Raw genomic sequence first — 114,410 nt, forward strand, 5'->3', positions numbered from 1 at the left:
CACCACGTCTTCCCCGCGCACGCGGGGGTGGTCCCTGCTGCAAGCCTTTGAATTTGTTCAACGCGGTGTCTTCCCCGCGCACGCGGGGGTGGTCCCCCGGTCATCGCGGACGTGGTGCAGACCCAGTCCGTCTTCCCCGCGCACGCGGGGGTGGTCCTGATCCGCCGCGGCTCCGGCGGCCGGCGGGAAGGTCTTCCCCGCGCACGCGGGGTGGTCCGCCCTAGAAGACTTGGCAGACCCGGACTGGACGGTCTTCCCCGCGCACGCGGGGGTGGTCCCAGCCGGGGCACGTTATGGAGATGGTGGTACTCGTCTTCCCCGCGCAGGCGGGGGTGGTCCGTGGCTCGGTGACAAGCGGATCGAGTTCTGGTCAGTCTTCCCCGCGCAGGCGGGGGTGGTCCGATCATGAGCGGGTGGGCGTGTCGCTGGACACGGTCTTTCCCGCGCAGGCGGGGGTGGTCCCCGCCCTGCCTATCCGGGACTGTTCTCCCCAACGTCTTCCCCGCGCACGCGGGGGTGGTCCCGGATGCGCCGACCAGTCCCTATTCCAGTCGACGTCTTCCCCGCGCACGCGGGGATGGTCCTTGCGCGCGCTGGCTCGCGTTCAGCCCGAGGTAGTCTTCCCCGCGCACGCGGGGTGGTCTCGGGGAGTTGATCGGCAACTCTCGTTCGGAGTCCTCTTCCCCGCACGCGTGGGGGTGGCCCCATCACCGAGTACCGGCGGTTGCGCGCTCGGATCGTCGCCGCCCTCGGCAACCTTGGCCGACCCCGTCAGCGGAACCGCTCGGCTAAAGCAAGTCCCCGACGACCCCGCCCGCTGAGTCCCACGCCGCCTCACGCCATGAAGGCCACCTTCATGGCGTCGTCAGCCGGCCGAGGCCAGGAGGCGTTGGGCGCGCAGCGCGACCATCATCGCGAAGCGTTCCTCCGGGCAGGAGAGCCGGTCGCCGAACAGGCGTTCCAGCTGGTGCATGCGGTTGCGGATCGTCTGGGGGTGGACGTGCAGCTTGGCCGCCACCTCGGGCGCGCCGCCACGCGAATCGAGCCACGCGAGCAGCGTCTCGCTCAACCGCGCGCGCTGCTTCTCCGTCAGCGGGGCCAGCGGCGCCAGGCAGCGCTCGGCCATCGCGTCGGCCAGGAACTCGTCGGCCAGCAGCCACAGCGAGCTCAGCTCCTCGGCGAACCACACCACCGGCCCCTCGCCGAACAACCCGCGCCGCGCCAGCTCCAGCGACCGCCGCGCCCACTTCAGCGACAGCGGCGCGTCCCCGAGCCGCACCCGCGGCCCCACCGCGGCCCGCCATCCCGCGGGCGCGGCCGCGAACTCCGCCAGGTGCCGCCGCGGATCGGAGGTGACCAGGCAGGGCTCGGCCCCGCTCAGGTCCACCAGCACGTCGTCGTCGCCGGTGGGCAGCGCGATCGGCACCGCGCCACCGCCCGGCTTGTCGAACACCACCACCGACAGCGACTCCGGTACCGACCAGTTCCCGGCCGCGGCCAGCCCGGACAGCGCGTGCGGCGAGGTCTCCGCGCCGGAGAGCACCACCTGCAGCAGCTTGCGCCGGCGCCGCTCGCGCGCCCCGACCCTGCTGCTGGCCTGCGCCGCCTGGTAACCCTCCGACGACAGCTCCGACATCTCGTCCACGTACGCGAACAGCGACTCCGCGCACACGAACAGCACGTCCGGCGGCACCTTCCCGGCCCGCCCGAGCTCCGCGATGTAGCGCCACGCCACCCTGCCACCGATCCGGTACGCCGCGTGCAGGCAGTCGAGGTCGCGACCCTCCTGGAACTCGACGTACCCGAGGTAGCGGAAGAAGTCGCTGCGATCCTTGGCCCGGTCGTCGCCGATGCACTCCAACCCGTGCAGGATCGCGTTCCGGATCCCCTTGGTGATGAGCGCGCCGAACGCTCCTTCCAGCGGACGCGCGTACTCCGGCACGCACCGCTGCACCTCCGCCAGGATGTGCCTGGCCAGGATCTCGGCGTGCGGGCGGAACCTGGCGCGCAGCTCGCGGGGCAACGAGGCCCACAGCATCGCCGCCCGCTGCGCGCCCGGCGGCCGTGCCGCCGGCCTTCCTCGTTGCACCGGAGCAACCGCGCCGGCCGTCCGCTCATCCAGTTTCGCCACCACAGCAGCCCCCGTATCGGCAGGTGATTCTTGTGAACAAGCGGGTAACCTACTGCCGAGTAAAATATGACCGCCGCGGGTGAAAGGTCAACGACCAGTGAGCGCAATCCGCCGCGCCACCCTTTCGAGTGACAACTTTCGTGGCACCCGGTGAAGGTCACCTTCACGACGTGATCGCCGCGAAGGTGACCGTCACCTCATCGCTGCAGCTCGAGGTCGATCTCGAGGGTGTTGCCGGGGCCGGGCACCAGCGTGTTGATCAGCGGTGTGGCGAGCCCGCAGTCGGCGAATTCGGGAATCTCGTACGTTCCGCTCATCTTCCCGCCGCGCAGCGGGTTGAAGTCGGGGCCGGACTCCAGCGCGATCCGCACCGGCGTCCCGGTCGCGCAGTTCTCCCCGACCGGCGGGAACGGCAGACCGAGGGTGCGTACGTTCGACAACCGCACGTTCAGCGGCGTCTCGACGTTCACCTTGCCGCTGACGATCTTTCCGGTGGCCGGGCCCGCGGGCACGAACTCGACGTCGCTGGTGACCTCGACGAACCCGAGCACCTTGAACGTCGTCGTGGTCTTCGGCAGGTCGAGCTGCCCGGTGAGATCGCCGGTCGCGACGTCGACGGCCGCGGTGAACGTGCCGGGACCCAGCTCGACGTCCGAGTCGGTCTTGGCGATGTGCGTGGTGCCCGCCACCGTGTAGGTCAGCTCCAGCGGCGGCGCGGCCGCGCTCGCCGGGCCGGCCGCGGCGACCAGCGCGGCGGCCAACCCGGCCACGGCGCTCGCCACGAAGCCGACGCGTCTCCTTCGTGTCATTGCTCCTCCAAACACTGTGCGAATCCGAACGCTGTGCGGGGGACGAACCGGCCGGAGCACACCTCCCCTCACCGCGGGCCGGGCGCGTTCTGCGAGCCGCGGACCCCGGTGGCGCTGCCTGGCGGCAGCGTGCAGCGGGCCGCGGTGTTCAGCGGCGGCGGGACCGAGACGTCCAGCCCGCGCCGGTAGGTCGTGTCGTAGCCCTCCGTGCAGGGCAGCGGATCGAAGAAGGTGAGCGACAGGCCCAGGTGCGCGACGTCGTCCCGGACGATGGACGACCCGGCCTGCACCACCTCGGGCCCGGTCACCAGCAACTGCTCCAACCCGTCGCGCCGCACCGCGAACACGTCGGAGACGGTCAGCAGGTTCGCCATCAGCACGCCGAGCGCGGGGCCGCTCTCCGCGACCATCGCCCGCACCTGCTCGGCCGCGGCCGGCACCGCGGGCAGCAGCGCGCGCAGGTCGCCGTCGGACCGGCGCAGCTGGTCGGCCAGCAGCTTCGCGTGCTCGCCGAACGACGTGATGGCCGCCGACTGCCGGCGCTGCGTGTCCAGCACGGTCCCGGCGTCGGTCACCAGCGCCGTGCTCTGCGGCAGGTGGTCGATGGCGGCGGCGGTGAAGCTGCCGGTGGCGTCGAGCAGCACGCCGAGGTTCTCGCCGGCCCCGACGCTGGCGTCGTACAGCTCGTCGACCACCGTGGTCAACGCCCGCTCCGGCACCGAGGCCACCAGAGAGTCCAAGCTGGACAGCACGGTGTCCACCCGCGGCGGCGTGTCCGTGCGAGCGCGCGGGATCACCGACCCCTCGGCGAGCACCGGGCCGCCGTCCGTTCGGGGCCTGAGGTCGACGTACTGCTCGCCGACCGCGGAGCGGTTGGCCACCGCCGCGTCGACGTCGGCGGGGATCGGCGGTGCCTCGGCGTCGATGCTCAGGTCCACCTCGACGCCGTCCGGGATCAGCCGGAGCGGCCCGACCCTGCCGACGGCGACGCCGCGGTAGGTCACCTCGGCGCCGGTGAAGATGCCCCCGGACTCGGTGAACTGGGCCCGCACGACGTAGCCACCACCGCCGACGACGCGGTGCAGGCCCACGTACTCGGCCGCGACGTAGCTCACCCCGGTCAACGCGACGAGCACGAAGATCCCGATCTGGATGCGGATGCGCCTGGTCAGCACTAGCGGCCCCCTTCCCGTGCCGTCCGCGAGTGCAGCTCCACGAACGTGTTGAGGTAGTCGCCCTTGATCGCGTCCAGCGCGGAGTCGGGGAAGGGGTAGGTGAGCAGCAGCTCCATGGCCTGTGGCAGGTGGTCGCCCGCCTCGGCCAGCCGACGCAGCACCGGCTCCAGCGCCCGCAGGTCGGCGATCAGGTCGTCCTTGCTGCGGTTGACCGTGTCGACCGCGACCCGGGACAGCTCGTCCAGCGAGCGGAGCATCGCCACCAGCTGCTCCCGCTGGTCGGCGAGCACCTGGATGCCGGGGCCGAGGTCGTCGAGCACGGTCGCGATCTGCTGGTCGCGCTCGGCCAGGGTGCGGGACAGCCGGTGCACCCCGTCCAGCGCGCGGGTGATCTCGCCGCGGTGTTGGTCGAGCCCGGCGGCGAAGGTGTTCAGGTTGGTCAGCAGCGACCGGGCCGCGGACTCGTTGCCGTCGAGCGCGGTGTTGAGCTCGCGGGTGATCGTCCGCAGCTGCCCGATGCCGCCGCCGGTGAGCAACATCGCCAGCGCGCCGAACACCTCCTCGATCTCCGGGTTCCGGTTGGTCCGCTGCACGGGGATCACCGCGCCGTCGGCCAACCGCCCGTGCGGCGTTCCCGGTGGCGCGGCGAGCTCGACGAACTTCTCCCCCAGCACGCTCGACTGGCGCAGCCGGGCCACCGCGTTCGCCGGCAGCTCGACGTCGCCGTTGACGGCCAGGGTGACCCGCGCGGTGTGGCCGTCGGGGGCGAGCTCGATCCGCTCCACCTGGCCCACGGCCACGTCGTTGACCTTCACGCCGGACTGCGGCACGAGGTCGAGCACGTCGACGAAGTCGGCCCGCACCTGGTACGGCCGGGGACCGAGGTCGGCGCCGCCGGGCAGCGGCACGTCGTAGATCCCAGCCGGCCCGCAGCTCGCGGTGAGCAGGGCGACCAGTACCAGCAACAGGATCCTGCGCATCAGCCCGCACCGTCCAGAGTGGGTAGTGGCAGGGGTGGGCCCTGCTCGGCCATGCTGAACTCGTTGAGGTTGCCGCGGCCGACCAGCTGCTTCGACTCGCCGTCGTAGGCGGCGAGCAGGTTGTCCAGCGCCAGCGGCGCGACGTCGAGCGCCTCGGCGAGCGAGTCACGCTGGGCCTCGAGCAACCCGGAGATCTGCGCCAGCTTGTCCAGGTTGGACTGGACGCGGCCACGATTGTCCCGGACGAAGCTCTGCACGGTGCCCATGGCCTCGGTGAGCTCGCGCAACGCGCCGGCGAAGTTCTCCCGCTCACCGGACAGGAACTCCGCGATGCTCGCCAGCTGCTTCGTGACCTCCTCGACCCTGCCGTCGTTGCCGGCCAGCATGGCGGTGAACTCCTGCAGGTTGTCCACCGTGCCGAACAGGTCCTCCTGCGAGCCGCTCAGCGTGCGGGTCGCCTCGGCCAGCCGGGCAAGGGTGTCCGACATCGGCTTGCCGTTGCCGGAGAGCACCTGCGCGCCCTGCTCCAGCATCTCGCTCAGCGCGCCGTCGGCGTTGGCGCCGTCCGGGCCGAGCACCGTGGTGATCTCGCGCAGGCTCTCGTAGAGCTCGTCCAGCTCCACCGGGGTCGCCGTGCGCTCCAGCGGGATCACCGCGCCGTCGGCCAGCCGCTCGCCACCGGAGTAGCGCGGGGTGAGCTGGACGTACCGGTCGGCGACCACGCTCGGGGTGACCACCACGGCGCTGGCGTCGGCCGGTACCGGCACGTCCGAGTCGAGCCGCATCGTCACGACGACCCTGGTGCCCTCCGGCCGCACCTCGTCGATCGTGCCGACGGCGACGCCGAGCACCCGCACGTCCGAGCCGGGGTAGACGCCGACGGCCGAGTCGAAGTACGCGGTGACCCGGTGCCGTTCGGTGCCGCCCAGCAGCACGTAGCCGGCGGCGGCGAGCAGTACCACGACGCATCCCAGCGCCAGCCAGCGGGCAACGGTCGCCCACCTGCTGGACCACCTGCCCCTGATCGCGGACGTCATCGGGTACCTCCGGTGCGCGGGGGCAGGCAGTCGCCCTCTCCGGCCGGTGAGGGCACCAGGCCGCACAGGTAGGAGTCGATCCACCGGCCGTTGCCGACGGTGTTGCCGAGCAGCCGGTAGTACGGGCCGACCCGCTCCAGCCCGGCGGTGAGCTCGTCCTGGTTGCGCTGCAACACCTCGGTGACCCGCTCCAGCTTGTCCAGCGCCGGGCCGAGCTGGGTGTTGTTCTCCGCGACCAGGTCGCGCAGCTCGGTGGCCAGCGACCGGGTGCCCACCAGCAACTGCCGGATCGACTCCCTCCGCCTGTCCAGTTCGGACAGCAGGGTGCCGCCGTCGCGGAGCAGGTCCTCGAACTGGCCGGTCCGCCGGGCCAGCGTCCCGGAGACCTCGCGGGTGTTGGCCAGCAGCGTGGCGAGCTCGTCGTCGCGCGAGGCCAGCGTCGTGGACAGCGCGGACAACCCGTCCAACGCGGTGCGCACGTCCTCGGGCGTGGAGGCCGAGAAGGTCTCGGCCATGGTGCGCAGGCTCTCGGCGAGCTGGTGGCTGTCGATCCGCCGCGCGGTCACCGCGAGGTCGCCGAACACCTGCTGGACGTCGTAGGGCGAGGTGGTGCGCTCCACGGGGATCGGCGTGCCCGGCCGCAGCGGCGCGTCACCCATCGGGTCGAGCACGAGGTTCTTCTGCCCCAGCAACGTCTTGATCCGGATCGCGGCGGTGGTGCGGTCGCCGACCCAGGTGTCCTTGACCCGGAACCGCACGTCGACGTGGTCGTCGCCCAGCTCCACCGCGAGCACCTTGCCGACCTTGACGCCGGCCACCCGCACCTCGTCGTCCGGCTTGATCCCGCCGGCCTCGCCGAACTGCGCGGTGTAGGTGGTCCCCCCGCCGATCACCGGCAGCTCGTCGGAGTAGAACGTGGCCAGCCCGGCCAGTGCCAGCACCACCGCGCCGACCAGGCCGACGGTGATCGGGTTGCGCTCGCGGAACAGCTTCATCGTTGGCACCTCGCCTGGGTCACCGGGATGCCCACCGGCGGGCCGCCCGGCGCGGGCGGCGCGTCCGACGTGGCCGAGCACAGGTAGAAGTTCATCCAGGAGCCGTAGGACACCAGTCGGCCGATCCGGTCGAACTTCACCGGCAGGTTGTCCAGGAACCGTTCGAACGTGGCGGTGTTGTCGACGAGGTTGCCGGACAGGTCGTCGAGCGCGGCGATCCCGTCCCGGATCGGCTGCCGCCCCTCGGCCAGCAGGCCCGCCGTGCTGGTGGTCAGCTCGGCGAGCCCGTCGACGGCCGCGCCGATCGGGCCGGCGTCGGCGGCGAGCCCCGCCACCAGCTGGTGCACGGTGGTGACCAGCTCGCCGAACTGGTCGCCCTTGGCGTTCACCGTGTCGAGCACCCGGTTGAGGTTGCCGATCACCTCACCGATCACCTGGTCGCGATTGGCGAGCGTCGCGGTGAGGGAGGCGGTGTGCCGCAGCAGCTCCTCCACCGTGCCGCCCTCGCCCTGCAGGACCTGGACGATCTCGAACGAGAGCTGGTTGACCTGGTCCGGGTCCAATGCCTGGAACAGCGGGCGGAACCCGTCGAACATCGCCGTGAGGTCCAGTGCCGGCCGGGTGCGCTCCAACGGGATCACCGCGCCGCGCGCGAGCGGCTCGCCGCCGGTGCCGGGATCCACCGCGAGGTACCGCTGCCCGATCATGTTGCGGTACCGCACGGTGACGGTCGACGCGTCGGTCAGCGCCCGGTCGGCGGCGACGGTGAACCGCACCTCGGCGAGCCGGCGGTCCACCACCCGCACCTCGTGCACCTGCCCGATCCGCACCCCGGCCATCCGCACGTCGTCACCGGGGTTCACCGAGGTGACGTCGGTGAACCGGGCGGTGTAGCCGACGTCGTCGCCGGTTCCGGTGTTGGCGATGGCGAGGCCGAGCAACACCGTCGCCAGCGCGGTCGTCACCAGGAACACGCCGCCCTTCACCAGCGGCCCGGCCAGGCTCCTCATCGCAGCGTCACCTCCGTTCCGCGCAGCAGCGGGCCGAGCAGCAGACCGCCCCACGGCGCGACCTCGGCCGGCGTGGTGCCCGAGGCGAGCGCGGTCAGCTCGGTGATCAGCCGTTCCTGCCCGGCCGAGCCGGGCACCGGGTAGCACCTCGGGCCGCCGCCCGCGTGGTAGGGCTTCGGGTCGTCCCTTCCCGGTACGTACTTGTCGCGTTTGGGCTCGATGCTGATCGACACGTGCAGCCCCGGCTCGCCGGTGCCCTTGCCGAACGCGCGGTCCATCCGCGGCCGGAACTCGTCCACCGCCCGGAACAGGCAGGGGAACTCGGGCGCGTACTCGGCCAGCAGCTCCAGCGTGGTCCGGCTCGCCGCCGACAGCGCGACGAAGTTCTCCCGGTTGCCGTGCAGGAAGTCGCTCAGCTGCGCCGACGCGGCGTTGACGCTTCCGATCAGCGCGGTGAGGTCGCCGGACCGCTCGGCGAGGGTGGTGCTGGGGACCGTGAGATCGGCCAGCGCGCGCAGGATGTCCGGCGCGGCGGTCGTGTAGGTGCCCGCGACGTCGGCCAGCAGGCTGATGTCGGCACGCACCTGCGGCAGCTGCGGGTTCACCTCGGCCAGCAGGGTGTCCAGCCGGACGACGGTGTCGCCGATCTGCTCGCCGCGCCCGTCCAGCGCCTGGGCCAGCGCGCCGAGGGTGGCGGCGAGCTTCTCCGGCTGCACCGCCTGCAGCAACGGCAGCAGGTCGTCGAGCACCCGTTCCAGCTCGATGGACGTGCTGCTGCGGTCCTGGCCGATCACGTCGCCGGCGGCCAGCGGGCGGGGCGCGGGGTGCTCGGGCAGCACCAGGTCGATGTAGCGCTGACCGAACAGGGACTTGGGCAGCAGCCGCGCGGAGACGTTGGCCGGCAACAGGTGCACGTGCGCCGGGTCGAGGGCGAGCTCGATCTCCGCACCGGATCCGGTGGAGCGCACCGCCCGCACCTCACCGACCCGCAGGCCGCGCACCTTGACGTCGGCGTTGGCCTCGAGCTGGTTGCCGGCGTGCGAGGCCTGCAGGGTCACCGGCACGACGGTGGTGAACTTCTTCTCGTACACCGCGATCGCCAGCCAGCACAGCAGCACGATGATCAGTCCGAACGCGACTCCGGCGAGCTGGTGGCCGAGCCGCCTTCCACGGGCCCCGGTCATCCGGCGATCCTCACCGTCGTCGTGGCGCCCCAGATCGCCAGGCTGAGCAGGAAGTCGAGCAGGCTGGTGAGCACGATCGCGGTGCGCACCGCGCGGCCCACCGCGATGCCGACCCCGGCCGGGCCGCCGCTGGCCTGGTAGCCGTAGAAGCAGTGGGTCAGGATCACCCCGACGCTGAACACCAGCACCTTGACGAACGACCACACCACGTCCTCGGCGGGCAGGAAGAGGTTGAAGTAGTGGTCGTAGGTGCCGGCCGACTGGCCGTAGACCACCACCGTGGTGGCGCGCGCCGCGGCGTAGGAGGTGAGCAGGCCGATCACGTACAGCGGCACGATCGCGATGAGCCCGGCGACGATCCGGGTGGTCACCAGGAACGGCAGGCTGCGGACGGCCATCACCTCGAGCGCGTCGATCTCCTCGGAGATCCGCATGGCGCCGAGTTGCGCGGTGAACCCGGATCCCACGGTCGCCGACAGCGCGAGCGCGGCCACCAGCGGCGCGATCTCCCGGGTGTTGACGTAGGCGGAGAGGAACCCGGCGAAGGCCGACGTGCCGATCTGGTTCAGCGCGGAGAAGCCCTGCAGGCCGACGACCGTGCCGGTGAACACGCACAGCCCGACCATCACGCCGATCGTGCCGCCGATGACGGCCAGCGCGCCGGTGCCGAAGCTCACCTCGGCCAGCAGCCGGACGACCTCGCGGAAGTAGCGGGTGACGGTGAGCGGGATCCAGCCCAGCGCGCGCAGGTAGAACAGCAACTGCGCGCCGAACGCGGCGAGCGCGTCGCCCGGCTTGGTGGCCGCCGCGCGGAGTCGGCTGTCGGTCATGCTCACGGTTCAGCTCCCCTTCGCCGGCACGAGCTGCAGGTACAGCGCCGTGATCACGAAGTTGACGAAGAACAGCAGCAGGAAGGTGATCACCACGGATTGGTTCACCACGTCGCCGACGCCCTTCGGGCCACCGCGTGGGTTGAGCCCGCGGAACGCGGCGACCACCCCGGCGAGGAAGCCGAAGATCAGCGCCTTCAGCTCGCTGACCACCAGGTCGGGCAGCTGCGCCAGCGCGGAGAAGCTGGCCAGGTACGCGCCGGGCGTTCCGTCCTGCACGATGACGTTGAAGAAGTAGCCGCCACTGACGCCGACCACGCTGACCATGCCGTTGAGCAGCACCGCGGCCAGCATCGCGGCGACCACCCTCGGCACCACCAGCCGGTGCACCGGGTCGACGCCGAGCACCTGCATGGCGGCGATCTCCTCGCGGATCGTGCGGGCGCCGAGGTCGGCGCAGATGGCGCTTCCGGCCGCGCCGGAGATCACCAGCGTCGTGACGATCGGGCTGGCCTGCTGGATCACCGCGAGCACGCTGGCCGCGCCGTTGAACGACGCCGCGCCGATCTGCGCGGTGAGCGAGCCGAGCTGCAGGGTGATCACCGCGCCGAACGGGATGGCGACTAGCGCGGCGGGCAGGATCGAGACGCTGGCGACGAACCAGAACTGCTGGACGATCTCCCGTGGCTGGAAGGGTCGCCGGAACATCAGCACCAGGACGTCCAGCGCCATGGTGAACAGCCGGCCGAACTCGCGGGCCGCCCCGGTGGCGGCGCGGACGGCCGGCTCGGCCAGCGACGGCGGCGCGGTCACCGGCGACTCCCCTCGGTCGGTGCGTTCGGCTCGTCGGGCGGGCAGACGGTGATGCAGCGCACGGAGAGCGTGGTTCGCAGGTCGTTGTCGGGGCCCGGGATCAGGCCGTTGAGCAGTGGATCGAGGTCCTCGGTGGCGCCGCAGCCGGTGAACTCGGGGAGGTCGAACGTGGTGTGCAGCTCGGCCGGCGGGCTGCCGGGGACGAGCGGGATGGTGCCCTGCAGGCGGATGACCAGCGGGGCCTCGGTGCGGCAGTCCGGTCCCTCGCCGACCGGCACCTTGTCCACCTCGACGTCGCGCAGCCGGAGGAAGAGCTTCGCCGTCACGTCGACCTCGGCGGACAGCGGGTTGAGGATCACCCGCTTGAGCTCGCCCTCGGCGGGGCCGTCGGGGATGAGCTCGGCGGTCGCGGTGTTCGGCACGAAGCGGAAGATGACGAAGTAGCCGGGGCTCGGTGGGATGTCGAGCGTTCCGGTGATCTTGCGGTTGATGAGGTCGACGACGGAGTCGAACCGGCCCCGCTTCAGCACCAGGTCCGAGCCGAGCCGGGCGATCCGGGCGCGGCCGTCCACCCAGTACGACGCCGGCAGGCCGGGCGGCGCGGCCTGGGGTCGCGCCTCCCGCGGGGTTCGCGGCTCCGGCGCCGGGGCCTGCTCGGGGCCGCCGACGAGGGACACCGTGCCGAGGGGGCCGGCCTGGCCCGGGTCGGGCAGGCAGACCACATCGTCACTCCGCTCTCCCTTGTGGACGGTCAGTGCGGGCACCGCGGCCTCGAGCTCGACGGTGACGGCGCCGTGGTCGCCGGTGGGGATCGGGGGGACGTCGAGCTCGACCGGCAGCCGCAGCTCGCCGGACTCCGGCAGCCCGGTCTCGGGCAACGGCCGCGGGTCCACGGTCACCGGGGCCCTCTCGGGCCCCTCGGTGCGGGCGAGCAGCCCGACGCCGAGGTCGCCGCCGACCGCGGTGACGCCGGCGTCCCGGAGCGTGTCGACCAGGTCGGCCGGCAGGACCACCGCCGCGGCCAGCAGCGGGACGGTGACCGGTGACCCCGCCGGCACGCTGGCCGGCAGGGTCACCGTGAGGTCGATCCGCACCGCGGCGGATCCGGTGTCGAACCCGCAGGTGCCACTCACCGTCCTGCCGACCGGCCCCGCGTGCGCCGCGCCGGCGACCAGCAGCGTGGTCGACAGCGCGGCGCCGAGGCCGGCGACGGCGAGGCGGGCGGCAGGGCCGCGTGCTCCGGGCGACCTCATCCAACGAACTCCCGTTCTACCGTCCGGTGCTGGTCACGTGGACTCAGGAGACGGTCACGGTGGCCAGGGACGGGTCCTGCCCCGCGTCCATCGTGCAGGGCAGGTCGAAGGTGCCCAGCGAGGTCTCCGAGCCGTCGGCCCGCCGCGGGGTGACCCGGCCGGAGAACTCGTCGCCGACGGCGAAGCTGACCTGGCCCGCGCTCTGCACGGTGAGGCTCGGGACCTCGCCGACGATGTTCACGGTCATCGAGCCGGACTCCGGGACCGGCGTGGACGGGATCCGCATCCCGTTCAGCCGGACACCCAGCGGCGTGCCGTTGATGTCGACGTCGACGTTCGGGGCGGCGGTGCCCTCCACGGTCGCGGCGCCGACCAGCCGCATCGCGTCGGTGATCTCCGCGTCGATCTCGACGGCGACGTTGAAGCCGGTGACGTCGATCGGGGTGCCGGCGGGTACCGAGTCGGGGAAGGTCGCGGTGATCTGCGCGGTCACCGACCGCTGCCCGACCAGCGGGAACTCGCAGGAGAAGTTCAGCGACTTGTTGACCTCGCCGGTGGTGCGAACCGGGTCGTCCGTGGCCGTGGGCGCGGCCGCGGCGGTGACGGCGCCGGTCAGCGCCAGCACGGACGCCGACGCCACCACCAAAGCGATCCTGCGGGTTTTGGCGAAGAGCGCTCGGGACATACGTGTCCTCCTCGTCGAAAGCACGAAAATATGGGCCGGTGATTGTTGTGCACACTGTTCCACCACCGGCCGTCCAGGGCGTACGGCAGTTCTCACAGCCGGCCCGGTGAACGGCGTCAACACATTCCGAGAACCGAACCGACTGACGAGTAGGTTAGCGACGTGGGGTGCCGGCGACAAGCCACGGGAACGCCGTGAGCAGCACGGATAATGGCCCCGGAAAGGAAATTGTCACGGGGATGAAGGGTTTTCGGCCGGGTGTTGTGGCACCGCTCACTGCGGAGGCGGCGGGAACGCCTCGGCATCACCCGGACGGCTCCGTCCGTCCGGGTCTGCCGCGCGTCGCTCGACAGGGCGGCGCTCGGCCCGACACCACCCGCGTGGGTACGAAAAGCGCCCTGAAGGCCACCCGCACGGCGGGTGGCCTTCAGGGCCGCGTCGGTGGGAGTCCGGCCGATCAGTCGCCGGCCGGGGGCTCCTCGGGGGTGTCCTCGGTCAGCGGCTCGTTCGCCGGCAGCCCGAACTCCCGGCGGATCGCCTCGAAGATGGGTGTGCCGACCTCGCCGACCTCGCCGACCTCGTCCGCGGGCACCTCGACGGTCTGCATGGCTTCTCCCTTCCCTCCCCGCATGGGACGCAACCGCCACGCGGTTCGTTCTGTGACCCGGAACCCATCCCCGCGCCGGGACACAGCGTGTAACTCGAAGTAAGGCTAACTACGCCGTTCGGGTGGTATCGAGGGTTCTGTACCCCACGTCACCCCGGTTCACTCCACCCACTCGTGCGACGCCACCCCCATCCGGGACCAGCGGTGCAACCCGGCGAGGAAGACGTGGGATCGGAACACCACCTCGGCCGCCGACTCCCCGGCGCTCGACGGCCCCGGCTCGCCCAGCGACACCGACACCATCCGGTCGATCCGGGCCGCGGCCGCCCGGTCGTCGGCACCGGGCTCGGGTTCGGCGAGCCGGCGGTGGACGTCGGCGGGCAGGTACCGGTCGGCGATGGTGCACTGCACTCTGGTCAGCGCCGACGCGAGCGCCTCGGCGGCCGGGCGCAGCGCCGGCCGGTAGCCCGCGGCCAGCAGCGCGGCGACCGCGCCCTCGGCGACGTGTCGCAGCGCCGGCTCCGGATCGTACTCGGTGCGGTACGAGCGGTAGGTGAACGCCACCAGCGGATAACGGTGCACGATCTCCTCGACCGCCCTGAGATGCCCGGCCCACTCCCGGCAGCGGTCGCGAACCTGGTCGACGCCCCCTTCCGCGAGGCAGTCGGCGACGAGGGTGGCGCCGCCGCCGGTCCTGGTGTCGTCGTGCAGGGCGAGGGTGAACCGGTTGCGGGCGCCCACCCCGTTGACGACCTCGATCACATAGGTGGCCATGCCGGTGAACATCGTGAACCCGGCCGCGGCCCCGGCCAGCGACAGCAGCTTGGCCGCCGTCGACACCGGGGTCACGTCGCCGTAGCCGAGCACGGTGACGGTGCCGCCGGCGAAGTAGACCGCGTCGGCGAAGGTCAGCGGCTCGAGGGCGGGGATCGCGGTGAACTCCGACATCAGCGGCCACGCCGCCACGGCAAGGCCGAGCACCAGCAGCGCGATCCAGCTGACGAAGGTGACCGTCACGAGCACCGGGCCGGCCAGTCCCAGCAGGTGGCGCCGGGTCCTGGGCCAGCGGGCGCCGATCCCGGTGGCCAACCACCACGAGCCGCGGCGGACGCCGCTGGCGACGAGGCCCTCCGCGTCGGGATGCAGCACGGTCACCGCGGCCTCGACGACCACGAACGCCATCAACGCTAGCCCGGCCCAGGTCAGCAACTCCACCCGATGGTGGTACCCAGGAACCGGACCTTTCGATCATCTGTCCCCGAACCGGGCCAGCGCTGCCGATTCTCGCCGGCCTTCTTGCCGGCCGGGCAATGCCGCGCCACCCCTTCGGAGTACGCCCGAGCCCGCCGACCACGAGATTCACCGTGCAAAGGGGGAGAAAAAATTGCCACCAACGCAAAGCAGCGAAATCCGGTGGCGGAGAACTATTCTGTGGGTCATGCGTCCGAAACGTGTGATCGAAGTGAGCAACGAGGAGATTTGGACCGCCTGGCGCACCGTGCGCATTCTCAACGGGGACCGCGAAGGGAAGTCGATCGACGTCTTCTCCGCCGAGCTGCGGGACGCGCACGCGGCGGTGGGGCACCAGGGCGTGTTCAACGGGATGGGGGTGCTGCTGAAGGTGCTGCTCGAGTGGGCCGCCGAGGACCTCGTGCTCGGGCCCGACCAGCACGACGCGGTGAGCACCGTCCTGCCGCCGCTGCTGCGTCGGTACCGCCGGACGGTGCCGGAGCAACTGCTGGACCTCACCCCGATGGTCGCCGGGGCGATGGCCGCGGCGTTGCTGGACCACGACGTCGTGGAGTGGCGGGACCAGTACGGACCGCCAGGTCCGGGGGAGCTGGCCGCGTACGGGTTCGTGGTGTGGATGGTGGCCGACTTCCTGGACGGCGAGTACCGGAAGGGAATCACGAACGAGCTGCTCGAGGCCGTCCTGTGCGAGCACGCCGGGTGAGGTCGGCGGCGGCTGGAAAAAGCTCGGCGGATGTGTCGATCCGGTCGAGGCCCGCTCGACGCGTAGGCAGAGCACGCCGGAACGGGCCAGCGCCGGTGACGAAGGAGCACGACATGCGGTTCATGCTGCTGCTGAAGGCGAACGAGCAGTCCGAGGCCGGGGCCATGCCCAGCGAGGCGGAGCTCGCCGCGATGGGCCGGTACAACGAGGAGATGGTGAAGGCGGGCGTGCTGCTCGCGGGCGAGGGCCTGCACGCGAGCGCGAGGGGCGCCAGGGTGACCTTCGGCAGGGGGCGGACGAAGGTCGTCGAGGGGCCGTTCGACGGGACGAGGGACCTGGTGGCCGGTTTCTGGATCATCCAGGCCAAGTCCTGGGAGGAGGCCCTCGAGTGGGTGAAGCGGTGCCCGCAGGGGGAGCACGAGTTCGAGATCGAGGTGCGGCAGGTGGTCGAGGCCGAGGACTTCGGCGAGGAGTTCACCCCCGAGCTGCGGACGCGGGAGGAGCGGCTGCGCGCCGAGGTCGCCGGGAAGGCGTGACCGCCGTGGTGTCGGGCGGGCGACCGCCCCACACCCCTGGTCAGGCCGCCGCGACGGGGGCGACCGCGAGCGGAACCGGCTCGGCCGCCGTGGCCGGCCGCGGCGGCCGCAGGGCCAGCGCCGCGACGGACGTGGCCACCAGCGTGGTGAGCCCGGCCAGCAGCAACGCCGGCCGCGGGCCGAGGCCGTCGCACAGCCAGCCCAGCAGCGGCGCCCCGACCGCGCCGGCCGCCGCCGCGACGGCACCCTCCACCGACAGCATCCGGGCCCGCATGTCCTCGACCGCGTCGAGTTGCACGCGGGTGCTCTTGATGGTGTCGATCAGCACCGCGCCCGCGGCGATCGGCAGGATCATCGCGGCGAAGCCGAGCATGCCGGGGACGAAACCGCTGACCGCCTGCAGCACGCTGGTGACGGCCGCCGCGCCGAGCAGGAGCGGCATGGTGAGCTCGCGGGCGCGGGCCGCGACGAGGCCGCCGAGCACCGTGCCGACCGCGAACACCGAGGACAGCACGCCGTAGCCGGCGGCGCCGGTGCCGAGCGGGCCCTGGGTCATCGCGGCCATGGTGACCTGGTAGTTGCGGCCAAGGCCGGACAGCACGAAGCCGAGCGCGAACAGGATCAGCAGGAGCCGGTGGCCGCGCAGGTAGGCGAGGCCGGGGCGGACGCCGGCGCGGTCCGGCGGGCTGACCGCGAGCGGGTGCAGCTCGTCCCGGCGCATCACCAGGATGGTCGCGATCACGGCGAGGAAGCTGGCCGCGTTGCACAGGAACAGCGGCAGCTCGCCCGCGGTGGCGGCGAGGACACCGGCCACGCTCATCCCGAGGACGCGCCCGGCGGAGTTGATGATCGAGTTCAGCGCGAGGGCGTTGCCGAGGTCGGCCCTCGGCACGACCTGGCCGGCGAACCGGCCGAGCGCGGGGCCCTCGAAGGTGCCCACCAGCCCGGACAGGGCGGTGAGCGCGTAGATCGCCGGGAGCGGCAGGTCTGCCCACACCATGGCGGCGAGCAGCAGCGCGATGAGCAGGTGGGCGGTCTCACCGAGCAGGATGATCCGCCGTGGTGGGAAGCGGTCGGCGAGCGCGCCCGCCCAGGGGCCGAGCAGCAGTGCCGGCAGGGTGCTCAGCAGAACCGAGATGCCGACCGAGGTCGCCGACCCGGTGCGGGCGAGGACCAGCCAGTTGAGCCCGAGCACCTGCATCCAGCTGCCGGTCACCGAGACGAGGTCGGCCGAGGCCCAGAGGCGGTAGTTGCGGTTTCCGAGCGCGCGAAACATCGGCGGCAGAGTGCGCCGCAATGGTTTTCCTTTCCGAGACCGGGCGCGCCCGTTTCCGGTCGGCAGCCCAATGGTGCGTGGTTCAGCGGCCCGACCTCGGGTCGGGCGCCGCCACGCTACCCGGAGCGCCCAGGAATTGTCGCCTCGATGTGTGTCGTGATCGCGACACCGCCGCGGCGTAACGCTTCTACTGGTGGTGTATTCCGCGCCACACCCTGTCGGCGAGTGCGCTGCCGGCAGTCAGGGCACGCTCCGCCCCTGGAAGCCCACCCGCTCGTGTGGACCACGTCACCCCTAGTCGAAGCGATGGCGAGGCTGCTTCCTCGGCCTCGCCGAGGCCTCGGGCGCCTTCCGGTGAACGTCTCGGGAGCCGAGACGTCCATTCGCATCGCTTCACCCTTGCCCCGAGTACCCGGGCCGGCGCACACTGTGATCACCAGCCCTTCACCCCTTATTCAGCAAACAGAGTCTCCCCTTCCCCTCGCTCCTTCTTCTGAACCGAGAAAAGCATCAGACGAAACGGACAGGAGTCCCACCCGTGCCGGAAAGCGGACAGCGCATCCGACGAGAGGACAATCGCACGACGCGCATGGTGTTCCGAGCGACCAGGACGACCGGATTGCCGACGCGCCAGCTGAACAGGTTGCGCCACCTGGCCGCCAACGAGGCCCGCGCACCCGCCGGCCTCGCGGCCGCCGACGCACCCTGCGCGGTGGAACGACGCCTCCTCGCGACCACCGTCGGCGCGCGGCTACGTCACCTGCGCCAGGCGGCCGACCTCACCCAACGCCAGCTCGCCGAGCACGCGGGCTGCTCCCGCCACACGGTAGGCAGGCTCGAACGCGGCCGCCTCCGCCCCGAGCCGGCTTCCCTCCGCCGCCTCCTGGTCCCCCTGACCCGCAACGGCAAAGAGTGCGAGAAGGCATGGCTCGAACTCCGCGCCCTGGCGACCGCCGCAAGGCAGATAGCCAACCGAACCCCACCCTGACCGCCCAACCAGCCATCACATCGAAGGCGACGAGCACCAGGCCGGGAGCAGAGAACCAGCTGTCAGCGAAGCAGAACCATCCCCGCACGCGTGGGGATGGCGACTCCTTGCCCCGAAGCACCCGCTTGCGAATCGAACCACCCCCGCGTGTAAGGGGAGCACGCTTCTTGACCTGCGGATACGCCGACCCTGATATCGTGTGGGCGAGGTCCCCGCGAGCGCGGGGAGATGGTGGGCTGCGGCCCACCTCTCCCGCGACAAAGACTATCCCCGCTCGGCGGAGGACGGAGGGAGCCTGTGAGTGTCGCGATCGGGGAGCACGTCGGCCCGTGGACGATTGCGGACGTGGAAGCTCTCGCTGACGCCGGTGATCACTCTCGGTACGAGTTGCTCACACCCGGTGTTCTGACCGCGAGTCCGGCTCCGGGATTTCCCCATCAACGGGCGTCGCGTCGTCTGGCGAACGCGCTCGAACAGGCCGCGCTGACGGCGGGCGCAGCCGTCGAGGTCCTGGAAGCGGTGAACGTGGAGGCACCCCGCGGGCGCCTGGCTGTGCCGGACATCGCCGTCATCGAGCGCGAGTTCGCGGCCACCGACCCGACTCGATGCCCGCCCGGCACCGTGCTGGCGGTGGTCGAGATCGTCTCACCGGGCAGCGAGCCACATGACCGGTTGATCAAGCCTCAGCTCTACGCGGACACCGGCATCGCGTTCTACTGGCGTTTCGAGCTGACTCCGGAACCACACATCGTCGTCTCGGAACTGCGCCGAGGCCAGTACATCGAGACTGTGACCGCCCCGGCTGGCGCGCGCTCCGTGATTCCCTGCACCTTCCCGGTTGAGCTCGACCCCGCCGAACTGGTCCGCCAGTAACGGTCGCTCCACTCCCTGGCGCAAACGAAACCCACTCCCGCGGCCCAAGGGGAGGCAGAGAACTTCCACTCCCGATCCGACGCGACGCAACGACCGTGAGTGGACCATCCCCGCGCCCGCGGGGAGCACCGGACTGCGCCCACGCGAGGGGCGTTGTACCAGTCGACCATTCCCGCGCGTGCGGGGAGCACTACACCCAGGCTCCCGACGACCCGCCGGCGGTGGGACCATCCCCGCGCGTGCGGGGAGCACTGACCGCCCCCGGCGCCGGCCGCGTCAGCGGCGGGGACCATCCCCGCGCGTGCGGGGAGCACGCCATCGGCGGCCGCTCGTACCGAGGGAAGTAGGGACCATCCCCGCGCGTGCGGGGAGCACTTCTGCGGCGTCAATGTAATTTTGCTTACTGTCGGGACCATCCCCGCGCGTGCGGGGAGCACGAGATCCCGGACCCAATCGCGTTCCCCGAGGAGGGACCATCCCCGCGCGTGCGGGGAGCACGGTGTGTACCAGGATTCCGGTGTCACCCTGAACGGACCATCCCCGCGCGTGCGGGGAGCACCTACGAGCAAGGGCTAGTCAATGCCTTCTGACAGGACCATCCCCGCGCGTGCGGGGAGCACTACGGATCGGTACTCCGGCATCCTCCTCCGTCCGGACCATCCCCGCGCGTGCGGGGAGCACCCTCGGCCGACCGGGGCGCCTGGTCGCCCCTGCGGACCATCCCCGCGCGTGCGGGGAGCACACTTGTTGACCTGCGTGTTTGTCCGGGCCTGAGGCGATTTTCATTTACTTTGTAGTGTAAAGTAAAGAGCTGGGTGCCGGCGCCGGCTAGCGGGTGCCGAAGCGGCGGCGCCGGCTGGCGCGGCTCCAGCCGACCGACCTTGGGGTGTCGTTCTTCAGCAGGGACTCCTCCACGGGACTGGGCCGGAGCATCAGGTGCACGCCCTCGAAATCCACCGGCCGCCACTCGTGCTCGTGCACCTCAAAGGCCAAGCCCTGCTCGTTGCGCGCGGAGTACACCATGATCGCCCGGCCCGACTTGACCATCTCCACGACCCGCTCCCACACCAGAGCCCGCACCCGTGCGTTGATCGTGCCGACGAACACCCCGGGCGCGATCTCGAGCAGCCAGCGGGTGAGGTGCCCGCGCAACCCGACGGGGCACGCCGCCACCACGATGACGGTCACGGTTCGTCGCTTCCGTACGAGACTCCGCCGGCGACCTCGCGGCCGTCGTAGTCCCACAGCATCACGACATCGGGGTCGTCGAACGCTTCCGGCCCGTACTCCACCACGTCGTCGTCCTCACCGAGCAACGTTTTGACATCCTCGACGCACTGGTCGAGAAAGGAACCGTCGCGCATGTGGTCACGAATTGCACGCCTGGTCTCGGCCCCGATGTCGGCCACTTCCCGCGCGGCGATCTCGAACGCGATGGGAATCGTCACGTCGGCCTTGTAGATGTCGGCGATGTCGAAGACGAACGAGCGCACGTGTCCCGTGTGCACGAAACCCAGTCCCGGCGCGCAACCCAACGCCACGATTACCGCGTGGACCACTCCGTACAGGCTCGTGTTCGCGGCCGACAGCGCCTGGTTCACCGGGTTCCCGCTGGCGAAGTCGCCCGGGTCGTACTCGCGTCGCCGCCACGGGATGCCGGTGCGCTGGGCGTGCTCGCGATACAGCCGGCGCACCCGCGCGCCTTCCCGTCCGCGCAGCTGCTGCATGGTGAGCCCCGAGGTGTCCCCATCGGGGAAGCGCATCGCGTACATCCGGCGTGCCACCCGCAGGCGTGACTCGCGGTTCGACACCAGCCTCGCCTGCGCCTCCAGCAGACGGGACGAGCGGGCCAGCGAGCGGCCGTGCGCGTAGTAGCGGACGCCTCGCTCACCCACCCACACGGCCGTCGACCCGCTCTCGGCCAGCAGGACCATCGCCTGCTGTCTCACGGTGGTGCCCGGGCCGAGCAGCAGCGCGCCCACCGTGGCCGCGGGGATGTGCACCGTGCCGCGTGCGTCCCGCGCCGTGATCGCGTTCGCGTCGCGGTGCACCACGCAGTGCTCCAGGTACAGGAACCCGACCCGGTCCTGCGCTCGGGTGAGGTGGGACAGCGGCACCGGCCGCGCGCCGGGGATCTCGGGCACGGCTCACCGGGCCCTGGCGAGGGTGAGCAGGCCGCAGCCGTAGCCCTTGGCCGGGCCGATGCCGGAGGTGAGCGCGCGCCGCAGTGCCGCCGGGTCGGTGACCTCCAGGACGCCCTCGAAGGTCGCGGTGGCGATGACCACCTCGCTGCCCCGCCGGCTGAACCGCAACGTCCGGCGGCCGCGGACCGCCAAGTCCGGCTCCCCGCTCTCCCCGTTCACCACCGCGAAGCCGTGCTTGCCGATGCGCTTCAGCAGCCACGCCGTCTGGTGGGTGGCGGTCACGTGCCCGAACCGCTGCGACCGCTTGGCCTCCGCCGACTTGCGCCGGCTGACCACCGGGTTCGCGGTGAGCCGGAACGCCCACCGGTCCCCCGCCGCCAACCGGTCGAGCAGCGGCGCGTAGTCGCGGGTCTCCCACGCCGGTTTCGGCTCCTCCCACCCCTGGGTGGTCGACCCGGCGACCTCGGCGAGGTCGTCCAGCTCCGGCCGATGTGGACTGACCAGGTACAGCACCGTGCCGCCGGTGGTGTGGTCCACCCGCCACAGCACGCGCCCCTCACCGGACTCCCGCGGCCGATCGGACGAGCACACTGCGGCGACGGCGGCATGCAACGCCTGTGGTGACGCCAGCAGCTCGCGCGCGGCGCGACGTGCGGTGTCGAACTCGAAACGGCTCAGGAACATCAACCGTCACCTCGCGGAAGGACGTCCATCGGATCATGTCGGTCGGGTGAAGCGTCGACGGGCGGGGTCTCGACGGTGACGGCTTCCCGGATCACCGCCCGCCACCCGTACCGGCGATGTCGCGGATCGAAGCTGACCGGCTCGTCCCGGACCAGGATCGCCCTCGGGTCGTCGGGCGGGCAGTCCACCACGACGTCGAGGTCCACCGTCGGAGCGCCGTGCTCTTCTCGCACACGTTTCGATGCCTGCCACGGCACGCTCTCCAGCGCGTCACGAACGCCGCCCGAACGCAACTCGACCCACAGTGGCCCCGCCGGAGGGCAGGAACGGCGGCCGAGGTAGAGCGGGAACACCGGCCGGCGGATGGCGTCCCGCAGCTCCTCGACCACCCCGTCGTCGCCCTCGACGGCGGCGAGGAACACCGCGTCGGCGAGGTAGAACCGGTAGGACAGCGGCAGCGGCGGTCCGTCGAGGGGCCGCGCGGTCTGGAAGTCGCGCTCGACCCGGCCCGGCTGGTCGACCCGCACACCGACTCGCAGCGCGGCGAGGTCCTCGATCGAGTCGGTGCGCTTCCGGCCCATGGCCGCCGCGAGCAACCCGACGATCCCGCTCTTGCTGGGCTCGCGGTCGGTGCCGCGACGGCTGAACCGGCTGCTGGTGCCCCACGACTGCAACGGCGCGGCCAGCCGCAGCACCAGCACACTCATGCCGACCCGACCAGGCGCCGCCCGACCAGGTCGCCGATCGACCCGACCGCGGTGTCGAACGACACCCGGTCACCCAGCTCGGCCAGTGCCGCGCCGCGCTCCCCGACGGCGACGCTGAACGCCGCCACCGGCCGCTCGTCGTAGGTCTCGTGCACGTCGCGGCCGTACGCCACCAGCCGACGGGCGGCCGTGCCGATCCGCCCGCCGTTCGCGCGATCGGGAATCGCCTCCTCGAACGCGCCCACGAAGTTGACCGGCTGCGTCTTCCGCACCACGAGCAGCACCGCGTCCGGCAGGGTTCGATTGGCGAAGGTGTTCTGCTTGCCGGTGGGCATGCTGGTGACGAACGCGCGGACGAACGCCTCCACCGCGCGCCGAGTGGCCTCGTCGTCACCCAGGTTGTCCCGCAACCGGTCGACGTCCACCGTGGCGTAGCGGTACATCGTGGACGAGTTGAACTCGACCGTGCCGATCATCCCGGCCCCGGCGTCCTCCTCGGGATCGTCGCGCTTGTGGTCGTCGACGGCGGTGTAGTAGTCGAACTCGGTACTCACCTCGTGCACGCTCAACGCGTGCGCGACCTGCACCGCGGCGTCGACGTTGAGGTCGGTGTCGTCGGCCACCATCCGGCCGAACAGCGCCACGTCCACCGAGTTCCGCTGGTCGGCGCGCGCCTTGGCGTCCTTCTTATCGATGCTCACCGCACCGTCGCTCGCACGGGCCGCGGACACGGCCAGCTCGGCGAGAGCGCTCACCTGCGCGTCGCTGAGGAAGAGCAGGTATCCGGACTCGTCCGGCCCCTCCTTCCGCGGCTTCTTGAGCTTGATGCCGGCGGCCGTGAGAACCGCCTTGGCCAGCTCCTCGGCGCGGTCCCCGAGCGTGGGATCCTGCTCCACGATGCGTTCGGTGAGCAGCTCGACCACCCGCTTCGTCCGCACGCCCAACTCGCTCGGTTCCAGCAGGTCGGAGAACGTGTTCCGGGTCGCCCGCTTCCACGCCTGGCTGGACACCCTGGCCCGCCGCCGACCGCCGTACATCGCGGTCTTGGGGCTCCCGGTGTCGTCCCGGTTCATGTTGCTCGGCGGGACGGTCTGGATGATGTGGACCTCCACAATGGTGCGTAGCACTGATCCTCAGCTTTCCTCGGGCGAGTCGGACTCGGATGTCGTGTTGCCGTTCTTCTTGAACTGACTGAAATAGAAGTCGCGCCCCCAGGCCAGCCGGACCCGCTCGGGTCCGCCGGCGGCTCGCTGCCACCACAGCAGCTGCTCGGCGAGCGTCGCGTAACCAAGCGGGATCCGGGCGGTCCGCAGTTGCTGGACCAGCCCGCGGAGATGGTGCGCGAGCTCGTCGAGGTCCGCGGACGTCCCCAGCATGTGGAACCGTCGCAGCACCGGGTGCCGTTCCGGGATCTCGTCTCCGCCGACCAGCCGCCGCGCGGACCTGCCGAGCCCGAACTCGCGACCTTCCCGGTGCATCGGTTCCCTCAGCGCCTGCTGGTGTACGGCGTAGAGCGTGAGCGCGAGATGGGTGGCCGTTTCCGCCTGGGTGGGACCGTCGGGTGGGTTCGGCCCGGCGAGGTCGGGATGGAGGGTGTACTGCAGGACGTCGGGATCGGAACCGGTCGGCTTGCCGACGGCCCGACGCAGCCTGGCGAGTGCCGCGACGCTGTCGGACTGGTTCTTGAGCACACCGTGCTGCAGCGCGCGAATCCTGGCGCCGACAACGGTGTGCACCGGGTGGCGCGCGGGACGGTCCACGCCAACTGTTGCGACTTCTGTCACGAGACTCTCCGAACTCGATGTCAGGCGGACGTCCTCGCGTCCTCATGGGCGTAGGGCAGGGCCTCGCGCAGCGCGCGCCGAAACCACTCGACGGCGTGCGTGGCGGTGAGCGGGCGGTTGTTGACCCATCGGCCGACCCAGGCGGCCTCGGGAGCGCGCCGTCGCAGGTCGTCGGCGAGTTGGCGGATGATCCGCTCGGCCCGCCGATGCCAGGCGACCTGTGCGGCCACCGGGTCGATGTCCGGGCCGAGGCCGGTGAGCCACTCGCGGAAGGGCCGGTCCAGCTCGGCGTAGGCCAGTTCCACGGCACGGGTGCGCTCGGCGACGTCGGCCGGGTCGGGCAGTCCGGGACTGTTCGGCGGAACCTTTCCCGCGGCGCGGGCGAGGTTGAGCGCCAGCTGACCCAGCGCCCTGGCCGCCTGGTCAGCCGCGTCCACACAGGACAGCGCGACACCCACGAGGTGGGGAGCGCCGTGCCGCAGCAGTTCGGCGTGCAGCGGCAGCACGTCGTCGATCACCTCGTCGGTGACGGAGCTCTGGCTGCCGTAGACCATGCCGATGACGCGGATCCGCACCTGGAAGTTCCGGTCGAGGATCTCCTCGTCTGTGAGGGTGGCCAGCCACTCGAGCACCCCCGCGGGCAGCCCGCTGGCCGCCTCCCTGGACTGCGGCGTGAACGCACCGGGCAACAGGGACTGCAGGCCACGCCACACGGCGCGTTCCGGGTTGTGCTCCAGTGGCATGTAGACCACGGCCTCACCCAGGCGCTTCTGCTGCGCCTGGCTCCGCCGCCACCGGGTGTGCGGCTCCACCCGGTGCCTGTTCGGCGGGTCGCACGAGTCGCCGTTGCAGATCAACACCCGGGTGACCCGGTCGCCCTCGGCGACGAGCCGGATGCGTCGGCTCTGCCAGGTGTAGAGGTCCACCGGCCCGGTCGGCGCGGCTTCCTCGCGCACGGTCGGGCCGAGCGGCTTCCGTTCCCACGGGGGAAGGTCCGCGTCGAACGGCCGGGGGAAGACCTCGACCGGTATGAGGTTCAGCAGCAGCGTCTCGCGCAGCGTGACGGCCTGCGGAACCACTCCACCGAGCCGGCCCGACCAGCCGACGCCGATCGGGTAACCCTTGCCGTTCTTCACCCTGTCGTCGCCATCCGCGCCCGACTTGATGCCGGACGGGTCGAACGCCTGGCAGTGCACCAACCAGCGGGCCGCCTCGGCGAGGCTCACCGAGTGGATCGGGCCGAGCCGGGTGGTGAAGAACGGTCGGCCGTTGGGGACATCGGCGATGAGCTTGTTCAGCTCGGAGGTCTCGCCCTTCGTCGTGCACAGCCCGGCGACTTGGAAGAACGGCGTCTCCGGGTGCAGCAGGTCGAACCGGGACCGGTGCTGGTCGAGGTAGCGGGCGATCTCGTCGGCGGGCAACCGCTCCGACTCCCACAGCCTCTCCCAGTCGTCGACGGTCCGCGGCCCGTTGAGCGCCCGGTGCAGGATGGCGAGCAGCAGTCGCAGCAGCGCGAAGTCCTGGGTCGGCAGGTCGCCGAACACCGTGGCCACCTCGTGGGCGCGGGCGAACACGTCCACAAGAGACAGCTCCGCGAGCGCACCGTCCGCACCGTCCTTTTTCACCATGCGGACGGGCAGCCAGGGCTGCTCGACCAGGTCGAAGGTGGTCGTGTCAACGGCGGTCATGGATCAGCCCCCGGCGCGGGTCGTAGGTCAGAAGGAACTCGTCGCCACCGGCCCGGAGGGTCGCCCGCCGGTCGTCGTCCAGCGGGAGCACGAGGTGGCCGGCCAGCAGCGGTGACGTGGCGAAGCTGGTGAAGTAGTGGCGTTCGAGCTCCTTGATGACGTCGTCGATCACGCCCTCATGGGACAGCGCGAGCGGGAGCCGGAGCGCGCACGCGGCGATCACCTTCGCCAGGGCTGGCGGCATCGGTTGGTCGAGCGGGATCTGCCGATCGGGCGAGCGCTCGATCCAGTCCGGTGTCAGCACGCCGCCGTCGCGGTCCCGTCGCACCACCAGCACTTCTAGTGGCTCGGTGCCGTCCCGGACCTGGGCCGCACCGCGCGGACCGTCCGCGTCGCCGACGCCGGCCCTCAACCAGCCGATGAGGCTGGCGCCCTCACCGGGCTCGTCAAGCAGGAAGGCACTCGCCCGCTCACGGCGCCTCGCCGCGTCTGCTTCCGCCAAGCGGGCGGCGGCGAGCAGAGCCGGTTGCCAGCTCGGCGGACCCAGCGGGTCGCCCCCGTAGGCCCGCTGGACCAGTGGCGCGATGTCGTCGGGCAGGGTGATGGTCGACCGGCCGGCCAGCAGCGCCGCGGCGCGCAGCAATGGGTGCTCGGAGTAGACGCGGCGGGACCGCGGAATCGCGCGGATCGGCTCGGCGTGCCAGTCCTCGACGCCGACGATCGCGCAGCGTGGCTGGCGTAGCGGGGTGGGCCGGTCGCGCGGATGCCGGTGCAGGCGGCCGAGGCGCTGGAGGACCAGGTCGATCGGCGCGAGGTCGGTGACCATGAGGTCGAAGTCGACGTCGAGGGACTGCTCCACGACCTGGGAGGCGACCACGATGTGGGGCCCCTTCCGATCGTTGTCCGGGCCGGGCGGACCAAAGCGACGGACGAGCTCGGCGTCGAGCCGGGCCCGGTCGCAGGCGAGGAACCGGGAGTGGTTCACGGTGGTCTTCTCCGAGCCGAACTCCTCGGCGAGCCGATCGGCGGTCTCCTGCACGCGGCGGACGGTGTTGCGCACCACCACCGCGCAGCCACCGTCGGCGAGGTGGTGCTTCAAGTAGGCGACCAGTGAGTCGAGGTCGTCGGGCAGCCGGTCGACGCCGACCGGCTTCGGCGGGGTGTCGTCCGGGACGGCGTGCGGAGTGGGGTCGGCCGAGCTGGAGATCGCGGGGTAGGTGATACCCCCTCGGGGCTCGCTGACCTGTTCCCCTCGGCCGGTCGAGTAGGCCCGCAGGAGGTCGGCGCGGCGGGCGGCCGGCAGGGTGGCCGAGAGCAGGACGACGGGGACGCGGTAGGCGCCCAGCCAGTGCAGCACGCGGTGCAGGTACTGGGACATGTAGACGTCGTAGGCGTGCACCTCGTCGATGACGACGACCTTCCCGGCGAGCGCGAGGTGCCGCAGCATCAGATGGCGGCTCTTCAGGCCGGCGAGCAGGACCTGGTCGATCGTGCCGACGACGAACGAGGCCAGCGACCCCTTCTTGTTCCCGCGCAGCCACTGGTGCACCACGATCGAGTCATCGTGGTCGTTTTTTACATGGTCGCCGATGCTCGCGAGCCATCTGGCCCGAACGAGGCCCTGGTAGTTGTCGTTGAGGGATGCCTTGCCATGGGCGAGTGTGACGTCGATCGGGGCGCCGGAATGGATCTGACGCAGTGCTCGCAACCATTCGGCGACCCGCCCGAACATGGCGTCGGACGTAGCGCGGGTGGGAAGCGCGACGAAACAACCTCCGGCGCCGGAGATCTGGGCGAGAACCTCGGCCGCCACCAGCGCGGCCTCCGTCTTGCCGACACCCATCGGGGCCTCGATCACCAGGATTCCGGGCTCGTGCTGATTACGAGCGGACTTGACCGCGGCGACCTGAACGGGGTGGGGTCGGGAGATACGCGGAAATCGTGCCCGGAACTCGGCATCGAGATCGGCCCCGAGTGGCGCCGGTGCCCATTTCGGCGGGAGGTCGAGCTCGCGCCACGCCCATTCCAGGCGCTGCCGGGTACGAGTGGCTTCCGGAGGGCGCGGCGGCAGTTCCGCCGTGGTGATCGGTTCGAGCTCGAACAGGTCGGCGTTCGACGCGATCCAGTCGGCGACGATCACGATGCCACTGAGCAGTACGAGGCTGGGCGGGGTGATCGTCGCGTCCCGGAACCGGCCCAGGACGTTCGGACCACCGATCAAACCGGTGACGTGCGCGAGCGCGTCCGACCTGGCCGTCTCCCAGGCGCCAGTACCGGCGAGGTGGGAGAACTCCCGGACCTTGGCGAGCTGGTCGCGTTCCGGCGCGACCCCGTGGTGACTGCCCACAATGGACGCCAACTGCGTCGCGATGCCTCGGCGGGGAAGGCCCAGTTCGGTCAACCAGTTCCGTACCGCGAGGTGCCCGACGAGAGAATGCGTGACCTGCCGCCGATCGCGCTCGTGTTGGAACCGAGGATCCGCGATCAGGTCGAACCGTCGCATCCGATCCGCCAGTAACGGAACTTGAACGGCGAAAGCCGGCGACAGCTTGCCGACATCGTGGATGCCAGCTAGCCAGGAGGCCAGAACGGGAACGTTCCGGGCGCCACCCGGAAGATCGCGGCCGATCCGCTCGACCACCTGCCGCGGAACCCACTCCTCCACCAGTCGCCTGGCGACGGCGGCACTGTCCTCCATATGCTGCGACAACGGCAGCCAGTGAGTGACCTCCCCCTGCTCACTCCGAACCGACTTGGCCCAGGCCGACAACCACGCAAGACTGTCACCCAAGCTATCGCTCCACAGTTGAGATGAGGCTGGTAACTCTCCTTTTCTCCACAGCCGGCCGGTTCGTTACGCGCCGGTCTGTGGTTACCCCAAACGGCCTAACACCATGCCTACTCGAGAAGACGTTTAAGCCGAGACGCAGCCGCCAGGGCAACCGCAGAGGCTGAACTGACACCCCCGAGGACGCCGAACGGCACCGCCAGGTGTGGCAACGTTCCACTCATCACCAACCCGAGGCTGACCCCGACGGTGGCTCCAATACCAGCACCAACTAGTCCCGCAAGAAAGTTCCTACACAACTTGCATGCTGGGACCTGCTCAACCCATCTGTCGTCCGCCTGCCCGCCACGCCCTCGAGCCATGACCCTCCTACCTCCCCTACCCGCGTGTACGAGCTCGTCGTATGGCGCCGGATCCATACCCCGCATGAGCAGGGAAGACACCCACTACCTCGCAAGCACTGGGTCAGCCCCGCCGAACGCGGCGGGGAGCAGCTTTAGGTCAGCTACCTAACAACTAACTTGCAAGCACGTTCGAGCTGAACGTGCTTGCGCGTTAGGCCCATCCCTGCGCGGGGAGCACCGGCGGCGGCACGTCGCTGCGTACCCGGCAAGCGGGACCGTCCCCGCATGCACGGGGAGCACGTACGCGGGGTGGCCTAGTTTCCGCGCTGTGACGGACCATCCCCGCCTGCGCGGGGAGCACGCGACGGGCGAGGCGCGCAGCTACACCCGCCCCGGACCATCCCCCGCGTGCGCGGGGAGCACGCGAGCGGCTGACGCGTCGGGTCCCTCCCGCTGGGACCACCTCCGCGTGCGCGGGGAGCACCACGCCGAGCTACCTGCGCTGCTGGCGAAATGCGGACCATCCCCCGCGCGTGCGGGAAGCCACAGACCTTGCTGCGTCAGTAGATCCATGGCGCCGGGACCATCCCCGCGCGTGCGGGGAGCACCGGTAGACGTTCATCAGCCGGCCAGACCAGTCGGGACCATCCCCGCGCGTGCGGGGAGCACTTTCCTTGGCGACGATGCGACCAAGTTCGGTCTGGACCATCCCCGCGCGTGCGGGGAGCACCTGCTCACCCTCGCCAGGGCCCGGTGAGCCGTGCGGACCATCCCCGCGCGTGCGGGGAGCACGGGTGGTCCGTCTGCCTCTGCTAGCTTCGGGCGGGACCATCCCCGCGCGTGCGGGGAGCACGAGGTGGGGGCCGCCCACACGGTCGGCGGTGACGGACCATCCCCGCGCGTGCGGGGAGCACGTGCAACTACCCGACCCGGGTGAAAAGTTGATGGGACCATCCCCGCGCGTGCGGGGAGCACGTGTGGATCAACTGGGACTCGGCCACGAACTTGGGACCATCCCCGCGCGTGCGGGGAGCACAGATACGCGTCGAGCTCGGCGTGCGCGGCGCGGGGACCATCCCCGCGCGTGCGGGGAGCACCGCCAGTGGGCGCACGGCGACCGCGAGGGGCGGGGACCATCCCCGCGCGTGCGGGGAGCACGGAACTTGCTGGGCTCCTGGAGGCTGCGGCTGCGGACCATCCCCGCGCGTGCGGGGAGCACCGCACCGGGAATCCGCGGCGCTCGCCGGTCCGCGGACCATCCCCGCGCGTGCGGGGAGCACCTCCTGGCCAGTGAGGATCGCCGCGGTGACCAGTGGACCATCCCCGCGCGTGCGGGGAGCACGACCCCCGTCCGGCGATGCCGCCGGAGGAGTTGGGACCATCCCCGCGCGTGCGGGGAGCACACCAGCACGACCGGACCTACGTCCCAGGTGAGGGGACCATCCCCGCGCGTGCGGGGAGCACCAGGCCTGGGCCGGAGACCAGGGCGATACCACCGGACCATCCCCGCGCGTGCGGGGAGCACACTTCATGACCTGGTAGTTTATCCGGCCCTGGGTCGGTTTTCATTTACTTTGCCAGGAAAAGTAAAGACAGCGCTCCGACGGGCAGTGGTTGTCGAAAAGGGGCGAGTTCGTCGCCGCGGTCGTCACTGGAACAGCCCGCCACGAGCCCATCGAGGGCAACTGAGACGGAAACTGGGACCAGACCGACCAGGGGACTCCGGCGCTGCCAGGAATCCGCTGGTCGGAAGGGAGCCGGCAAGGGGGCTCGAACCCCTGACCTTCTGTTTACAAGACAGATGCTCTACCAGCTGAGCTATGCCGGCACGGCCGCGTCCACCGCGGCCACGGGTGCGCGGACCCAGTGTAACGGCGGCCCGACGAGCCCCACCCGGCGGCGGCCCACCAGGGCCCCGCACACCTCCCGCTACCTGCGCGAACACCCTCCGCGAGCAGCCTCCGCGACTGTGGTGGACGACACTAGTTCGAAGGTGCAACGGGCGGGGTAGTGCGTTCGATGGTTCTCGGGAACGCAGCGAGGAGGTCGACCGCCATGAAGATCAGCCAGCGCGGCAAGGCGGCCGCCAACCGCCGGCGCGCCTGGCAGATTATCGAACCTCCGATGGACGAGCGCCGGCCCGCTTCTCGCCGCACCGGCAAGGAGACCCGGCAGCGTGCCTGGCAGGTGCTGGAGGCCCCGACCGGCGAGCACCCGGTCATCGAGACCGACGTCGAGATGGGCCCCGCCCTTCCCGACGAGTCGACCGTCCACTTCGTGCTCGACCTGGCCCTGCGCATCGGCGAGGTGCAGATGCTCAGCGGCGCCGGCGCCTCCGACGTCACCGCCACCATCCTCGCCGTCACCTCCGCCTACGGCATGCCGCACTGCGAGGTCGACGTCATCTTCACCTCGATCACCGTGACCTGCCACCGCGGCTCGGACGTCCCCCCGGTCACGGCACTGCGCGTCGTCCGCGCCCGCAGCCTCGACTACACCCGCCTCTCCGACACCGAGATGCTGGTGCGCGAGATCACCCGTGGCCGGATCAGCGCCGAGGAGGCCTCCGCCGAGCTGCAGCGCATCTACACCGCCAAGCACCCCTACCCGCGCTGGCTGTCCACGTTGGCGTGGGGCGGCATGGCGGCCTTCATCGCCCTCATCCTCGGCGGCAACGGCTGGGCCGCACTCGCCGCGTTCGGCATCACCGCGATCATCGACCGCGTCGGCCGCCTGCTGAACCGCTTCGCCCTGCCGTTCTTCTTCCAGCAGGTCGCCGGAGGCCTGATCGCCACCCTGCTGGCCACGGTACTGGTGAACACCCAGCTGATCCCGCTGGAACGGCGCACCCTCGTCGTCGCCGCGGCCATCACCGTGCTGCTGTCCGGACTGTCCACCGTCTCGGCGGTGCAAGACGCCATCACCGGCTACTACGTCACCGCGGCCGGCCGCGCGATGGAGGTGGTCATGATGAGCGCCGGCCTCATCACCGGCGTCGCGCTGGCCATCAAGATCGCGGCGACGTTCAACGCGCCGGCCACCCCGTCGCCGGCGGCGTACGCCCCCACCGCCCTGGGCCTACCGATCGTGGTCCTGGCCGGCTCGGGCGCCGCCGCCTGCTTCGCGCTGGCCTCCTACTCCCGGCTCCGCCCGCTGCTGGTGTCCGCCGTGGCCGGCGCGGTCGGCGCCGGCGCCTTCGGCGCGCTCCGCCTCGCCGACGCCGACGCGATCACCGCCTCCGCCATCGCCGCCACGCTGGTGGGCCTCGGCGGCGGCGTGCTCGCCCGGCGGCTGAAGGTGACTCCGCTGGTGGTCGCGGTGTCCGGGATCACCCCGCTGCTGCCCGGTCTGGCCACCTACCGCGGCCTGCAGGAGCTCACCGAGACCGGCGACCTGACCGCCCTGATGACCGCGGTGGCCATCGGGCTGGCGCTGGCCGCCGGCGTGGTCCTCGGCGAGTACCTGGCCCAGCCCGTGCGCACCGGCCTCGGCCGGCTCGAACGCAAGCTGTCCGGCCCGCGCATGGCTGGCCCGCTCCGCCCGAGCCGCCGCCGGCTGGACTGAGTTGGACTGATCGGACCAACGGCTTCACCCCGCCGAATTCCTCACATCTCGCTGGCCGCCGGCGCGCGATAGTGTCGGGGTATGCCGCGCGCGGACGCTACCGAGCAGAGCACGACGGCCGCGGAGTTCGTGGTGGTGGCCAACCGGCTGCCGGTGGACCTCGAACGCGCGCCCGACGGCACACAACGCTGGACCCAGAGCCCCGGGGGCCTGGTGTCGGCGCTGGAGCCGTTCCTCCGCTCCCGCAAGGGCGCCTGGGTGGGCTGGCCGGGCGTCCCGGACGTGGAGGTCGACGCCTTCACCGACGACGGCCTCATCCTGCACCCGGTGACGCTGAGCTCCGCCGAGGTCCGCGACTACTACGAGGGCTTCTCCAACGCCACCCTCTGGCCGCTGTACCACGACGTGGTGGAGCGGCCGGTGTTCGACCGGAGCTGGTGGGAGAGCTACGTCCGGGTCAACCGCCGGTTCGCCGAGGCCAGCGCCGCCGTGGCCGGAAACGGCGCGACCGTCTGGGTGCAGGACTACCAGCTGCAGTTGGTCCCGAGCATGCTCCGCGAGCTGCGCCCCGACCTGCGGATCGGCTTCTTCCTGCACATCCCGTTCCCGCCGGTCGAGCTGTTCATGCAGCTGCCGTGGCGGGCGGAGATCGTCCGCGGGCTGATCGGCGCCGACCTGGTCGGCTTCCACCGCCCCGGCGGCGCGCAGAACTTCCTCTGGCTGGCCCGCCAGCTCATCGGCCTCGAACCCAGCCGCGGCGCGGTCGGCGTGCGCTCCCGGCCGGGCATGGTGCAGGTCGGCGGCCGCACGGTCCGGGTCGGCGCGTTCCCCATCTCCATCGACGCCGCCGGATTCGACTCGATCGCCCGGAGCAGGCCGGTCATCGAGCGGGCCAAACAGATCCGCGGCGAGCTCGGCAACCCGCAGACCGTGCTGCTCGGCGTCGACCGGCTCGACTACACCAAGGGCATCGACCTGCGCCTGCAGGCCCTGCACGAGCTGCTCCAGGAGGGCAGGGTCAAGCCCGAGGACGTGACGTTCGTCCAGCTCGCCACCCCCAGCCGCGAGCGGGTCGAGCACTACCAGCGGATGCGCAGCGAGATCGAGCAGATGGTCGGCCGGATCAACGGCGAGTTCGCCAGGGTCGGCCACCCGGTGGTGCACTACCTGCACCAGTCGGTGAACCGCACCGAGCTGGCCGCGTTCTACTCCGCCGCCGACGTGATGGTCGTGACCCCGCTGCGGGACGGCATGAACCTGGTCTGCAAGGAGTACGTCGCGTGCCGGCACGATCTTGGCGGCGCGCTGGTGCTGTCCGAGTTCGCCGGCGCCGCGGCCGAGCTGAGCAGCGCTTTCCTGGTCAACCCGCACGACCTCGACGGGGTGAAGAACGCTCTGGAGGCTGCCATTACGCTCGACCCCGCTGAGGGCCGACGTAGGATGCGCGCCTTACGTCGTCAGGTCCTCACTCACGACGTCGACAGGTGGGCGCGCTCGTTCCTCGAAGCGCTGGGGGCCGAGCCGTCCGCCTGAGGCTCACCGTCCCCTGCCCAGCTCCCGAGGAGGAGTGTTGACCGCCGAGGCCCTGCCCGCCGAGCTGCGGCGTGCGATCGTGCAGATCGCCCGCACGCCGCGCCTGCTGGTCGCCTGCGACTACGACGGCACGCTGGCTCCGATCACCGCCAACCCCGACGAGGCACGTCCCCTGCCGGAGTCGGTCGGGGCGCTGCGATCGCTCGCCGGCCTGCACGAGACCACCACCGCCGTCATCTCCGGCCGCGCTCTGCGTGACCTCGCGACGCTCTCCAGACTCCCGGCGGAGGTCCACCTCGTGGGCAGCCACGGCTCGGAGTTCGACATCGGCTTCGTGCACGCCCTCGACGCCCACGCCAAGGAGCTGCACCGGCGGGTCGAGACCGAGCTCGAGCGCATCGTGGACGACGTGCCCGGCGTCAGCCTGGAGGTGAAGCCGGCCAGCATCGCCGTGCACGTCCGCAGGGCCGAGCGCACCGCCGGCCAGCGGGTGCTCGCCGCCGTCCACGACGGCCCGTCCCGCTGGGACGGGGTCACCGTCACGGAGGGTAAGGAAGTCGTCGAGCTGGCGGTGGTGCAGACCGACAAGGGCAACGCGCTCGACACCCTGCGGCACCAGGTGGGCGCCACCGCGGCGGTGTTCGTCGGCGACGACGTGACCGACGAGAAGGCCTTCGCCCGGCTCAGCGGGCCGGACCTGGGGATCAAGGTGGGCCCCGGGGAGAGCCTCGCGCAGTACCGGGTGCCGGACACCGTGGACGTCGCGACCGTGCTCGCGTTCATGCTGGAGGAGCGGCGCAACTGGCTGTACGGCGAGCAGGCCGCGCCGATCGAGCGGCTCACCATGCTCGCCAACGAGCGGTCGGTGGCACTGCTCACCCCGGACGCCCGGCTCAGCTGGTTGTGCCACCCCGGACCCGACGCGCCCGCCGTGTTCGCCGACCTGCTCGGCGGCCCGAGCGCCGGCCACTTCTCGGTGAAGCCGGAGCGCAACGGGCTGCCGCTGGGCCAGCGGTACCTGCCGAACACGATGACCGTGGAGACCCGCTGGTCCCGCCTGCTGGTCACCGACTACCTGGAGCCGGACAGCCCGGTGCACCGCACCGACCTGGTGCGGGTGATCTCCGGGGAGGCCGCCGCGTCGGTGGTGTTCGCGCCGCGGCCCGAGTTCGGCAACGTGCCGGTACGGCTGCTGCCGGAGGACGACGGCCTGCGCGTGCTCGGCACGTCCGAGCCGTTCGTGCTGCGCTCGCCCGGGGTGCGGTGGGAGATCAGCACCGACGGCCTGCACGACACGGCCAGTGCCGTGGTGCAGCCCACCGCGGAGCGGCCGGTGGTGCTCGAGCTGCGCTGCGGCACCACCGACCTCGGCCCGCACGAGCTGCCCGAGCTGGACCGCAGGGCCAGGGCCGGCTCGTACTGGAGCGAGTGGGCCAAGACACTGAAGCTGCCGGCGGTGGAGCCGGAGCTGGTGGCGCGCTCCGCGCTGACCCTGCGCGGCCTCGTCAACACCGACACCGGCGCCGTGCTGGCCGCGGCCACCACCTCGTTGCCGGAGGAGATCGGCGGCGTGCGCAACTGGGACTACCGGTACTGCTGGATCCGCGACGCGGCGATGACCGTGCGCGAGCTGGTGGCGCTCGGCTCGCTGTCGGAGGCCGAGGGCTACCTGAGGTGGCTGCACGGGGTGTTGGCCACGCTGGCCGGCCCGGAGCGGCTGCACCCGCTGTACACCATCGCCGGCACCCAGCTCGGCGCGGAGGCGGTGATCGACTCGCTGCCCGGGTACAAGGGCTCGCGCCCGGTGCGGGTCGGCAACCTGGCCAACCACCAGGTGCAGCTGGACGTGTTCGGCCCGGTGGTCGAGCTGGTCGTGGCGCTGGCCCAGGCGCGCGGCGAGCTGCGGGACGAGGACTGGCAGCTGGTCCGCGCGATGGCCGAGGGAGTGCACCGGCGCTGGTTCGAGCCCGACCACGGCATCTGGGAGGAGCGGCACGTGCCGCGGCACCGGGTGTACTCGCGGGTGATGTGCTGGGTGACCATCGACAGGGCGATCAAGCTCGCCGACGTGTACGGGCGGGAGATCCCGCCGAACTGGCCCACCCTGCGCGACACCATCGCCGCGGACGTGCTCCAGCACGGCTGGAACCCCGAGGTGCAGGCGTTCACCACCGCCTACGACGGCACCGACCTGGACGCCGCGTCGCTGTTCGTCGGGCTGTCCGGGCTGCTGGACCCGCAGGACGAGCGGTTCCAGTCGACGGTGACCGCGATCGAGGCGGAGCTGCGCAGCGGATCCACCGTGTACCGGTACCGGCGCGACGACGGCCTGCCCGGCTCCGAGGGCGGGTTCCACCTGTGCGCGGCGTGGATGATCGAGGCGTACCTGCTCACCGGCCGGCGCACCGAGGCGCAGGAGCTGTTCCAGCAGCTCGTGGACGCCGCGGGCCCGACCGGGCTGCTGCCGGAGCAGTACGACCCGATCGCCGAGCGCTCGCTGGGCAACCACCCGCAGGCGTACTCGCACCTGGGCCTGATCCGCTGCGCCTACCTCCTCTCCCAACAGTAGGAGCGGCCCACCGCGACCTACCCCGGCATGCGCTCCCCCGGCGCGCGCTTGCCACCAAGGCCCCCTTGGTTGCGTTCAACGCAGCCAAGGGGGGCTTGGCGCTTACCTTCGTGGCCCCTGTCGCCGCGTCAGCCTCTCGCCCTTGAGGAGACCTGCGAGCCAACCCATCGTGCTGATCGCGGCCTAGTCATGTGCCCGGGCCCGGATGAGATCGACGTCGTTCGCGTGCATCGGCTCGCGCAGTGGGCGCAACGCGGGTCGACGCCGCTGACCTCGCCGCACGCGTGGTGGCGGTAGAGCACTCGCGGGCCGGCCTCACCGCGAGCCGTTTGTCCCCTCCGCGGTCATGACCATGAGCAGGTCGACCAGCTTGGCACCTCCCCTGGGTTCCCTTAGGGAACTAACCCTGTCGCGGTCACAGAGTCTCTTGAAGGAACGCTGGGAAGGATCCCCGGCTGCGGTCGTGGCGGGACGCGACACCTACGAGGATTCCGACCGCTTCGACGGCGGCAGCCCCCACCCAACGGCCCGGCTGTTCGTCCTCAGCCATCGGCCGGTGCCGGAGATGACCGAGCGGCAGACCCTGGTCACCACCGGCATCCGGGACGCGGTCGCGGCGGCCCGCGAGGCCGCCGGCGACAAGGACGTCGGCCTCATGGGCGGCGGCGTCGTGACCGAGGCGCTGAAGGCGGGGCTCGTCGACGAGATGGTCCTCCACCAGGTGCCGGTCCTGCTCGGCGGCGGCCGACCCTTCTTCCAGGCGCTGCCCGAGCACGTGCGCCTCCGCCTCGTCGACGCCGTCCCGGCGCCCGGCGTCACCCACCTCCACTACGAGGTCCGGCGATGACCCTCGTCGCCGGCGAAGTCACGTCGCTCGCCGACAACCACCGCCAGAAGCCCAACCAGAACCCACACCAGGAGATGACCACGATGCTCGACCCCACCGTGCGCCGCGTGCTCGACGGCACCTCGCTCGCCCACCTCGCCAGCGTCCTGCCCGACGGCGCCCCACACTCCGTCCCTGTCTGGATCGGCACGCACGGCGACCACGTCGTGATCATGACCGGCCCGAGCACCCGCAAGGCCCGCAACCTGCGCCGTGACCCGCGGGTCGCGCTCTCCCTTACACCAACCGACAACCCGTTCCAGCCGGTCATCCTCCGTGGCCGCGTCATCGAATGGCTCGAAGGCGACGCGGCCTGGACGATCGTCGACCAGGTGGCCACCAAGTACATCGGTCAGCCGTACTCGCGAGGCGAAGATCGTGTCGTCGCGGTCATCTAACTCGAGCGGCAGACGGTGGGCGTCGCATGAGCGGCAGCGGCATGGAGGGGCTTCGGGTCAGCCGCCGGCTACCGAGGGGATGACCATGACCTCCGCTCCGTCGCGGAGTGGGGTGTCGGGGCCGGCGAGGCGGCGGCACTCCTCGCCGTCCACGTAGAAGTTGACGTAGCGGCGCAACGTCCCCCGCTCGTCGCGCAGCCGGCGCTCCAGGGCGGGGTAGCTCGCGGCGATGGCGTCCAGCGCCTGCCCCAGCGTCGCCGCCGAGACCGTCAGCTCCACCCGCCCCTCGGCCATGCCGCGCAGCACGGCCGGCAGGTGGACGGTCACCGTCACGGCAGCACCGCCGCGCGCACGCACAGCACGTCCGGCAGGTGTTGGGCCACCGGTCGCCAGTGCTCCCCCTCGTCCGGGCTGAACCACACCTCGCCGCTGCGCGAGCCGAAGTACACCCCGGCCGGGTCGGCGTCATCGACGCACATCGCGTCCCGCAGCACCGCCGACCAGAACCCGTCCCCTGGCAGCCCCTCGGTCAGCGACGACCACGAGCCGCCGGCGTCCTCGCTGCGGTACACCCGGCACCGCCCCTCGGGCGGGAACCGCAGGACGTCCGCGGTGAGCGGGAAGGTGTACACCACGTCCGGCCGGTGCGGGTGCACCACGATCGGGAACCCGAAGTCCGCCGGCAGCCCGCCGGCGATCGACCCCCAGCGGTCGCCGCCGTCGTCGCTGCGGTACACCCCGAAGTGGTTCTGCAGGAAGAGCCGGTCCGGCCGGGACGGGTGCAGCGCCACCTTGTGCACGCACTGGCCGAACTCCGGCTCCGGATCCGGCAGGAAGCTCGCCCGCACCCCGGCGTTGGCCGGCGCCCAGCTGCGCCCGCCGTCGGACGTGCGGTAGACGCCGCCGGTGGACATCGCGACCGTCACCCGCTCGGCGTCTCGCGGGTGCGGCAACACCGTGTGCAGGGCCATGCCGCCGCCACCGGGCGTCCACTCGGTCCGGTGCGGGTGCTCCCACAGCCCGCGGACGAGCTCGTAGGTCCGGCCGCCGTCGGTCGAGCGGAACAACGCCGACGGCTCGGTGCCCGCGTACACCACCTCCGGCTCGTCCGGCGGCCCCGGCACCAGCTGCCACACGCCGGCCAACGCGGTGTCCGTGTCGTCGGGGAACGCGATCGGTGCGTGCTCGGGCTCCTCCCACGTCCGCCCGAGGTCGTCGCTGAGCGCCACCGTGGGGCCGAAGTGTTCACTGGTCACGCTCGCGAGCAGCCGGGGCGTCGATCTCCGGGTGTCGATCGCCACCGCCTTGACATCGGTGATCGGGAACAACGGCCCGGTCAGCTCCCAGCTCGCCCTCCCGTCCCGGCTGCGCGCCAGCCACAGCCCCTTGCGCGTGCCGATCCCCAGTACCACGTCCATGCCGGCCTCCCCGTGTGAGTGAGATCACCAGAAAGAGTAGGACGGGGGTCCGACAGAAACCGACGGATCAGCCGAGCGGCACCCGGGGGACGGCGTCGAGCGCGGCGCCGAGGTGGCTCACCTCGAGGGTGCGGATGCCCTCGGGCATTGGTCCGGGGTCCGGCGGCACGACGGCGTGCGTGAAGCCCAGCCGCACCGCCTCGGCCAGCCGGCGGCCGACGCCGGTGACCCGACGGATCTCCCCCGCCAGCCCGACCTCGCCGATCGCCACCAGCCGCGGCGACAGCGGGGTGCCCTTGGCCCCGGACCACAGCGCCAGCGCCACCGCCAGGTCGACCGCCGGCTCCACGATCCGCATGCCGCCCACGGTGGCCGTGTAGACGTCCTGGTCGCCGAACCGGTACCCACCCCGCTTCTCCAGCACGGCGAGCATCATCCCCACCCTGGCCGAGTCCAGGCCGCTCACCGCCCGCCGCGGCTGCGCCAGCGACGACTTCGCGACCAGCGCCTGCACCTCGGCGAGCAACGGCCGTTTGCCCTCGACGGTCACCGTCACCGCCGTGCCCGGCACCGCCTCGGCGTGCCGGTTCAGGAACAGCCCGGACGGGTCCGGCACCCCGACGATGCCGTTGTCGCGCAGCTCGAAGCAGCCGATCTCGTCGGCGGGCCCGAACCGGTTCTTCACCCCGCGCACCATGCGCAACGTCGAGTGCCGATCGCCCTCGAAGTGCAGCACCACGTCCACCAGGTGCTCCAGCAGCCGCGGCCCGGCCACCGAGCCGTCCTTGGTGACGTGGCCCACCAGCACGACGGGCAGTCCGCGTTCCTTGGCCAGCGCGACCAGGCCCGCGGTGACCGCGCGGACCTGGGTGACGCCGCCGGGTGACCCCTCGGCCTGCGGCGAGGCCATGGTCTGGACCGAGTCGACGATCAGCAGCCCCGGCCGGACGGTGTCGACATGGGACAGCACGGCCCCGAGGTCGCTCTCCGCGGCGAGGTACATCCGGTCGTGCACGTTGCCGGTGCGCTCGGCCCGCAGCCGCACCTGGCCCGCGGACTCCTCGCCGGTGACGTACAGGGCCGGTCCGGACTGCTCGGCCGTGGTGTGGCCGGCCGCGGCCCAGCGGAACGCGACCTCGAGCAGCAGGGTGGACTTGCCGACGCCCGGCTCGCCGGCCAGCAGCACGACCGCGCCGGGCACCAGACCGCCGCCGAGCACCCTGTCGAGTTCGGACACCCCGGTGCGGCGGGCCCTGGCGGCCTCGACGTCGACCTCGGCGATCGGTCGTGCCGGCGCGCTCGGGGCGCCCGCGGCCACCCTGGCCACCGCGGGCCGCGCGTCACCGCGTTCCTCGACCGTGCCCCACGCCTGGCACTCGGGGCACCGGCCGACCCACTTGGCGACCTCGTAGCCGCACTCGCCGCACCGGTAGCTGGAGCCTTTCCTCGCCATGACGCCCGACGGTAGCCGCAGGCACCGACAGACCGGCGGGGCTCAGTGACCGCCCCCGGCCTCGCCGTGCTCGCCGTGCGGCTCCGGACGGGGGTGGCTGGGCGCGCCGACCGGCGTGCGGACGGTGACCGCGCCGGCGTCCCGGAAGGTGAAGGTGACCTCGATGGTCTGTCCCGGTCGGATCTCGCGGGTGAGCCCGCGGAGGGTGATCTCCGCGTGGCCGACCTGGTCCACCGCGCGGTCGGCCGAGCCGGGCTCGGGCGCGCCGGAGGACGGAGCGGTGGACGGCTGCCCGGCGCCCTGCCCGGCGTGTCCCTCCGCGGTGCCGGGCTCCGGCGCGTGGTCGTCAGCTACCTCGCCGGTGGTCGGCCCGACGGCGAGGTAGCTGCCGGCCACGACCTCCCGCTGACCACTGACGGTGACGTCGGTGGCGGCGTCGGCGCTGACCGTGACCAGCTCGTCGTCCGCGCCGCCCTGGTTGACGATGCGCAGCACGAGCGGGGCGTCGGAGCCGGCCGGGTAGAAGTGCGCCGCGCCGACCTCGGGCGGGTAGGCGAGCATCACGTCCCGCAGCGACAGGGAGCCCACCTGGGCGAACGCGCCATTGACCGCGGGCTCCTGGGTGTCGGTCTCGGTGATCTGCCCGGCACCGCAACTCGCGACGACCAGGGCGGCACCGAGACCGAGCACGAGCGAGCCCATCCGGCGCACGCCCGGCACGCGACGCATCTGCAACCTCACGGTCCTCAGCCCTCCCACACGACTACGCCGACGACGGCGATCCTGCCGCGAAGGGTAGCCGGGCCGCCGGGTGGGCCCGGCACGTGGTGGCGCGTCCCCGGCACGGTCCGCACCGGCCCACCAGCATGGTGGTCCACAATGGAGCAACAATCGATCGCCGCCGCTATTCGCCACCACCTGCGTGAGTACGACGATTCGCGGTTTGTCAACCCCCACTCGAGCGCCGAGCAGGCCACTGACCTGCGACGACGATCTCGGGGCACTGGTTGGGCCTCGGGGCGCCGTGGTAAGCTGGAAACAGCGAAAGGGGCAGAGGACACATGGTTTTCAAGGTCGGAGAGACCGTCGTCTACCCGCACCACGGTGCCGCACTCATCGAAGCCATCGAGACCCGCGTGATCAAGGGCGAGGAGAAGAAGTACCTCGTCCTGAAGGTCGCGCAGGGCGATCTGACGGTTCGCGTACCCGCCGACAACGCCGAGATCGTCGGCGTGCGTGACGTCGTCGGCCAGGACGGGCTGAACCGCGTGTTCGACGTGTTGCGTGCTCCGCACACCGACGAGCCCACGAACTGGTCGCGTCGGTACAAGGCCAACCTCGAGAAGCTCGCCTCCGGCGACGTGAACAAGGTGGCCGAAGTGGTGCGCGACCTCTGGCGGCGCGAGAAGGACCGCGGCCTGTCCGCCGGCGAGAAGCGGATGCTGGCCAAGGCGCGGCAGATACTGGTGAGCGAGCTTGCCCTCGCCGAGGGAACCGACGAGGGCAAGGCCGAGGTGCTCCTCGACGAGGTCCTGGAAACCGCCACGGTCTGACCCGCGCACCACGACCGCACGCACCGGCGATGCCCCCGAACAGGTGACCGTCGAGGACGGACCCGCCAACGTGAAGGCACGCCCGACCGGTGGCGCGGTCGCGCTGGTCGCGGTCGACGAGCGACCCGCCGGGTGCCCGGACGTGCTCACCCCCATCCGGGGTGAGCCGGTGCTGACGCACGCCGTGCGCGGGCTGCTCGCCGTCGTGGACCGGGTGGTGCTCGCCGCACCGCCGGACCGGTCGGAAGCGTACAGCCGAGCCGCGGGGGCTCCCGTGCACGTGCTCCACTGCGCCGATCCGGGCACGGCGGCGCGGCTGGCGTGGAGCGCCGGGCTGCTCGCCGACGCCGAGGTCGTGCTGGTGCACGACCCGCTCCGGCCGTTCGTCCCGGCGGAGGTGATCCGTGCCGTGGTGGACGCCGTCCGCCGCGGCGCGCCGTCCGCGGTCCCGGTCGAGCCGGTCACCGACACGATCAAGGCCGTCGACGCCGGCGGTACCGTCACGGGCACGCACGACCGCGCGGTGCTGCGCGTGGTGCAGAGTCCGCACGCGTTCCGCCCGGACCTGCTGCCGGCCACCGACCTCGACGACGCGTGGACGGTGCCCGGCGACCCCCGCGGCATCCGACTGACCAACCCGTTCGACCTGGCGGTGCTCGACGCGCTGCTGGACCACCCCGAAGGAGCACCGTGAGGATCGGGCAGGGCGTGGACGTCCACCCCGTCGAGCCGGGCCGGCCGTGCTGGATCGCCGGACTGCGCTGGGAGGGTGTCGACGGCTGCGCGGGGCACTCCGACGGCGACGTCGCCGCGCACGCGCTGTGCGACGCGCTGCTGTCGGCCGCGGGGCTCGGCGATCTCGGGGCGGTGTTCGGCACCGGGGATCCGCGCTGGGCCGGGGCGCACGGCGCCGAGCTGCTGGCCGAGGCCCGGCGGCGCGTCGAGGACGCCGGTTACCGGCTGGGCAACGCCGTGGTGCAGGTGATCGGCAACGCGCCCCGGATCGGCACCCGCCGGGCGGAGGCGCAGGAGGTGCTCGGCGCGGCGGCCGGCGGACCGGTGAGCGTGACCGGGACCACAACGGACGGTCTCGGGCTGACCGGGCGCGGCGAGGGCGTGGCGGCCATCGCCAGCGCACTGCTCCTTCCACTCGCGGACGACTGACCGTCACCTCCGATCGGTAGCCTGGTCAGGTGACGACCAACCCGATCGACGCGGTGCTGTTCGACTTCTCCGGCACGCTGTTCCGGCTGGAGCAGGACGAGACCTGGCTGGACGGGCTCACCGACGTCCACGGCGACCCCCTCGACATCGAGGCGCAGGCCGAGCTGATGCGCCGGATGACCGCGCCGGTCGGTCAGGTGGTGGAGCTGTCCGACGAGTACCTGCACGCCTGGCACCACCGCGACCTGGACCCGGACCTGCACCGCAAGGTGTACCTGGAGGTGCTCCGCCGGTCCGGGGTGCCGAGGGTGGAGCAGGCCAAGGCGCTCTACGACCGGCTGGTCGACCCCGAGCAGTGGACCCCCTACCCGGACACCGAGGCCGCGCTCAAGGCCGCGGCCGGCCGGGGGCTGACGGTCGGGGTGCTCAGCAACATCGCGTTCGACATCCGGCCGGCGTTCGGCCAGCGTGGGCTCGACGCCTATGTCGACGAGTTCGTGCTGTCCTACGAGGTGGGCGCGATCAAGCCGCAGCCGGAGATCTTCCACACCGCGCTGGACCGGCTCGGGGTGGCCGCGGAGCACACCCTGATGGTCGGGGACAGCGAGGAGGCCGACGGTGGCGCGCGGGCGGTCGGCTGCGCGTTCGCGTTGGTCGAGCCGCTGCCCACGACCGAGCGGCCGGACGCGCTGCTCGCCGCCCTGCGCGACCACGGGGTACTCGACCCGACCGGGTGAGCCGGCCGGGTGAGCCCGCCGGGTGGTGGGGCCCGTACCATCTTAGGGTGGTCCTACACCTCTACGACACCGCGGCCAAGAGCGTGCGGGAGTTCCGTCCCGCGCGGAGTGGAACGGCGTCCATGTACGTGTGTGGGGCCACGGTGCAGGGCGTCCCGCACATCGGCCACGTCCGGGGCGCGCTGAACTACGACGTGCTGCGCCGCTGGCTGCTCCACAAAGGACTGGACGTGCTGCTGGTGCGCAACGTCACCGACATCGACGACAAGATCCTGGACAAGGCGGCCAGGGCCGACCGGCCGTGGTGGGAGTGGGCGGCGACGCACGAGCGCGCGTTCGAGGGGGCCTACGACGCGCTCGGCTGCCTGCCGCCCTCGGTCGCCCCGCGGGCGACCGGTCACGTGCCGCAGATGGTCGAGCTGATGCGGCGGCTCGTCGAACGCGGGCACGCCTATGCCGCGGACGGCAACGTGTACTTCGCGGTCGGGTCGTTCCCCGGTTACGGGACGCTCTCCGGGCAGCGGCTGGACGAGGTCCAGCAGGGCGAGACGCAGTCCGAGGGCAAGCGCGACCCGCGCGACTTCACGCTGTGGAAGCGGGCCAAGCCGGGCGAGCCGGCGTGGGACACGCCGTGGGGCCCCGGCCGGCCGGGGTGGCACCTGGAGTGCTCGGCGATGGCCACGACGTACCTGGGCAGCGAGTTCGACATCCACGGCGGCGGGGTCGACCTGGTGTTCCCGCACCACGAGAACGAGCGCGCGCAGTCGAACGCCGCCGGCGACGAGTTCGCCCGGTTCTGGCTGCACAACGCGTGGGTGACGCTGTCCGGCGAGAAGATGTCGAAGTCGCTGGGCAACGTGGTGTCGATCCCGGAGATGCTGCGCCGCTACCGCGCGGTGGAGCTGCGCTACTACCTGATCCAGCCGCACTACCGGTCGACGATCGAGTACTCCGACGGCGCGCTGTCGGAGGCGGCACAGGGCTACCGGCGGATCGAGCAGTTCCTGCGCAGGGTCACCACGAGTGCGGGCGAGGTCCGGATCGGACGGACGCCGGCCGACTTCGCCGCCGCGCTCGACGACGACCTCGGCACCCCGCAGGCGTTCGCGGTGCTGCACACCGCGGTGCGGGACGGCAACGCGGCGCTCGACGCCGGCGACGGCGAGAAGGCCCGCGAGCTGGCCGGGGCGGTGCGGGCGATGGCCGGAGTGCTCGGCGTGGACCCGCTGGACCCGCGGTGGGCGGAAGGCAGTGGGCGGGAGACGCCGCTGCGGCAGGCGCTCGCCGGGCTGGTGGACGGCCTGCTCGAGGAGCGCCAGCGAGCGCGCGCCGAGCGGGACTTCGGCAGGGCCGACGCGGTGCGCGACCGGCTGCTGAAGGCCGGGATCGTGGTGGAGGACACTCCCAACGGTCCGCAATGGACAGTAAGGGACTAGGACATGGCAGGCAACTCCCGGCGCAGAGGTGCGGTACGCAAGCCCGGTACCAAGAAGGGCGCCGTGGTCGGCTCCGGCGGCCAGCGCCGGAAGGCGTTGGAGGGCAAGGGGCCCACACCCAAGGCCGAGCAGCGCCCTGGCCATCCGGCGCAGCGCAGGGCCGCGGCCGCGGCGCGGCGGGCCGAGAAGGTGGAGAAGGCGCGCAAGAGCAAGGTTGAGGGCCCGGAGATCATCGCCGGGCGGAACCCGGTCGTGGAGGCGCTGCGCGCGGACGTTCCGGCCACCGCCCTGTACGTCGCGCTGAACATCGACACCGACGACCGGGTGCGGGAGGCCGTGCGGGTCGCCGCGGACAAGGGCATCTCGATCCTGGAGGTGCCGCGCGAGGAGCTGGACCGCAGGACCAACCGGGCGGTGCACCAGGGGTTGGGCCTGCAGGTGCCGCCGTTCGAGTACGCCGACCCCGGTGAGCTGCTGGAGATCGCCAGGAACTCCGGGGACGCGCCGCTGCTGGTCGCGCTGGACGGGGTGACCGACCCGCGCAACCTGGGCGCGGTGATCCGGTCGGCCGCCGCGTTCGGCGCGCACGGGGTCCTGCTGCCCAGCCGGCGCAGCGCCGGGGTGACCGCGGTGACGTGGCGGACCAGCGCCGGCACGGCGGCGAAGCTGCCGGTGGCGGTGGCGACCAACCTCACCCGCCAGCTGAAGGAGTGGGCGGCGGAGGGCCTGATGCTGGTCGGGCTGGACGCCGACGGCACGGCGGACATCGACTCCCTCGAGCTCGCCACCGACCCGCTGGTGGTGGTCGTCGGATCGGAGGGCCGCGGGCTGTCCCGGCTGGTGCGGGAGACCTGCGACGTGACCGTGTCGATTCCGATGGCGCCCGGCGTGGAGTCACTCAACGCGTCGGTGGCCGCCGGGGTGCTGCTCGCCGAGGTGGCCCGCCGGCGCCGGCTCGCCGGGCGAGTCTAGACCGCGCGTCCTCGACCGGCACAGGTCCCGAACGCGGGACTCGCGGTCTCCAACGTCGAACTCGCGGTCTCGGACGTAGAGCTCGCGGGCGGTGCGAGCGGGGCCACTTCGGGCTACTTCTCACCCCATCAGGTAATGGGCTCGGCTAGGGTCACCATGCCGATCCGTGTCCAGGGGGCCCGCACAGGATGTCGTTCGTCTCGCCACTGTTCCTGTGGTACTTCATGCCGGCGGTCCTGCTCGCCGTGCTGGTGCTGCCGCGGAGCTGGCGCAACGGCATCGTCGCGGTCGGCAGCCTGATCTTCTACGCCAGCGGCGCGGGCGCGTTCACCCTGCTGCTGCTCCTGTGCATGGTGGTCAACTTCGCCGCCGGCCCGTGGTTGCAGCCGGACGAGTGGGACATCCGGCCGGATCGGCGGCGCCGCTGGCTGCTGATCGGTGTGATCGCGTTCGACCTGTCGATCCTGCTGATCTGGAAGTACGCCGGCTTCGCCACCGAGCAGATCGCGTGGTTCGCCGGGCTGTTCGGCGGCGGCTTCCCGATCGTGGAGCTGGCGCTGCCGATCGGCATCTCGTTCTTCACCTTCCACCACATCTCCTACGTGGTGGACATCTACCGCGGCGAGCGGTACGCGCTGCGCGACCCGGTGTCGTTCGCCACCTACATCTCGATGTTCCCCCAGCTCGCGGCCGGCCCGATCGTGCGGTACCGGGAGATCGCCGACCAGCTGCCGCAGCACCGGCAGCACCGGCTGGACGACATCGCCGCCGGGTTCCCCCGGTTCGCGCTGGGGCTGTGCAAGAAGGCGATCATCGCGGACTCGCTGGCGCCGCTGGCCGACGCGTGCTTCGCGACACCGACCCACGAGATGACGTTCGCCATCGCCTGGCTCGGCGCGGTGACCTACACGCTGCAGCTGTACTTCGACTTCTCCGGCTACTCGGACATGGCGATCGGCCTGGCGAGGATGATCGGCTTCCGACTGCCGGAGAACTTCGCCCGGCCGTACTCGTCGGTCACCATCACCGAGTTCTGGCGCCGCTGGCACATGTCGCTGTCCCGCTGGTTCCGCGACTACGTCTACATCCCGCTCGGCGGGAACCGGGCCGGTGCGGGGAAGACGTACCGAAACCTGTGCGTCGTGTTCGTGCTGACCGGCTTCTGGCACGGCGCGAACTGGACGTTCCTGGTGTGGGGCCTCTACCACGGCGCGCTGCTGATCATCGAGCGGTCGTTCGGCTGGGACCGCACCCCGACGGACGCCGCGCGGCGGGTGACCCGCCGGGTGCTCACGCTGGTGCTGGTGGTGTTCGGCTGGGTGTTCTTCCGGTCACCGGACCTCGGCCACGCGCTGACCATGCTCGGGCACATGCTGCTGCCCGATCTCACCGGGCTCACCGACGTGGTGGACGCGGCCGTCACCAACCAGCGGCTGACCATCCTGTTGCTGGCGCTGGTGGCGTTCGCGCTGCCGGCGCATCCCGTGGCGGGACCGCTGCTGGAGTCGTCCCGCACGAGGGCCGCGTCGGCCCTGCGCGTCGGGGTGATGACCGTCGGCCTTGCCTACGCCGCGATCCTCGTCGCCACCGGCACCTTCAGCCCCTTCCTGTACTACCAGTTCTGAGTGCTCAGCGGGGGACGGGTGAGGGGCGGTCCGGGCGGGCGAGCAGGGCCAGCTGGTCCGGGTGGTAGCCGTCCCGGCGGGGCGGGGGCAGCCACGCCTCCGGCCGCGCGCGGCGCATCAGGGTGAGCTCCCCGGGATCCAGTGGCGCGGCCAGGTCCACGCCGTACTCCGCGCCGGCGGCGGGAACCAGCCGCAGCCCCTCCGGCTGCACACCGATCCCCACCGCCACCAGGTACGCGTCCTCCAGCACGTCGGTGAACCCTGCCCACGCGTCGGCGAACGACCAGACCGCCGCCTGGGCCCACCGACCGTCCACCTCCCACGCCACGCGTGGCCACTCGCGATGCCGTTTCGCCTGCCGCTCGGCGTGCTCCACCAGCGCCGGGATCAGCCCCTCCGGCCGCGGCACCGACCCGTCCGGCAACGTCAGGTTCACCAACCCGAACGCGGCGCTGAACGCCACCGGCACCCGCGTGTCCCCACCGCGCGGCGACATCACCTCGTCGTACCGCTCGCGCGGCAGCGTGCCCACCCGCACACCGTGGTCGCCCTCGGCCTCGCGGTGCCCCAGCCACACCGCCCACACCGGATCACCCGGCCTGCCCTCGAAGAAGTCCAACCACCTGGGCCCCCGCCATCGCTCGTCGAGCCCGTACACCGGGAAGTCCGCCGGCGGCGACACCTGCTCACCCGCTGGGTCCATTCGGACATCCTGCACCCGACCGGGCACCAACGCAGCCCCACCGTTACCAACCCGAAGCCATCACGACGCCGAAGGTCGCCATCCGGTTTCGGTCCGGAATGGACGGAAGCCCCGGCTCGGGTAGCTCGGTAGCGCGTTCGGGTGATCGTGATCCGACGTCTGCAGCCATATCCGGCGCACCCCGGCGATCCGCCACGCCTGTTCCACCGACAGGGTGAGTTCGGTACCGGCGGAGCCGGACGCGACGCCGCCGCGGGTCGGCGGTGGCGCTGCCCACCTGCCGTGAGTTCGGCACGCCCACCCACCCCTCGACCCGCGGATCAGCGGCGACGCGACGGTCGGCGGCTCGAAGTCCACCCCGGCCACGGCCGCCGCGCGACGACACGTGACCACTGTGGACACTCACGGCTCCGGTCGAGGGCGCGGCCCCGGGCCGGCGTTCGGCGATTCACCCCACGCGGGCATGCCGGGGAGTGAGATATTGGCCGGATGAGCAGTGAGACGTCGAGCGGGGGCAGCGCCCGCTCTCGTACTCTCCGGCAACAGCGGATCACCGACTACGTGGTGCACAAGGGCTCCGCCTCCGCCGCCGAGCTGGCCGAGCTCACCGGCGTGAGCGTGATGACCATCCACCGCGACCTCGACGAGCTCGCCCGCCGCGGGCTGCTGCGCAAGTTCCGCGGCGGGGTGTCCGCGCAGCCGTCGACGGTGTTCGAGAGCAACGCCGAGTACCGGCTGGGCGCGCACGTCGAGGCCAAGGCGGCCATCGCCCGCCGGGCGATGACCCACGTCGAGCCCGGCATGTCGGTGCTGCTCGACGACTCCACCACGGCGCTGGCGCTGGCCAAGCTCCTGCCCGACCTCGTGCCACTGACCGTGGCGACGAACTACCTGCGCACCATCGAGGTGCTCAAGAACGTCGAGGACCTCCGCCTCATCTGCATCGGCGGCGACTACTCCTTCATCCACGACTCGTTTCTCGGCATGCCGTGCCTCGAAGCCGTCGAGCGGATCACCGTGGATGTCACGTTCGTGTCCACCTCGGCGATGAACACCGAGCTGACCTTCCACCAGGAGCCGGAGCTCGTCATGGTCAAGCGCGCGATGCTGGCCAGCGGCGAGCGGAAGGTGCTGCTGATGGACTCCAGCAAGTTGCCCCGCACCGCACTGCACCGGCTGGCCCCGGTCGCCGACTTCGACCTGTTGATCGTCGACGCCGACACGCCCGACCACCTGGTGGAGGAGTTGCGCAACCGGACCGAGGTCGAAGTCGCGCTATGGTGAGCCCGCGCGGGGATCAGGCCGGCTGGCCCTCCTTGCCGGCCTTGTCCGAGGCCTTGCCGGTCGAAGCCTTGCCCGCCTTGCCCTCGGCCGGCTTCGGCCCCGCCGAAGTCCCGTCCGCCGGCTCGGCGGCGCCGTCCTCGCCGGTCAGGCCGAACTCGCGCATCGCCCGCCGCACGGCCACGTTGGTCGCCGTCAGCCGCTCGGTGACGCTCTGCCGCAGCTCCAGCGCCTGCGTCCGGTTCCGCTCCGCCTCGGCGAGCCGGCGCTCGGCGTCGGCGATGATCTCGGCGGCCTTTCGCTCGGCGGCGGACTCCCGCTCGGCGGCGGCCTTCTCCGCCTCGGCCCTGCGCGCGGCCAGCGTCTCCGCGGTCTCCTTCTCCGCGGCCGCCCGGCGCTGCGCGGCCTCCTCGTCGAGCCGTTCCCGGCGCTGCTCGGCCTCCCGGCCGAGGCGCTCGACCTCCGCGCGGGCCTCCTCCCGCACCCGCTCCGCCTCCGCGCGGGCCTCGTCCCGGACACGCTCGGCGTAGGCGTCCGCCTCGGCACGGGTGGCCGCGACCTCCTCGGCGGCCTTGTCCCGCAGCTCGGCGATCTCCTCCTCGGCGAGTCGCATCATGGTCTGCACCCGCTCGGTCATCGCGGGCGCGCCGCTCGGGTCGCTGGCCATCCGGGTCAGCGCCGCCTTGGCCTCGGTCAGCTCCTGCTGGGTGAGGCTCAGCGCCTTAGTCAACTCCGCGACCGACGCCACGGCCTTGTCGCGGTTCTCCGCGGCGGCGCGGAGCTCGGTGGTCAGCTGTTTGACGCGCTCGTTGACCTGGTGGGGGTCGTAGCCACGAAAGGCGGTGGCGAACTCGGGGGTTTTGGGGGCCGGTTCAACGGTGTCCGCAGCAGCCATCCGGCAACCTTAGTGAGTCCGGACGGCACTTCCGATACCGCCATTCGGCTGCACTCGGCAACCGGTGAACGGGTGATCATGGACCGGATTGAAACAGAAAGTGACAAAGTGGTGACCGAACGCGTCCGCGAGGACCGAGAAGTCGCCGGCGGGTCCCGATGTACCGTGTAGCCGTGTCGACTTTTGGCTCATTTCGGGTGGAGTTCTCCGCCCGCCGAACCCTCGCCCGGCTCCACGAGCAGATCGGGGCCGCCGGGCTCGCCGCCGCGGCCGCCGTGCCGGGGCTGGCCGCCGCGGTGGACCAGCACTCCGCCGCGGTGCGCGACATCCTGACGTTCGGGGTGGAGGGAGCCGCCGGCGTGGCCGGGGTGGTGCTGCTCGCCGGGTACGCCAAGGGCCTGCTGGACCGGGCCACGGAGAACGGCTGGCGCCCGGTCGTGCCGGCCGACCTCACCGGCTGGGTCCGGGCTGACTGGTTGACCACCAGGCTGCTGGGTGTCTGCGCGCTGGCCACGACCATCGACGACCCGCGCTACCGGCTCGACGACATCGACCCGCTGGAACCGGTCGCCGAGAACGGCTGAGGCGGCCGGCCCGCGCGGGACCGACCGCCTCCGTGCTCCGGGCTCGTCGTCGGATTACCGGGAGCCACCCGTATGCGGCGGGTTCGGCCCGCCCTCGGTGCCCGGAGGCATCGCACCGGTGGTGCCGGGTCGCTGCCCCTCCGGCATGCCCGTCGAGGACGCGTAGCTCGGCTGCTGCTGCATCCGCTCGGTGGGCTGCTCGGAGCGGCCGGCGTCCTCCTGTCCGCGCTGGTAGGCCTCGGCCTGCGCCTTCACCTCGGGCATCTCCTGCTCGGCGCGGCCCAGCCAGCGCTCCCAGCGCTGCTGCATCGGCCGCACCAGCCCGCCGCCGACACCCACGACGAGCACGCCGCCGACGGTGGCCAGCACGGTGATCAGCACCGGGGTGGTGACCGTGGTGGCCACGCCGATCTGGTTCAGCGCGGCGATGATGCCGAGACCCCAGATGAACACCGCGGCGATGGTGGCGACGACCCGGCCGTAGGACAGGCCGCCCAGCGCGCCGCTCACCATGTCCCGCACGGCACTCGCGATCGCGCCGGCGACGACCACGATGATGATCGCCACGGCGGCCCGCGGCAGCCAGGCCACGATCGCGGTCAGCAGCGCGCTCACCGGGTTCGGGCCCCAGATGCCGAACGCGATCTGCAGGGTGATCAGCAGGATCGCGTAGTAGACCAGCTTGGCGATGATGTCCGAGGCGTCGTACTTGCTCTTCGAGAGCATCTTCTTGATGCCGCCGCGTTCGACCGCCCGGTCGAACCGCACCTTCTCCAGCACCTTGTTCACGACCTTGGCCAACACCTTGGCGACGATCCAGCCGATCACCAGGATGACCAGGAACGCCACGAACTTCGGAACGAAGGTGGCGATCGTGTTCCAGGCGTTGGTCAGTCCCTGCCCGAAGTCGATCTGCGCCAGTTGGATGGAAGCCACGCCTTTCTCCCTTCCCTGCCAGGAGCACGCCCGCTTCATCCGAAACGGACCTGAACTGACTACCCAGTAGAACGCCGCCCACACGGCCCGGCCACCGGACGTCACCCACAAGAGTGAGAATCGCGGGCGTCCGGGCCAGCACCTGGGCAAACGGCCCCGGTGCCACCTGCGCCACACCCGCGACCCCAGCCGGGCACCCGGCGGATACGGTTCGGCGCGGGGTCGAACGCGGGAGGGTGTGGGGTTGGACGTCGACGCGATCATCGCCGATGTGAACGCGCACTGGCCGGTGTACGCCAGCATGCCGTTCATCGCGGCGCTGATCGGCTACGTCACCAAGCGGGTGGCGATCGAGATGATGTTCCGACCACTGGAGTTCGTCGGCATCCGTCCGTTCCTCGGCTGGCAGGGTGTGCTCCCGGCGAACGCCGAGCGGATGGCGGCCATCGCCACCGAGACGTTGACCAGGAACCTCGTCGATCCGAAGGAGATCTTCGCCCGGCTCGACCCGGAACAGGTCGCCAGGGAGATCGAGCAACCCCTGCTGCGGGTGGTGGAGGACGTCACCCGCGAGGTGATGGAGCAGTACCAGCCGCGGCTGTGGGAGATGCTGCCGGCCGGCGCGCAGCAACTGCTGCTCCGCCGGGTGCGGGCGGAGGCGCCGAAGGCGATCGCGAAGATCATGCGGGAGATCGCCGACGACATCGAGGACGTGCTCGACCTCAAGCACATGGTCGTCGCGAACCTGGTGCGCGACAAGGCGCTGCTCAACCGGCTGATCCGGGACATCTCCCGGCCGGAGATGACGTTCATCGCCCGGTCCGGGATCGTGTTCGGGTTCTACCTCGGCATCGTGCAGCTGGTGGTGTGGACGCTCACCCGGTCGCCGCTCGTGCTGCCCGCGTTCGGCCTGCTGATCGGCTGGTTCACCGACTGGCTGGCACTCAAGATGATCTTCCTGCCGCGGGAGCCGAGGCGGTTCCTCGGCTACACCTGGCAGGGCGTGTTCCAGAAGCGCCGGCACCAGGTGGCCGCCGACTACGGCGACATGATCGCCACCGAGATCATCACCATCCCCAACCTGCTGGAGGCCGTGCTCAACGGGCCCAAGTCCGACCGGCTGTTCCAGATGATCAGCCGGGAGGTCCGGCGCACGATCGACACGCAGGCCAGCGTGGTCAAGCCGGTGGTCGCGATGGCCGTCGGAACGCGCCGGTTCCAGGAGATGAAGCAGGTCGCGGCCAAGAAGGCGGCCGAGCGGGTGCCGCAGACCATCCGCCACGCGGAGAGCTACGCGGTCAACGCGCTCGACGTGCGCAACACCATCGTCGAGCGGATGCGCCAGCTCAGCCCGCTCGAGTTCGAGGGGCTGCTGCGGCCGGCCTTCCGCCAGGACGAGTGGAAGCTGATCGCCGTCGGCGCCGTCATCGGCGGCCTCGTCGGCGAGCTCCAGGTCCTGCTCCTCCTCCATTGACCCCGGCGTGTTCGCGCTTCGCGTCGGTGTGTTCGCGCTTCGCGTCGGTGTGTTTGCGCCGGGCGACGCCAGCACGCTGCCGTAGTCGGCAAACACGACGACGTGGGCGGCGAACACGCGGGGGGACACGGGGAGTGGGCGGGTGGCGGATACCGTACGCTCACCGCCGCGTGGAGGGAGGTCTGTTGTGGACGCCGTCCTCGACGACCTCGCGCGGCACTGGCCGCTGTACGCGGCGATCCCGTTCGTCGCGGCGCTGATCGGCTACGTCACCAAGCGGGTGGCGATCGAGATGATGTTCCGCCCGCTGGAGTTCGTCGGCATCCGCCCCTTCCTCGGCTGGCAGGGCGTGGTTCCCCGGCACGGAGGGCGGATGGCCGCGCTGGCCACCGACCTGCTCACCGCCAACCTGCTGGACCTGCGGGAGGTCCTCGCCAGGATCGACCCCGACCGGATCACCAGGGAGATCGAGCAGCCGCTGCTGCGCACCGTCGACGACATCGCCAGGGACGTGCTGGAACGGCACCACCCGCGGCTGTGGGAGGCGCTGCCGGCGATGGCCCAGGAGCTGGTCGTCAAGCAGATCCAGGCGGCGACCCCGCGGCTGGTCCGCGAGCTGCTGGCCGAGCTGCGGACCAACCTGGACGAGGTGCTCGACGTCAAGCACATGACCGTCCAGCTCCTCACCGCGGACAAGCGGATGCTGGTGCGGCTGATTCGGGGGATCTCGCGGCCCGAGATCGCGTTCATCGCCAGGACCGGGATCTACTTCGGCTTCCTGCTCGGCGTGGTGCAGTCGGTGGTCTGGGCGCTCACCAAGGAACCCTGGGTGATGCCGATCTTCGGCGCGTTCGTCGGGTTCTCCACCGACTGGCTGGCGATCAAGCTGATCTTCGTGCCGCGGGAGCCGGTGCGGGTGCTCGGCCGGTACACGTGGCAGGGCAAGTTCCAGCGGCGGCGGCGCGAGGTCGCCCGGCAGTACGGCCAGGTGATCGCCGGCGAGGTGCTCACCGTGCCCAACCTGGTGAACGCCATCCTGCACGGCCCGCGGTCGGACCGCCTGCACGCGATGATCCAACGGTTGGTGGCCAGGGAGGTGGACGCGCAGGTGAACGTGGCCAAGCCGCTGGTGTCGCTGACCGTCGGCGGGCACCGGCTGCGGGAGATGAAGGCCGCCGCGGCGGCCGAGGCGGTGCGCCGGCTGCCCGGCACCCTGCGACCGGCCGAGGGCTACCTCGCCGAGGCGATGGACATCGCGAACATGGTGGAGGAACGCATGCTCCGGCTCACCCCGGCGGAGTTCGAAAGCCTCCTCCGACCAGCCTTCCGCCAGGACGAGTGGAAGCTGATCGCCGTCGGCGGCGTCATCGGCTTCCTCGTCGGCGAGCTGCAGGTCCTCCTGATGCTGCACTGAGACTGCTCAACTTATCGGTATCTATGCGCCGTACAATAAGACGATCTTGATCGACGCTAGTATCGGGTACTTCATCCAGGGCTGCGCCCCGGGAGTTCCGACAAACTGGTGTGGCTGAACCTAGTCAAACAGTGCAGCTGATTTTAAGATGGAAGTAGGGATCCACGTGGCGACCAGGGCAAATATTTGGACGGGAGTTGCCGGTGTGGTGGCAGTTGTGTCCGCACTGGTTGCCGCGTGGATCTCATTCGGAACATCCGCACCTGAACCGCCTGCCTCTGCCTCCCCTGAAGAGGCAGAAGCAATGCTCAACGAGGCGGTTCGTCTGGTGCAAACGGGCAATTTTGGCGGCCTATGTGAGGCCCTGGGCCCGAAGAGCAACTGCGAGGTTCACCTACAGGAAGCCCGGGTAGCGGGGTTGGTGCCGAGTAAAACTAGACCCGAAGTTGTCGAGACGATCCAGGTGGGAGTTAACGAGGTCAGTCTTCGCTTGCAAGGAAATTATGCGGACGGCCGGACCTACGAAACCGAGTTCCACGTGGTTCGCATCGGAGGACGGTTGCAGGCCACCAATCCAATCTACTGGCTGCCGATCGAGCGTGCTCAAGCAGACTGCAAGCACGAGCCGGAGCACCTTGTGTGTAGTAAAATTGCCATACCGCCGTCCCAATGACCCCCACAGGTGTGGGTGTTGTGCAGCCCACGATGTTTCCGACCGCCACGCCTGTCACTACGTCGGCCTGATCTGCGGAAAGCGGTATGACATGTGAGTGACAGCTTGCGACTCCGGCGTCATGAGGAGGCGGGCCGCACGCCTCGCCGACCTCGCTGCAGTGTCAGCCGAGTCCGCCGTGTCGGGCGGGCGAGGCTGCGCCTCGTTTCGGCTCATTCAGCGGGTAGCGGCCGCGATGGCCGCGCGCCCCGTTCGGTGAGCCTGGTGCGCACGGTCGCCACCAGGCGGCAGCCGAGGTAGATCGTGAACGAGATCGCCGTCACGAAGAAGCTGACCGGCGCCTCCGGCGCGAGTGACAGCACGATCCCGCCCAGCGCGGCCGTCTCGGCGAACAGCACCGCCAGCAGCGTCGCCCGCCACGGGCTCGCGGTCACCCTGGCCGCCGCGGCCGCGGGGGTGACCATCAACGCCACCACGAGCAGCGCCCCCACGATCTGCACCCCGAGCGCCGTCGCCGCGCCGACCAGCACCGCGAACACCGGGCTGAGCACCCGCACCGGCACCCCACGGGCCACCGCCACCGCCGGGTCCACGCTGGCGAACAGCAGCGGCCGGTGGATCACCGCCAGCACCCCCAGCACGACGACCGCCGCGACGATCAGCGCGGTGATATCGGCCGGCTCGATCGCCACGATCTGCCCCACCAGGATGCCGAACTTGTTCGACGCCCGGCCGGGGTAGAACCACAGCAGCAGCACCCCCAACCCCAACCCGAACGACAGGATCACCCCGATCACCGAGTCGCGGTCGGACTCCCGCCCGCCGAGCAGGCCGAGCAGCAGCGCGGCCACGATCGCCCCGGCCAGTGCCCCGTAGCTCACGCTCAGCCCCAGCACCAGCGCCGCCGCCGCGCCGGTGAACGCCAGCTCCGCGGTGCCGTGCACGGCGAACGACATCCGGCGCATCACGATCAGCGGCCCCAGCACCCCGGCCACCAGGCCGAGCACCGCCGCCGCCAGCAACGCCTTCTGCACGGTGTCCAACCGGAGCAGCTCCGCGGTCACCGCGAAGTCGAACAGATCCTCCATCGCTCACCGCCACGCCGCGGGCTCGTCCAGCTGGTCCAGATGATGGTGCGCGTCGTCCTCGCACAGCGCGCTCTGCGCCCCGGCCACGTGGATCTGCCCGCCGACCCGCACCACCTCGACCCGCGTGCCGTACAGCTCCGACAGCGTCGCCGACGTCATCACCTCCACCGGCGGACCGATCCGGAACGCCCCGTTGACCAGGTACAGCACCCGGTGCACGAACGGCAGGATCGGGTTGATCTCGTGGGTCACGAACAGCACCGCGGTGCCCGCCTCGCGCCGCCGCGCGTCGATCAGCTCGCTCACCACCCGCTGGTGCGCGACGTCCAGCGACAGCAACGGCTCGTCGCAGAGCAGCACCTCCGGCTCGCCGACCAGCGCCTGCGCCACCCGCAGCCGCTGCTGCTCGCCGCCGGAGAGGCGCCCCACCGGCGAGCCGGCGTAGGACTCCGCCCCGACCGCGGCGATGGCCTCGGCCACCCGGCGCCGCCGCCGGGCCAGCCCGCGCAACCCGGTGCCCCATCGGTGCCCGTCCAGGCCCAGCGCCACCAGGTCGGTACCGCGCAGGGTGAGCCCCTCGTCCATCGCCCGCTGCTGCGGCACGTAGCCGACCCGGCGGTTGCCCCGGCCCGGCGGCCGCCCGACCAGCCGGACCCGACCGGTGGACAGCGGCTGCAGCCCGAGCAGCACCCGCAGCAGGCTCGTCTTGCCCGAGCCGTTGGGCCCCAGCACGGCCAGGAACTCACCGGGCTCGACCCGCAAATTCAGCCCGGACCACAGCGTGCGCGGGCCGAACCGGAGCCCGGCGTCGGTCAGCTCGACGGCGGCGCCGGTCATGCCCCGCTCAGTGCCGCGGCCAGCTCGTCCACCTGCTTGCTCATCCAGGCAATGTAGTCGGTCTGCCCCTCGGGCAACGTCTCGGTCACGGTCACCACCGGGATCCCGGCGGCACCCGCCTTGGCGACCAACTGCTCGGTCACCGGAGTCTCGGTCTGCTCGTTGTGCACCACCACGCGTACCTGCCGGCCCTCGACCAGCTGGTTGACCGCTTCCTGCGCGGCGACCGGGACGTCGGTCTCCTCCTCGATGGCCTCGGCGAAGTCGCGCGGGGTGACGTCGTCCAGCCGCGCCGCCTCCAGCAGGTAGTGCGCGACCGGCTCGGTGGCGACGACCTTCGTGCCGGCGTGCTCGGCGGCCATCCGGTCGATCCGCGCCTCCAACTCGTCCAGCCGGCCGCTGAACGCCGCGGCGTTGTCGGTGAACCGCTGCTCGTCCTCGGGCCGCAGCTCACCCAGCTCGGCGGCGACCCGGTCGGCGACCGCCCGCACGGTGGCAACGTCGTACCAGACGTGCTCGTTCCGCCCTTCGTGGCCGTGACCGTGGCCGCCCTCCGCGGGCCCTTCGTCCGCGTGGCCACCCTCGGCGTGCCCCTGCTCGTCCGCGGGCGCGAGCTCGACGGCCACCACCTTGCGCGTGTCCGGGGCCTGGTCGGCCAGCTTGGTGAAGAAGTCGTCGTAGCCACCACCGTTGGAGACCAGCAGCTTCGCGCCCTGCACCGTGGCGGCGTCCCGGGCGGTCGCCTGGTAGGAGTGCGGGTCGCCGGAAGGGTCGTTGATGATCGACGTCACCGTCGCCGCGTCACCGGCGACGGCGCTGACGACACTGCCCCAGACGCTGGTGGACACGACCACCGGCACCGTCCCGTCGGCCGCCTGGTCGCCCCCGCTCCCGGTGTCGCCACCGCACGCGGTCAGGCCCAGCGCGAGCACCGCGACCGCGGGCGGAATCGACAGCAGGCGCCGGGCGCGGCGCGGGGCCGGTGCGGTCATCGGCACGGTCATCGGGAACTCTCCTGGGTCGTCGCGCTCGGTAGATAATGGAAACCGTTGTCGAATTCAGCGTACCCCATCAGGTGGACGGGTTTCACCGTCGCCCGCGACGGACCGTCGTCGTGTGACCAAGAACGGGTAGCGCTTCTGCAATACCTACTGAACCGTTACGGTTTGTTCATGGGCCGGCCCATCAGAACCAGGCGACAGGCGACCCTGGCGTCGCTCGCCGCCGAGCTGGGTGTCTCGCGGACGACGGTGTCCAACGCGTACAACCGTCCCGACCAGCTCTCCCCCGAGCTGCGCCGCCGCGTGCTGGAGACCGCGCGCCGGCTCGGCTACCCGGGGCCGGACCCGGTGGCCCGCTCGCTGCGCACCCGCAAGGCCGGCGCCGTGGGCCTGCTGCTCACCGAGAACCTCTCCTACGCGTTTCGCGACCCCGCCGCCGTCGGAGTCCTCGAGGGACTGGCGCTGGCCTGCGAGGACGCCGGGGTCGGCCTGCACCTCGTCCCGGCAAGCCCCGGGCGGGAGGACGTCGCCGCGGTGCACCGCGCCGGCGTCGACGGGTTCGTCGTGTACTCGGTGCCCGACGACGACCCGCACCTGGCCGCCGTGCTCTCCCGGCCGGTGCCCACTGTGATCATCGACCAACCGCGGGTCGACGGGGTCGACCGGGTCGGTCCCGACGACGACGCCGCGATCAGCGAGCTGGCCAGCCACCTCGTCCAGCTCGGCCACCGGCAGATCGGTGTGCTCTGCATGCGACTGGCCCGGGACCGCAACGACGACTTCGCTCCGGTCGAGCGGCAACGGTCGGCGCACTTCCACGTGCAGCGCACCCGGCTCGCCGCGCTGGCCAAGGCGTTCGAGGCGGTCGACGTCGACTGGAACGGCGTGCCGGTGGTGGAGCGCTTCGAGCACACCGTCGACGAGGGCGCCTCGGCGGCGCGGCAGCTGCTCGACGCCTACCCACGGGTCACCGCCCTGATCTGCACCTCGGACATCCTCGCCCTCGGCGCGCTCGCCGAAGCCGGCCGGCGCGGGCTGCGGGTGCCCGCCGACCTCACCGTCACCGGGTTCGACGGCATCGCCGAGGCCAAGCGGGCCGGGCTGACCACCGTGCACCAGCCGGTGCTGGACAAGGGCAAGGCCGCTGGCAAGCTGCTGCTCGCGGCCAGCGAGCACGTGAACCCGCGGGTGATCACGCTGACCACCGAGCTGCTCATCGGCACGACGTCGGCGCCGCCGCGCACCGCCGAGGAGCTGTGGTTCGGGCCCTGACCCGACCCGACACACCGTTTCCGTTTCCGACGACCGAGCCGGAGGCCCTGCCATGACCGCGATCGACGACCTGCTCCGCCGCAACACCGAGGCCGGCACCGTGACCGGCGACCGCTCCCGCGCCGAGCCCGCGCTGCACGTGGCGATCCTGACCTGCATGGACGCCAGGATCCTGGTGCCCGAGGCCTTCGGCCTGCGGGCGGGCGAGGCACACGTGCTGCGCAACGCCGGCGGAGTGGTGACCGACGACGTGATCCGCTCGCTCGCGCTCAGTCAGCGCAAGCTGGGCACCCGCGAGGTGATGGTCGTGCAGCACACCGGGTGCGGGGTGAACACCGTCACCGAGGACGGCTTCAAGGACGAGCTCGAGTCGGCGTGCGGGGTGCGCCCGACGTGGTCGATCGAGGCTTTCCGGGACGTGCACGACAGCGTGCGGCGGTCGATGGCACGGGTGCGGCGCAGCCCGTACCTGCCGCACACCGAGCACGTCCGCGGCTTCGTCTACGACATCCACGTCGGCACGCTCAGCGAGGTGACCCAGTAGGCTCGGCGCCGACATGCCGACCGACACCGCGCTCGACACCGACACCCTGCTCACCTGGTTCGCCGAGCACGGCCGCGACCTGCCGTGGCGCCGGCCGGACTGCACGCCGTGGGGCGTGCTGGTCAGCGAGATCATGCTGCAGCAGACACCGGTGGCCAGGGTGGTGCCGCTGTGGGAGGAGTGGCTGGACCGGTGGCCCCGCCCCTCCGCGCTGGCCGCGGCCAGTCAGGGCGAGGTGCTGCGGGCGTGGGGCAAGCTCGGCTACCCGCGGCGCGCGCTGCGGCTGCACGCGGCCGCGGCGGCCATCGCCCGTGACCACGACGACGTGGTGCCGGCCGACGTCGACACCCTGCTGGCCCTGCCGGGGATCGGCGCCTACACCGCGCGGGCGGTGGCGGCGTTCGCGTACGGGCGGCGGGCGCCGGTGGTGGACACGAACGTGCGGCGCGTGGTGGCCCGCGCGGTGCACGGCGCGGGGGACGCCGGACGGCCGTCGACGACCAGGGACATGGCCGACGTCGAGGCGTTGCTGCCGGCCGAGGAGTCCCGCGCGGCGCGGCTGTCGGCCGCGTTGATGGAGCTGGGCGCGCTGGTGTGCACCGCGCGCGGGCCGCGCTGCGCCGACTGCCCGGTGTACGACTCGTGCGCGTGGCAGCGCGCGGGCCGGCCGGCGTACGAGGGGCCGGCGAAGCCGGTGCAGCGGTACGGCGGCACCGACCGGCACGTGCGTGGGCTGCTGCTGGACGTGCTGCGCGGTACCTCGGACCCGGTGCCGAAGGAGCGGCTGGACGTCGTGTGGTCGCGCGCCGGCCAGCGCGACCGGTGCCTGGACTCGCTGCTGGTGGACGGCCTCGTCGAGCAGACCGCCGACGGCCGCTTCGCCCTCCCCGGCGAGCACCGCTGACCGACGCACCGGCCGCGACATCGTGCGATGTCGAGGAAGTGCTCGATGTCCGACGTGTTGCTTCGCGACGCCCCCGCGGACGTCCTGACGGCCATCGATGCCCAAGCGGCTCGCCTCGGTCCGTCCCGCGACGAGTTGATCGGGGCGATCACCGGTCCACGCGGGGAACGGCTCACCGCACCCACTCGTGATCGGCAAAGCCCCAACGGACACCGACGAAAGTCCGTTAAATGTTGTCCTTATCACATTGAAGGTTTACCGTCTCCCTGTACCCCCTGCACACAACTGAACACAGCCGATCTGGGCGGGTGACGCCGGTCGTGCCCCGCCCCCGTCGAGGGAGATCGAGATGGCGAACGGGCCCGGCTTCGACCGACGCGCGCTGCTCAAGGGCGGCCTCACCGTGACCGCGGTCGGCGCGCTGAGCACACTCCCGGCGGGCACGGCCGCCGCCGCGGTGACCGAGCCGCGCATCTACGGCACCGCCGAGTGGGGCGCACGCCCGCCGCGGGCGCCGATTCCCGTGGAGAACCGTCGGCCGACCTACATCGTCGTGCACCACACCGTGGAGCCCGGCAACACCGACGACTTCAGCCGCGAGCGCGCCTTCTGGATCTCCCGGGCCATCCAGAACTTCCACATGGACACCCGCGGCTGGATCGACACCGGCCAGCAGTTCACCAACAGCCGCGGCGGCCACATCACCGAGGGCCGGCACCGCAGCCTGGAGATCCTCCGCGGCGGTACCCGCCACGTGCAGGGCACGAACGTGGCCAACAACAACAGCCAGGTGATCGGCATCGAGAACGAGGGCCTCTACACCCAGGTTGACGTGCCGCCCGCGCTGTGGAACTCGCTGGTCAAGCTGGTCGCCTACATCGCCAGCCAATACCGCATCCCGACGATGAACATCAAGGGGCACCGCGACTTCAACTCCACCGAGTGCCCCGGCGGCGTGCTCTACCGCCGGCTGCCCGAGCTCCGCCAGGCGGTCGCCCGTGAGCTGGGCGTTCCGGCCACCGAGCCCGCCGAGTGGCCCCTGCTCAAGCCCGGCGACACCGGCCGCGACGTGCTGGTCGCCCAGCACCTGCTGCGCGCCCGCGGCGCGCGCGACGTGCCCACCGACGGCGTGTTCGGCGCCACGACCCGGCGCGCGGTGGCCCGCTTCGCCGACGCGCACGGCCTCGGCGGGCACACCTGCTACGCCGGCGCGCACGCCGACGAGCGCGGCTTCCTCGGCGCCGACCTCTGGCCCCTGCTCGCCCCCACGACCACGGCCGACTCCGGCGGCGACGCCGGCCGCGCCGCCGCCCTGCTCACCCGCGATCCGGAACCCCTCACCCCGCACCGCTGGAAGGCGCTGCTCAACGCCTGACCACGAGCGGGGCGCGTTTCAACGCCACGAAGGCCACCTTCATGGCACGGCTGAGCCACGGGGCTCGGGGTGCTAGCGGCCGAGCACCTTGGAGAGGAACGCCTCCACCGCGCCGCGGTACTCCTCGGGCGCGTCGTCGTGCACGACGTGCCCGGCGCTCGGCACCACGACGTGCCGGCCGCCGGGCACCCGCGCGGCCAGCTCGGCCTGCTGCCCCGGCGGCATGGCCGTGTTCCCGGCCTCGATCACCAGCAGCGGGCACCGCACCCCGGCCACCAGCGCCCAGTAGTCGCGCCGCCCCCACTCGGCGGCGATCTCGTACAGGTCGGCCAGGTCGGCGATCAGGTGGTAGCCGTCGGCGCGCTCCTCGACGCACTCGGCGAAGTAGTCGCCGGTCGCGCCGAAGAACCGCCGCACGTGCGCGATCGACTGGAACGGCACCGGCCACGAGTCGAAGTACGCCCGCCACGCGTCGACGGTCCTGCCCCGCTGGTCGGGGGCCATGTCCTCGACCACCACGGCGCGGGCGAGGTCCGGCCGGGTCGCGGCGAGCGCCCACGCGTGCAGCCCGCCCATCGAGTGGCCGATCAGCACGGCCGGCCCCTCGCCGAGCTCGGTGACCAGTTCGGCGACGTCGTCGACGAAGTCCTCGGTGCGCCATGGCCCTCCTCGGCGGGCCCGTCCGTGCCCCCGCGCGTCCGGGCCCACCACGTGCCCGTACCGGGTCAGCCACTGCGCCACCGACCACCACGTGGTGGCCCGCCCCATCAACCCGTGCAGCACCACGATCAGCGGCCCGCTGCCGCCGAAGTCGACAACCCCGTTACCCCGGTCCACCTAAGCTCCGTCCATGCGCCGCCGCCTCCGCGGCCCCGCCCTGCTCTGCGGGCTGGCCGCCGCCATTATCGGCTGCACGCCGCAGCCACCCCCGCCACCCGGGACGCCCTCCCCCGGCGCGCCCGGCGCCGGCGACCCCTACTACCCCGACGACGGCAACGGCGGCTACGACGCCCTCGACTACGCGGTGACCGTCGGCTACGACCCGGCGACCCACCAGCTGGACGGCGACGCGGTCGTCACCGCGCGAGCCACCCAGGCGTTGAGCCGGTTCAACCTGGACCTGCGCGGGCTGGAGGTCGCGTCGGTGGAGGTGGACGGCCGGCCCGCGGAGTTCGCCAGGGAGGGTGACGTCGAGCTGGTGATCACCCCGGCCGAGCCGTTGGCCGAAGGGACGGAGTTCCACACCCGGGTCCGCTACTCGGGAACGCCGCGGAGCACCGACGACGGGCAGCTCGGCCGCAACGGCTGGCGGCCCAGCGTCGACGGCGGCGCGTTCGTGCTGGGCCAGCCGCACTCGGCCGCGTTCTGGTACCCGGTGAACGAGACGCCACGGGACAAGGCCACCTTCCACCTCACCGCGCGGGTGCCGGAGGGCTGGACGGCGGTGTCGATCGGCCGGCTGGCCGGCACCGAGACGGCCGGCGGCTGGACCACCACCTCGTGGGCCGAGCCGACACCGGTGGCCAGCTACCTCACCACCCTCGCCGTCGACCGGTTCCGGCTCGAACCCGGCACCCTGCCCGACGGCACCCCGGTGCTGCACGCCTTCGCCCCCGGCACCGAGGGCAAGGTCGCGGAGGCGGCCCGCACCGGCGAGATCCTCGAGTTCCTCGCCACCCGGTTCGGCCCGTACCCGCAGCACGCCGCCGGCGGCATCTACCTCGACGACCGGATCGGCTACTCGCTGGAGACCCAGGGCCGGCCGGTGTACGCGCGGTGGGCCGACCTGGAGACGCACGTACACGAGCTGGCGCACCAGTGGTACGGCAACGCGGTGACCGTGCGGTCGTGGGCCGACATCTGCCTGAGCGAGTGCCTGGCGAGCTACGCGCAGTGGCTGTGGGCGGAGGGCACCGGAGGCCAGGACCTCGACGCCCGCTACCGGGCCGCGGTGGAGCGCACCCGCGACGACACCGGGTTCTGGTCGGCGAAGCTGTACGACATGGGAGCCGGCAACGAGTTCGCCGGGGTCTACGACAAGGGCGTGCTCGCCATGCACGCGCTGCGCCGGCGGATCGGCGAGGAGGCGTTCCACCGGGTGCTGCCGGAGTGGGTGGATCGGCATCGCGGCGGCACCGCGAGCTGGCCGGACTTCGAGCGGTTCGTCACCGAGGTCGCCGGGCAGGACCTGCGGGAGTTCCTCGACGCCTGGTTCCGCGGGACCTCGCGGCCCGGCGACGCGCACCTCTTCCCCGGGTCGCTGGCCGGCTGACGGCTACCCTGGGACCCATGGCCGTCGTGAAGATCAATGCCATCGAGGTGCCCGAGGGCGCCGGCCCGGAACTGGAGCGGCGGTTCGCCGCGCGGATGCACGCCGTCGAGGGCCAGCCCGGCTTCCTCGGCTTCGAGCTGCTGCGCCCGGTGTCCGGCGAGAAGCGCTACTTCGTCTACACGAAGTGGGAGTCCGAGGAACACTTCCGCGCGTGGGCGGAGGGCCCGGCGAAGGAGGCCCACGCCGGCCACGGCAAGCCGGTGGGCACCGGGGCCAGCCTGCTGGAGTTCGAGGTGGTGCAGGCCAGCGGCCCGCGGGACGAATGACCGCGGGCCAGGACGTCGCCGTGCCGAACCCCGCCGAGCGGGATCACACCGCGGAACTGGAGCGAGCGGCCGAGCTGATCCGTGCCGCGAAGGCGCTGCTGGTGTGCGCCGGCGCCGGCATGGGGGTGGACTCGGGGCTGCCCGACTTCCGCGGTGACGAGGGCTTCTGGCGGGCCTATCCGCCGTACGCGCGGCTGGGCCTGCGGTTCGTCGAGCTGGCCGATCCCGAGCACTTCGCCGGGGACCCGGAGCTGGCCTGGGGCTTCTACGGACACCGGCTGGCGCTCTACCGTGGGACGGAGCCGCACGAGGGCTTCCGCCTGCTGCGCGAGTGGGGCGACCGGGTGGCCGGCGGGATCCGGGTGTTCACCTCCAATGTGGACGGGCAGTTCCAGCGGGCCGGGTTCACCGGCATCGCCGAGGTGCACGGCTCCATCCACCACCTGCAGTGCGCCGACGGCTGCGGCGACGACATCTGGCCGGCCGACGAGGTGGCGGTGCCGGTCGACTCGGACACCATGCGCGCCCGCCCACCGCTGCCGATCTGCCCGCACTGCGGGGCCCTCGCCCGGCCGAACATCCTGATGTTCGGCGACTTCACCTGGGTGCCGCGGCGCAGCCAGCGGCAGCTCGACGCGCTGCAGGAGTGGCGGCGGACGCAGCGCGACCTGGTGGTGATCGAGATCGGCGCCGGGCTGGCCGTGCCCACGGTGCGCCGGCAGGCGGAGCTGGCCAGTGCCGCGAACGGCGCGCTGATCCGGATCAACCCGCGCGAACCGCGGGTTCGGCACGGGCGGGGCATCTCCCTCCCGCTCGGCGCCCGCGAGGCCCTCACCCGGCTCGACGCGATGCTCTGAGGCGCCACGGGGACGCTGGGGAGCGATCGCTCAGCCGGCGGGCAGCGCGAGCCGGGCGTAGACGGCGTCGTGGTCGCCGCCGGGCAGCGGACGTACCCGGTACTCCCGCACCGCCACCCGGGAATCCACCAGCACGTGGTCGATGGTCACCGGTGGCGGGAACCACCGCCCCGGCCAGGTCGGCATCAGGCCCTTGCCGCGCTCGGCACCGGCGTCCCGGTAGCCCCCCGCGAGCACCCGGCGCAGCGCGGCGTGGTCCAGCGTCGCGTTGAAGTCGCCGGCGAGGATCCGCGGTGGGCCGTCCGGGTCGGCCGCCGGCAGCCGACCCAGCTCGGCCCGCCAGGTGTCGAACGCCTCCACCGGCGGGCGCGAGTGCACGGCGACGACCTCGACCGCGGTGCCGCCCGGCAACCGCACCCGCGCGCTCGGCTGCCCTAACGTCGACGGCTCCGCCAGCGCCAGCTCGGTCAGCGGGTACCGGGACAGCAGCGCCGAGCCGGCGCGGTGCACCCGCTCCGGCAGCAGGGTGAACAGGCCGGCCTCGGTCAACCCGCGCACCGCCGCCGCGTGCGCCTCCAGCAGCACGAGCACGTCCACGTCGTGCTCGCGGACCAACTCCACCACCCGCCGCGGGTCGGCCCGACCGAGGAAGAGGTTCGCCGACAGCACCCGCAGCTCCGGGCCACCGGGATCGGGCCGGCCGGCCGGGACCGCCCTCGGCAGCACCACCAGCACCAGCACCACCGCCAGCAGGAGCACCGGGGCGCCGACCCACCACCGGCGCAGGGCCATGGCGAGCCCGCTGAGCACGAGCCCGGCCACCGCCGCGTACGGGGTCAACGCGAGCGCGGCCGCGGTGTGGCGGTTCCCGTCGATCCCGGCCAGGCGCAGCAGCACCAGCCCGGCGAACGGGACGGCCACCACCAGCAGCACGACGTCGACCAGCACGCGCCCGGCGCTCCTCTCGACAGCGATCGGCACCCGGCCAAGTCTCCCCGACCGGGTACCGATCCGCAGGGTCGTTCGCGGACGCCGCTGGCGCGTCACGCGTGGCGGACGTGGTGGAACGGACACGAATCAGCGGACGCGGCGCCGCCGGAGGAGGTTGTCCACGGCGAACGCGCCAGGGCCGAACACGCCGATCAGCAGGAAGATCCAAGAGAACAGCGCGGCCTGCTCGCCGAGGTTCTGCAGCGGTAGCAACCCCATCGGCTGGTGCACGACGAAGTAGGCGTAGGCCATTGCACCGGAGCACAGGATCGCCGCCGGTCGGGTGGCCAGGCCGAGTAGCACCAGGCCGCCGGCGACCACCTCGAGGATCGTGGCCCACCAACCCGGCCACGAGCCGAACGGTGCCGCGCCACCCGCGCCATCGATGCCGCCGAACAAGCCGAGCCCCTGCAGGCCGTGGCAGACGAACAGGAACGCCACGACGATCCGCACCGCGCCGAGGGTCGCCGCGCGGGCCAGCTCCTCCCGGTTCCGGGTCCGCACGGTCTCGGGACGGTCGGTGGCGGTCGGGGTGGTGGTGATGGCGGTCATGTCACTGCCCTCCGTAGCTCGTGGTCCGCGCCGGCGCTTCGCCGGTCGCCTACTGACACGTCGACCGGGCGCGGCGCGGATCGACACACCCGCCGAACTCTCACTGACTTTTCGCGGGTTCACCCGGACGGACCAGAGGCGTACCGATACCGCGGACACGGCAGCAGCCCCCGTGTCCGCGCGTGCTGCGCGCGTGTCGGCGTCCCACGACGCGGACACGCGTACACGAAGCGCGGACACACGTGCAGGGGAGGCGGACACGAAGGCGCCCCCGGGAGGGTTCCCGGGGGCGCCTCGTGGAACGTCGGCCGCTCACGCGGCCACGGTCACTCGGAGTCGGTGGCCTCGCCCTTGTCGTCGCCACCGGCGACGACGCCGACCGGCGGGGCGTCGGGCACCGTCGGCGGCTTGGGCTCGCCGCGGAAGGTGAAGCGCGCCGCGTCGTCCTTGGCGTCCTCGCCGTCCCAGCCCTCGACGTCGACGATGATGATCTGGCCCGGCTGGATGTCGCCGAACAGGATCTTCTCCGACAGCTGGTCCTCGATCTCCCGCTGGATCGTCCGGCGCAGCGGCCGCGCGCCGAGCACCGGGTCGAACCCGCGGCGGGCGAGCAGCCTCTTCGCCCTCGCGGTCAGCTCCAGCGCCATGTCCTTGGCCTTGAGCTGGCCCTCCACCCGGCTGATCATCAGGTCCACCATCTCGACGATCTGGTCCTCCGTCAGCTGGTGGAACACGATGATGTCGTCGATCCGGTTGAGGAACTCCGGGCGGAAGTGCTTCTTCATCTCCTCGTTGACCTTCTGCTTCATCTTCTCGTACTTGGCAACGCCCTCGTTGCCCGAAGAGAAGCCGAGGCTCACGGACTTGGAGATGTCCTGGGTGCCCAGGTTCGAGGTGAAGATCAGCACCGTGTTCTTGAAGTCGACCGTGCGGCCCTGGCCGTCGGTGAGCCGGCCGTCCTCCAACACCTGCAGCAGCGTGTTGTAGATCTCCTGGTGCGCCTTCTCGATCTCGTCGAAGAGCACCACGGAGAACGGCTTGCGGCGCACCTTCTCGGTGAGCTGGCCGCCCTCCTCGTAGCCGACGTACCCCGGAGGGGCACCGAACAGCCGCGAGGCGGTGTACCGGTCGTGGAACTCACCCATGTCGATCTGGATGAGCGCGTCGTCCTCGCCGAACAGGAAGTTCGCCAGCGCCTTGGACAGCTCGGTCTTACCCACCCCGGACGGGCCGGCGAAGATGAACGAGCCGGAAGGGCGCTTCGGGTCCTTCAGCCCGGCACGGGTCCGCCGGATCGCCTGCGAGACGGCCTTGACGGCGTCCTCCTGGCCGATGATCCGCTTGTGCAGCTCGTCCTCCATGCGGAGCAGCCGGGTGGTCTCCTCCTCGGTGAGCTTGAACACCGGGATGCCGGTCCAGTTGGCGAGAACCTCGGCGATCTGCTCGTCGTCGACCTCGGCGACGACGTCCAGGTCACCGTCCTTCCACTGCTTCTCCCGCTCGGACTTCTGGCCGAGGAGGGTCTTCTCCTCGTCCCGCAGGCGCGCAGCCCGCTCGAAGTCCTGCGCGTCTATCGCCGACTCCTTCTCCCGGCGCACGTCGGCGATCTTCTCGTCGAACTCGCGCAGGTCGGGCGGAGCGGTCATCCGGCGGATCCGCATCCGGGCGCCCGCCTCGTCGATCAGGTCGATCGCCTTGTCCGGCAGGAACCGGTCGTTGATGTAGCGGTCGGCCAGGGTGGCCGCCGACACCAGCGCCGAGTCGGTGATCGAGACGCGGTGGTGCGCCTCGTACCGGTCGCGCAGCCCCTTGAGGATCTCGATGGTGTGCTCCAGCGAGGGCTCGCCGACCTGGATCGGCTGGAAGCGCCGCTCCAGCGCCGCGTCCTTCTCGATGTACTTGCGGTACTCCTCGAGCGTGGTGGCGCCGATGGTCTGCAGCTCGCCGCGGGCCAGCATCGGCTTGAGGATGCTCGCCGCGTCGATCGCGCCCTCGGCGGCACCCGCGCCGACGAGCGTGTGCAGCTCGTCGATGAACAGGATGATGTCGCCGCGGGTCTTGATCTCCTTGAGCACCTTCTTCAGGCGTTCCTCGAAGTCACCGCGGTACCGGGAGCCGGCGACCAGCGAGCCGAGGTCGAGGGTGTAGAGCTGCTTGTCCTTCAGCGTCTCCGGGACCTCGCCCTTGACGATGTTCTGCGCGAGCCCCTCGACGACGGCGGTCTTGCCGACGCCGGGCTCGCCGATCAGCACGGGGTTGTTCTTGGTCCGGCGGGACAGCACCTGCATGACCCGCTCGATCTCCTTGCCCCGCCCGATGACCGGGTCGAGCTTGCCCTCGCGCGCCGACGCGGTGAGGTTGCGGCCGAACTGGTCGAGCACCAGCGACGACGACGGGGTGCCCTCGCCGCGGCCGGTGGCGGCCTCGGCGGGCTCCTTGCCCTGGTAGCCGGACAGCAGCTGCAGCACCTGCTGGCGCACCCGGTTCAGGTCCGCGCCGAGCTTGACGAGCACCTGCGCGGCCACGCCCTCGCCCTCGCGGATCAGCCCGAGCAGGATGTGCTCGGTGCCGATGTAGTTGTGGCCGAGCTGCAGCGCCTCGCGCAGCGACAGCTCCAGCACCTTCTTGGCCCGCGGAGTGAAGGGGATGTGCCCGCTCGGGGCCTGCTGCCCCTGGCCGATGATCTCCTCGACCTGCTGTCGCACGCCCTCCAGCGCGATACCCAACGACTCGAGCGCCTTGGCGGCGACACCCTCACCCTCGTGGATCAGACCCAGGAGGATGTGCTCGGTGCCGATGTAGTTGTGGTTGAGCATCCTGGCCTCTTCCTGGGCCAGGACGACCACCCGCCTCGCGCGGTCGGTGAACCTCTCGAACATTCCCACTCCCTCGACTGCTGCGCCGGCGGCCCGATCTCACCCACGAACACCAGGGTGAGCTCAGCACCGTAAGACCACTGTAGTAGCCATGCGGTCGCGTCGGCGTACCACTACGCCGGAACCCGCTCGGCGGCTCTTCCCCTCCGGGCAGCCGCTACCTGGACGTTTCGACGTTTTTCCGCTGGCTGGCCCAACACACTGACACCCAGGACAACGTATGCGCCACCCGGGGGATTCCAGCGGGACCCCGATGTCCGCTCAGCGCGAACGCGAGTCTGTTGCGCTCGTCCCTCGATCGGGTCGTCTGGTGGCGCCATCGCTCATCCAAGGTAAGGTTAGCGCAACCTAATCAGTCGAACGGAGCAGTGTTCGACCCGACCAGTGGGAGGTCAGCGGTGAGCGTCGACCGGTCCTTCCGTGACTCTCGCCACACCGGCCGGCTCGTCACGGAACCCGGCGGACTGGCCGACTCACTGGCCAGGGTGGCCGGGCTGCAGCAGCGGGCGGAGATCCGCGCGGACCTGCCGATCGGCGGTGGGAGCGGCGCCGGGCGCTGGCTGCGTTGCGCCGACCTGCTCGACGACCCGACGCTGCTCGACGAGTGGCGGGCGCGGCTGGCCGAGTGGCTGCGCGCCGAGTTCGGCCGCGCGCCGGCCCGCACCACGGCGAGCTACGTGATGTCGTGGTACCTGCGGGTGCCCGCGTACGCCGGGGCACTGCTGCTGCACCACGAGCGGCGGGTGCCGATGCTGCGGCCGGCCGAGCTGGCCGTGCGCACGGCCGCCGAGGGCCGACCCGATCCCGACGGGGTGACCGTGCTCGGCCGCTCCTTCTACTGCCTGCCGTCCGACCCCGGCTCGGCCCGGCCCGAGGCGACGGTCGTCGCCGACGAGCGGGCGCTCGCCGAGGTGCTGCGCGCCCGCTACGTCGCGCACGTGTCCCGGTTCGTCGCGGTGTACCGGCGGATCAGCCCGCTCGGCGCGCGCACGCTGTGGGCGGGCGCCACCGACGCGCTGGACAGCTGCCTGTGGTGGGCGGGTGCGCAGGGTGGCACCGCCGAGAGCGAGGGCGCCGGGGTGGCCGACGCCACGCTGGTGCTCGAGTCCCGGTTCGCCCCGCTGACGTCGGCCTCCACCCTGCGCACCACGCTGGACGAGCATGGTCGGCGGGTGTGGACCCGGCGCAGGGAGAGCTGCTGCTTCTCCTACCTGCTTCCCGGCGCGGACGAGTGCGCGGGCTGCCCGCGCACTCGTCCGCGGCCCTGACCTTCCCGGCCCCGCCGCCGACCGGGCACCGTCAGGATCCGCCGCCGCCCGGTCCTCGCCGCGGGGTGGGCGCGAAGTCAGCGCGCGGCCAGCGGCCCCGAGCGGTCGCCCACACCGGCCGGGCGCCACTCCGGGTCCCGACCGGACAGGCCCAGCGCCCGCTCCAGCGGCGGCGCCGACGCGGGCACCTCGACCACCGGGCCGAACACCCCCATCGCCCGGCCCTGGTCGCCCATCCGGGCCAGCACGGCGCACAGCTCCTCGGCGACCGGCTCCGGGCAGCGGTAGCCGGCACCGACGGCCACCGCGAGATCCCAGCCGTGCAGGACGAGCTCGCACAGCGCCATCCCGCCGATCATGACCGCGGGTAGCTCGCCGCCGCCCATCGTCGTCGTGCCGGCGAGCGCGCCGGGCCGGCCGAGTGCGGCGACGAGGTCGGCGGTCCGCTCCCGCAACCGCTCGGCCCAGTCCGCACCGAGCTCGACCCCCTCCTCGCCGCCCTCCGCCGGCAGCGGCGGCTCCCCGCGGACGGCCGCGGCCATCCGCGGACTCCAGTAGAGAAGGTGCCGCAACAGGTCGCGGACCGCGTAGTCGGCACACGGTGTCGGGTTCGTGAGCTGGTCCGCGGGGACAGCGGCGGTGGCGGCGGTGGCTTCGATGACATCGGTGAACGGTCCGACCGCGGCCTCCAGCGTCTCCGGAAGTGTTCGCATGGTGCCGATCCAACCGCACCCGCGGTCCGGCGTCTTGTAGGAACACGACAGCGCGACGGGGGCGAAAACGATTACGCGACCCCATACACGGCACGAGCGGGGCACGGCGCGTGCCGAGGGCGGCCTACAGGACGGGGGCCGCCGGCTGATTACCGGCGGCCCCCCGTCATTCACCCGATTCAGTTCTTCCGGTGGTACGCCTCGACGACCTCGGAGGGGATACGTCCGCGGTCGGAGACCTGATAACCGTTCTTCCTGGCCCAAGCCCGAATCGCCTGGTTCTGCTCCCGGTCGACCGATGCCGGACGGGCGGCCACCTTGGCGGCTCGCGGCGACCGCTTGCGGCCACCCGAACGCCGCGCGTGCTCGATGTACTGGGCGAGCGCGTCCCGCAGTTCCTCGGCGTTTTCCGCGGACAAATCGATCTGGTAGCTCACCCCGTCCAGCCCGAACTCGACGGTCTCCTCGGCCTCGGAACCGTCCAGATCGTCCACCAGCGAGACGAGAACCTTCTGCGCCATGTGTTTCCTCCTGCGTGGGACTGACGATAGATCACCTCACCCGCGGCGACCTCGCCAGAAGCTTCGACTGGACACATTAATACATCGTGTCGCGACTAAACGCAAATCACGATTGCCCTTAGGCGTGGCGCAGGTAGTTCGGTCCACCGAGCTAAACCGGCCGACCCTACTCGCGAGTGATTCTTCGTGCGTGTTACGGGTGGTCGCCGGCCACGAACAGTCACGAACCGTGATCGGGCCGAACGAGCGGGAAGAGGATGGTCTCCCGGATACCCAACCCGGTGAGCGCCATCAGTAACCGGTCCACGCCCATTCCGGCACCCCCACTCGGGGGCATTCCGTACTCGAGGGCACGCAGGAAATCCTCGTCGAGCCGCATGGCCTCGGCGTCTCCGGCCGCGGCGAGCCGGGCCTGCTCGGTCAGCCTTTGCCGCTCCACCACCGGGTCCACCAGCTCGGAGTACCCGGTCGCCAACTCGACACCCCGGACGTAGAGATCCCACTTCTCGGCCACACCCGGTTGGTCGCGGTGCTGCCGGGTCAGCGGCGAGGTCTCCACCGGGAAATCCCGGACGAATGTCGGCGCATACAGGTGGTCGCCGACCAGGTGTTCCCACAACTCCTCGACCAGTTTGCCGTGACCGAGCTTCGGATCGACCTCCAGCTCGTGGGCCGCGGCGATCGAGCGCAGCTTCTCCACCGGGGTCTCCGGCGTGACCTCCTCGCCCAGCGCCTCGGACAGCGAGCCGTACATCGTCAACGAGGACCATTCACCGGACAGGTCGTACTCGGTGCCGTCGGCGAGCGACACCACCTGGCTGCCGAACGTCGCCTCGGCGGCCTCCTGCACGAGCTCCCTGGTCAGCGCCCCGATGCCGTCGTAGTCGCTGTAGGCCTCGTAGTACTCCAGCATCGCGAATTCGGGTGAATGCGAGGAGTCACTGCCCTCGTTGCGGAAGTTGCGGTTGATCTCGAAGACCTTCTCGATTCCGCCCACCACGCAACGCTTGAGATACAGCTCGGGCGCGATGCGCAGATACAGATCGAGGTCGAACGCGTTGGAATGCGTGACGAACGGTCGCGCCGCGGCGCCCCCGTGCAGGGTCTGCAGCATCGGGGTCTCCACCTCGACGAAGCCCCGCCGGTGGAAGGAATCGCGCAGCGCGCGCACCACGGCGGCGCGGATCCGCACGGTGTCCCTGGCGCGGGGCCGCAGGATCAAATCGACGTAGCGCTGCCGGACCCTGGTCTCCTCGGCGAGCTCCTTGTGCGCCACCGGGAGCGGCCGCAGTGACTTGGCGGTCAACCGCCACGAGTCGGCCAGCACCGACAGCTCACCGCGCTTGGAGGTGATCACCTCGCCGGCCACGAAGACGTGGTCGCCGAGGTCCACGTCGGACTTCCACGCGTCGAGCGCGTCCTGGCCGACCCTGGCCAGGCTCAGCATCGCCTGCAGCTCGGTACCGTCACCTTCGCGCAGCGTCGCGAAGCACAGCTTCCCGGTGTTGCGCAGGAACATCACCCGGCCGGTGACCCCGACGCGCTGCCCGGTCGCGGTGTCCGGTGGCAGGTCCGGGTGGGCGGAGCGGACCTCGGCCAGTGTGTGCGTGCGCGGCACCGTCACCGGGTAGGGATCGATGCCCTCGGCCAGGATGCGGTCGCGCTTCTCCCGGCGGACCCGCATCTGCTCGGGCAGGTCGTCGTCGGCGGGCGCGTTCGCGGGCACTGGGCTCTCGGTCATGGGGCCATAGCGTACGAACCCGCACTTCGGGCCCGCGCACCGGATTCGCCGGGCGCCCGCGCCGGTGACCGGGCCCACATCGGCGGATCGATCAGCGAACGTTGCGCTCGTAGACCAGCCGCAGGCCGAGCAGGGTCAGGTCCGGCACGTGCTCGGTGATCGTCTCCGACTCGCCGATCACCAGTGGCGCGAGGCCACCCGTCGCGATCACCGCCACCGGGTCGGCCGGGTCATGGGACAGCTCGCGGACGATCCGCCGCACCAACCCGTCCACCTGGCCGGCGAACCCGAACAGGATCCCGGACTGCAGGCACTCCACCGTGTTCTTGCCGATCACCGACCGCGGCGGCACCAGCTCCACCTTGCGCAGCGCCGCCGCCCGCGCGGCCAGCGCGTCCACGGAGATCTCGATCCCGGGCGCGAACGCGCCACCGAGGAACTCGCCGCGCGCGGAGATGGCGTCGACGTTCGTCGAGGTGCCGAAGTCGACGACCACGCACGCGGTGTGGTGCAGGTGGTGCGCGGCGAGCGTGTTCACCAGCCGGTCCGCGCCGACCTCCTTCGGGTTGTCCACCAGCAGCGGCACCCCGGTCCGCACCCCGGGCTCCACCACCACCCTCGGCACGTGCGGGTAGTAGCGGGCCAGCATCACCCGCAGCTCGCGCAGCACCGCCGGCACCGTCGACAGCGCGCTGATCCCGCTCACCTCGTCGGCGTGCTCGCCGAGCAACCCGCGCATCGTCAGCGAGAGCTCGTCGGCGGTGATCCGCGCGTCGGTGCGCATCCGCCAGTCGCGCACCAGCTCGGCGCCGTCCCCGCGGCCGCGGTAGAGCCCGAGGACGATGTTGGTGTTGCCGACGTCGACGGTGAGCAGCACCTCAGCTGTCCGCGTGCAGCAGCGCGTCCAGCCGGGCCGCGTCCGCGGTCTCGGCCACCGGGAAGCTCACCGGCTCGCCGCCCTGCGACACGATCGGCAGCGCGCCGCTGACCAGGCCGGAGCCCTCCGGCGCGTGGCCGGGGTCGGCGCCCTTCTCGACGATCCGGTTGTCCCCGTCGACGAACACGATCCGCGGCCGGAAGGCGGCCGCCTCCGCGGAGTCGAGCTGCGCGTAGGAGATCAGGATCACCAGGTCGCCGGGATGCACCAGGTGCGCCGCCGCCCCGTTGATGCCGAGCACGCCGCTGTCCCGCTCACCCGGGATGACGTAGGTCTCCAACCGCGCGCCGTTGGTCACGTCCACGATCGCGACCTGCTCGCCGGGCAGCAGGTCGGCCGCCTCCATCAGCGCCTCGTCCACCGTGACCGAGCCGACGTAGTGCAGGTCCGCCTGCGTCACGGTCGCTCTGTGGATCTTGGATTTCAGCATCGTGCGGTACATCGGACACTCCTACGGTGTTGACAGCCCCTGCGGCTCTGCTGATTCCCGCTCCCGCTCGGCGGCGGCGCCGAGCAGGACCGGAACGTTGTCGATCAGCCGGGTCCCGCCCACCCTGGCGGCGACCAGCAACCGTGCCTCCCCGTCGACGGGCGCGGGACCGAGGTCGGTTCCCCGCAGCTCCAGGTAGTCCAGCTCCACCTCCGGCCGGGCCGCAAGGGTACGCCGCGCCGCGGCGAGCACGTCCTCGGCACCCCGCGGACCTGCGTGCGCGCCGGCGACCAGCGCCGCGGACAGCGCCACCGCCTGCTCGCGCTGCTCCGGCGAGAGGTAGACGTTGCGCGAGGACAGGGCCAGGCCGTCGGGCTCGCGCACGGTCGGCACGCCGATCACCCTGGTGCCGAAGTCCAGGTCGCGCACCATCCGCCGGATCAGCACCAGCTGCTGGTAGTCCTTCTCGCCGAAGAACGCGTAGTGCGGCCGCACGATGTTGAACAGCTTCGCCACCACCGTCAGCACGCCGGCGAAGTGGCCGGGCCGGGCGGCCCCCTCCAGCTCCTCGCCCAGCGGACCGGGGTGCACCGTCACCGCCGCGTCCTCGGCGTAGAGGTCAGCCTCGCCGGGGGTGAACGCCGCCTCCACCCCGACCTCGGACAGGACGTCCAGATCGGCGTCGAGGGTGCGCGGGTAGGCCGCGAAGTCCTCGCCCTCGCCGAACTGCAGCGGATTCACGAAGATCGACGCGACGACGACCGCGTTGGGCAGCCGCTTCGCCCTGCGCAGCAGCTCCCGGTGCCCGGCGTGCAGCGCGCCCATGGTCGGCACCAGCGCGACCGTGCGCGAGGTCGCCCGCAGCGCGTCGGCGACCCGGCCCATGTCCACCGGCGCGCGGTAGACGTTGAGCTGGTTGCGGGTGAACTTCGGTGCGGTCACAGGTGGTTCCGTCCGTCGGCGGGGTTGTCGAGCAGGGCGGTGAGCTCGGCCGCGGCGTCGCCGCCGAGTACACCGGACGCGGTGGCCCTGGCCACGGTGCGCCGGGCCAGCGTGGTGTAGCTGGGCAGCACGTCGGGGGCGCGGTCGGCCAGCACGGCCAGGTGGGCGCGGACGGTACCGGTGTCGCCGCGCGCCACCGGCCCGGTGAGCGCGCGATCGCCGTGCCGCAGCACGTTGTCCAGCGCCGCCGACAGCAGCGGGCCGAGCAGCCGTTCGGCGTCGCCGACGCCGTCGATGTCACAGCCGCGCAGCAGCTCCGCGCAGTCGGCGACCAGGGTGACCAGGTGGTTGGCGCCGTGCGCGAGCGCGGCGTGGTACAGCGGCCGCGCCGCCTCCGGCACCCGCACCGGCTCGGCGCCCATCTCGACGGTGAGCGCCTCACCGACGTTCCAGGCGGCGTCGTCGCCCGCCGCGGCGGTGACACCCACGCAGCAGGTGGCCATCCGCTCGAGGTCCTCGGCCCGGCCGGTGAAGGTCATCACGGGGTGCAGCGCGAGCGGCAGCACACCCAGCTCCGCGGCCGGCCGCAGCACCTCGATGCCGTGCGCGCCGGAGGTGTGCACGACGATCTGGCCCGCGCGCAGGGACGCGGTGGCCACCAGGCCGCGGACGATCCCGGGCAGTGCGTCGTCGGGAACGGCGAGCAGGACGAGGTCGGCGCGACGGGCCACCTCGTCGGCGGGCAGCAGCGGCACGCCGGGCAGCAGCCGCTCGGCCCGGCGGAGCGAGTCCGCCGAGATGCCGGAGGCCGCGACGATGGTGTGTCCCGCCCGGGCCAGTGCCGCCCCGAGCACGCTGCCCACCCGGCCGGCGGACACGACACCGATCGCGAGGCGGGCGGGGCGGGTCACGACGCACCCCTGGAGACGTGTGGTGGACGAGCCCGGTGGGCACGGCCGGCGAGGCCGACCGCCGCAGCGCCACGTCGCAACTGCCTCCGCATGGCAACACCGCTTCCGAGCTCGTTCCAGTCCCGCTCCTCGTCGCGGGTACCAGACGACGGCGCGAGAGTAGCTCGCGCGCACCGGTCCCGCGTCGTTCGGGTGATGAGCTTCACCCGTTACGGGCGGCTCGCCGGCCGGCCTCGGCCTGCCGCACGGCCTCCGCCCTGGTCGCGCGGACCACGGCGAGCAGCTCGTCGTGCCGGCGCCGGTCGCCGTTGTCGGAGTGCCCGAGCCGGAGGTTCCGGCGCAGGAACGCCAGCTCGGTGACGCCGGCCTGGTAGTCCGCCACCGCGCGGGCGGCCCGCCGGCCGGACTCCCGGCGTGCCTGCCGACGCCACCGCCGCCGGCCACGCAGGCTGGCGAGCAGCTCGACCTCCGAGCGGGCGATCCACCGGGCCTCGGCCATCGCCGGCAGCGCCGCCGCCACGATGCGTTGCTCGCGCCGGCGCTGCCAGAGCACCAGCAGCAGCACGCCGACGAACATCGGCACCATGATCAGGAAGTAGACGTCGAGGAAGGTGGTGGCGCCGCCGAGAGTGGCCGCCGCGTTCCACAACGCGTGCAGCAGCACCGCGCCGAGGTAGCCGCCGAGCGGGGCGAGCACCTTCAGCGGGGCGACCTTCGTGCGCGCGCCGACGCCCACCCCGATGCCGGTGAGCACGGTGAACAGCGGGTGGGTGAACGGGGAGAGCACGCCGCGCAGGACGAACGCGGCGAGCACGCCGCCGCTGGTGCCGTCGCCGAAGCCGTTCTCGGCGAAGGCCCGGCCGAAGTAGTAGATGTTCTCGGTGAACGCGAAGCCGGCGGCGCTGAAGCCCGCGTAGACGATGCCGTCCACGAGACCGTCGAACTCGCGAGGGCGCAACCAGAGCAGGGCGACCACCGGGACGGCCTTGACGGCCTCCTCGACCAGCGGCGCCGACACCACGGCGCTGAACGTGTCGCCGTGGCCGATGCCGAGGAGCATGTCGCCGACCGCGGCCGCGGTGTCGTTGACCAGCAGCGCGGTGAGGGTGGCCACGCAGGCACCCCAGACGAAGGCGATCAGCAGGAACCGTGCCGGCTCGGGCTCCCAGCGGTCGATCCAGAGGAAGGCGGGCACGACGATCGCGACCGGCACCACCGCGGCCACGACACCGATGACCACGGCCAGCACGCCGACCCTGACCGTGGCGAGGCCGAACAGCAGCAGCCCACACAGCGCGACCAGCACGAGTCCGAGCACCGGGAGCAGCACGGTGACCCGGCGCGGCGGGTGCCGGCGCAGCCGGGCCGGCTCGGTGTCGGCGTTGGCTCCCCTCACGGCCGGGGACGATATCCGGGACCGCCGACAGCCGAACGATCAGTCCCGTTCGCCCCCGATGCCCGCACCCGGCCCCGCTGCCCCGGGTGTGGGAACGCCATCAAGGCCACCTTCATCGCGCCCAACGCCATCAAGGCCCCCTTGATGGCACCTGTCAGTCCTCGGCGCGACGGCGGCGCCGCGGTGTGGGGGCCGAGCCGTGCGCGGCCAGCAGCTCCCGCACGGACCGTCCCGCGCTGTGCGAGCCGCCCTCGTCGTCGGGGCGAGCGTGCGTCCCCGCGGCGCGGCGACCCCCCGACGGCGGCGGTGCGGCCGGCTCGTCGTCGGGGCGGGCATGGCTGCCGCCACCGAAGGGCTGCCACGGCGTCCCGCCCTCGGCGCCGTCGTCGTCCTCCCGCCGGCGGCGGCGGCCACCACCGTCCGGCTCCGCCGCGGCATGCCGGCTCAGCGGCCCCGGCTCGTCGTCGTCGGCGCGCCGGCGCCGGCCGCCGGGGCGGCTGCGCTGCATCTCCCGCACCGACTCCGGCAGCGTCGGGTTCGGCGCGGGCTCCGGATCCCGGTCGGCGGCGTGCCGGCTCGCACGGTGGTCGGCGTCACCGCTGTGCCGCCCGCCGGAATCCCAGGACGGCGTCCACTCCTCGACACCCCCGACCGGCTCGTCGACCGGCATCGGCGCGCGCCGGACCGGTGGCTCCGGACGGGCGGGCTCCCGAACCTCCGCACGGCCCACCTCCGAGCGGGACGGCTCCGGACGGTCGATCTCGGGCCGGCGAGGCTCGGGCCGGCGGGACTCGGGCCGGCGAGGCTCGGGCCGGCGGGACTCGTGCCGGGCGGCCTCGGGCTCGCGGATCTCGGTCCGCGGCTCGCGGATCTCCGTGCGCGGCTCGCGGACCTCGGCGGGGGGCTGCCGGATCTCGGTGCGCGGCTCGGCCGCGCGGGGGTCGGGCCGGCCGGAACGGGCCAAACCCGGTGCGGGAGCGGGGGGCACGGCCTCCTGCGGCCGGGGTTTCCGCGGGGGCGGCGGCATGCTCGCCGCGGGACGCCCCTTGGCGAGCCGCTCGACGGCCGGCCGGGTCGGCTCCTGCGGTGGCTGGTCGGGCGTGCGCGGACCGGGCTGCGCCGGGTTCGGCGGTAGCCGGTGCGGTGGACCCGACCGGGCCGGGGGCACCTCACCGCGGGGCGCCGGGCCGGGAGATGCGGGATGGTCGCGCCGGGGCGGGGTGGCCGCGGAGGCCCCCTGCCGCGGCTCGGCGGCGCCCTCCTCGGAGCGGTGCTGCCGGCGCATCGCCTCGGCTCTGGCCTCGCTGGCCGCCTTGGCGACCTTCGCGGCGGCGCCCACCCGCTCGTTGACGGTGACCCGCCTGGTCGCCGGGTCCGCGTCCGGGGTCCGCGGAAGGTGCTGCGTCCCGGCACCCGCGGGTGCGTCCCGCGGCGGGCCACCTCGGGCCGCCGCGCTGGTGCCGTTCCGCGCGGGCCCGTCCGCGCCCGCGCCGTTGACGTTCGGCGCTTTCCGTGCGGGCGCACCGTTGTCCCGGTTGGCCGCGCCGTTGGCCCCGCGCTCAGGCGTGCGGCGGAGCACGCCGTAGGAATCCGGCGCGCTGTCCCGAATCCGCTCGATGAGCTCGGTCGGCCGGTCCCCGTTCTCCACCGTGGCCTTCGCGGCCGGCAGCTGGGCCGGTGCCTTCCCGGATCCGCCACCGCCGCCGTTGCTCTCCGCGGTGGCGGTGACCAGCCGGGGCTCCTCGTGCAGCTTGCGCATCCTGGTGGACTGGGCGGTGAGCGCCACCCGCTCGTAGAGCACCTCGCCACCGAACAGCGCCTGCAGGCTCTCCCGCAGCGCGGTGACCTCGGCCCGCAACGCGTCCAGCTCGGCACGGGCCTCGGCCTCGACCCGCTCCCGGGTCTCCGCCTCGACCTCCAGCTCGAACTCCCGGCGCGCGGCGATCTCGCGTTCCAGCTCGAGCTCGTAGACCTCCTGCGCCTGCGCCACCGAGTCCTCGGTGACCAGCGCCTGCCGCCGGTACCTCGCGGCGACGAACGCGCCGATCAACGCGGCCCACAGCGCGGCGATGATCCCCAGCCGCAACCATCTCAGGTCCTCGGTGAGCACCAGCGCGAGCGTGGACCCCACGGCGAGGGCGGCACCCACGACGAGCCACGGCCTGCCCGGGAGGCGGCTGTGGCCCTTCGGCGAGTCGTCACCCACGCCAGTCATGCCCCACACCGTACCTTCTGGTTACCCGACCGAGACCCAGTCGGTACTTCGAGCGGTGGCTTCCCCGCGTTGACCGGTTACTTCCGGTCGGGATCGGGGTCGCGCGGCTCCGGGGTGCGGCAGCAGTGCTCGAGCCAGAGCGCGGCGGCGATCAGCACCGCCGCGCAGCACACGCCGACCACCGCGCTGGGCAGGTCCTCGGCCGCCGCCGTGACCCGCTCGGCCCGTGGCGCGAGGTAGCCGAGCACGCCGAGCCACGCACCCAGCATGAGCGCGCCCAGCAGCGACGACGCCTTGGCCAGCGCGACGCTGCGGGCCACCCCGATCGCCGACACCACCTGCCCGTCCCGGATCCGGTCGCGGATGACGAACGCCAGCACGGTCTCGACGATCGCGAGCACCAGCAGCGTCCCGCCGGCCAGCGTGGGCAGCCGCGGGATCGACGAGTACGCGGCCCGGAACAGCAGGTAGGCCACCGCGAGCCCGACCACACCGGCGACGAGGAGCTCGCGCGGCCGCGTGAAGTGCATGGCGCCACCGTACCGAGCGGGGCGCCGGGATACTGGACCTCCACCTCCGGAAGGGTTGAGATGGCGTCCCTGTTCACCATCGGCGAGCTGGCCCGGCGCACCGGGCTGTCGGTGAAGACCATCCGGTTCTACTCCGACTCGGGGCTGCTGCCGCCCACGGAGCGGACCCGGGCCGGGTACCGGCTGTACGACGCGGCGGCGCTGGCCCGGCTGGAGTACGTGCGCACCCTGCGCGAGCTCGGGCTCGGCCTCGACGACGTCGAGCGCGCGCTGGCGCGGGAGGACGGGGTGGCCCGGCTGGCCGCGCGGCACGTCGAGGCGCTGGACGAGCAGATCCGCCGCCTGCGACTGCGCAGAGCGGTGCTGCGGGCGGTGGCCAAGCGGGGTTCCGGACCGGCGGAGGTCCGGCTGATGAACCAGCTGGCGACGATGCCCGACGAGGAGCGCAAACGTTTGCTCGACGAGTTCTGGGACGAGGTGAGCGCCGGGCTCGACGTCGATGGGGAGTTCTACGCGTGGATGCGCTCGGCCAAGCCCGAGCTGCCGGACGACCCGTCCCCCGAGCAGCTGGAGGCCTGGATCGAGCTCGCCGAGCTGGTGCGCGACCCGGACTTCCGGCGGCTGATCCGGGGGATGAGCGAGACGAACGCGGCCGCCAGGGCCGCCGGCGAGCCGCTGGCCGTTTCGGCCGAGCAACAGGAGCAGTGGTTCGGCTGGCTCGAGCGGGCGCGGGTGGCGGTCGACGCCGGGCTGCCGCCGGACTCGCCGGAGGCGCGGGCGCTGGCCGACGAGATCGCGAGCACCTGGGACGAGGGGATGCCCCGGACGAAGCTGGCCGACCGGGTCACCGCGGGGGCCGACGAGCGCGCCGAGCGGTACTGGCGGTTGCTGGCCGTGATCAACAGCTGGCCGCCGGTCCCCGAACGCCACCACGCGGCCCACTGGATCGCCGACGCCCTCCGCCACTCCACCTGACGTCTTCGCCATCCCCATCCGCGTGTTCGCCGTTCCCGTCGCCGTGTTCGCCGCCCGCGTCGGCGTGTTGGCGTCGCAGGGCGCCAACACACTGTCGCGAAGCGCGAACACGGTGTCACGAAGCGCGAACACGCGGTCATGGGGCGCGGACACGCGGGGGAGGTCACGCGTGGGGTGCGCCACGCCGGTGGCGACACCGCGGCCGGCGCGGGGGACGCTGAAGCCGGAAGGCGCCGCGGGCGAATGGGGCTGCCAATGGGCAAGAAGGGCATCGCGGGCGGGCTGGCCTGGCTCGCGCTCGGCCAGTTCTTCGTGCTGCACCTGGTCGTGCAGTCGGCGTGGCCGCGGCCGTACAGCTGGGTCCGCAACGACATCAGCGACCTCGGCAGCACCGCGTGCGGGGCGGTAGGCGGCCGCCACGTCTGTTCCCCGTGGCACGCGGCGATGAACGTCTCCTTCGTCATCAGCGGGGTGTGCATCGCGGCGGGCGCGGTGCTGCTCGCCGGCACGCTGCGCGCCGGATGGCCGGCCAGGGCCGCCGCGGCGCTGCTCACCGTCGCCGGCGCGGGGGTCGTGCTGGTCGGCCTCAACCCGGGTGACCTGCGGATCGCCCCGCACCTCGCCGGTGCGGTCGCCGCGGCGGCCGGCGGCAACGCGGGCGTCCTGCTGCTCGGGGTCGCGCTGCGCCGCGCCGGCCGGCCGGTCGGGACGGTCGGCGTCGTCGCCGGTGTCCTCGGGTTCGTCGGGATGGCGGTGGCCGCGCTGCAGCTCGCCGGTGTCCTCGGTGGACTGCACGTCTGGAGCGGGGCGACCGAGCGGGTGGCGATGCTGCCGATGCTGGTCGCCATGATCGTCATCGGCGCCGCGGCACTGCGCTCCACGGGGCCGTCCTCCACGGGGCCGTCCTCCATGGGGTCGTCCTCCACGGACTCCGGCGCCCGCCGGCGCACCGGCTGACCCGGTCAGTCCCGCAACGACAGATCGGTGGGCCGCACGTCGGCGCGGTCGGCCGGGGGCAGCGCGGCGAGCAGGTCGGCGGCCCTGCCGTGACCGGGCACCTCGGCGTCCGGATCGATCTCCAGCCATGGGACCAACACGGTGGCCCGGTGCGGCGTGCCCGGATGCGGCAGCAGCAAATCGGGATGGTCCGAGCGCACGCCGTCCACGGTGACCACGTCGACGTCCAGCGTGCGCGGGCCCCACCGCTGCTCCCGCACCCGCCCCGCCGCGCGCTCCAGCGCCTGAGCGGTGCGCAACCAGGCCCAGTGATCCCGCCCGCGATCGTCCACAATGCACACGGCGTTGAGGAAGTCCGGTTGGTCCCGCACGCCCCACGGCTCGGTCTCGTACACACCGGACACCGCGACCAGCACGTCGCGCAGGCCGTCCACCGCCAGCCGCAGGTACGCGTGCCGGTCGCCGAGGTTCGACCCGAGCGAGAGCACCGCGCGGCTCACCGGCCGCTCCGATCCCGACTCCGGGTTCGGTGCACGGTCACCGCGACGTCGGCGAAGTCCAGCGGGATGGGCGCGCGTGGCTTGTGCACGGTGACCTCCACGGCCCGCACCCGCGCGTCCCGGAGCGCGTCGTCGGCGATCCGGCCGGCGACCGTCTCGATGAGGTCGCACGGCTCGCCGCCGACGATCGCCGCCGCGCGCTGCGCCAGCTCGCCGTAGTGCAGCGTCTCGGTGAGGTCGTCGGAGGCGGCCGCGGCGCCCAGGTCCAGCCAGGCGGTGATGTCGACGACGAACTCCTGACCGTCGCGCCGCTCGTGGTCGAACACGCCGTGCCGGCCGAACACGCGCAGCCCGGTGAGGGTGACGCGGTCGCCGGGCGGGGTCATCCCAGCCCTCCGCGCCGCCAGGCCGCGGCCACCGCGACCGCGTCCAGCGAGGCGCCGACCTCGTGGACCCGCACCCCCCATGCGCCGTTGGCGGCGGCCAGCGCGGAGACGGCGGCGGTGGCGTCCTCGCGGCCGGCCGGTGGGCGGGGCTCGCCGGCCGGGTCGGCCAGCAGCCGGCCGAGGAAGCGCTTGCGGGAGGCGCCGACCAGCACCGGGAAGCCGAGCGCCAGCAGGGACTCGAGGCTGTGCAGCAGGGTCCAGTCGTGCTCGGCGTGCTTGGCGAAGCCGAGGCCGGGGTCGAGCACGATGGCGTCATTGGCGACGCCGGCGGTCAGCGCGGCCTCGACCCGGGCGGACAGCTCGGCGCGCACCTCGGCGACCACGTCGGCGTAGCTGGCGAGCGCGTTCATGTCCTTGCTGTGCCCACGCCAGTGCATGAGGATCCAGGGCTGGCCGGAGTCCGCCGCCACCCGTGCCATGTCCGGGTCGGCCAGGCCACCGGAGACGTCGTTGATCACCCGGGCACCGGCCTCCAGTGCGGCGGCGGCCACGGCGGCCCGGGTGGTGTCGACGGAGAGCAGCAGGCCGTCCGCCGCGAGGGCGCGCACCACCGGCAGCACCCTGGCGATCTCGGTGTCGGCTTCCACCCGCGCCGCGCCAGGGCGGGTGGACTCGCCGCCGACGTCGATGATGTCGGCGCCGCGCCGCCACATCTCGTGGGCGTGGGCGAGCGCGTCGTCGAGGTGGAGGTAGCGGCCACCGTCGGAGAAGGAGTCGGGCGTGACGTTGAGGACACCCATCACCACGGGTCGGCCGGGCTCGGGGAGGTCCGGGTGCAGCGGAGAGGCCGAGCGCCGCCGCTGCGGGTGGCGATGGTCGGCCGGCGGGTTGCTCACCGCCGGCCCTTGATCAGGTCGAGCGCCTCCGCCCGTGACGAGGCCGACGTCTGCAGCAGGCCGCGGACCGCGGAGGTGGTGGTACGGGCGCCGGGCTTGCGGATGCCGCGCATCGCCATGCACAGGTGCTCCGCCTCCACGACGACGATCACCCCGCGGGGCCTGAGCTTGCGCATCAACGCGTCGGCGACCTGCGAGGTGAGCCGTTCCTGCACCTGCGGGCGCCTCGCGTAGAGGTCGACCAGCCGGGCCAGCTTGGACAGTCCGGTGACCTTGCCCTCGTCGTTCGGGATGTATCCGATGTGGGCCACGCCGTGGAACGAGAGAAGGTGGTGTTCACAGACCGAGAACATCGGGATGTCGGTGACCAGGACGAGCTCCTCGTGGCACTCGTCGAAGGTCCTGTCCAGCACGGAGTCCGGCTCCTCGTAGAGGCCGGCGAACATCTCGCGGTACGCGCGGGCCACCCGGCCCGGGGTGTCGCGCAGGCCGTCGCGGTCCGGGTCCTCACCGCAGGCCAGCAGCAGCTCCCGCACGGCCTTCTCGGCGCGCGCCTGGTCGAAGATCCGACCCGTGGCGCGCGCCGAGATCATCTCCTCGGAGAGTGCGAAGACGTTCTCCCGAAACTCACTGGCGATGGTGACCGTCCGGATCGTCGGGCGACTGCCGGTGCTGCCCCTCGGGCCGACCCCGCTCTGGCTGCTGCGGGCCGCCACCGGGCTGGTTCGCGTTGGGCACGTTCGAGCGCCACGGCTGCGGCCGGCCGCTCGGCGTGGTCGCCGGCTTCCATCCCGGCGGCGCGCCGTAGTTCGGCGGCCCCGGCCGGCCGGACGGCCCACCCGACTGCGGGTCGTACTGGGGCCCGCCGTGCTGCGACGGCCACCCACCGTTCCCGGTGCCGTTCGGCCGCGCGCCGTTCGGGTAACCACCCGGCGGCGGAGGCGCGTACGGGTTCGGGTTGGGCTGCCCACCCTGCGGCTGGCCGCCGTGCTGTGGCCGCTGCTGCGGCGGCTCGCCGCCGGACGACCGCGGCGGCCCAGCGGGCAGGTCGCCCGCACCGGCCGCGGTACGCACCGGGGTCGGCGCCGGCTCCAGCACCGGCTTCTGCTCCCGCCGCTCCTCCTCCGGCGGCCACGGCTCGCCCCGCTCCATCGCCAGCTCGCGCGGCGTCTTCACCGGCGGCTTGTCCGAGGGCAGCCGCTCACCGAAGTCGTTGAACGTGGTGATCCGTGGCCGCTTCTCCACCGCGGAGAAGATCCGCTCCAGGTCCCTGCGCTGCAGCGTCTCCTTCTCCAGCAGTTCGATCACGAGGTCGTCGAGCACGTCGCGGTAGGTGTTGAGCACCTCCCACGCCTCGGTGTGCGCGGTCTCGATGAGCTTGCGCACCTCCTCGTCGATCTCGTGCGCGACCTCGAGCGAGTAGTCCGGCTGGCGCCCGGCCGAGCGGCCGAGGAACGGGTCGCCGTGCTCCTGGCCGTACTTCACCGCACCGAGCCGTGGGCTCATGCCGTACTCGGTGACCATCGCCTTGGCGATCTTGGTGGCCTGCTCGATGTCGCCGGAGGCTCCGGTGGTCGGCTCGTGGAAGACCAACTCCTCCGCCGTGCGGCCGCCCATCGCGAACACCAGGCGCCCGATCATCTCCGAGCGGGTCATCAGTTCCTTGTCGTCCTCGGGGACGAGCAGGGCGTGCCCCCCGGTGCGCCCACGCGGCAGGATGGTCAGCTTGTAGACCGGCTCGATGTCGGGCATCGCCCACGCGGCGAGGGCGTGCCCGCCCTCGTGGTAGGCGGTGATCTTCTTCTCCTTCTCGGAGATGATCCGGCTCTTGCGCGCGGGCCCACCGACCACGCGGTCGACGGCCTCCTCCAGCGCGTGGTCGTTGATCACGTGCCCGTTCTGCCGGGCGGTGAGCAGTGCCGCCTCGTTGATGACGTTGGCGAGGTCGGCACCGGACATGCCCACGGTGCGCTTGGCGAGGGTGTCGAGGTTGACGTCGGGAGCCAGCGGCTTGCCCTTGGCGTGCACCTCGAGGATGGCCTTGCGGCCGCGCAGGTCGGGCGCGGACACCGGGATCTGCCGGTCGAACCGACCCGGCCGCAGCAGGGCGGGGTCGAGGATGTCCGGCCGGTTGGTCGCGGCGATCAGGATGATGCCGCCGCGCGAGTCGAAGCCGTCCATCTCGACCAGCAGCTGGTTCAGCGTCTGCTCGCGCTCGTCGTGCCCGCCGCCGAGCCCGGCGCCACGCTGCCGGCCGACGGCGTCGATCTCGTCGACGAACACGATGCACGGCGCGTTCTGCTTGGCCTGCTCGAACAGGTCGCGCACGCGGGAGGCGCCGACACCGACGAACATCTCGACGAAGTCCGAGCCGGAGATCGTGTAGAACGGCACCCCCGCCTCGCCGGCGACCGCGCGGGCGAGCAGCGTCTTACCGGTGCCGGGCGGCCCGTAGAGCAGAACGCCCTTCGGGATCTTCGCGCCGAGCGCCTGGTAGCGCGCCGGGTTCTGGAGGAAGTCCTTGATCTCGTGGAGTTCCTCGACGGCCTCGTCGGCTCCGGCGACATCGGTGAAGGTGGTCTTCGGCATGTCCTTGTTCAGCTGCTTGGCCTTGGACTTGCCGAAGTTGAGCACCCGGTTGCCGCCGCCCTGGGCGTTGTTCATCATCCACATCAGCAGCAGCAACAGCAGGCCCAGCGGGATCATGTAGATCAACAGCTGGGTGACGAACGACTGCTGCGTGACCGTGGTGCCGAACTTGAGGTCCTGCTCGCCGGAGCGCGCGTTGAGCAGGGCGCGGTAGATGTCGTCGCCGGCGGCCGCGGGGAACTTGGCGAGAACCTGCTCGGCCTGCTTGCCGTCGTGTTCGATCGGCGTGTTCAGGGTGAGCTTGAGCTGCTGTTCCTTGTCCTCGAGAGTGGCTTCCTTGACGTTGCCACTCCGGATCTGCTCCATCGCCTGCGACGTCGGGATCTCGGTGTAGTTACGATCACCGTCGAAGATCGAGCTGAAGGCGAAGTAGAGCAGCAGAACCGCAACTATCCACAGTAGTGGGTTCTTGAGCAGGCGCTTGCGGTCCATTCGACTCGGCCGTGGTGGCCTCGACCCTCCCTGGCTAGGCGGTAGATGTGACATCCGCCGGCATGTGTTGACAACTGCTGGTGCTCGGGGGCGCACCCGTCCCACCAGGGTACCGTCCAGCCGCGGCGAGCCCCGGTGAGCCTCTGCGGGACAACGGCCGGTACCTCGCCGATGTTCCCACCGGGTGGTCAAAGACTCAATGAGCCTTCGGTCGCGTCCCGCCGGCCGGACCGAACCGGGCGCTCGGCGACGCCACCGCCGCGCGACCCCCGCCGGGGTGTTCGCCCAGCTCAGGGCCGGAGCAGCCGGTCGGCCGGATCAGCGCCGGTCGGACCGCTCGCCGCTGCTCCGGGCCGGTCAGCGCCAGTCGGTGACGGAGGCGACCAGCTCGCCGAGCCGGGTGCGCAACGTCTTGGCGTCGGCGGGCGACACGGTGACCCACTCACGCCCGTCCGGACCGGGCCGGGTGAGGCTGAGGTAGCGGCCGGTGGCGGTGTCGAACCAGGCCAGCACCGGCGAGCGGCGCCTGGCGCCGAGCGAGCTCCGGCTGTTCGCGGCGAGCTGGCCGCCGCGCAGCCGCGGCTGCCCGGCGAGCTGGGCGTACGCCTGCCTCGGGTCGCTCGGCCGGTCGGCCAGGCCGGTCCTCGGTCGCGGCTGCCGGCGGCCGAGCCCGGCCTTACCGCGCTCCTCCTCGTCCGGCTGACCGGCGCCGACGGTCGCCCTGGCCGGCGGCACCCGCAGCGCCTCCTCCAACGGCAGCGTGGCCGACGCCTCGGTGCCGCGGGGGCCGGAGGGCAGCAGGTCGACCACGGTGGAGGCCACCGCCTCGGGGTAGATCGGGCGCAGCCAGATCCCGTCGGCGTCCTGGATCGCCACCACCGCCTTCCTGCCGTCGGAGGCGGCGAGCACCCCGACCGGCGGCGCCTGGAACTCGGGGATGTGCAGCGCGTCGACACTCACCGTCGGCCGGGCGAGCAGCGTCAGCCACTCGTCCACGTACGGCTCGAGCCGGCCCTGCTGGTCCCGAATGCCGCGGGCCCTGAGCTCGGTGTGCACGCGGTTGCGCAGCGCCACCCGCTCGTCCTCGGTGGCACCGTGCGAGCGCACCTTGAGTGGGTACGGAAGCTCCCCGAGCCGCATCGCCTCCCAGAGGAAGTCGAACGCGATCGGGGTGAAGAACTCCTGTCCGGTCACTGTCCTCCCCGTCATCACCGAACCCGCCGCCGGCCACCGCGCCGACCCGAGGCCGCACGCTACCCAGTCCTCGACCGGCCGCGCATCCCCCGCCCGGTGGTCACCCGGTCACCGCGGCGTCGTGATCACAGCGGCGCGGCGATCACAGCGGCGCGGCGGTGGCCCTGGCCGCGGTGGCGAGCATCTCGCCGAGCCGGTGCCGGAGGGTGGGCGCGTCGGCGGGGGCGATGGTGATCCAGTCCCGGCCGTCCCGGCCACGCGTGGCCTGGGTGAAGTAGCGGCCGGCGTCGGTGTCGAACCAGCTCAGCACCGGCGAGCGGCTCCGCCCACCGGTCCGGCCCCTGGCGTTCGCGCCGATCTGGCCGCCGCGCAGCCGGGGCTGGGCGTGCAGCCGGGCCAACGCCTTGCGGTCCTCGTCGGCGCTCGCCCTGCCGTCGGCCGTGCCGCGGCGCTGCAGGAAGTCGGCTCCGGAGCCGGACATCAGCTGCTCCAGCGGCACGGTGATGGACTTCTCGGTGCCCCGGGGCGCCGCCGGCAGCAGCCCGACGATCGCACTGGCCAGCCCGTCGGCCGGGACGTCGCGCAGGTGCAGGCCGCGCCCGTCCTGCACCGCCAGCAGGCCCTGCCCGCCGACCGCCGCGGCCACCGCGAGCAGCGGCTCGGCGTCCGGTGCGGTGATGTGCACGGAGTCCAGGCTCAGGTCGGGCCGGGCGAGCAGGCCCAGCCGGTCCTCGAGGCGCGGCTCGGCCCTGCCGCCCGCGTCGGCGAGGCCGCGGCGGCCCAGCTCCGCCAGCACCTGCCGGCGGAGCTGGGCCCGCTCGTCCATCGTGCGGCCGTGCGAGCGCACCGAGAACGGGTACGGCGGCTCACCGAGGTCGAGCGACTCCCAGAGGAAGTCCAGCTCCAGCGGAGTGAGGAACTCCGCCGCCACCTCAGCGGTCCTCGGCCTCGGTCCACGCGCCGATCACCGGCGGCGGAGTGGCCTCGTTGGCGCCGAACGCGTCGTCGGGGTCGGGTTCGATGAGGAAGGAGGCGTGCGTGTGCTCCTTGTCCTCCTCGGCCTGGCGGGCACCCATGCCGGGGGCCATCGGGGCCGCGCCGGAGGGCGGGACCTGCCCGCCGCCGATGGTGCCGCCGGGCGAGACCACACCCTGGCCCTGCGGGGTGACCGACGCGGCGCTGGCGCCCTGGCCGCTGTTGGCCGAGGCACCGGTCTCCGCGGCCGACTGCTTGGTGCTGCCGCTCCGGTTGCCCTTGGCCAGCGCCTTGGCCCCCGCGGCGCCGAGGCCGGCGCCCAGCGCGGCGCCGCCGATCAGCCCGAGGTTGCTGCCGCCGCCGCTCGGGGCGGGCCCCTGGCCAGGGGCCACCGCGCCGACGCCGACCGAGCTGCCGGCGCCGGGCGCGGCCGGGGTGGGTGCCGCACCGGGGGCGCCCTGGTCACCGGACGCGGCCACGTGCTCGCTCGCCACGGCGCCCAGCTGGCCCCCGACACGGCCGGCGACCCCGTCCACCATGCCGTGCCCGCCGGCCAACCCGAACGCGCCGACCGAGCCGACCGACCCGCCGACCGCGTCGGGGTTGGTCGCCACCGGCTTGAGGCCGAGCGACTCGGGGCCGAAGCTCGGCGTGGTGTTGTCGACCTCGGACATCGCCTTGGTGAAGGCGTTGAAGTACTGGACCTGCTGCGCCTTGACGGCGTTGCACTCGTCGAACTTGGCCTTCATGTCCGGGGTGAGCGCGGCGGGGCCGCCGGCCAGCATCTCGGCCAGCTCCTGACCCGGGTCGAACTCCTTGCCCGCGGGCATCTTCTTCAACTCGGCGGCCGCCGCGGCCTGCTGGCCGAGGCGGTGTCCCATGGTCCGCGCGGCCTCGGCGGCCTGTGAGCCGGAGTTGGCGATCGCCACCAGCGCGCCCTGCGCGGCGCCGGCGCCCTGCCCGACCCAGGCGGCGCCCAGCTCGGAGATCGCCGTGTACAGCTCGTTGGCGACCTGGTCGAGCTCGGAGGCGTGGCCCAGCCACGTCTGGCCGGTGGCCTCGGCGCTGGCCGGCTCGTTGTCGACCGTCGCGCTGAGGTAGAGCTCGTTGCTGTCGTAGGCGGCCCAGTTCGGCGGGCTGCCGATGGCGCGCTCGTCGTCGTACTGGAAGCCGTCGGACCGGCCGCGGGCCTGCTCGACGATGGTCTCGGCGGCCGAGTTGTCGCCGAGCGGAACGGCGGTGCCGCCGGCCGGCGTGCTGGAGTCGTCGGTGTAGTTGGTGTCGACCATGATCTCGGATCCCCCTGGTCTCACACGTGTCGCCGGAACGGCTGGGCGTTGGCGTCGTCGATCTCCTGGTACCGGCTCATCGCCGTGACGATCGCCTGCTCGGCCTGGTCGTACTGGATGTAGAGGTTGCGCAGGGCCTGCGCGTAGGAGTCGTCGTCGCCCCCGGCGGCACGCTTGGCCATCTTGGCCGAGATCGCCTGGCCGACCGGGTTCGCGCCCAGCTTCGGCGCCTCGGCGAGCGCACCGGCGCCCCGCAGCAGACTCTCCACGGCGTCCTTGCCGCCGCGAATCTTCCGCAACACCGTCTGCGCCGCGTCCGGGTCGACCCCGATCTGCCCGCTGACCGCGGCGCTACGGAAGGCTTCCGCGTCCGCGAAGCTCCTGTTGCCCATCTCGACTCTCCCTGTCCCCACCAACGGCGCCGCGCCGGTCACGCGGACGCGGTCTTCGCATAGGCTAACGCAACGAGTGCGCCGGTATGACGCGTTCGGGGGACAAGGGGTTCCGAATCGGCCACGAGTTCACCGCGCGGGTTCACCCGCCGTTTCCCGATCCGTCGTCGGAGCCGACATCAGCCGTCGTCAGCCGTCGTCAGCCGGCGTACACCTTGGGGTCGAGGGTGCCGATGTAGGGCAGGTCGCGGTACCGCTCGGCGTAGTCGAGGCCGTAGCCGACCACGAACTCGTTGGGGATGTCGAACCCGACGTAGGCCACCGGGACGTCCACCTTCACCGCCTCGGGCTTGCGCAGCAGCGAGCACACCCGCAGCGCGGCCGGGTTGCGGCTGGCCAGGTTCTTCAGCAGCCAGGACAGCGTCAGGCCGGAGTCGACGATGTCCTCGACGATCAGCACCCGCCGGCCGGCGATGTCGCGGTCGAGGTCCTTGAGGATCCGCACCACGCCGGACGAGGACGTCGCCGAGCCGTACGAGGAGACCGCCATGAACTCCAGCTGCGCGGGCACCGGCAGCGCCCTGGCGAAGTCGGTCATGAACATCACCGCGCCCTTGAGCACCCCCACCAGCAGCAGGTCGGAGCCGTCCTCCGCCGCGTAGTCCTCCGCGACCTGCCGGGCCAGCTCAGTGACCTTGTCCTTGATCTGCTGCTCGGTGATGAGCACGGAGGCGATCTCGCCTTCGTACACGGTCAGTCCCCTCTGGTGGTGGGTGGCTCGGGTGGAACAACGCAGAGCTTGCCATGCGTCCTGCGCGCCTCGACGTGGCCCGGCAGCCACACGCCGCCCTGGCCGCGCCACTCGCCAACGAGGGCGTCGACGGACCGCAGGTGCGCGTCGGTGAGCTCGCGGACCCCCGCGTCCAGCAGCCACCGGCGCAGCACCCGCCGGCGCAGCGCGGCCGGCGCCGGCTCGAGCACCACCACGTCGAGATCGGCACCAGCGCGGGCCCGGTCGAGCAGGTCGGCGGCCAGCTCGTCGAGCGCGTCGCCGTCCTCGCGCAGCTGCGCGGCGGTGCGGGCCAGCGCCGCGGCCACCCCGCCGGCGAGCACGTCCTCCAGCAGCGGCAGCACCTCGGTGCGCAGCCGCACCCGGGTGAACCGGGGGTCGGCGTTGTGCGGGTCGACCCACGGCCGCACGCCGAGCGCCGCGCACGCCGCCGTCGTGGTGGATCGTGGCACGTCCAGCAGGGGTCGGGCCCACGGCGGGTCCAGCGGGCGCATGCCGGCCAGTGACCGCGGCCCCGAGCCCCGGCCGAGGCCCAGCAGCACGGTCTCCGCCTGGTCGTCGCGGGTGTGCCCGAGCAGCACGAGCGCGTCCGGAGCGGGCAACGCCCCGCGCAGCGCGGCGTAGCGGGCGGCGCGAGCGGCTGCCTCGGGACCGCCCGGCCCGTGCACGCTGACCGGGAGCACCTCCGCGGTGTTCGCGCCGAGCCAGAGGGCGGTGCCGGCGGCGGTGCGGGCCACCTCGGCCGAGCCTGGCTGCAGGCCGTGGTCGACGACCAGTGCCCGGACCCGCAGCCCCGCCCTCCTGGCGGTGAACGCGGCCGCCTCGGTCAACGCCAGCGAGTCGGCGCCACCGGAGACCGCGACGCAGAGCTCACCGCGGCGCAGGTGCCCAGCGTGCTCGGGAACGTCGAGGAAGGCACGCACCGACCGGCGCACCCGCGCGACCGCGGGGTCCGGTCCGGTCACCGGTGCACGCGCCGCACCCAGGCCTGCGGATCGGTGATCTCGGCCCGCGAGGGCAGGGTGTTCGGCGAGGTCCACACGGCGTTGAAGCCGGCCATGCCGACGGTGTCGACGACGTGCCGGGTGAAGGCCGCGCCCTGGGCGTACTGCCGGACCTTGGCGTCCACACCGAGCAGGCCGCGCAGCAGCCGGTCGAGCAGCCCGCCGCCCCTGCGCCGGGCGGTGAACCGGCTGCGGATGGTGGCCACGGACGGCACGACGGCGGGGCCGACGGCGTCCATCACGTAGTCGGCGTGCCCCTCCAGCAGCGTGGACAGCGCGATCAGCCGGTCGAACACCGCGCGCTGCTCGGGGGAGCGCAGCAGCTCGGCCAGCCCCAGCGTGTCGCGGCCGGAGCGGCGGACCTCCCGGAGCGCGTCGGGCAGCCGGCCGAGCAGGTTGCCCAGCCCATCGTCCTCGGCGAGCCCCCCGACCAATCGGGCGACCTCGCCGGCGAAGTAGTCGCGCAGCCAGTCGACCGCGGTGAACTGCAGCCGGTGGGTGCACTCGTGCAGGCAGACCCACATCCGGAAGTCGCGGCCGTCGACCTTCATGGCGCGCTGGGCGGTGACCACGTTCGGCGCGACGAGCACGAGCTGGCCGTTCCGGTCCGGCCCGCCGAACGGGTCGTACTGGCCGAGCACCCTGGCGCCGAGGAAGGCCAGCACCAGCCCGGTCTGCACCCCGGCCCCGCCGGCGAGCAGCGGCGCCAGCGGCCCGCTTGCCCTCGGCAGCGCCCGCCCGGTCAGCTCGTCGAGCCCGGCGGCCGCGGCGCGGATCCAGCCCGGCCGGTCCACCACCTCGGCGGGGCGCAGCGGCAGCCCGGCGCCGAGTCCGGTCAGCGCGCGGACATGGCCCTCCGCCTCGACGGTGAGGTCCCGCAGCTCGACCACGGTCCGCTCGGCCTCGTCCTTCGGCACCACCGGCCCGCCGCGCACGAGCAGCGCGCCGGTCGTCGCCGCCAGGGACCAGTCGACCACGGAAGGACCGGCGGGCCGGTCCGGCCGCCGGCCCTCGGTCTCGGAGTGCACCACGCTCACCCTGCCGACCGTACCCGCAACGGCGCGGTGCCCGCGGTCAGCGACAACCGCACTCCCGCAGCGCCGCCGCCATCGTGTCCAGCGCCGGCTGCGCGACGTCGAGCGAGGAGCCGGCGGACATCAGCGCGAACACCAGCACGCGGCCGTCCCGGTCGAGCACGACGCCGGCGAGGGTGTTCACCCCGGACAGCGTGCCGGTCTTCGCCCGCACCCAGCCCCTTCCGCCGTCGGAAGGGTCGGTGCGGTAGCGGCCGGCGAGGGTGCCGCTGCCGCCGGCGACCGGAAGCCCGCCGACCAGCGGACGCAGCTTCGCCGTCCGCGGGTCGGAGTCGTCCGGTGCGGCGGCCACCGCCAGCAGTTCGCTCAGCAACGTCGCGGACACGCGGTTGTGCACCGACAGCCCGCTGCCGTCGGAGAGCTCGAGCCCGCTGACGTCGAAACCGTTGGCCCCGAGCACCTCGATCGTCGCCTTCGCGCCACCCGCGAAGGAGGGCTCGTTGCCGGTGGCGACGGCGACCTGCCTGGCGATCACGTCGGCGAGGAGGTTGTCGGACATGGTCAACATCTGGTCGACCAGCTCGGTGAGCGGCGCCGAGCGCACCTCGCCGAGCACGGTCGCGCCGGGCGGCGCGGTGGTCGGCTCGCCGGCACGCGCGCCCAGCCGCTCGGCCAACTCCCCGGCGAGCCGCCCCGCCGGGTCGGCCACCCGCATCGACTTGGCGTTGGTCGGGTCGGCGCGGCCGCCGTCGAGCATCGCCGGCCGCACCTCGGCCATGTAGGTGGACGGCACGTCCTCCGGGGCCCACCCGGAGGCCACCTCGGGGCCGGCGAAGGCGGACAGGTCCAGCCGGACGGTGTCGACGTCGGCCCCGGACGCCCTGACCTGCTCGACGAGGTCGTCGAGGTGCGCGGCGCCGGGGTAGGCCCCGGTCCGCCCGCTCGGCAGGGAGGAGAGGGTGACGTCGCCGCCCGCGACCAGCACGACGGTGCCCGGCTGATCCCCGGCGACCACCCTGGTCGGCAGCCGTAGGCCGTGGTCGACGGCGAGCAGCGCGGCCGCCGCGACGAGCACCTTGGTGGTGGAGGCCGGGGTGCGGACCTCGTGGGGCGAGCGTTCCCACAGCACGCTTCCGGTGGCCGGGTCGACCACCCTGCCGGTGAGCGTGCCGAGGGCGGGGGCGCCGGCGAGCGGGTCGAGCACCCCGGCGACGCCGGCCGGGGTGGGCGCGGGCGCGTCCGATCCGGGCCCGTGCAGGACTCGGGTCACCGCGACTGGGGCGGGCGGGTCGGCCTTGGGCGCGTTCGGGGCCCACGGCAGGCCCAGCCGGTTGGACACGTCGGGCAGGGCGAGCACCACCCCGACGGCGACGACGAGCACCAGGGCCAGCGCGCCGACCAACAGGCCGCGCCGCCGGCGTCGTGGCCGCTGCTCGACCCGTTCCTGGACGGCCGGTTCCTGGACGGCCGGTTCCTGGACGCCGGCTCCCTGCCGCGGGTCCGGCTCTCCAGCTGGATCCGCCGCGTGCTGCTGGCCGGTCGGGTCGGGTGCTCCCGAAGCGGAATGCCGGTCCGGGGCGGGGTGCCGATCCGGCGGGAGCCGCGTCTCCGATGCCGCGTCCCACTCCGGCCCACCGGCGGGTGGCGTGGCCACCCCCGGCTCGGGGTAGGCCGTTGCCTCGAGGTCGCCCGCTCCGTGGGCCGCGCCGGCGTGACTCCCTGGGCCGGCGTGACCAGCCGGTCCCGGCGGGGCGGGCGTCGGTCCTGGCCGCGGCGGCTGTGGGGGGTGCTGGTGCGGGGAGGTGGCGGTGGTGGCCGGCGCCGGCCGCAACTCGCCCGTCGGCTCGATGCGCATGGGCGGGGCGTGCGCCACCGCGGGCGGCACCTGGCCCTGCGGTTGCGGGGGCGGCGCCGGCCGGCCCGGTGGCGACGCGGGCGACGGCGCGGCGTGCTCGCCGGGCCGTTGCCGGGAGTCGTGGTCCGGCCGCTCGACCGGCCGGCCGAACCAGTCCCGCGCCCCGAAGGAGGGCCGCTCCGGGCGCTCGGGGAGCGGCACCCGCACGGTCGCCGACTCGTCCGGAGTGGGATGGGCCACCGCCGAGTCGCCGGTCGGGGCGTCGGGCGCGGTGACGTTGGGCACAGGGAGCTCGTCCGTGCTGCCGTCCTCACCGGCACCCGTGGTGCCCTGGGTGTCGCGGTCGTCCGAGGGCCACAGCGGTTCCACGGCGTCACCCGCGTCGTTCCGGTCCGGCACGCACCCCTCCTCGGCTGGCCTGTCCGTGGTGGCGAAGCCAAGCTCACACATACGGCCCTGCCGACCGCCGGCCTCGCGTGGTCCACACTAGTGAGGTCAAGCAGACAGCGTCCGGCGCCGCCGCCCGGGCCGCGCCCATCACCAACACGAATCAGCGAGGACGGCGTGGAGTTCGACGTCACGATCGAAATCCCCAAGGGGGAGCGGAACAAGTACGAGGTGGATCACCGCACCGGGCGGATCAAACTGGACCGGACGCTGTTCACCGCCACCCAGTACCCCGCCGACTACGGGTTCATCGACGACACCCTCGGCCAGGACGGCGACCCGCTCGACGTGATGGTGCTGGTGCAGGAGCCGACGTTTCCCGGTTGCCTGATCCGGGCGCGGGCGATCGGGATGTTCCGGATGACCGACGAGAAGGGCCCGGACGACAAGGTGATCGCCGTGCCCTCCGACGACCCTCGACTGGAGCACCTCCGCGACATCCACCACCTGAACGAGTTCCACAAGCTCGAGATCGAGCACTTCTTCCAGGTCTACAAGGACCTGGAGCCGGCCAAGAGCGTCGAGGGCTCGAACTGGGTCGGCCGGGTCGAGGCCGAGACCGAGATCAAGCGCTCCTACGAGCGCGCGGCGGCGCTGAAGGCGGAGGCGCTGCCCGAGGAGGCACCCGCCGAGCACTGACCCCGGCGACGATCGTGGCCCGGCACCGAGCTGGTGCCGGGCCACCGTCGTCAGGGGCCGTTCTCAGGGGCCGTCGTCAGAGCCCTTGTCAGGGGACCTTGTCAGGGCCGTCGTCAGACCGTGTAGCCGGGCATGGGGTAGCCGGCCAGCAGCTCGCGCACCTCGGCGGCGACCCGCTCGACGGCCGGCTCGTCGCCCCCCGCCGCGGCGGTGACCGTCCGGTCAATCCACTCCGCGATCCGCGGCTGATGCTCGGGGCGCAGGCCGCGGGTGGTGATGGCGGCGGTGCCCAACCGGATGCCGGAAGGGTCGAACGGCTTGCGCGGGTCGAACGGCACGGTGTTGTAGTTCAGTTCGATGCCGGCCCGGTCCAGCGCCTGCGCCGCGGGCTTGCCGCCGATCCGCTTGTTGGTCAGGTCGACCAGCAGCAGGTGGTTGTCGGTGCCGCCGGAGACCAGGTCGAACCCGCGCTCGAGCAGGGCCTCGGCGAGGGCCCTGGCGTTGGCGACCACGCCGTGGGCGTAGTCGCGGAACCCCGGCCGGGCCGCCTCGCCCAGCGCGACCGCGATGGCGGCGGTGGTGTGGTTGTGCGGGCCGCCCTGCAGCCCGGGGAACACCGCCTTGTCCACGGCCTTGGCGTGCTCGGCGTCGGTCAGGATCATCGCGCCGCGCGGGCCGCGGAGGGTCTTGTGGGTGGTCGTGGTGATCACCTGGGCGTGACCGACCGGTGAGGGGTGCGCGCCGCCGGCGACCAGGCCGGCGATGTGCGCGATGTCGGCCACCAGCACGGCGCCCACCTCGCGGGCGATCTCGGCGAAGGCCGGGAAGTCGATGGTGCGCGGGATGGCCGTGCCGCCGGCGAAGATCAGCTTCGGCCGGTGCTCGCGGGCGAGGTCGCGGACCTGGTCGAGGTCGACCCGGCCGGTCTCCTTTAGCACCCCGTAGCGCACCGCGTTGAACCACTTGCCGGTGGCGGAGACCGTCCAGCCGTGGGTGAGGTGGCCGCCGTCGGGCAGCGCCATGCCGAGGATGGTGTCGCCGGGCTGGGCGAAGGCGAGGTAGACGGCGAGGTTGGCGGGCGAGCCGGAGTAGGGCTGGACGTTGGCGTGGTCCACCCCGAACAGCGCCTTCGCCCGCTCGATGGCCAGGGTCTCGACCTTGTCGACGACCTGCTGGCCCTCGTAGTAACGCTTGCCGGCGTAGCCCTCGGAGTACTTGTTGGTCAGCACCGTGCCGGTGGCCTCGAGCACGGCCGGCGAGACGTAGTTCTCCGAGGCGATCAGGCGGATCTTGTCGTGCTGGCGACGGGCCTCGTCCTCGACGAGGCCGGCGATCTCCGGGTCCGTGGCGGACAGCGCGGACAGGGCGGGCTGATGCGTCATGTTCCTACTCCAGGCAAAAATGGCCAGCCGCCGTGCGGCAGGGCACCCAGGCGCGCGGTGCCGGCCGTGTCGTCGCTCCCCGGTGGTGCTCCACCTCTTCGGCGCCAGTCGCTGCTGTGGACCCGATGCTAGTGGACGGGCGTCGAGCGCGACTGGTGGAACGCGGCGAGGCGACCGGCTTCGGGGTGGGGTCCCCAGGGCGGCCGACCCGGCTCAGTCCACCACCCGCACACCCATCGAGCGGGCGGTGCCGGCCACCGTGCGCATCGCGGCGTCGAGGTCGGCGGTGTTGAGGTCGGGCAGCTTGCGCTCGGCGATGGCGCGGAGCTGGGCGCGGTCGAGCGTGCCGGCACCGTCGTGTCCCGGCCGGGCCGAACCCTTGCCGCCCAGCGCCTTGCGGATGAGGAAGGCGGTCGGCGGGGTCTTCAGCCGCAGGTCGAACGAGCGGTCCTCGTAGACCGTCACCACCGCGGGCACGACGTCTCCCCGCTGGGCGGCGGTGGCGGCATCGTAGGCGCGCTTGACCTCGATGAGGTTCACGCCGGTCTGGCCGAGCGTCTTGCCGAGGTCGACGACCGGCGCGTCACCGGCGGCGAGCTGCAACGTGGTCCGGAAGGTGGGCTTCTTGGCGCGTGGTGGCATGGCGTCCCCTCGGCTGTGCGAAATCTCGAACAGCTGGGGACGCTAAGGTCTCCAGTTACTGGAGGGTCAAACCCGAAAGGATCAGTCCGTCACCGGGGCGATGCCCTCGGCGTGCCGGCGGGCCAGCTGCTGGTAGATCTCCGCGTTGTGCTCGACCCACAGCCGGGCCGATCCGCTGAGCGGCACGTGCTTCTTGGCGGGGCTGCCCATGGCGATGACCTCGGGTGGGACCACGGAGTTGGGGGTCACCGTGGCGCCGGCGGCGACCAGCGCGCGGGCGCCGATCTCGGCCTTGTCCAGCACGGTCGAGCCGTTGCCGATCAGCGCCTGCTCACCGACGGTGCAGTCGTGCACGAGGCACTGGTGGCCGACGGTGACGTTCCTGCCGATCTCGCACACCCCGTCGTTGACGTGCACGACGGAGTTGTCCTGGATGTTCGCGCCCTCGCGGATGATGATCTTCCCGAAGTCGGCGCGGACGACGGAGCCGTACCAGACCGAGGCGCCCTTCTCGACGGTCACGTCCCCGATCAGGGTCGCGGTGGGGGCGATCCACGCCTCCGGGTGCACGGTGGGGCTGACGCCCTCGAAGGAAAACAGCGGCATGGCGGTCACCCTAAGCCCGGCGCCGAAGACCGCGATCGCCCGTGGCCCGCGTCACGGGAGCGAGCGATCAACGCCGCTCTCCTGCGCGACCCCGCTCAGGGGTAGAGCGCCGCGCGAACCCGGCGCACGGATGCCTCGTGGGCCAGCTCGGCACGTGCTTCCGGGTGGTCGGCATAGAAACGCACCGTGTAGTACACCAGAGCCGGGTCGACGGCCAGGTTCTTCGCCTGGACGGCGATGCCAGGCCCCTGCGGCGGGGTTCCACCCCAGCGGCCGGCCAACGTGACCTTCCGCACAGCGTGGTCGTGTCCCCGGATCCAGATCTCGGGTTCACCACCACCGAGGGCGCTGACCCCGATGACGTCGTCCCAGGGGAGCTCCGACCGGTACCCCCAGCTCCGGTGCTCTATCCCGACGGGGGTCAACGTGACGCGGCCGAGCCCGATCCGGCCCGTCACGAGTTGCCACAGGTAGGCCGCGAAAAGGGCGGCGACAAGGCCGAACACGACCGCGGCCGCGGCAGGCGCCGGCACATCGTCGCCGGCCTTCGTGGCGAACTCGTAGGACGCCGTGGCGAAGACGGCGAACATCAGAACCACCATGAGCGCCGACCCGAGAAACACGATCCGGGAGTAGGGGATCACCAGACCCCTGCCAGCTTCGAGCCGAACACGCTCGACGCCGCGCTTGCGGACGTTCACCCTGCTGTCGCAGCCCACGACGACGATGGTCACGAACAGCAGGCCGAACAGCACGAGGTACTTCGTGGCCCCAGCCATTTCGCTGGAAGCCACCGCGAGCGCGCTGACGAAGGCGATGAACGCCCACGACCCCAGCCATCCGAGCGCCAGGTACCACCTGGCGCGTTTCGGCTTCCCCCACTCGGCAGGCCAGGCCACCCGCCCGGAAGACCGCATCCGACTACCTCATCCGATCGCGTCGGCAACCCGGCGATCCCCACGTCGTGGCCCCGTTTCGCTCCACACACGGCCAAGAAAACGGGCCACGGACGCGGAAGGGGCACTCCGGAGAGTGCCCCTGACCTGGGAGCCGCCTGCGGGAATCGAACCCGCGACCTACGCATTACGAGTGCGTCGCTCTGGCCGACTGAGCTAAGGCGGCGTGCCAGCCGAACTGACCCGAGCCAGTGTAGCGGCCCGGCGCGGCGTCACTTCCCCGGCCCGCCGTCGTTAGGCTGCTATGACTCCGGTCACCTGTGGCCGGTCCCACGTCTTTTCGGGAGGTCATGTGCCCACGCGTGGACGCCTGCCCCGTACGTTGGCTCTGCCGATCACGGCCGCGGTGCTCGCGATGTCCGCGGCACCCGCGCTCGCGCAGCAGATCCCCACGACACCGGTCCCACAGCCCACGGACCCAGGCCAGCCCCCGATCTCGGCGGCGCCCGACCCGCAACCGCTCGGCCACGCGGTCGGCGACGCCGGCACCGCGCTGGGCATGCTGCGCCTGCTGCCCGAGGCCGTGGAGACCAGCGCGATCCTTCCCGGGATCGGCGAGGAGCTGCCGAAGCAGTCGGTGTTCGAGGGCGGCATGGGGCTGTCCAGCGCGCAGGCCAACTCGGAGGCCTACCTCGCCTACGAGCGGGCCATCGCGCAGTCCTCGCCGTTCGGCGTGTCCATCGCGGGGCATGCGCCGCAGGCACCCGGCTCGCTGGCGCAGACCGCGCTTCCGGACAACCCCGAGCCGGTGACCGGCGGGTTGAACGCGCCGAAGAACCCGCTGCTCGACCTGGGGCTGCTGAACGGGAGCGTGCACGCCCGGTGGAGCCCCACGGAGGGCCCGTGCGTGGGCACGATCGCCGACGCCTCGACCTCCCTGGCCAGCCTCTCGCTGCTCAATGTCATCCCGTCGATGCCGGACGCCGGCCAGCTCACCCAGGCCAGCGACCAGCTGAAGGAGGGTCTCGGCCAGTTGCCGGGTCCGCTGGCGCAGCTGGGCGGGCTGCTCTCCGGCGGCGAGAAGCCGAACGACGACGGCACCGGCTCGGTGCTGAGCCTGCCGAACACGCTGTCGTCGCGATCCACGGTGCGGCTGGTGGACCTGCCGGACAGCGACCGCAAGGCGGTGCAGTCGATCTCGACCCTGCAGGTCGCCGACGTCAACATCCTCAAGGGCACCCCGCTCGGCCTGACGATCAAGGTGGTCAGCCAGCCGACGCTGACGGTCACCTCGACCGGCTCGAAGGACACCTCGACCGTGGAGTACACGGCACCGGTGCTGGCGGTGGAGCGCAACGGCCAGCGGCTGTTCACGCTGGACGCGGCCAACCCGACGAAGGACGTGCCGATCGGCATCCCGCTGCCCGGGCTGGAGAACGTGCCCGGGTTCGACGAGGTGAAGAAGGTTCCGGTGATCGGTGGGGTGGCCGAGATGGCCGACGAGGCGCTCAAGCCACTGACCGAGCCGGCCAAGGGGTTCGTGCTCGACCTCGGGGTGCTGCGGCTGTCCATCGCCGGGTTGGACGAGCGGTCGATGGAGATGACCGAGCCGTTCAAGGGCTTCCAGCTCGGGGCGTCGGCGCGGATGCTCGACCTGCAGATCCTGCCCACCAAGCTGTTGAAGGACGCGCTCCCGCCGGACGCGGCGAAGAAGCTACCGTCGTCGCTGGCGCAGCTGTCCCTCGGCGAGCAGGTGGCCAGGGCGTACGCGCCGGAGGGCGGCGTGCAGTGCGGTTTCGTCACCCAGCCTGCGCCGCCGGGTGGCGGTGAGCAGCCCGGTGTGCCGGACAAGCTGGCGCAGACGAGCGCGGCGTACTCGGCGGTGCCGATGTTCTGGACCGGCACGGCGATGCTGCTGGTCGGTGTGGTGCTGGTGGCCGCGCTGCCCGCTCGCCGCCGGGTGGCGCCCGCCGAGGTCGGGAAGCCCTCGCCACACCCGCGGGACTGACCCTGGCCCGCCGGGGTGCCGTCCGGGGCCGACCCCCGCTCCGAACGGCACCCCGGCGCCCGAGCCGTGGGTAAACCGACCCGACCCACCTGACGGTGGGCCAACGTCCGGGCCATCCGGGCGGCCGGCACGACGGATGGCGCCGCGCCACAGGTCCTCCCCGCCACCGCGGCTCCCGGCGGGCACATCCTCGACGAGCCACGCCACCCCAACCGGCCCCACCCCCATGGGCACACACCCGAACCCCACCGTGGCTCCCCGGCTCCGGGCACACCCGCAACATCCCGCCCATCGCCCATCGCCCAGCGACCCGACCCGCGAACTCGCCCATACCCCACCACTGCTCACCGGAAGGGGCGGGCCTGCCGACAACGCGGGCACCACCCCGCCCCGGCCAGCCCACACACCCGAGCGCACCCGTCCGCACCCCCACCACGGCCCCCCGAAAGGACAGACCTCCCGACAACGCGGGCACCACCCCGCCCCGGCCAGCCCACACACCCGAGGACACCCGTCCGCACCCCCACCATGGCCCCCCGGAAAGGGGTGCCCCTGTGCCCGCGGGCGGGGACACCGCGGGCGGGGCTAGCCGTCGCGGAGAGTGGTCACCATGGCTTCCACGGCGATCCGTGGCTTGACGTTCCACTCGATGGCCTCGCGGCAGGCCAGCACCGCCTCCAGCCGGCGCAGTGTGGACTCCGGCGTCCACTCCGTGGCGGCCGCGGCGCTCTCCGCCGCGTGGTCCGGGTGGACCAGCCGGGCGTCGGCGCCGCTCCTGGTGACCAGCACGTCGCGGTAGAACCCGGCCAGGTCCACCAGCGCCAGGTCCAGCGTGTCCCGCTGCGTCCTCGTCGCGCGGGACTTCTGCCGCTTCTCCAGCTGCCGCACCGCGGCGTCCGCGGCGCGCTTGGCCGACGCGACGCCCTTGCCGGTGCCACCGGCCCCCATCGCGGTGCGCATCGCCTCCTGCTCGGCTTCGTCGCGAACCTTGCTCTCCTCGGTGGCGTCGGCCTCGGCGGTCCTGATCAGCTCGTCGGCGCAGGCGAACACGTCCGCCGGCCGGCGCAGGCCGCGGGGGATCCGCAGCACGGCGTCGCGGCGCTTCCGCGCGTTCTCGTCGGTCGACAGCCGGCGAGCCCTGCCGACGTGGCCACCGCACACGGAGGCCGCCCACTCGGCGCGCTCCGGCGCGACACCGTCCCGCTCGACCAGCACCCTGGCGATCGCCTCGGGCGGCGGGGTGCGCAGGGTGACCTGGCGGCACCGCGAGCGGATGGTGACCGACACGTCCTCCGGATGGTCGGACGGGGCGCACAGCAGGAACACCGTGCGCTCCGGCGGCTCCTCCACCGCCTTGAGCAGCGCGTTCGCCGCGCCCTCCGTCAACCGGTCGGCGTCCTCGATGATCACGACCTGCCAGCGGCCGGAGGTCGGGCGGCGGGCGGCGGCCTGCACCAGCGCGCGCATCTCGGCCACCGAGATCGACAGGCCCTCCGGCACCACGAGCCGGACGTCGGCGTGGGTGCCGGCCAGCGCGGTCCGGCAGCCGGGGCACTGGCCGCACCCGGCGCCGGTGACGCACTGCAGCGCGGCGGCGAAGGTCCGGGCGGCTACCGAGCGGCCGGAGCCCGGCGGGCCGGTGAGCAGCCAGGCGTGTGTCATCGCACCGGTTTCGGCCACCTCTCCCGCCACGATCGCCGCGGCCGACGCCGCGGCGGCGGAGAACACCTCGACGGCCGGTTCCTGGCCGACCAGTTGCGACCACACGGGCGCGGTCATCGTCCCTCCGCCGCTGTGTCGTTCCCGCTGTCGTTCCCGCTGTCGTTCCCGCTGTCGTTCCCGCTGCCGCCCGGCCGGTCCCCGCTCCGCCGCGGGGAGCCGACGGCGGTCGTTCCTTCCGGGTCACCCGACCCGGCCCCCTGGCCGTTCGCCCTGCCCGCGGCGGCATCGTCGCCCCACCCGTTCCGAGCGGCTGCCCCGCCGGACGACCCTGGCACGTCGAGAGCACCACGCGGGGCGGCCGCCCTTCCGTCGCCGGAGCCCGCCGCCGCTCCGCCACGCGACGCGCTCGGGCCCGTCGACCCACCGTCCGCACCGGAGCCCGCGGCGCCGGGACCGTCACTCGCGCCAGGCGCCCCGCCCTCGCCGGAGTCCACCGCCGCTCCGCCATCCGGCCCCCCGAACCCGGCGGCCCTAGCGCCAACACGCGACCCGACCACATCGGGGCCCTCGCCCTCATCCGCGCCGGCCGCCCCACCAGCGCTCGACACCACACTGGCGCGTGGCCCGTCCAGGCCGGCGGCCCTGCCGTCACCGCGCGGCCCGTCCTGGGCGGGGCCTGCCGTCGGGTGGCCGAGGCCCGCGCCCGGCCGGTTCACCTGGCCGTTGCCGGAAGCGCTCGCCCTGGCGCCGATCGGTTCCGGCGTGCCGCTTTCGTCCACGGCGGGCGGGAGCCCGGCGGCGACATCCGGCGGGACGACCGACGGGCCCAGCCCGGCCATCCGACCGGCCAGCACCGCGCGCACCGCCGTCCGCACCCTGGCCGTCACCTCGTCCTCGGTGCCCTCCCCGTCGACCACGACGTAGCGGTCCGGGTCCGCCGCGGCCATCTCCGTGAGCAGGTGCTGCACCTGCCACTGCTGGCCGCGCGGCAACCCGCTGTCGAGCTCGGCCGTTCCCGGATCGGAGTCGAGCAGCACCGTCACGTCGGGACGCAACCGGTTCGTCGCCCAGTCCGCGAGCCCCTCGAGCTCCTCCGCGTCCAGGCCGGCCACGGCCGACAGGTGCGCCAGCGGCGAGTCGACGAACCGCTCCATCACCACGACCGCGCCCGCGTCGAGCGCCGGCCGCACGTCCCGCTCCACGATGTCGGCGCGGACCGCGGCCGCGGCCAGGGCCTGGGCGCGGGCACCGGACAGCGAGGCCCCGGAGATCAGCGCGGTCAGCCGGTGGTCGTCCAGCGCGGGGTCGGCGGCCAGCACGACCTTGCGCGGGCCGCCGCTCAGCCACTCCGCGAGCCGGCGCGCCTGGGCGGTGGTGTCGGTGGCCGTGGCACCCTCCACCGCGATGAGCAGTCCGTTGACCCTGCGGGGCCGGCGTCGGATGACGTTGCGCAGGTCGGACAGGATCGGCTCGGTGCGGCGGGAGTCCATCTGCCGGTACGCGACCAGCCCGACGAGCGCGGCCAGCAGCCCGCCGCCGAGCAACACCGGCCGGGTGCCGTCGATGGTGATCGGGTTGCCCCACACGTTCACCACGTGCGGGCGGACCAGGCCGATCAGCAGCGGCACGGTGGCGGTCGCGCCGAACACGATGATCTTCATCAGCGACTGGTAGATCGCGTTGATCCGCCCGCGAATGGCGTCGTCGATTTGCGAGCCGATGATCGTCACGCCGGTGAGGAAGGCCCCGCCGGCGCACGCGCCGACCACCGCCACCGCGACGAGCGCGACCGCCAGGTGCGGCGCCAGCGCCACCACGATCAGCGCGAGACCGGCGAGCACGATCCCGATGCCGAACAACCGGTCGTGCGGAAGGCGGCGGGCGAGCTTCGGGGAGCCGGCGAGCCCGGTCGCGGCGCCCACGAACACGGCGACGAACAGCAGGCCGAAGGCGGCGTCGCCACCACCCAGGCTGGAGGCGTAGGGCTTGGCCGAGCCGATCACCGCGCCGCCGGCGGCGAAGGCGCCGGTCATCCCGATCAGCAGACCGCGGACCAGCGGGGTGCTGCGGACGAACTTGGCGCCGTCCCGGACCATTCCGAGCAGCCCGCCCGACTTGTCCTCGTCGCGCCCGGCGGACTCGTCCCGCTTCGCCCTGTCCCGCTTCGGCGGCTCGACCCGCTTCGGCGCCGCGCCGTTGGCCGGCACCGGGTGGACGTTGCGCAGGGACAGCTCGGGGATGCGGGCGATGAGCAGGGCGCTGGCCAGGTAGAGCAGGCCGTTGACGACCACGACGATCTTCGCGATGCCGAACTGGCCGAGCACGTCGGGCGGCAGGTTGAAGGTGGTCTGGATACCGGTCAGCACCGAGTACAGCCCGGCGCCGGTGACCACGGCCAGCCCGTAGGTCATCACCATGCCGAGCTGGTTCGCGGTCTCCACCTGGTCGGGCCGGCGGAGGAGGTTCGGCACCGCGGCGTCCTTGGACGGGATCCACATCATGGCCGCGGAGCCGACCAGGAAGTTGCCGATGAACAGCCACAGCGGGGTGCCGACGAACGCGATCGACAGCAGGAGGCCGCAGCGCACCAGGTCGGCGGCGATCATCACCTTGCGGCGATCGAGGCGGTCGGCCAGCAGCCCGCCGAGCGGGGCGAAGAGCAGCCCCGGCAGCAGGTTGGTCAGCACCACGCCGGCGAAGGCGAAGTTCTGCGCCGTGTAGCTCTCGGTGAACTTGGTGACCAGGCCGGTCAGCGCGAGCAGTGACAGCCAGTCAGCGACGCTGCACAGGTAGGTGACACCCCAGAGCCGGCGAAAGGGGCGGATGGCCAGCACACGTCGTACTCGGTGGACCGTCGACGCGTCGGAGCCCACCGATGCGTCGACACCGGCTACTCCGTTCATCTGCTTGGCCTCGCTGATGCGCCCACCCCACAAAGCTCGCAGCCCGGGTCGCCCGGATGGTGTAGCCAGGGTATCCCGAGCCGGACACGGAGAGCGGCTGGCCCGGCCGCGTGCCGCACCCGAAGGTTCGGCCGACCCGTTCCTCGACGGCCGCTCGATCCGACGCGCCGGCCGGCCGTGTACCCGCCCAGCGGACCTGCCTCGCCTTCCGTGGAGCACCGGTTGGCGAAACTCCCCTGCTGTCGGGGATGAGCCGCACGGTCCGCGTCGGCGGAACTTCTGTTGTGCCGACAACAGTCGCTCGGCGGAGGCGACCCCGGCAACCGCCGCGGCCGGTGTGGCGCCCCCTTCCAGCCTGACGGCGACCCGTGGCGAGGACGACTCGGCAAAGGGCGACCGAGGCTGCACAGCCAGACAGCGAGCCAGACAGCCAGGCAGTCGGCCGACCAGTCAGCCGGCAGCGGCCCGTGCCATCGCCGACCCCGCGTCGCGACCGGCCCCCGCGAGATCGGCGGGACCGGCAGAAGTGTGGCGGACGGCGCCAGCTGGAGGAGCGTCAGTTGAACAGGCCGGTGACGCTACTCACGAAGCTGGAGATCAGCTGCACGACCAGGAGCCCGAAGACCACCAGCAGGACGACCGCCATGGCCACCCCCGCCGAGCCGTTCGACGGCTTGCGCACGACCGGCCGAGGATGCGCCGCCGCCCGGCGCCCGAACCGTGGGACCACCGGGGTCCGCGTCTCCGCGCCCGGCCCCGGCCCGGTGTCCTGCCCGGCCTCGGGCCCAGGAGCGGATGGGCCACCGCCCGGCGACCGCCGCGCGGTCAGCACCTGGCGCATCCGCTGCGGAGCCGACCAGCGCCGCTGCTGCTGGAGCAGGCCGGCGTTCTCCGGTGACGGGAACTGCGTGACCGGTGCGGCCGCGGCCGCCGGTCGCGAGGCATCGAGGGCCCTGCCCACCGGCAGGCCCTCGCCCTCCCCCGCCAGCGCGGCGTCGACCATGCCGCGCACGACCTCCGGATCCGGCTCGACCGGGTCGGGTACCTCGACCTCGACGTCGTCCGTCGAGCCGCCGAACCCGACCGGCGTCGGTGAGCCACCGGTGACCAGCCCGGCGAGCGGGTCCGTGTACGCCGGCGGTGGCGCCGGAGCCTGTGTGCCGTCCGCGCCGACTCGGCCGTCGGTTCCCACCGTCACCACCCCAATACCTAGCGTTCCGGTCGGTTCCAGGGTAGCGACCCGAGCGGCCCAGCGGGTAGGTCGCCGAGGCGCCCACCCTCCTCGGTGCCTTCGTGTTGTCCGCGCTCACCTCCTTCGACTCGGGTCGGCACGGGCCGATCCGAGGCACGACAACCGGAATCCGGCCCTCACCCCGGCGGCGCCTGCGCCTCCGCCATCGCCCGCGCCTCGGCGAAGGAGGCGTCGATCCATTCGGCCAACCCGTCACCGCCGGAGCCCACCAGCAGCAGCTCCGGCGCACCGGTGACGCTGCCGGCGGTCAACGCCACGACGTGCCGGCCGAGGTCGTTGTCCACGACCACCACAGGCTGGTCGGGAAACTCGGCGCACAGCACCCCGAAGGCGGTGAGGTCGACCAGGGCGGTGGCGGTGCGCGGCCGAACGAGGAACCGCCGGACCAGCTCGGCGGCCGCGCGATGGGTGGGCAGCACGTCGCCGTACTCGTCGGCCCGGACCCGCACCGGTGGGTGGGTTCCGTCCGGGCAGCCCGGCAGGAACCCGGCGATCCGCCCGGCCATCTCCTCGAACCGGGCACCGGCGACCACGCAGCTACCGTCCGGATGCCGACTCCACAGCACCCCGGCGTCCTCGTCGCCGTAGGCCCGGATGTCGATCCGGCCGTCAGCGACGTGCACGCCGCTGACGACCACCCGCAGCGGGCCGCGGAGCATGAGCGAGACCACCCACCGGCCCGTCTCGTTCAGCTCCCCGTGGGTGCCGAAGCCGAGCCGCTCCACCATGTCGGCCCACCTCAGGTGCTCGGTGACCTCGTCCGCCAGGTCTCCCCCGACGTCCGGCCCCGTCGCCGCCGACGGCCGGATCTCCCGGATCTGGGCGTCGGTGACGCCGGGGCAGTAGAGATCGAGCACGGACGGCCGCTCCGGCACCGCGTCGAGCACCGGGCCGGCGGCCTGCCACAGCAATGGATGAATGTTGTCCATCAGTCCCCCTGATCGTGTCGTTCGAGCGAGTGGGCGATCCACGCCACGGCCGTCTCCCTCGTGGCCGGGGCGTACCGCAGGACCCATCGGCCGTCCGGACCGACGGACGTGGTGACGAGATAGCGACCGAGGTCGGTGTCGAGCAGCGCGAACGCGCCGTGCGGATGCTCAGTGAGGACCTTCTCCCGCACGGTGAGATCCACCAGGACCGTGCCGTGCCGCCGCCGCGCGACGGCGGAGCGCAGCGCCGCGAGGGAGGAGTCCTGCCCAGCCAGGACCACCCCGCGCTCGTCCGCGGCGATCTCGAACGGCGCACCGGGGCCGGGCGGCGGGTCGGGAAGGTCGTCCAACGCCCATTCCGGCAGCCCGCCCCGGGAGCCGGTGCGCATCGTCGCCTCGCCGCCGACGACGGTCATGACCATGGCGTACCGCCGGTCGCCGTAGAACCGGACGTGCAGCGGTTCCGACCGGTCCGCGAACACCCCGGTCACCACGCCGCGGACATGGCCGCCCCGGAACGCCCGGTACATCCCGGCCGCCTCGGCGCTGATCCCGCCGTCCTCGTCGACGAGCCCCATGGCGGCCATGCCGGAGACGAACCGCGTGTAGTGCTCGGCCTCGGCGATCAGGTCGGTCACCGGTGGCGAGCGCTCGTCGAACGCCGCGGGTAGCCGGAAGTCGGGGTCGAGGAACTCCCGTGCCGACGGTCGGCGCGGGAGCGCCTGGGTGATCGGCCGGACGACGTCGTCGACGAGGGCGAAGACGGTGTCGGTGGAGGTGTTCATGGGGACATTGAACAACCGGGCACCGACAGGTTTGGTCGAACAGGAGTTCGACCGGCGTCACTGGATCGGGTGGAAAGGGGTGGGGTTCCCCGCGGCACGCGGAACCCCACCGATCCAGCTCACGACTTGGTCTTCGCCGGGGCCTTCTTGCGGGTGGCGGCCGCCTTCTTCTTCGGCGCCGGCCCCTTGGCCCGCTTCTCCGCCAGCAGCTCGGCGGCTCGCTCGTCGGTCAGCGCCTCGACGGCGTCGGTCTTGCGCAGCGAGGCGTTGACCTCGCCGTCGGTGACGTACGGGCCGAACCGGCCGTCCTTGACCACCATCGGCTTGCCGGACACCGGGTCGGTGCCCAGCTCCTTCAACGGCGGCCGTGCCGCCGCCTGCCGGCCGCGCCGCTTCGGCTCCGCGTAGATCTTCAGCGCCTCGTCCAGGGTGATCGTGAAGATCTGCTCCTCGCTGGTCAGCGAGCGCGAGTCGGTGCCCTTCTTCAGGTACGGCCCGTACCGCCCGTTCTGCGCGGTGATCTCGTCGCCGGACTGCGGGTCCGTGCCGACCACCCGCGGCAGCGACAGCAGTCGGAGCGCGTCCTCGAGCGTGACGTCCTCGATCGACATCGACTTGAACAGCGACGCCGTGCGCGGCTTGGGCTTCTTCGCCTTGGCCGACTTCTTCCCGTCGCCCGACGTGTTGCTGTCCTCGTCCGGCTCTGGCAGCACCTCGGTGACGTACGGCCCGAACCGGCCCTCCTTGACCACGATCTCGTTACCGCTGACCGGGTCGGTGCCCAGCACGCGGCCCTCCTGCGGGGTCGCGAACAGCTTCTCCGCGACCTCGGGGGTCAGCTCGTCCGGCGGCAGGTCCTCGGGCAGGTTGGCGCGCTGCGAGGCGCCGTCGACCTCGCGCTCGAGGTAGGGGCCGTACCGGCCGACCCTGACCACGACCTGCCGGCTTTCGGCGTCGGCGAACAGCGGGATGGAGTTGATCTCCCGCGCGTCGATGTCCTCGACACCCGTGCCGACCAGCTTCTTCAACCCGCCGAGCCGGCCGACAGACCGGTCGCCGCCCATGTCGCCACCGAAGTAGAACTTGGACAGCCACCGGGTGCGCTGCTCGTCGCCGGCCGCGATGCGGTCCAGCTCGTCCTCCATCGCCGCGGTGAAGTCGTAGTCGACCAGCCGCTCGAAGTGCCGCTCGAGCAGGCCGACCACGGCGAAGGCGACCCAGGACGGGACCAGCGCGGAGCCCTTCTTCCACACGTACCCGCGGTCCTGGATGGTCTTGATGATCGAGGAGTAGGTGGACGGCCGGCCGATGCCTAGCTCCTCCAGCTTGCTGACCAGGCTGGGCTCGGAGTACCGCGGCGGCGGCGACGTGGCGTGCCCCTCCGCGGTGAGCTCGTTGGCGGAGAGCCGCTGGTCGCGCTCCAGCCGGGGCAGCCGGCTCTGCTTGTCGTCGGCCTCGCCACCGGCCTCGGTGTCCACGGCCTCGACGTACGCCTTGAGGAAGCCGGCGAAGGTGATGGTGCGTCCCGAGGCGGAGAACGTGCACTCCTCGCCGCTGCCGGCCGTGCCGGTGATCCGCACCGACATCGTGGTGCCCTTGGCGTCGGCCATCTGCGAGGCGATGGTGCGCTGCCAGATCATCTCGTAGAGCCGGAACTCGTCGGTCTCCAGCTCGCCGGCGACCTGCCCGGGGGTGCGGAAGTTCTCGCCGGCCGGCCGGATCGCCTCGTGTGCCTCCTGCGCGTTCTTGACCTTGCGGTTGTACTGCCGCGGCTTGTCCGCCACGTACTCCGCGCCGTACAGCTCGGTGGCCTGCCGGCGGGCCGCCGCGATCGCCGTTCCCGACAGCGTCGTCGAGTCGGTGCGCATGTAGGTGATGTAGCCGTTCTCG

General features: G+C 72.4%; 101 protein-coding genes, 2 tRNA genes, 2 pseudogenes, 3 CRISPR repeat arrays and 1 riboswitch (1 of these 109 running past the window's edge). Of the genes and pseudogenes, 33 read left to right on the forward strand and 72 right to left on the reverse strand.

What is annotated here, in order from left to right; all coding sequences use genetic code 11:
- Window positions 1–250 precede the first annotated feature (250 nt).
- Window positions 251–585: direct repeats of the CRISPR family, unit length 29 nt; unit sequence GTCTTCCCCGCGCAGGCGGGGGTGGTCCG.
- A gap of 280 nt (window positions 586–865) precedes the next feature.
- The 14 genes from BM051_RS08850 to BM051_RS08910 form a co-directional block, all read right to left on the reverse strand.
- The gene (locus tag BM051_RS08850) at window positions 866–2,089 is read right to left on the reverse strand and encodes a PucR-like N-terminal domain-containing protein (protein WP_244894474.1); all 1,224 of its coding nucleotides are present in this window, start codon (window positions 2,087–2,089) and stop codon (window positions 866–868) included.
- 239 nt (window positions 2,090–2,328) lie between these two features.
- Window positions 2,329–2,940, reverse strand: a complete 612-nt coding sequence (locus BM051_RS08855) for a hypothetical protein (RefSeq protein WP_092529500.1) — start codon at window positions 2,938–2,940, stop codon at window positions 2,329–2,331.
- A 68-nt stretch (window positions 2,941–3,008) separates the two neighbouring features.
- Window positions 3,009–4,115: an MCE family protein gene (locus tag BM051_RS08860; RefSeq protein WP_092529501.1), complete on the reverse strand. Its 1,107-nt coding sequence runs from the start codon at window positions 4,113–4,115 to the stop codon at window positions 3,009–3,011.
- A complete protein-coding gene (locus BM051_RS08865; RefSeq protein WP_092529502.1) occupies window positions 4,115–5,095 on the reverse strand; it encodes an MCE family protein in 981 nt (326 codons plus the stop codon). Before BM051_RS08865 ends, BM051_RS08860 begins: the two co-directional genes overlap by 1 nt.
- The gene (locus BM051_RS08870) at window positions 5,095–6,132 is read right to left on the reverse strand and encodes an MCE family protein (protein WP_092529503.1); all 1,038 of its coding nucleotides are present in this window, start codon (window positions 6,130–6,132) and stop codon (window positions 5,095–5,097) included. The genes BM051_RS08865 and BM051_RS08870 overlap by 1 nt, the downstream gene beginning before the upstream one ends.
- Window positions 6,129–7,127 carry an MCE family protein gene (locus tag BM051_RS08875; RefSeq protein ID WP_092529698.1) on the reverse strand — a complete coding sequence of 333 codons (999 nt, stop codon included), beginning with the start codon at window positions 7,125–7,127 and terminating at the stop codon, window positions 6,129–6,131. The genes BM051_RS08870 and BM051_RS08875 overlap by 4 nt, the downstream gene beginning before the upstream one ends.
- On the reverse strand, window positions 7,124–8,137 hold the full coding sequence (locus BM051_RS08880; protein WP_092529504.1) for an MCE family protein: 1,014 nt from the start codon (window positions 8,135–8,137) through the stop codon (window positions 7,124–7,126). The genes BM051_RS08875 and BM051_RS08880 overlap by 4 nt, the downstream gene beginning before the upstream one ends.
- Complete coding sequence (locus BM051_RS08885; RefSeq protein ID WP_092529505.1) at window positions 8,134–9,321, reverse strand: MCE family protein; 1,188 nt, start codon at window positions 9,319–9,321, stop codon at window positions 8,134–8,136. The genes BM051_RS08880 and BM051_RS08885 overlap by 4 nt, the downstream gene beginning before the upstream one ends.
- Complete coding sequence (locus BM051_RS08890) at window positions 9,318–10,151, reverse strand: MlaE family ABC transporter permease (RefSeq protein ID WP_092529506.1); 834 nt, start codon at window positions 10,149–10,151, stop codon at window positions 9,318–9,320. The genes BM051_RS08885 and BM051_RS08890 overlap by 4 nt, the downstream gene beginning before the upstream one ends.
- Window positions 10,152–10,160: 9 nt before the next feature.
- Entirely contained in the window at window positions 10,161–10,883 is a 723-nt protein-coding gene (locus BM051_RS08895; protein WP_166677584.1) for an MlaE family ABC transporter permease, read from the reverse strand.
- Between the two features lie 77 nt (window positions 10,884–10,960).
- Window positions 10,961–12,217 carry a DUF6801 domain-containing protein gene (locus tag BM051_RS08900; RefSeq protein WP_092529507.1) on the reverse strand — a complete coding sequence of 419 codons (1,257 nt, stop codon included), beginning with the start codon at window positions 12,215–12,217 and terminating at the stop codon, window positions 10,961–10,963.
- 43 nt (window positions 12,218–12,260) lie between these two features.
- Window positions 12,261–12,902, reverse strand: coding sequence for a DUF6801 domain-containing protein (locus BM051_RS08905; RefSeq protein WP_092529508.1), 642 nt, complete (start codon window positions 12,900–12,902; stop codon window positions 12,261–12,263).
- A gap of 457 nt (window positions 12,903–13,359) precedes the next feature.
- Complete coding sequence (locus tag BM051_RS28965) at window positions 13,360–13,509, reverse strand: hypothetical protein (RefSeq protein WP_166677572.1); 150 nt, start codon at window positions 13,507–13,509, stop codon at window positions 13,360–13,362.
- Between the two features lie 159 nt (window positions 13,510–13,668).
- A complete protein-coding gene (locus BM051_RS08910; protein ID WP_208325835.1) occupies window positions 13,669–14,724 on the reverse strand; it encodes a potassium channel family protein in 1,056 nt (351 codons plus the stop codon).
- Between the two features lie 223 nt (window positions 14,725–14,947).
- On the opposite strand from BM051_RS08910, the gene BM051_RS08915 reads away from it, so the two are divergent.
- Together BM051_RS08915 and BM051_RS08920 are read left to right on the forward strand one after the other, a co-directional pair.
- A complete protein-coding gene (locus BM051_RS08915) occupies window positions 14,948–15,463 on the forward strand; it encodes a hypothetical protein (protein ID WP_134045899.1) in 516 nt (171 codons plus the stop codon).
- Between the two features lie 113 nt (window positions 15,464–15,576).
- Window positions 15,577–15,999 (forward strand): YciI family protein, encoded by a 423-nt coding sequence (locus BM051_RS08920; protein ID WP_092529511.1) that lies wholly within the window; start codon window positions 15,577–15,579, stop codon window positions 15,997–15,999.
- 40 nt (window positions 16,000–16,039) lie between these two features.
- On the opposite strand, the gene BM051_RS08925 is transcribed toward BM051_RS08920, so the two are convergent.
- Window positions 16,040–17,275: an MFS transporter gene (locus BM051_RS08925; protein ID WP_092529512.1), complete on the reverse strand. Its 1,236-nt coding sequence runs from the start codon at window positions 17,273–17,275 to the stop codon at window positions 16,040–16,042.
- Between the two features lie 538 nt (window positions 17,276–17,813).
- Here BM051_RS08925 and BM051_RS08930 point away from each other — a divergent pair.
- Together BM051_RS08930 and BM051_RS08935 are read left to right on the forward strand one after the other, a co-directional pair.
- Window positions 17,814–18,263: a helix-turn-helix domain-containing protein gene (locus tag BM051_RS08930; protein ID WP_243859236.1), complete on the forward strand. Its 450-nt coding sequence runs from the start codon at window positions 17,814–17,816 to the stop codon at window positions 18,261–18,263.
- A 297-nt stretch (window positions 18,264–18,560) separates the two neighbouring features.
- Window positions 18,561–19,136 (forward strand): Uma2 family endonuclease, encoded by a 576-nt coding sequence (locus BM051_RS08935; protein WP_092529514.1) that lies wholly within the window; start codon window positions 18,561–18,563, stop codon window positions 19,134–19,136.
- Window positions 19,137–19,237: 101 nt separating this feature from the next.
- Window positions 19,238–19,878: a CRISPR direct-repeat array (repeat unit 28 nt; unit sequence GGACCATCCCCGCGCGTGCGGGGAGCAC).
- Between the two features lie 86 nt (window positions 19,879–19,964).
- On the opposite strand, the gene cas2e is transcribed toward BM051_RS08935, so the two are convergent.
- The 9 genes from cas2e to BM051_RS08980 all read right to left on the reverse strand — a co-directional run bounded on the left by cas2e (window position 19,965) and on the right by BM051_RS08980 (window position 31,103).
- Window positions 19,965–20,324, reverse strand: a complete 360-nt coding sequence (cas2e, locus tag BM051_RS08940) for a type I-E CRISPR-associated endoribonuclease Cas2e (protein ID WP_092529515.1) — start codon at window positions 20,322–20,324, stop codon at window positions 19,965–19,967.
- A complete protein-coding gene (gene cas1e / locus BM051_RS08945) occupies window positions 20,321–21,280 on the reverse strand; it encodes a type I-E CRISPR-associated endonuclease Cas1e (RefSeq protein WP_092529516.1) in 960 nt (319 codons plus the stop codon). The genes cas2e and cas1e overlap by 4 nt, the downstream gene beginning before the upstream one ends.
- A gap of 3 nt (window positions 21,281–21,283) precedes the next feature.
- The gene (cas6e, locus tag BM051_RS08950) at window positions 21,284–21,964 is read right to left on the reverse strand and encodes a type I-E CRISPR-associated protein Cas6/Cse3/CasE (RefSeq protein ID WP_092529517.1); all 681 of its coding nucleotides are present in this window, start codon (window positions 21,962–21,964) and stop codon (window positions 21,284–21,286) included.
- On the reverse strand, window positions 21,964–22,671 hold the full coding sequence (cas5e, locus tag BM051_RS08955; protein WP_092529518.1) for a type I-E CRISPR-associated protein Cas5/CasD: 708 nt from the start codon (window positions 22,669–22,671) through the stop codon (window positions 21,964–21,966). Before cas5e ends, cas6e begins: the two co-directional genes overlap by 1 nt.
- Window positions 22,668–23,798 carry a type I-E CRISPR-associated protein Cas7/Cse4/CasC gene (gene cas7e / locus BM051_RS08960; RefSeq protein WP_092529519.1) on the reverse strand — a complete coding sequence of 377 codons (1,131 nt, stop codon included), beginning with the start codon at window positions 23,796–23,798 and terminating at the stop codon, window positions 22,668–22,670. Before cas7e ends, cas5e begins: the two co-directional genes overlap by 4 nt.
- 6 nt (window positions 23,799–23,804) lie before the next feature.
- Window positions 23,805–24,431, reverse strand: coding sequence for a type I-E CRISPR-associated protein Cse2/CasB (gene casB / locus BM051_RS08965; protein WP_243859237.1), 627 nt, complete (start codon window positions 24,429–24,431; stop codon window positions 23,805–23,807).
- A gap of 44 nt (window positions 24,432–24,475) precedes the next feature.
- Complete coding sequence (gene casA, locus BM051_RS08970; protein WP_092529521.1) at window positions 24,476–26,143, reverse strand: type I-E CRISPR-associated protein Cse1/CasA; 1,668 nt, start codon at window positions 26,141–26,143, stop codon at window positions 24,476–24,478.
- Complete coding sequence (locus tag BM051_RS08975; RefSeq protein ID WP_092529522.1) at window positions 26,130–28,934, reverse strand: CRISPR-associated helicase/endonuclease Cas3; 2,805 nt, start codon at window positions 28,932–28,934, stop codon at window positions 26,130–26,132. Before BM051_RS08975 ends, casA begins: the two co-directional genes overlap by 14 nt.
- Window positions 28,935–29,855: 921 nt before the next feature.
- Window positions 29,856–30,800: direct repeats of the CRISPR family, unit length 28 nt; unit sequence GGACCATCCCCGCGCGTGCGGGGAGCAC.
- Window positions 30,801–31,030: 230 nt separating this feature from the next.
- Window positions 31,031–31,103: transfer RNA gene (locus BM051_RS08980), tRNA-Thr, on the reverse strand.
- Between the two features lie 227 nt (window positions 31,104–31,330).
- Here BM051_RS08980 and BM051_RS08985 point away from each other — a divergent pair.
- The 5 genes and pseudogenes from BM051_RS08985 (at window position 31,331) to BM051_RS09010 (ending at window position 38,225) form a co-directional block, all read left to right on the forward strand.
- Window positions 31,331–32,839, forward strand: a complete 1,509-nt coding sequence (locus BM051_RS08985) for a threonine/serine exporter family protein (RefSeq protein WP_092529523.1) — start codon at window positions 31,331–31,333, stop codon at window positions 32,837–32,839.
- 81 nt (window positions 32,840–32,920) lie between these two features.
- Entirely contained in the window at window positions 32,921–34,372 is a 1,452-nt protein-coding gene (locus BM051_RS08990) for an alpha,alpha-trehalose-phosphate synthase (UDP-forming) (RefSeq protein ID WP_092529524.1), read from the forward strand.
- Between the two features lie 37 nt (window positions 34,373–34,409).
- The gene (otsB, locus tag BM051_RS08995) at window positions 34,410–36,941 is read left to right on the forward strand and encodes a trehalose-phosphatase (protein WP_092529700.1); all 2,532 of its coding nucleotides are present in this window, start codon (window positions 34,410–34,412) and stop codon (window positions 36,939–36,941) included.
- A gap of 454 nt (window positions 36,942–37,395) precedes the next feature.
- Window positions 37,396–37,788 (forward strand): annotated as a pseudogene (locus BM051_RS09005) (dihydrofolate reductase family protein); the annotation flags it as partial.
- A complete protein-coding gene (locus BM051_RS09010; RefSeq protein WP_425319713.1) occupies window positions 37,785–38,225 on the forward strand; it encodes a TIGR03618 family F420-dependent PPOX class oxidoreductase in 441 nt (146 codons plus the stop codon). The pseudogene BM051_RS09005 and the gene BM051_RS09010, both read left to right, overlap by 4 nt.
- A 57-nt stretch (window positions 38,226–38,282) precedes the next feature.
- Here the strand turns inward: BM051_RS09010 and BM051_RS09015 are convergent, their stop codons facing one another.
- From BM051_RS09015 to BM051_RS09030, 4 genes are all read right to left on the reverse strand, one after another.
- Entirely contained in the window at window positions 38,283–38,558 is a 276-nt protein-coding gene (locus BM051_RS09015) for a ubiquitin-like small modifier protein 1 (protein WP_092529525.1), read from the reverse strand.
- Window positions 38,555–39,643, reverse strand: a complete 1,089-nt coding sequence (locus BM051_RS09020; protein ID WP_092529526.1) for a WD40/YVTN/BNR-like repeat-containing protein — start codon at window positions 39,641–39,643, stop codon at window positions 38,555–38,557. The genes BM051_RS09015 and BM051_RS09020 overlap by 4 nt, the downstream gene beginning before the upstream one ends.
- 67 nt (window positions 39,644–39,710) lie before the next feature.
- Complete coding sequence (gene radA, locus BM051_RS09025; RefSeq protein WP_092529527.1) at window positions 39,711–41,096, reverse strand: DNA repair protein RadA; 1,386 nt, start codon at window positions 41,094–41,096, stop codon at window positions 39,711–39,713.
- A gap of 42 nt (window positions 41,097–41,138) precedes the next feature.
- Window positions 41,139–41,825 (reverse strand): copper chaperone PCu(A)C domain-containing protein, encoded by a 687-nt coding sequence (locus BM051_RS09030; RefSeq protein WP_243859238.1) that lies wholly within the window; start codon window positions 41,823–41,825, stop codon window positions 41,139–41,141.
- A gap of 332 nt (window positions 41,826–42,157) precedes the next feature.
- Between BM051_RS09030 and BM051_RS09035 the strand changes: the two genes are divergently transcribed.
- From BM051_RS09035 to BM051_RS09065, 7 genes are all read left to right on the forward strand, one after another.
- Entirely contained in the window at window positions 42,158–42,649 is a 492-nt protein-coding gene (locus BM051_RS09035) for a CarD family transcriptional regulator (RefSeq protein ID WP_091671928.1), read from the forward strand.
- 43 nt (window positions 42,650–42,692) lie between these two features.
- Window positions 42,693–43,343, forward strand: coding sequence for an IspD/TarI family cytidylyltransferase (locus tag BM051_RS09040; protein WP_243859239.1), 651 nt, complete (start codon window positions 42,693–42,695; stop codon window positions 43,341–43,343).
- Complete coding sequence (gene ispF, locus BM051_RS09045; RefSeq protein WP_092529529.1) at window positions 43,340–43,813, forward strand: 2-C-methyl-D-erythritol 2,4-cyclodiphosphate synthase; 474 nt, start codon at window positions 43,340–43,342, stop codon at window positions 43,811–43,813. The genes BM051_RS09040 and ispF overlap by 4 nt, the downstream gene beginning before the upstream one ends.
- 29 nt (window positions 43,814–43,842) lie before the next feature.
- Window positions 43,843–44,550, forward strand: coding sequence for an HAD family hydrolase (locus BM051_RS09050; RefSeq protein ID WP_243859240.1), 708 nt, complete (start codon window positions 43,843–43,845; stop codon window positions 44,548–44,550).
- Between the two features lie 47 nt (window positions 44,551–44,597).
- Window positions 44,598–45,986 (forward strand): cysteine--tRNA ligase, encoded by a 1,389-nt coding sequence (gene cysS / locus BM051_RS09055; RefSeq protein WP_092529530.1) that lies wholly within the window; start codon window positions 44,598–44,600, stop codon window positions 45,984–45,986.
- 3 nt (window positions 45,987–45,989) lie between these two features.
- Window positions 45,990–46,958: a 23S rRNA (guanosine(2251)-2'-O)-methyltransferase RlmB gene (rlmB, locus tag BM051_RS09060; protein WP_092529531.1), complete on the forward strand. Its 969-nt coding sequence runs from the start codon at window positions 45,990–45,992 to the stop codon at window positions 46,956–46,958.
- Window positions 46,959–47,146: 188 nt separating this feature from the next.
- The gene (locus BM051_RS09065) at window positions 47,147–48,583 is read left to right on the forward strand and encodes an MBOAT family O-acyltransferase (protein ID WP_092529532.1); all 1,437 of its coding nucleotides are present in this window, start codon (window positions 47,147–47,149) and stop codon (window positions 48,581–48,583) included.
- Window positions 48,584–48,587: 4 nt separating this feature from the next.
- Here the strand turns inward: BM051_RS09065 and BM051_RS09070 are convergent, their stop codons facing one another.
- Window positions 48,588–49,286, reverse strand: coding sequence for a hypothetical protein (locus BM051_RS09070; RefSeq protein WP_092529533.1), 699 nt, complete (start codon window positions 49,284–49,286; stop codon window positions 48,588–48,590).
- 489 nt (window positions 49,287–49,775) lie between these two features.
- On the opposite strand from BM051_RS09070, the gene BM051_RS09075 reads away from it, so the two are divergent.
- Window positions 49,776–50,570 (forward strand): DeoR/GlpR family DNA-binding transcription regulator, encoded by a 795-nt coding sequence (locus BM051_RS09075; RefSeq protein ID WP_092529534.1) that lies wholly within the window; start codon window positions 49,776–49,778, stop codon window positions 50,568–50,570.
- A gap of 13 nt (window positions 50,571–50,583) precedes the next feature.
- Here BM051_RS09075 and BM051_RS09080 read toward each other — a convergent pair whose 3' ends face one another.
- Window positions 50,584–51,462, reverse strand: coding sequence for a coiled-coil domain-containing protein (locus tag BM051_RS09080; RefSeq protein WP_092529535.1), 879 nt, complete (start codon window positions 51,460–51,462; stop codon window positions 50,584–50,586).
- A 173-nt stretch (window positions 51,463–51,635) separates the two neighbouring features.
- Between BM051_RS09080 and BM051_RS09085 the strand changes: the two genes are divergently transcribed.
- The gene (locus tag BM051_RS09085; RefSeq protein ID WP_243859241.1) at window positions 51,636–52,046 is read left to right on the forward strand and encodes a DUF6401 family natural product biosynthesis protein; all 411 of its coding nucleotides are present in this window, start codon (window positions 51,636–51,638) and stop codon (window positions 52,044–52,046) included.
- Between the two features lie 54 nt (window positions 52,047–52,100).
- Here BM051_RS09085 and BM051_RS09090 read toward each other — a convergent pair whose 3' ends face one another.
- Complete coding sequence (locus BM051_RS09090; RefSeq protein ID WP_424923237.1) at window positions 52,101–52,973, reverse strand: mechanosensitive ion channel family protein; 873 nt, start codon at window positions 52,971–52,973, stop codon at window positions 52,101–52,103.
- Window positions 52,974–53,283: 310 nt separating this feature from the next.
- Here BM051_RS09090 and BM051_RS09095 point away from each other — a divergent pair, with 310 nt between their 5' ends.
- The 3 genes from BM051_RS09095 to BM051_RS28385 all read left to right on the forward strand — a co-directional run bounded on the left by BM051_RS09095 (window position 53,284) and on the right by BM051_RS28385 (window position 56,543).
- Complete coding sequence (locus BM051_RS09095; RefSeq protein WP_177216910.1) at window positions 53,284–54,456, forward strand: DUF445 family protein; 1,173 nt, start codon at window positions 53,284–53,286, stop codon at window positions 54,454–54,456.
- Between the two features lie 187 nt (window positions 54,457–54,643).
- A complete protein-coding gene (locus tag BM051_RS09100) occupies window positions 54,644–55,870 on the forward strand; it encodes a DUF445 domain-containing protein (protein WP_092529538.1) in 1,227 nt (408 codons plus the stop codon).
- A gap of 217 nt (window positions 55,871–56,087) precedes the next feature.
- The gene (locus tag BM051_RS28385; protein WP_134045901.1) at window positions 56,088–56,543 is read left to right on the forward strand and encodes a hypothetical protein; all 456 of its coding nucleotides are present in this window, start codon (window positions 56,088–56,090) and stop codon (window positions 56,541–56,543) included.
- Window positions 56,544–56,755: 212 nt separating this feature from the next.
- On the opposite strand, the gene BM051_RS09105 is transcribed toward BM051_RS28385, so the two are convergent.
- The 3 genes from BM051_RS09105 to BM051_RS09115 are packed head-to-tail and all read right to left on the reverse strand — an operon-like array spanning window position 56,756 to window position 59,472.
- The gene (locus tag BM051_RS09105) at window positions 56,756–57,631 is read right to left on the reverse strand and encodes a metal ABC transporter permease (RefSeq protein WP_092529539.1); all 876 of its coding nucleotides are present in this window, start codon (window positions 57,629–57,631) and stop codon (window positions 56,756–56,758) included.
- Between the two features lie 3 nt (window positions 57,632–57,634).
- Window positions 57,635–58,468 (reverse strand): metal ABC transporter ATP-binding protein, encoded by an 834-nt coding sequence (locus BM051_RS09110; RefSeq protein ID WP_092529540.1) that lies wholly within the window; start codon window positions 58,466–58,468, stop codon window positions 57,635–57,637.
- Window positions 58,465–59,472, reverse strand: a complete 1,008-nt coding sequence (locus tag BM051_RS09115; protein ID WP_243859242.1) for a metal ABC transporter solute-binding protein, Zn/Mn family — start codon at window positions 59,470–59,472, stop codon at window positions 58,465–58,467. Before BM051_RS09115 ends, BM051_RS09110 begins: the two co-directional genes overlap by 4 nt.
- A gap of 168 nt (window positions 59,473–59,640) precedes the next feature.
- Between BM051_RS09115 and BM051_RS09120 the strand changes: the two genes are divergently transcribed.
- From BM051_RS09120 to BM051_RS09135, 4 genes are all read left to right on the forward strand, one after another.
- The gene (locus BM051_RS09120) at window positions 59,641–60,741 is read left to right on the forward strand and encodes a LacI family DNA-binding transcriptional regulator (protein ID WP_092529541.1); all 1,101 of its coding nucleotides are present in this window, start codon (window positions 59,641–59,643) and stop codon (window positions 60,739–60,741) included.
- A gap of 52 nt (window positions 60,742–60,793) precedes the next feature.
- The gene (locus tag BM051_RS09125) at window positions 60,794–61,285 is read left to right on the forward strand and encodes a beta-class carbonic anhydrase (protein WP_092529542.1); all 492 of its coding nucleotides are present in this window, start codon (window positions 60,794–60,796) and stop codon (window positions 61,283–61,285) included.
- 13 nt (window positions 61,286–61,298) lie between these two features.
- A complete protein-coding gene (locus BM051_RS09130) occupies window positions 61,299–62,189 on the forward strand; it encodes an HhH-GPD family protein (protein WP_092529543.1) in 891 nt (296 codons plus the stop codon).
- Window positions 62,190–62,538: 349 nt separating this feature from the next.
- Window positions 62,539–63,564, forward strand: a complete 1,026-nt coding sequence (locus BM051_RS09135; protein ID WP_092529544.1) for a peptidoglycan recognition protein family protein — start codon at window positions 62,539–62,541, stop codon at window positions 63,562–63,564.
- 72 nt (window positions 63,565–63,636) lie between these two features.
- Here BM051_RS09135 and BM051_RS09140 read toward each other — a convergent pair whose 3' ends face one another.
- Window positions 63,637–64,401, reverse strand: a complete 765-nt coding sequence (locus BM051_RS09140) for an alpha/beta fold hydrolase (RefSeq protein WP_092529545.1) — start codon at window positions 64,399–64,401, stop codon at window positions 63,637–63,639.
- A gap of 13 nt (window positions 64,402–64,414) precedes the next feature.
- Here BM051_RS09140 and BM051_RS09145 point away from each other — a divergent pair, with 13 nt between their 5' ends.
- The 3 genes from BM051_RS09145 to BM051_RS09155 are packed head-to-tail and all read left to right on the forward strand — an operon-like array spanning window position 64,415 to window position 67,019.
- Window positions 64,415–65,836: a M1 family metallopeptidase gene (locus tag BM051_RS09145; RefSeq protein WP_092529546.1), complete on the forward strand. Its 1,422-nt coding sequence runs from the start codon at window positions 64,415–64,417 to the stop codon at window positions 65,834–65,836.
- Window positions 65,837–65,853: 17 nt separating this feature from the next.
- On the forward strand, window positions 65,854–66,162 hold the full coding sequence (locus tag BM051_RS09150; protein WP_092529547.1) for an antibiotic biosynthesis monooxygenase family protein: 309 nt from the start codon (window positions 65,854–65,856) through the stop codon (window positions 66,160–66,162).
- Window positions 66,159–67,019: an SIR2 family NAD-dependent protein deacylase gene (locus BM051_RS09155; RefSeq protein ID WP_092529548.1), complete on the forward strand. Its 861-nt coding sequence runs from the start codon at window positions 66,159–66,161 to the stop codon at window positions 67,017–67,019. The genes BM051_RS09150 and BM051_RS09155 overlap by 4 nt, the downstream gene beginning before the upstream one ends.
- 30 nt (window positions 67,020–67,049) lie before the next feature.
- Here BM051_RS09155 and BM051_RS09160 read toward each other — a convergent pair whose 3' ends face one another.
- From BM051_RS09160 to BM051_RS09170, 3 genes are all read right to left on the reverse strand, one after another.
- Entirely contained in the window at window positions 67,050–68,000 is a 951-nt protein-coding gene (locus tag BM051_RS09160) for an endonuclease/exonuclease/phosphatase family protein (protein ID WP_243859243.1), read from the reverse strand.
- A 96-nt stretch (window positions 68,001–68,096) separates the two neighbouring features.
- A complete protein-coding gene (locus tag BM051_RS09165) occupies window positions 68,097–68,561 on the reverse strand; it encodes a DoxX family protein (RefSeq protein ID WP_092529549.1) in 465 nt (154 codons plus the stop codon).
- A gap of 326 nt (window positions 68,562–68,887) precedes the next feature.
- Entirely contained in the window at window positions 68,888–71,440 is a 2,553-nt protein-coding gene (locus BM051_RS09170; protein WP_092529550.1) for an ATP-dependent Clp protease ATP-binding subunit, read from the reverse strand.
- Window positions 71,441–71,835: 395 nt separating this feature from the next.
- Between BM051_RS09170 and BM051_RS09175 the strand changes: the two genes are divergently transcribed.
- Window positions 71,836–72,705, forward strand: coding sequence for a (2Fe-2S)-binding protein (locus tag BM051_RS09175; protein WP_424923227.1), 870 nt, complete (start codon window positions 71,836–71,838; stop codon window positions 72,703–72,705).
- A gap of 77 nt (window positions 72,706–72,782) precedes the next feature.
- Here the strand turns inward: BM051_RS09175 and BM051_RS09180 are convergent, their stop codons facing one another.
- The 10 genes from BM051_RS09180 to BM051_RS09225 form a co-directional block, all read right to left on the reverse strand.
- Window positions 72,783–73,418 (reverse strand): TIGR03086 family metal-binding protein, encoded by a 636-nt coding sequence (locus BM051_RS09180; protein ID WP_092529551.1) that lies wholly within the window; start codon window positions 73,416–73,418, stop codon window positions 72,783–72,785.
- A gap of 179 nt (window positions 73,419–73,597) precedes the next feature.
- Entirely contained in the window at window positions 73,598–73,939 is a 342-nt protein-coding gene (locus BM051_RS09185) for a histone-like nucleoid-structuring protein Lsr2 (protein ID WP_092529552.1), read from the reverse strand.
- 220 nt (window positions 73,940–74,159) lie between these two features.
- Window positions 74,160–75,680 carry a lysine--tRNA ligase gene (gene lysS / locus BM051_RS09190; protein WP_092529553.1) on the reverse strand — a complete coding sequence of 507 codons (1,521 nt, stop codon included), beginning with the start codon at window positions 75,678–75,680 and terminating at the stop codon, window positions 74,160–74,162.
- A 91-nt stretch (window positions 75,681–75,771) separates the two neighbouring features.
- Complete coding sequence (locus BM051_RS09195) at window positions 75,772–76,557, reverse strand: type III pantothenate kinase (RefSeq protein ID WP_092529554.1); 786 nt, start codon at window positions 76,555–76,557, stop codon at window positions 75,772–75,774.
- 1 nt (window position 76,558) lies between these two features.
- Complete coding sequence (gene panD / locus BM051_RS09200) at window positions 76,559–77,059, reverse strand: aspartate 1-decarboxylase (RefSeq protein WP_092529555.1); 501 nt, start codon at window positions 77,057–77,059, stop codon at window positions 76,559–76,561.
- Between the two features lie 9 nt (window positions 77,060–77,068).
- Window positions 77,069–77,989 (reverse strand): pantoate--beta-alanine ligase, encoded by a 921-nt coding sequence (gene panC / locus BM051_RS09205; RefSeq protein ID WP_092529556.1) that lies wholly within the window; start codon window positions 77,987–77,989, stop codon window positions 77,069–77,071.
- Window positions 77,986–78,900, reverse strand: a complete 915-nt coding sequence (locus BM051_RS09210) for a Rossmann-like and DUF2520 domain-containing protein (protein ID WP_092529557.1) — start codon at window positions 78,898–78,900, stop codon at window positions 77,986–77,988. The genes panC and BM051_RS09210 overlap by 4 nt, the downstream gene beginning before the upstream one ends.
- Window positions 78,901–79,102: 202 nt before the next feature.
- Entirely contained in the window at window positions 79,103–80,230 is a 1,128-nt protein-coding gene (locus tag BM051_RS09215) for a PrsW family intramembrane metalloprotease (protein ID WP_092529708.1), read from the reverse strand.
- 220 nt (window positions 80,231–80,450) lie between these two features.
- Window positions 80,451–82,511 (reverse strand): DUF6779 domain-containing protein, encoded by a 2,061-nt coding sequence (locus BM051_RS09220; protein WP_092529558.1) that lies wholly within the window; start codon window positions 82,509–82,511, stop codon window positions 80,451–80,453.
- Window positions 82,512–82,588: 77 nt separating this feature from the next.
- Window positions 82,589–83,041, reverse strand: coding sequence for a DUF3180 domain-containing protein (locus tag BM051_RS09225; protein WP_092529559.1), 453 nt, complete (start codon window positions 83,039–83,041; stop codon window positions 82,589–82,591).
- A 60-nt stretch (window positions 83,042–83,101) separates the two neighbouring features.
- On the opposite strand from BM051_RS09225, the gene BM051_RS09230 reads away from it, so the two are divergent.
- Both BM051_RS09230 and BM051_RS09235 read left to right on the forward strand, forming a co-directional pair.
- Complete coding sequence (locus tag BM051_RS09230; protein ID WP_092529560.1) at window positions 83,102–84,016, forward strand: helix-turn-helix domain-containing protein; 915 nt, start codon at window positions 83,102–83,104, stop codon at window positions 84,014–84,016.
- 243 nt (window positions 84,017–84,259) lie between these two features.
- On the forward strand, window positions 84,260–84,973 hold the full coding sequence (locus BM051_RS09235) for a DUF998 domain-containing protein (RefSeq protein WP_166677573.1): 714 nt from the start codon (window positions 84,260–84,262) through the stop codon (window positions 84,971–84,973).
- 5 nt (window positions 84,974–84,978) lie between these two features.
- Here BM051_RS09235 and folK read toward each other — a convergent pair whose 3' ends face one another.
- The 13 genes from folK to dacB form a co-directional block, all read right to left on the reverse strand.
- Window positions 84,979–85,473, reverse strand: a complete 495-nt coding sequence (folK, locus tag BM051_RS09240; protein WP_092529562.1) for a 2-amino-4-hydroxy-6-hydroxymethyldihydropteridine diphosphokinase — start codon at window positions 85,471–85,473, stop codon at window positions 84,979–84,981.
- Window positions 85,470–85,859 carry a dihydroneopterin aldolase gene (folB, locus tag BM051_RS09245; protein ID WP_092529563.1) on the reverse strand — a complete coding sequence of 130 codons (390 nt, stop codon included), beginning with the start codon at window positions 85,857–85,859 and terminating at the stop codon, window positions 85,470–85,472. The genes folK and folB overlap by 4 nt, the downstream gene beginning before the upstream one ends.
- Window positions 85,856–86,659 (reverse strand): dihydropteroate synthase, encoded by an 804-nt coding sequence (gene folP / locus BM051_RS09250; protein ID WP_092529709.1) that lies wholly within the window; start codon window positions 86,657–86,659, stop codon window positions 85,856–85,858. Before folP ends, folB begins: the two co-directional genes overlap by 4 nt.
- Window positions 86,660–86,751: 92 nt before the next feature.
- On the reverse strand, window positions 86,752–87,348 hold the full coding sequence (gene folE / locus BM051_RS09255) for a GTP cyclohydrolase I FolE (RefSeq protein WP_092529710.1): 597 nt from the start codon (window positions 87,346–87,348) through the stop codon (window positions 86,752–86,754).
- 34 nt (window positions 87,349–87,382) lie between these two features.
- Complete coding sequence (gene ftsH / locus BM051_RS09260; protein WP_092529564.1) at window positions 87,383–89,836, reverse strand: ATP-dependent zinc metalloprotease FtsH; 2,454 nt, start codon at window positions 89,834–89,836, stop codon at window positions 87,383–87,385.
- A gap of 357 nt (window positions 89,837–90,193) precedes the next feature.
- The gene (locus BM051_RS09265) at window positions 90,194–91,045 is read right to left on the reverse strand and encodes an ESX secretion-associated protein EspG (protein ID WP_092529565.1); all 852 of its coding nucleotides are present in this window, start codon (window positions 91,043–91,045) and stop codon (window positions 90,194–90,196) included.
- A gap of 127 nt (window positions 91,046–91,172) precedes the next feature.
- Window positions 91,173–91,961 (reverse strand): ESX secretion-associated protein EspG, encoded by a 789-nt coding sequence (locus tag BM051_RS09270; RefSeq protein ID WP_092529566.1) that lies wholly within the window; start codon window positions 91,959–91,961, stop codon window positions 91,173–91,175.
- A 1-nt stretch (window position 91,962) separates the two neighbouring features.
- A complete protein-coding gene (locus BM051_RS09275) occupies window positions 91,963–93,294 on the reverse strand; it encodes a hypothetical protein (RefSeq protein WP_092529567.1) in 1,332 nt (443 codons plus the stop codon).
- 20 nt (window positions 93,295–93,314) lie between these two features.
- Window positions 93,315–93,686 (reverse strand): hypothetical protein, encoded by a 372-nt coding sequence (locus BM051_RS09280; RefSeq protein WP_092529568.1) that lies wholly within the window; start codon window positions 93,684–93,686, stop codon window positions 93,315–93,317.
- 199 nt (window positions 93,687–93,885) lie between these two features.
- Window positions 93,886–94,437 carry a hypoxanthine phosphoribosyltransferase gene (hpt, locus tag BM051_RS09285; protein ID WP_092529569.1) on the reverse strand — a complete coding sequence of 184 codons (552 nt, stop codon included), beginning with the start codon at window positions 94,435–94,437 and terminating at the stop codon, window positions 93,886–93,888.
- 2 nt (window positions 94,438–94,439) lie between these two features.
- Window positions 94,440–95,441 (reverse strand): tRNA lysidine(34) synthetase TilS, encoded by a 1,002-nt coding sequence (gene tilS / locus BM051_RS09290; protein ID WP_092529570.1) that lies wholly within the window; start codon window positions 95,439–95,441, stop codon window positions 94,440–94,442.
- Window positions 95,438–96,457, reverse strand: a complete 1,020-nt coding sequence (locus tag BM051_RS09295; RefSeq protein ID WP_092529711.1) for a zinc-dependent metalloprotease — start codon at window positions 96,455–96,457, stop codon at window positions 95,438–95,440. Before BM051_RS09295 ends, tilS begins: the two co-directional genes overlap by 4 nt.
- A 97-nt stretch (window positions 96,458–96,554) precedes the next feature.
- The gene (gene dacB / locus BM051_RS09300) at window positions 96,555–98,768 is read right to left on the reverse strand and encodes a D-alanyl-D-alanine carboxypeptidase/D-alanyl-D-alanine endopeptidase (RefSeq protein ID WP_243859244.1); all 2,214 of its coding nucleotides are present in this window, start codon (window positions 98,766–98,768) and stop codon (window positions 96,555–96,557) included.
- Between the two features lie 165 nt (window positions 98,769–98,933).
- Between dacB and BM051_RS09305 the strand changes: the two genes are divergently transcribed.
- Complete coding sequence (locus BM051_RS09305; RefSeq protein WP_092529572.1) at window positions 98,934–99,455, forward strand: inorganic diphosphatase; 522 nt, start codon at window positions 98,934–98,936, stop codon at window positions 99,453–99,455.
- A gap of 113 nt (window positions 99,456–99,568) precedes the next feature.
- On the opposite strand, the gene BM051_RS09310 is transcribed toward BM051_RS09305, so the two are convergent.
- The 5 genes from BM051_RS09310 to BM051_RS09330 form a co-directional block, all read right to left on the reverse strand.
- A complete protein-coding gene (locus BM051_RS09310) occupies window positions 99,569–100,837 on the reverse strand; it encodes a serine hydroxymethyltransferase (RefSeq protein ID WP_092529573.1) in 1,269 nt (422 codons plus the stop codon).
- A gap of 37 nt (window positions 100,838–100,874) precedes the next feature.
- Window positions 100,875–100,959, reverse strand: a riboswitch (ZMP/ZTP riboswitch).
- Between the two features lie 91 nt (window positions 100,960–101,050).
- Complete coding sequence (locus BM051_RS09315) at window positions 101,051–101,479, reverse strand: uL11 family ribosomal protein (protein WP_092529574.1); 429 nt, start codon at window positions 101,477–101,479, stop codon at window positions 101,051–101,053.
- Window positions 101,480–101,560: 81 nt separating this feature from the next.
- A complete protein-coding gene (locus BM051_RS09320; RefSeq protein WP_092529575.1) occupies window positions 101,561–102,085 on the reverse strand; it encodes a gamma carbonic anhydrase family protein in 525 nt (174 codons plus the stop codon).
- Window positions 102,086–102,180: 95 nt separating this feature from the next.
- On the reverse strand, window positions 102,181–103,002 hold the full coding sequence (locus BM051_RS09325; protein WP_092529576.1) for a hypothetical protein: 822 nt from the start codon (window positions 103,000–103,002) through the stop codon (window positions 102,181–102,183).
- Window positions 103,003–103,133: 131 nt separating this feature from the next.
- Window positions 103,134–103,207 (reverse strand) — tRNA-Thr (locus BM051_RS09330).
- Between the two features lie 189 nt (window positions 103,208–103,396).
- Between BM051_RS09330 and BM051_RS09335 the strand changes: the two genes are divergently transcribed.
- Complete coding sequence (locus BM051_RS09335; protein ID WP_092529712.1) at window positions 103,397–104,989, forward strand: hypothetical protein; 1,593 nt, start codon at window positions 103,397–103,399, stop codon at window positions 104,987–104,989.
- Between the two features lie 585 nt (window positions 104,990–105,574).
- Here BM051_RS09335 and BM051_RS09340 read toward each other — a convergent pair.
- The 6 genes and pseudogenes from BM051_RS09340 to topA form a co-directional block, all read right to left on the reverse strand.
- Entirely contained in the window at window positions 105,575–106,768 is a 1,194-nt protein-coding gene (locus BM051_RS09340) for a DNA polymerase III subunit delta' (protein WP_092529577.1), read from the reverse strand.
- Window positions 106,769–107,469: 701 nt separating this feature from the next.
- Window positions 107,470–109,554, reverse strand: a pseudogene (locus tag BM051_RS09345) (bifunctional MFS transporter/dTMP kinase); the annotation flags it as partial.
- A gap of 556 nt (window positions 109,555–110,110) precedes the next feature.
- Window positions 110,111–110,746 carry a hypothetical protein gene (locus tag BM051_RS09350; RefSeq protein ID WP_134045903.1) on the reverse strand — a complete coding sequence of 212 codons (636 nt, stop codon included), beginning with the start codon at window positions 110,744–110,746 and terminating at the stop codon, window positions 110,111–110,113.
- Between the two features lie 176 nt (window positions 110,747–110,922).
- Window positions 110,923–111,735 (reverse strand): hypothetical protein, encoded by an 813-nt coding sequence (locus tag BM051_RS09355; protein ID WP_092529579.1) that lies wholly within the window; start codon window positions 111,733–111,735, stop codon window positions 110,923–110,925.
- Window positions 111,735–112,520 (reverse strand): ESX secretion-associated protein EspG, encoded by a 786-nt coding sequence (locus BM051_RS09360; protein ID WP_092529580.1) that lies wholly within the window; start codon window positions 112,518–112,520, stop codon window positions 111,735–111,737. Before BM051_RS09360 ends, BM051_RS09355 begins: the two co-directional genes overlap by 1 nt.
- 119 nt (window positions 112,521–112,639) lie before the next feature.
- Window positions 112,640–114,410: the 3' portion of a type I DNA topoisomerase gene (gene topA, locus BM051_RS09365; protein WP_092529581.1), read on the reverse strand. The gene runs 1,019 nt beyond the window's last position; only the last 1,771 of its 2,790 coding nucleotides appear in the window; its start codon lies beyond the right edge, outside the window; its stop codon occupies window positions 112,640–112,642.

The organism is Amycolatopsis arida, from assembly GCF_900115565.1.
Taxonomy (GTDB): domain Bacteria; phylum Actinomycetota; class Actinomycetes; order Mycobacteriales; family Pseudonocardiaceae; genus Yuhushiella; species Yuhushiella arida.

Excerpts from the sequence above, each read along its gene's own strand:
- BM051_RS08855 (WP_092529500.1), bottom strand. The coding sequence starts at position 2,940 with ATGACACGAAGGAGACGCGTCGGCTTCGTGGCGAGCGCCGTGGCCGGG.
- BM051_RS08865 (WP_092529502.1), bottom strand. The coding sequence starts at position 5,095 with ATGCGCAGGATCCTGTTGCTGGTACTGGTCGCCCTGCTCACCGCGAGC.
- BM051_RS08870 (WP_092529503.1), bottom strand. The coding sequence starts at position 6,132 with ATGACGTCCGCGATCAGGGGCAGGTGGTCCAGCAGGTGGGCGACCGTT.
- BM051_RS08875 (WP_092529698.1), bottom strand. The coding sequence starts at position 7,127 with ATGAAGCTGTTCCGCGAGCGCAACCCGATCACCGTCGGCCTGGTCGGC.
- BM051_RS08880 (WP_092529504.1), bottom strand. The coding sequence starts at position 8,137 with ATGAGGAGCCTGGCCGGGCCGCTGGTGAAGGGCGGCGTGTTCCTGGTG.
- BM051_RS08885 (WP_092529505.1), bottom strand. The coding sequence starts at position 9,321 with ATGACCGGGGCCCGTGGAAGGCGGCTCGGCCACCAGCTCGCCGGAGTC.
- BM051_RS08890 (WP_092529506.1), bottom strand. The coding sequence starts at position 10,151 with ATGACCGACAGCCGACTCCGCGCGGCGGCCACCAAGCCGGGCGACGCG.
- BM051_RS08895 (WP_166677584.1), bottom strand. The coding sequence starts at position 10,883 with ATGGCGCTGGACGTCCTGGTGCTGATGTTCCGGCGACCCTTCCAGCCA.
- BM051_RS08900 (WP_092529507.1), bottom strand. The coding sequence starts at position 12,217 with ATGAGGTCGCCCGGAGCACGCGGCCCTGCCGCCCGCCTCGCCGTCGCC.
- BM051_RS08905 (WP_092529508.1), bottom strand. The coding sequence starts at position 12,902 with ATGTCCCGAGCGCTCTTCGCCAAAACCCGCAGGATCGCTTTGGTGGTG.
- BM051_RS28965 (WP_166677572.1), bottom strand. The coding sequence starts at position 13,509 with ATGCAGACCGTCGAGGTGCCCGCGGACGAGGTCGGCGAGGTCGGCGAG.
- BM051_RS08915 (WP_134045899.1), top strand. The coding sequence starts at position 14,948 with ATGCGTCCGAAACGTGTGATCGAAGTGAGCAACGAGGAGATTTGGACC.
- BM051_RS08920 (WP_092529511.1), top strand. The coding sequence starts at position 15,577 with ATGCGGTTCATGCTGCTGCTGAAGGCGAACGAGCAGTCCGAGGCCGGG.
- BM051_RS08925 (WP_092529512.1), bottom strand. The coding sequence starts at position 17,275 with ATGTTTCGCGCGCTCGGAAACCGCAACTACCGCCTCTGGGCCTCGGCC.
- cas6e (WP_092529517.1), bottom strand. The coding sequence starts at position 21,964 with ATGTTCCTGAGCCGTTTCGAGTTCGACACCGCACGTCGCGCCGCGCGC.
- cas5e (WP_092529518.1), bottom strand. The coding sequence starts at position 22,671 with ATGAGTGTGCTGGTGCTGCGGCTGGCCGCGCCGTTGCAGTCGTGGGGC.
- casA (WP_092529521.1), bottom strand. The coding sequence starts at position 26,143 with ATGACCGCCGTTGACACGACCACCTTCGACCTGGTCGAGCAGCCCTGG.
- BM051_RS08985 (WP_092529523.1), top strand. The coding sequence starts at position 31,331 with ATGAAGATCAGCCAGCGCGGCAAGGCGGCCGCCAACCGCCGGCGCGCC.
- BM051_RS08990 (WP_092529524.1), top strand. The coding sequence starts at position 32,921 with ATGCCGCGCGCGGACGCTACCGAGCAGAGCACGACGGCCGCGGAGTTC.
- BM051_RS09010 (WP_425319713.1), top strand. The coding sequence starts at position 37,785 with ATGACCCTCGTCGCCGGCGAAGTCACGTCGCTCGCCGACAACCACCGC.
- BM051_RS09020 (WP_092529526.1), bottom strand. The coding sequence starts at position 39,643 with ATGGACGTGGTACTGGGGATCGGCACGCGCAAGGGGCTGTGGCTGGCG.
- radA (WP_092529527.1), bottom strand. The coding sequence starts at position 41,096 with ATGGCGAGGAAAGGCTCCAGCTACCGGTGCGGCGAGTGCGGCTACGAG.
- BM051_RS09030 (WP_243859238.1), bottom strand. The coding sequence starts at position 41,825 with ATGCGTCGCGTGCCGGGCGTGCGCCGGATGGGCTCGCTCGTGCTCGGT.
- BM051_RS09035 (WP_091671928.1), top strand. The coding sequence starts at position 42,158 with ATGGTTTTCAAGGTCGGAGAGACCGTCGTCTACCCGCACCACGGTGCC.
- rlmB (WP_092529531.1), top strand. The coding sequence starts at position 45,990 with ATGGCAGGCAACTCCCGGCGCAGAGGTGCGGTACGCAAGCCCGGTACC.
- BM051_RS09065 (WP_092529532.1), top strand. The coding sequence starts at position 47,147 with ATGTCGTTCGTCTCGCCACTGTTCCTGTGGTACTTCATGCCGGCGGTC.
- BM051_RS09070 (WP_092529533.1), bottom strand. The coding sequence starts at position 49,286 with ATGGACCCAGCGGGTGAGCAGGTGTCGCCGCCGGCGGACTTCCCGGTG.
- BM051_RS09075 (WP_092529534.1), top strand. The coding sequence starts at position 49,776 with ATGAGCAGTGAGACGTCGAGCGGGGGCAGCGCCCGCTCTCGTACTCTC.
- BM051_RS09080 (WP_092529535.1), bottom strand. The coding sequence starts at position 51,462 with ATGGCTGCTGCGGACACCGTTGAACCGGCCCCCAAAACCCCCGAGTTC.
- BM051_RS09095 (WP_177216910.1), top strand. The coding sequence starts at position 53,284 with ATGCCGTTCATCGCGGCGCTGATCGGCTACGTCACCAAGCGGGTGGCG.
- BM051_RS09105 (WP_092529539.1), bottom strand. The coding sequence starts at position 57,631 with ATGGAGGATCTGTTCGACTTCGCGGTGACCGCGGAGCTGCTCCGGTTG.
- BM051_RS09110 (WP_092529540.1), bottom strand. The coding sequence starts at position 58,468 with ATGACCGGCGCCGCCGTCGAGCTGACCGACGCCGGGCTCCGGTTCGGC.
- BM051_RS09115 (WP_243859242.1), bottom strand. The coding sequence starts at position 59,472 with ATGACCGTGCCGATGACCGCACCGGCCCCGCGCCGCGCCCGGCGCCTG.
- BM051_RS09120 (WP_092529541.1), top strand. The coding sequence starts at position 59,641 with ATGGGCCGGCCCATCAGAACCAGGCGACAGGCGACCCTGGCGTCGCTC.
- BM051_RS09125 (WP_092529542.1), top strand. The coding sequence starts at position 60,794 with ATGACCGCGATCGACGACCTGCTCCGCCGCAACACCGAGGCCGGCACC.
- BM051_RS09130 (WP_092529543.1), top strand. The coding sequence starts at position 61,299 with ATGCCGACCGACACCGCGCTCGACACCGACACCCTGCTCACCTGGTTC.
- BM051_RS09135 (WP_092529544.1), top strand. The coding sequence starts at position 62,539 with ATGGCGAACGGGCCCGGCTTCGACCGACGCGCGCTGCTCAAGGGCGGC.
- BM051_RS09145 (WP_092529546.1), top strand. The coding sequence starts at position 64,415 with ATGCGCCGCCGCCTCCGCGGCCCCGCCCTGCTCTGCGGGCTGGCCGCC.
- BM051_RS09150 (WP_092529547.1), top strand. The coding sequence starts at position 65,854 with ATGGCCGTCGTGAAGATCAATGCCATCGAGGTGCCCGAGGGCGCCGGC.
- BM051_RS09155 (WP_092529548.1), top strand. The coding sequence starts at position 66,159 with ATGACCGCGGGCCAGGACGTCGCCGTGCCGAACCCCGCCGAGCGGGAT.
- BM051_RS09165 (WP_092529549.1), bottom strand. The coding sequence starts at position 68,561 with ATGACCGCCATCACCACCACCCCGACCGCCACCGACCGTCCCGAGACC.
- BM051_RS09170 (WP_092529550.1), bottom strand. The coding sequence starts at position 71,440 with ATGTTCGAGAGGTTCACCGACCGCGCGAGGCGGGTGGTCGTCCTGGCC.
- BM051_RS09180 (WP_092529551.1), bottom strand. The coding sequence starts at position 73,418 with ATGCGAACACTTCCGGAGACGCTGGAGGCCGCGGTCGGACCGTTCACC.
- BM051_RS09185 (WP_092529552.1), bottom strand. The coding sequence starts at position 73,939 with ATGGCGCAGAAGGTTCTCGTCTCGCTGGTGGACGATCTGGACGGTTCC.
- lysS (WP_092529553.1), bottom strand. The coding sequence starts at position 75,680 with ATGACCGAGAGCCCAGTGCCCGCGAACGCGCCCGCCGACGACGACCTG.
- panD (WP_092529555.1), bottom strand. The coding sequence starts at position 77,059 with ATGTACCGCACGATGCTGAAATCCAAGATCCACAGAGCGACCGTGACG.
- BM051_RS09220 (WP_092529558.1), bottom strand. The coding sequence starts at position 82,511 with ATGACTGGCGTGGGTGACGACTCGCCGAAGGGCCACAGCCGCCTCCCG.
- BM051_RS09225 (WP_092529559.1), bottom strand. The coding sequence starts at position 83,041 with ATGCACTTCACGCGGCCGCGCGAGCTCCTCGTCGCCGGTGTGGTCGGG.
- BM051_RS09230 (WP_092529560.1), top strand. The coding sequence starts at position 83,102 with ATGGCGTCCCTGTTCACCATCGGCGAGCTGGCCCGGCGCACCGGGCTG.
- BM051_RS09235 (WP_166677573.1), top strand. The coding sequence starts at position 84,260 with ATGGGGCTGCCAATGGGCAAGAAGGGCATCGCGGGCGGGCTGGCCTGG.
- folB (WP_092529563.1), bottom strand. The coding sequence starts at position 85,859 with ATGACCCCGCCCGGCGACCGCGTCACCCTCACCGGGCTGCGCGTGTTC.
- folP (WP_092529709.1), bottom strand. The coding sequence starts at position 86,659 with ATGGGTGTCCTCAACGTCACGCCCGACTCCTTCTCCGACGGTGGCCGC.
- folE (WP_092529710.1), bottom strand. The coding sequence starts at position 87,348 with ATGATCTCGGCGCGCGCCACGGGTCGGATCTTCGACCAGGCGCGCGCC.
- ftsH (WP_092529564.1), bottom strand. The coding sequence starts at position 89,836 with ATGGACCGCAAGCGCCTGCTCAAGAACCCACTACTGTGGATAGTTGCG.
- BM051_RS09265 (WP_092529565.1), bottom strand. The coding sequence starts at position 91,045 with ATGACGGGGAGGACAGTGACCGGACAGGAGTTCTTCACCCCGATCGCG.
- BM051_RS09275 (WP_092529567.1), bottom strand. The coding sequence starts at position 93,294 with ATGGTCGACACCAACTACACCGACGACTCCAGCACGCCGGCCGGCGGC.
- BM051_RS09280 (WP_092529568.1), bottom strand. The coding sequence starts at position 93,686 with ATGGGCAACAGGAGCTTCGCGGACGCGGAAGCCTTCCGTAGCGCCGCG.
- BM051_RS09310 (WP_092529573.1), bottom strand. The coding sequence starts at position 100,837 with ATGACGCATCAGCCCGCCCTGTCCGCGCTGTCCGCCACGGACCCGGAG.
- BM051_RS09315 (WP_092529574.1), bottom strand. The coding sequence starts at position 101,479 with ATGCCACCACGCGCCAAGAAGCCCACCTTCCGGACCACGTTGCAGCTC.
- BM051_RS09320 (WP_092529575.1), bottom strand. The coding sequence starts at position 102,085 with ATGCCGCTGTTTTCCTTCGAGGGCGTCAGCCCCACCGTGCACCCGGAG.
- BM051_RS09325 (WP_092529576.1), bottom strand. The coding sequence starts at position 103,002 with ATGCGGTCTTCCGGGCGGGTGGCCTGGCCTGCCGAGTGGGGGAAGCCG.
- BM051_RS09335 (WP_092529712.1), top strand. The coding sequence starts at position 103,397 with ATGTCCGCGGCACCCGCGCTCGCGCAGCAGATCCCCACGACACCGGTC.
- BM051_RS09340 (WP_092529577.1), bottom strand. The coding sequence starts at position 106,768 with ATGACCGCGCCCGTGTGGTCGCAACTGGTCGGCCAGGAACCGGCCGTC.
- BM051_RS09355 (WP_092529579.1), bottom strand. The coding sequence starts at position 111,735 with ATGGACAACATTCATCCATTGCTGTGGCAGGCCGCCGGCCCGGTGCTC.
- BM051_RS09360 (WP_092529580.1), bottom strand. The coding sequence starts at position 112,520 with ATGAACACCTCCACCGACACCGTCTTCGCCCTCGTCGACGACGTCGTC.